This window comes from Sinosporangium siamense, from assembly GCF_016863435.1.
GTDB lineage: Bacteria > Actinomycetota > Actinomycetes > Streptosporangiales > Streptosporangiaceae > Sinosporangium > Sinosporangium siamense.
The window spans coordinates 1-115,343 of record NZ_BOOW01000008.1 but is presented as its reverse complement, the minus strand read 5'-3'; the positions used below and the strand labels follow the sequence as shown (position 1 = coordinate 115,343).

Below are 115,343 nucleotides of genomic sequence, written 5' to 3'. Positions count from 1 at the left end.
CACCCGATTCAGGAGGACACACGCCATGACCGCCTTCCCCCTCACCCAGGTCGCCGCGGAGATGAACGCCGCCGCCGCCGCGCACGCCCCGGCCGACATGTTCCAGGTCGCCCGCGAACTTGACCAGATGGCCGAGGTCCCCGCCTACGTGGCCTTGTCGATCCGCACCTACACCGAGCGTCTGCGATCGGAATACCCGATCGACCCGGTGGTCGTGGACGCGATCTACCAGCTCTACCAGGCCCAAGCGCTGCTCACCTCCCTCGCCGAGGAGATCGGCCCGCTGTTCCGGAAGGTCCACGCCGACGACCTTCGCCGCGAGGAGGCGCCGCGCACGAACGAACCCCTGTGGAACGTCTGATCCGAAGAGGAGGCAATCCGGTGGGCACCACCACGACCCGTACCCCGCGCGCCGACTGGTCGCTGCGCCCCCGCGGCGCGGCCGGCGCCGCCGTACAGGGCGCGCTCGCCCTCGCGGCGCTTGCGACCGTCGGCGACGCCGTCAACCTTGAGACGATCTGGGGAGGAGCGTTCACCGTCGCCGGCGCGCTGGGCACGGTCGTGGTGAGTGCCCGCCAAGACCTCGCCCCCGCCGGGCTGCTGTACCGGCTGGGCTGCTGGATCGGCGCCGGAAGCTGGCTGACCTACGCCCTTGCCGCCACCCCGTGGAACCTGAACACCTTCGCCGCCCTCGGCATCGGGGCGCTGACCGCCGGGCTTCTCGCACCGCTCGCCCGTCCCCGCTCCCGCACCGAGACGGCGGGCGGCGGCACCGCGCTGGTGCTGCGGCAGGGCGGACGGATCGGCGCGGAATGGGAAGCTCGCATTCTGCGCGTGTGCCGTGTCCGCGTCGTGGTCACCCAGGTTCGCACCTGGCCGAACGGCACCGGCTACGACGTGCACGCCGACCTCCCCGGCGGTGGCGTCACCCGCGGCCAGGTGGCCGGTTACGCCGAAGGGCTCGCCACCGACGCGCGCCTGCCCGAGGGGTGCGGCGTGGAGGTCGCGGCCGGTGAGCACCGCGGCGCGGTCGTCCTGCGCGTCTCCACGGTCAACCGGCTTGCCCAGGTCGTCGACTACCCGCCCGACTACTCCCCGCAAAGTGTGCTGGAAGCGATCGAGTTCGGCGAACACGCCAACTCCGACCCGTGCGGCGCCGAGGTGCGAGAGGAGGCGACGTTGATCGCGGGCAAGCGGGGCTCGGGAAAGACCACCCTGCTACAGGCCGTGTCGATCGCGTTGGGGCGGTGCGCCGACAACATCGTGTGGCATCTCGACCTCAACGGCGGGGGGCTGACGCAACCCTGGATCGACGTGTGGTTGGACGGTAGGGTTGCCCGTTGCCCGATCGACTGGGCCGCCCCGAACCTGGTCGAGGGCAAGTTCATGCTTGAGGCCGCGATCTCCATCGCCAAGCACCGCAAAGCCAGCTACCGGCAGCTCAAACGCGCCCACAACACCAACCTGCTACCGGTCAGCGCCGATCTCCCGCAGATCACCATCGTGGTCGACGAGGGCGCGCAAGCGGTCAAAGACCGCGACCTGCAAGCCATGCTGAGCGAGTTGCAGAACATCGGCCGCAACGAAGCGGTCAACCTGATCCTGTCCGCGTTGCGGCCGACGTCCGACCTGGTACCGGTCAACATGCGCAAACAGGCCGGCGTGCGCATCCAGATGCACGGACCCGACAATGAAGAGCTTGGCCACATGTTCGGTTGGAAGGCCGGCGTGTCCATGGATCAGCTCGCCGGCAAGGGCACCGGCTTCATCAGTTTCGACGGGTCACCGCCGCGCCCGTTCCGAGGTTTTCAGGTGCTTCCCGCCCAGATTGAGCAAGCCGCCGTCTCCATCGCTGCGATGCGGCCCGACCTAGACGCGGCCTCTGCCGCTGCGGCCGGACCGCACTACGCGATGCGGTTGAACCGCATGCGTCAAGCCTTCACCAACCCCGACGCCGAACTCGACGAGTTGCCCGTGCCCGCCCCCGCGGTTGCTCCGCGCCGGTTGGCTGCGGTGCCCGACGGTGCCGGCAGTTGGCCCGACCCTCACGAGCTGATCCACCGGCACGCCGGATCGCTCGGTTGGCCCGATCCTCACCGAATCGAGCATGTTGCCCAGCAGCAGTCCGGCCCGACGCTGCACACCGTGCGACCGGCCGCGGGCATCCCCGCGGTCTCCGCCCGCCCGATCCCCGAAGTGCTGCTAAGAGCCCTCGCAGCGTTCGATACGGCAGGAACCGCCCGCCTGCACAGTGAGGAACTTGCCGCCGCCCTGTCCATCCTCGACGCCGAGGGCAAGCCCAACCCCACGGCGTTGGCCGACCTGCTTCGCCCCCTCGGCGTCACACCGTTGTCGAACCCGTTCCTGCGTGCCGGGGAACGCGGACGCGGTTACGCCCGTGACGACCTGTCGGCGGCTGCGGAGCGTGTTCAAAGCGGTGAGTTGGCGGTGCCCGAACAGGTCACCGCATGGCCCGCCGCATGAGGTGTGTGGGCCCCACGTGCGGCCCACACACCCACACACCCCCGCACGTGTGACCCACACACCCACCTCACCAGCGCAAACACCACGCCGTGTGGGGGTGTGCGGGGGGTATGACACCCCCCGTTCCGACGCCTCCGACCGCGTTGGCCCCCCTACCTGCCACCCCCCACGTGTGGCCCCCACACCCACCCGGACGCTCTCCGCGACGACTCCCACCCTCATTACTGAGCGTCATCGGATTCGCCTAGATCGCACGCCTGTCTTTCACCCCGCTACGCCGAAGGTTGTGGTTCGCCATGCCGAAAATCGCCCTTCTCGCCGCTCTCGCCACCGCTCTTGTCGCCACGTTCCACGGCGCGTTCCTGCTCTCGATGCTGGCTTTGCCCGTCCTGGCCGGCGCGCTGATCGGCTACCGGCGCCGCCTGATCCGGCGCCCCTACGCCAAGTGCCGCCCCTGCAAGGGCATCGGCTACCGGCGAAGCCTCCTGTTCGCCTCCTCGACCGGCTACTGCCCCGACTGCGACGGCACCGGGTTACGCCCCCGCGCCGGCGCCCGGTTGCTGAACGTCCGCTGACCGGCTCCACCCCGCACGTCTCCCCTACAGCCTGAAAGGAAGACCTGCCATGTCCGGCGAGACCACCATCACCATCATCGGCAACCTGACCGGCGATCCCGAACTGCGCTTCATCGCGAGCGGCACCGCCGTCGCCGGATTCACCATCGCCTCAAGCTCCCGCACCTACAACAAGCAGGTTGAGCAGTGGCAGGACGGCGAAGCCCTGTTCATGCGGTGCAGCGCATGGCGCGACCTGGCGGAGCACGTGTGCGAATCCCTCACCCGGGGCACCCGCGTCATCGCCACCGGACGGCTGCGCATGCGCACCTACGACACCAGCGACGGCGACCGGCGCACCGTCATCGAGATGACCGTCGACGAGATCGGCCCCTCCCTCCGCTTCGCCACCGCCAAACCCCAAAAGGCCGCCCGCACCGGCGGCAAGGGCCAAGCCAGTGGGCACGGCGACGCCTGGACCAACACGGAGAAGGCAACCGGCAACGCGCGCACCGGCCACGACGGCGGCGCCGGCGACCCGTGGAGCGACGACAAGCCGCCGTTCTAGCAAGCTCCCATGCGGCCTCGGCGGCACACCACCAAGCACACCGCCGAGGCCGCGCCCACTTCGTATCAGGAAGGAAGGCACTTACCAGCATGACACCTGCACGCGTCGCCGATCTACGGCCCGGCCACGCCGTTCGCATCGCCGGATTCGGCGCCATCCCCGTTGCCGGCACCCCCGCCCACGTCCCTCCGCCGCTCGTGGCGGTCCGCCTCGGATGGGACGGCCTATCCCTCGTGCTGCACCCCACTACCCCATTGGACGCCATCACCACCGCCCCCGCCGTCGCCTACCGCCCCATGACGTGCCGACTGTGTGCGGGCACCGGGCTGTGGCGCCCCGGAAGGAAGGCGTCCAATGGGTGAGGTCGCATCCCTGCCGCTCTTTGATGCCCATCCCGCGATGCCCACGCTCGACAGGCGTACGCCGAACGGGCTGCGCCTGCTTGACCTGTTCTGCTGCGCCGGCGGCGCCTCAATGGGCTACCACCTGGCCGGATTCGACGTGACCGGCGTCGACATCGCCCCCCAGCCCAACTACCCCTTCGACTTCTGCCAGGCCGACGCGATCGACTTCGTCCGCAAGCACGGACACAAGTTCGACGTCATCAATGCCTCCCCTCCCTGCCAGGCGTACACCATGGCCCAGCGAATCCGCGGCCGAATCCACCCCGATTTGATCGACCCACTCCGCCAGGTACTCCAGGCCACCGGCAAGCCGTATCTGATCGAAAACGTGATCGGCGCACCGCTTGAGCGTCCGGTCATCCTCTGCGGTGCCATGTTCGGGCTGCGCACCTACCGGCACCGCGGATTCGAGACCGGCGGCGGAGTCACCGTCCCTGCCCCGCCACACCCCGTCCACAGTGCCCCTACGGCCAAGATGGGCAGACCTGTACAGGATGGCGAGTTCATGCACGTCGTTGGCAACTTCTCCGGCGTCCCGCTGGCCCGCCGCATCATGGGAATGCCCTGGGCTACCCGCGACGAGCTGCGCGAAGCCATCCCACCCGCATACACCCACTACATCGGCCGCATCATCACCAGCGCCGTGCAAAGCGGCAAGGGGCACGCCGCATGACCGCGCGCATCCTGGTCACCGGCTCCCGGACGTGGACCGATGAGACCACTGTCCGCATGGCACTCTCCGAGGTCCGGCGCGACGGCGCCGCCACCCTGGTCAGCGGGGCATGCCCGCGTGGTGCCGACGCTATCGCCGAATCGGTCTGGCGAAGCTGGGGCGGCCCCGTGGAACGCCATCCGGCCGACTGGGACACCTACGGCAGGGCCGCCGGGATCAGGCGCAACGCCGCCATGGTGGCCATGGGCGCTGACCTGTGCCTGGCCTTCATCCACAACGACAGTCCTGGCGCCAGCCACACCGCACGCATCGCCGAGGCCGCGGGCATGCCCGTACGCCGATTCCGGCAGGCCGACCCGATCCAGCCCCCGTCAAGCACCGACCTCACCGACCACGCCCTTGCGTGCGCACGCCGCGGGTGGGCGGTCTTCCCCCTCACCCCGCACGGCAAGAAACCTCTGCGCGGCTTCACCGACTGGGAACGACACGCCACCTCCGATTCCGACCGCATCACCGCGTTCTGGCCGCGCGCCCCGTACAACATCGGCGTGGCGTGCGGCCCCTCCCGGCTCGTCGTGATCGACCTCGACATGCCCAAGCCCGGCGAGCAACCGCCCGCCGAAGCCATCGAGCACGGCGCCACCTGCGGTGAGGAGGTCTTCCGCCTTCTATGTGCCGACCGAGACCGGCCATACCCCGCCGACACCTTGACCGTACGGACCCGGCGCGGGGGGCTGCACCTGTACTTCACCGCACCGCACGACGTCGAGCTGCGCAACAGCGCGGGCAGGAACGGCGGCCTCGGCTGGCTCATCGACACCCGCGCGTCCGGCGGATACGTCGTCGGCCCCGGCAGCCACGTCCGCCAAAGCGACGGCACCGGCACATACGAGGTCGTCAACGACCTGCCACCCGCACCGCTCCCGGCATGGCTCACCGAGGCGCTCACCCCGGCACCGCCGCCCCCGATCGGTGCCGCCGATCTGCTTGCCGCCCTGCCCGAGCATCGGCTGAGCAGGTACGGCACCGCCGCTCTGCGCGCCGAGGCCGACCGCGTCGCCACCGCACGGCACGGCTCCCGGAACCAAACCCTGAACATCGCCGCGTTCAACCTCGGGCAACTCGTGAAACGCGGCGTGCTGCCCGCCGAGGTGGTCACCGCCGCGCTTCACGGCGCCGCCGAGGCCGCCAACGCCGATGGAGTCCCCAACTCCCCCCGCGAGATCGCAGCCGTCATCGCGAGCGGTCTCAAAGCAGGCATGAACGCCGCACCCCGCCGGCGTAAGAGCGCATGAGCACCCTGGGAGAACACGCCATGAACCACCGCACCGACGGCGCGGAGCTGCTTGACCGGCTGCGCGCCGCCCTGATCCGGTACGTGATCCTGCCGTCCGCCGAGGCCGCCGACGCGGTCACGCTGTGGATCGCAGCCACGCACGCCCAACCCGCGTGGGCGCACGCGCCGCGCCTGGTCATCCGAGGCCCGGAGAAAAGGTGCGGCAAGTCCCGGCTGCTGGACGTCGTGGAGGCGACGTGCCATGAGCCGTTCATCACCGTCAACTCAAGCTCGGCGGCGGTCTACCGATCCATCACCGAGGACCCGCCCACGATGCTTGTGGACGAGGCCGACACCATATTCGGCCCCAAGGCCGACGGCAACGAGGACCTTCGCGGCCTCCTCAACGCCGGACACCAGCGCAACCGGCCCGCCAAGAGGTACGACGCCGCGACCAACCGCGTGGAGAGCATCCCCACGTTCGCCATGGCCGCGCTGGCGGGCATCGGCCAGATGCCCGACACCATCGAAGACCGGGCGGTGGTCGTGCGCATGCGGCGCCGCGCTCCCGGTGAGACCGTCGCCCCCTACCGGCACCGCCGCGACCGTACAGGACTCCAAGCCCTGGCCCATCACGTCTCGGCGTGGCTGCGCGCCGACCTGGCAGAGTTGGAGCAGGCAGAGCCGCCCATGCCTGTGGAAGACCGCGCCGCCGACACCTGGGAACCGCTCGTCATCGTCGCCGACCACGCCGGCGGAGACTGGCCGGACCGAAGCCGCACCGCCGCCCTGACCCTCACCGCCGAGGCCGACGACAACGACCAATCCTCAGTGCGTGTGCGCCTGCTCACCGCATGCCGCGCCGCATTCACCGACGACACCGCCCTGCCGACCGCCGTGCTACTCGAACGGCTCAAGGCCGACCCGGAAGGCGAATGGGCGGAACACGGACCCGCCGGCCTCACCGCAATGCGCCTCGGCGCACTGCTACGCGAATACGACATCCGATCAGGCAATATCCGCTTCCCCGGGGGACAGGCCAAGGGCTACCTGCGGGCCGATTTCGCCGACGCATGGGCGCGCTACTGCCCATCCGATCCCGTTCCCGAGGGGGATGTGCTCCCGTTCGGGAGGGGTAGCCGTCCCAGCCGTCCCAGCATCATCAGTGCAGGTCAGGGCGGGACGGCTCCGATTCCTGGGACGGCTTGAGCCGTCCCGCCCGAACGTCGTGGGACGGCTTAGGCCGTCCCACAGAAAAAGCCGTCCCGGGGTTGACCTGGGGAAATGAGCCTGGGACGGCTGGGACGGCTACCCCCTCTAAAAGTCGACCGATGTAGACACGTCGAGGTCGAATTCAAGCCCTCATTCCGATCACGATGCCGAAAGGCTGGGTTGCCATGGCCAAGACCATGCTGTCCGTCGCCGAGGTGTTAGACGAGCTGGACGTGCCTAAGTCCACGTTCTACAGGTGGCTCAACACGGGGCGTGGACCTAAGCGCATCAAGCTCCCCAACGGCAAGGTACGTATCCGGCGGCGCGATCTCGACACATGGCTCGCCACCTTCGAGACCACCGCAGCGTAAGGAACCGTCGATGCTGACTCATGACGTTGTGGTCTGGAGTATCCGGAACCGCAAGGGCCGCGCCAAGCCATACCAGTTGCGTTGGAAGGTCGGGGCAGAGCCTAAGTCCAAGTCCTTCCTGACAAAGGCTCTCGCCGACGGCTTTCGCGCCGACCTGCTTAAAGCTGCAAAGTCCGGCGAACTCTTCGACGCGGGAAGCGGGTTGCCCACTTCCATGCTGGCGGCAAAAGCCGAGAAACCGCCCATGACCTGGTACGACTTCACCGTCGCATATACGGCGATGCGTTGGCCCAATGCCGCCGCGAAAACCCGCGAGGGCATCGTGGACAGTTTGGCGGTTGCCACATTCGCCATGCTCGACGGAGAGTCGATCACTCTGCCCCGCCGGGAGGTCCGCGCCGCCATGCAATGGGCGTTGATTCCCCGCGAGAATGATGAAGCAGTACCCGCCAAGCTGGCGATGACCATACGGATTCTCCAACGGTCAACGCTTCCGCTCGCCGATATGGCTGATCCGATCGTTGCGCGCCGTGTAAGTGATGCACTCAGCCTCACCCTAGATCTACGGCCCGCCGCCGCCGACACAAGTGCACGCCGGCGCCGAGGGCTGAACACCGCTCTGGAGTACGGCGTGGACCTCGGCGAACTCGATGAGAACCCGCTCAAGCGAATCAAGCGAAAGAAGGTCGCCAGAGATGACGTCGTAGATCGACGCGCCGTCGTCAATCCCGAACAAGCTCGGGAGCTGATCGCTGCCGTGTCCTATGTCGGAAGCTGGCACCGTGCCCGAGGTCGCCGTTTGGTGGCGTTCTTCGCCACGCTGTACTTTGCGGGCGTTCGACCCGCCGAAGCTGTGGGGCTACGGCGGGATGATTGTGATCTACCCGATGAGGGGTGGGGACTGCTCACTCTGGCCAAGACCCGCCCCAGCAGCGGTAAGCAGTGGACGGATACGGGTACGGTCCACGATCTCCGCGGCTTGAAGCAGCGCGACACGAGCGCCGTCCGAGAGGTCCCCGTGCCGCCCGAACTGGTAACCATCCTTCGCCATCACTTGGAAGAGTTTGGCACCGCCCCCGATGGGCGCCTGTTCCGCAACGAGCGCGGAGGGGTGCTTGGTGCCTCTACATATGCCCGAGCCTGGAAGGAAGCCCGCCGCTTCGCCTTCACGCCGCAACAGGTGGCGTCGCCGCTGGCTAGACGTCCCTACGACCTTCGGCACGCCGCTTTGTCCGTCTGGCTCAACGCCGGGGTAGATGCCACCGAGGTAGCTGCCCGCGCAGGTAATAGCGTAGAAGTGCTCCTCAAGCGTTACGTCAAGTGCCTCGACGGTCGGCAAGATCAGAATAACCGCCGGATAGAGACCATGCTTGCGCGCTAGAGGGTTGGTCCACAACCAGCAAGCGTTAGCGCTACGGGACTAGAGACCCGCCCGCTCTAACACCATTCACACTGGTCAGCGGCTAGATCCACGGCATCACACAATGTTTGACCTGGTCGCCGCCTAGGGGTAACCCGGGGCAGTCCGCTCAGCTCTGCTCGGAGTGTGCACGATCGGATCGCCGACTGAGTGCGGCTTTCTGGACTGCGCGGCTGACACATGTCGGCCCCCGCAACTGTGCGGGGGCCGACCGTACTGCGGTGCTACGGACTCACAACGACGGGCCATCTCTCACGGTCATAGGGCAGTAACCATCCCGCGATCTCGCCGCCAAGGCTGCGTACGTCGGTTTCTGAGGTATCTGCTCTCAGTGGGAAGATGTAGACCTGATCCCAGATCCTCACCTTCTCCAGCGTGTGCAAGTACTCGCTGACATGGTTGGCCAAGCCCCTGAGATCACCAGGTCGGCAGACCGAGCCGACGTAGCAGATATTGCCGTGTTGATCTGCTACAGCGTAAACCGCACAGGACACCTCCGGCATGAACTCCGGCTGCGGGGGCACCGGCTCGGGCATCTTCCCCAGCAGGTGCCGACCGCAGAGTTCCGCCAGAGCGAGGTAAGTCCCCCGCTTCATCCGGACTCCTCCTCCAGGACAGCCTCAGCAGAAGTCGCATCCCCGTCCGTATCCGTCGTATCCGTCCGAGGGATCGCCCCGGCATCCATGGCCGCTTCCCACCAGCCTTCGGCCTTGTCTGCCATGTTGCGCAGGGTGTCACGCAGGAGGCGGGCATCTGCACGCCCTTCCCTCTCGACCAGAGGGATCCCGTCCTCTTCGATTGTCTCCAGGTACCGCATGTCGTCAGATATGTCGCGGAGCTTGGCCTTGATGGTCCGGATGGCGAACTTGTACTGCCGACGGGCTTCATCGCCAGGCGGCACCGGCTGCTGCGGAGCCCCGTTTTTCGGTGCGAGCTTGGTACGAAGCAATTTGTTGTCGATCAGCACATCGCCGCCGCCAACCATGGGGCGCGGTTGTCCCTGCGCATCTACCTGACGCGGCCGGAGCCCGTTGCGGTCGTCCTCCAGTGCCTGGCGCAGGTGCATCAGCCCAGTGTCAGTTTCCAGGAGGGCACCGATTACTTCATGCGCAGGACGACGGTCATTTTCCTCGCCTCTGTCGTGCCGAGGATTGCGGATCATCCCATACTTGGCGAGCACATAAGCCGCACGTACGACTAGTTCTGTGCCGCTAGGCCCGCCGGTCTCCCCCTCTACCAGCTCCTGGGTGGCCGCTTTGAACATCTCTTCAGGAGATCGATTGCTGGGGGCCCAGTTCCGGGTACTCAAGTCTGGAGGCAATGCCTCCTTGAGCGTCTTGCGGAAGTCTCCCAGCTTGGTCTCCGGTACAGCGCCGTTGAGTTCTCTGCTAATCAGCTCGATGGCCAGCGGAAGCTTGGCGTTGCTAGTGACGCGGCGCCGCCGTGATCCTTCCTCCTCCGTCAACACGAGCGCGATGGGCTCGCGGACGGCATTGCGCGTTTTCGGCTCGTTGGTAGTGAAGAGGTTGATAATGCGGGCGGCACGGTCATCACTGTGAGCATTGATCTTTCGTGCTGCTGCCTGCGAGCGAGTCAGCCGACCACTCAGCCAGTCCAACTCCTGGTCTGTTGGGATAACCCCTGCGGAACGAGCGGCGATGAGGCACTCTTCGGCAAGCGAGGTGTGCTTAGATTCGTCACTCCACTTGGCCTTCGGGTTAAGGTGATCCTGCGCGACGCGGGCCTTGATCGCCTGTGCAAGGTCCACTGTGCCGAGGGTGTCGGGCACAACGCCGATGATCAGCTCGAATTCGGTAACCGCGCACCGTACGGCGGCTTCTTCGCTTGGCAGAATCTCATCGGCTGCCTTTTGGGTATACCCATTGATTTGCGCGATGTGGCTCTGCATGGGGCTCGCCCCGCGCGGAAGGCCGAACAGAATAGCTTCGGCGTCTACCCCCAGGTAGTACAGTCCGTGACTAATCCGGGTCGATCCTTCGCGCACAAAGATATGGGTGGTCGGGGAGACGTCCGGATCTTCATAGTAGACGGTTGTCGCTACTCCAATGGGGGGATCCATGATCCCCTGCTTCTCGATACTGGGACGCGGAGTGGTCCGCTCGCGGGTCGTCTCGATCGCCCATTCGAGCTGTTCCAGCAGAGCCGTACGGCTCACAGCCTGGATGCCCATCTCCCCGACGCCGATCTCGGTCGCTCTCAACAATGCGGCAGGCGGACCGTTAACTTCAGCCAGGGCGAACTGCACCCGATCGGCGTTGCGGGGGTTACTGGGATCGGGTGCGAGGCGGGCTGTGTATGCCGGCCCGATCACCGACTTCAGGTAGGCGCCAGGGATGCGACGGATTTGCGGGTTGTCCAATTGGGCCAATATCGCAGCCGGATCAGTCCAGATGTACGCGATTGCCCCGGCAGCACGGTCGCTAAGACCATGCTTCTTGAGCCCTGCCCGGAGCTCCTTGTGCGCTGAGGGATCAGGCAGGTCGCGGATCGGGCGAATGGGCTTGGTCAGCTCTGCTTGCCCAGAGGTGAAAATCTGATGGGCGGTGGTAGTCGATGCCACGGGCTGCCTCCTGTTGGGCTCCCTGTACCGCGAGAGGCCCTCTCCCGCGGCCAACATCACGCGGGAGCCGGAGACGCCGAACCAGCCCTCGCTTCCCTGCTTTGCGGATCTGGCCCGCATTACTGGGAGCGCCGGGAACACGATCTACACCCCGTCAGCGTGGTCTCAGTGCTCTAGCACCATCCGGACCGTGCCGTCACTCCCACCGAGGTCGGCGCCTCAAGAGAGCGTGCGGGGTGACGCGTGTCCCCACGTCACAAAGCAAAGAGTACCTCTAGAGACGGTCAACACAAAGCCAATTGCCGTGCGCGTCGGCTACGTCCCAATTGCCTGGTTGGCCATCCGGAGCAGGACGACTACCAGATGGAAGCTGTTTCCCTGTGAGACTGGTCCACGACTGGTCCACAACCAGCGAGCGTCAACGAGAACGGGCGGGACTCCGTGAGACTGGAGACCCGCCCGTTCATATGCTGTTTGCCCTGATCAGCGGCGCTAAGTCGCTGGTCGGGATCTGGTGCCCCCTGCAAGATTCGAACTTGCGCTCCCGGCTCCGGAGGCCGGTGCTCTATCCCCTGAGCTAAGGGGGCTGCAACGAGACAAGGCTACCAGTACTTCGGGGGCGGTCGTGACCTCGTTGGCGGTCTTGATCCATCGTGGGAAAACCGCGCGTGGTGGGGGTTGGAGGGGTTAACCTCACGGCCGTGACTGAGGTTCTGGGGAAAGTGCTCGTGGTCGACGACGACGAGGTGATCAGGCAGCTCATCGCGGTCAATCTGACGCTTGAGGGCTTCCAGGTGGAGACGGCCACCGATGGGCAGGACTGTCTGGATCGGGTGCTCGATGTCATGCCCGACGTGGTGACGTTGGACGTGATGATGCCCCGGCTTGACGGCTGGGTGACGGCGTCGCGGTTGCGCACGGATGAGGACACCAAGCACATCAGAGTCGTGCTGATCACGGCACGGGCACAGGGGGACGATCGGCGGCGGGGGCTCGGCATCGGGGTTGACGCATATCTTACGAAGCCGTTTGATCCGGCCGAGTTGATCCAGGTGGTGCGGGATCTGGCCGTCTCCGAGCGGAGCAACTAGGCGGATTGGTCTGCTTTGTTGGGGCGGAAATGGCACTGACGCACGGTGGCGTGGAGATCGTAGCGTCATGAAGCGTGATCCCCATGCCCACCTTGACGGCGTTTGTCCTTACTTCGCTGGTAGTTGTGGCCATACCTGGCCCTAACCACCTCTATATCGTTACTCGGGGGGTGACCCAGGGGCGGACGGCGGGGATCGTGTCGGCGATGGGGATCGCGATCGGGACCGTCGTCCACATCGCGGCAGCCGCTGCCGGGGTGTCATATGTGATCGCGCAGTCGGCCACCCTGTTCGCGGTGTTGAAGTGGGCGGGGGTGGCATACCTCGCCTATCTGGGGGTCCGCACGCTCCTGGCGGGCGATCAGCCTCATGAGCAGGCTGTGGTGGTTCAGCCATTGTGGCGGGTCTTCGCGGAGGGGCTGCTGGTCAATGTGTTGAATCCCAAGACCGTGCTGTTCTTTCTGGCGTTCCTCCCGCAGTTCGTGGTTCCGGCGGTTGGGCCGGTGGCAGGGCAGGTTGTGGTGTTCGGGCTGTTGCTGATGCTGGTGGGGATGGCGACGGATGTGGTTTACGCCGTGGCCGCTGGGGCGTTGAGCGGGTGGCTGCGGCGCTGGGCGCGGGGGCTGCGGTGGTTCAGCGGGGCGGTGTACCTCGGGCTTGGAGTGGTGATGGCGTTCACGGGGCGGCGACCGGTCTGAGGGATGACGTGGCGGAAGCCAGGTCGCCGAACAGGTGGGCCAGGGCACGGGGGTCGTTAAGTGCGGCCAAGTGCCCGGTGCGGGGTAGGAGAAGAAGACGACCGTGGCGGCAGGCGGTCAGGAAGCGTCGTTCATCGGCGCGGAACGGGTCACGTGATCCGTTGACCAGCCAGACCGGCCCAGGGTAGGAGGCGACCGCCCTGAGCGGGTCGGAAGCGGCGACTGCCGCCACGGTTTCCGCCATCACCTCACAGGCAAGGCCCCCTTCCACCATGGCCTCCCCGGCTTCACCGGGGAGGACACGCCTCAACGCATATGCACTGAGGGAGTTCGCCGTCTCGGGGTGGTGCCGGGCGGCCCTGCCGAGGAAATCGTAAATCTTGAGCCCTATCCCGTACGGCACAGCCGTGCAGCCCATCGCGACCACGCCGGCCACCTGCTCCGGGTGACGCTGAGCGGCGGCGAGTGCGACGTAGCCGCCGAGAGACAGGCCGGCGACAAGAGCACGCCCGCCCAGGTGGTCGATGGCGGCGGCGACGGCGTCGGTGGCGGCCCGCATGGTGAACGGCTCGCCGCGGCGTGTGCCGTGTCCGGGGAGGTCGGGGGCTGCTGTGGGGTGGTCTGTGAGGTGTGCCCGGGTGGGGTGCCACATGGTGTGGCTGACCCGGATGCCGTGAATGAGAACGATGGGTAGTGCCATGGAAACCCTCCTCTTACGCAAGGGCCTTCAGCAAAACACAACGCACCGTTGCGTTGCAATATAGTGGGGACATGGCTGGTGCACGCAGGCAGCAGGAGATCTTCGCGGCGACCTTGGCGATGGTCGCGGAGCGCGGATACGACGGCCTGACCGTCGAAGGGGTGGCCGAGCGGTCGGGGGTCAACAAGACGACCATTTATCGATGGTGGCCGTCCAAGGCCGCGCTTCTCGGCGACGCTTTGGTGGGTGCCGAATCGCTGGAGTTCGCGATTCCCGACACGGGTTCCCTGCGCGGGGATCTGGAGGCGCTGGTGTTGGGGGTGAGCGAGCTTCTCACGGTTTCCCCTGCCGCTGATGTGGCGGTTGCCGCGCTGGGGGCGGCCGTCGGAAGTCCTGAACTGGCCGCGGGCACGCAACGGTTCTTCGCGGACCGCCTCGCCAGAGAGGCGGTCGTCTTCGAACGTGCCCTCATCCGCGGGGAGCTGGCCGACGGGGTCGACCCCATGGCCGTTGTGGATCTGCTGGCGGGGGCCGTGTGGATGCGGGTGGTCTTTCGCGGGCTGCCGTTGGAGGCGGATTTCGCCGCCGAGGTGGTGGGCACGGTGCTCGGGGGAATCGGCAGCCGGTGAAATCGGGGCGGCCGCCCGCCGGGCGACCCAGTCGAGGCCGGCGCGGGCTGCCACACGAATCGCGTCGCGGATCAGACGTTCGGCGTCCTCGGCCGTGAGGGCGAATCTCTCGCCGGTCCAGACGACGAGTTCAGGCCCCGAGGGCGGGTGTTTGGCGCATAGACGGGTGAGCAGTTCCCGATACGAACCGGACTCCTCACGTGCCGAATGGGCCAGGAGGCGGGTCACCTCGGCGCGTGCGTGCCGCGTTTCCTCCCTCGCCAGAAAGCGTTCCTCGGGGCCTTGATGAAGGGGTTCGGAGTACGGCTCCCAATTCTCCGTGAACGCGGCGATGTTGGCCCCGTAGAACTTGGCATTGAGCGTCCGGAGCCGGTCGAGGGCACCGCGCAGGAGGTGGCGGGCGGCCGGTCTGTCCAGACCGTGCCGGTCGAGGAGGTCGCCAGGCAGGTCGTAGGGGTCGCCGGCGCCGTGGCGGAGGCGGGCGACGGCGTTGAGGAGGAGGTCGAGAACGGCCGGGTCGGCGCGGAGAGGGGCCGCCCAGGCGTTCTTTTTGAGGTCGCGGTCGGGTTTGAGATAAGCGCCGCGGCGGGTGACCTGGTCGCGGCGGACGCAGGCTTCGAGATGGCGCAGAAGATAGTGGACGAGCTGGGCGCGGGCGGCCCGCACACCGGGAATCTCATCGCGCTTCGGGCCGCTGCGGAGTTGCCCGGCGCCGTGGACGGCCAGGTCTCCGTGGAGGCCGGTGAGCCATTCGGCGGCGACGCGCAACTCTCGTATCTCCTCGCCGCCCCTGGTGCGGCGCGGCACCCCGCTCAACGTCTCACACACGCGGGTATAGCCGTCGAACAAAATGTCGTGCACGTTTTCCTCGCAGTCGTCGCACCACCGTGAGCCGTCGACATCGCGGCATATACCGCCGCCGTGGCGGGCACGGCGCAGGCGCCTGCCCGCAAGGTCGCGGAGAGTGGGGGCGACCACCGTGAAATAGGTCTGAAAGTCAAATGCGGCATCGGCCACATCGCCGAGCTTCACCATCGAGGCCACTCCAAGGGCATGACAGAAGCACGCACCGATTAAGTGCGGGCTCAAGTGCATCGGCCTCGTCGTCGAGGCCCTCAATGGGAGCGCATTCAGGCGCTCAAGCTCGCGGGCAACAGCCGTTGAACGGAATTAGATTGGCATCCGCCGTCAGCGGCCGTCAACCGGACCGTGAAAAATCCTGTCCAGAGATCGCAGGAGCGATTGGTGGCGTCGCACCAGATCGTCGTCTTCCGGGCGCGGGCCGCCGAGTTCCTTTATGGCGTCGATCAGCACGTCACGCACGTTGGGCTGATGCCGGGGGCCACGTGCTCCGCGGCTCCGCCGGTCGAGCGCGTGGCCTTGAAGTGACCCGTTCGCCAGCGTCGCGAGCTCCTTCAAGGCCGGGCATTCAATACGTTTCTCCTCCCATCTCCGCCACGTGAACAGGCCGGGGCGTAGCGATTCCACCGCGAGATACGCCGCTGGAACCGGAAGCTCCCCACAAACCTTGGCAATAAGCGATAAACGCCTCCTTGCCCCCTTATCGTGATTTTCACTCCAATCACGGACATCGACCCATGCGGCGAACAGATATCGCTCCAAGATCTGCAAGTCCGGCAGAACCGCACGCAAGGCGTCGGAACCTCGGTCCACGAGCCGCTGCGCCGTACGGAGATCCAGGCGGCGCACCGCACCCGCGGCGAGCTGAGCGAGCATGTGGTCCAGGCCGAGGCGCGCGAGCACGGGTTTGCCGCTGCGCAGCTCGATCCGGTCGGGGCCGGCGCGGCCCAGTTCGGTCAGCCACAGTGGGCAGGCCGCCTGGAGCGACCACTCGACACCGGCCGCCACCATGCCGTAGTTCGTCATGGGCGGTCCTGGATTCAGGACCAGCACCACCTCGTCGACGTCGCGCAGACTGCCAGAACCCCCGCGGCCGGTCGGGGCGGCCTCGGCGGCAAGCGCGTTCACCACGACATCGCGAACTTCGTGGAGATCGCCCCTGACGTCGTCGACGACCCTGATGTCGGCCTCCCACCGCTGGGCGGCGCGGGCGAGACGGTGAGCCCGCAAGGTGGCCTCCGGGCTCGCGAGCAGCCTCAGCCGGACCTCGCCCCGCCGCAGGAGGCCCTTTTGGCGGAGCCTTGATTCCGTGAGGACGGTGTGAATGGCCCGCAGGTCGTCGCCGTCGCGGGCGGGATCTCCGATGCCGACGGCGAGCAGGGCGAGAATGTCGCCGCTGCCCAGCACGGGCCAGCTCACCCTGCCGGTGCGCTGAATGAGTTTGACGCCTTGGTCGTCTTTGCTTTCCCACCGGTCGGCGGCGGCTGTGAGTGTCGGGGAAAGGTGGCCCGGGGCGAGCGGAGCGGGCCACAGATGGGCCTGATGAGTGGCGGCCCGGCCATAGAGGTCGGTGAGTTCCGCATCCTTGATCATTGCGGCGCAGTCGCTGGTGATATCGCCTCTGAGATCGCGCATGGCCATACGCAGCAGGCCGGTGAGATCGCCTTTGCCGCCGGCACGGCTGCGCAGGTCGGAGACGAGCCGTGTGACCACCGCCTTGGTATTGGGGGAAAGCTCCTCTCGCGCGCTGAGTTTGTCGAGGGTGTCGGCATACCACGCGCGAAGGGTTCCGTAATCGGCGGCTTCCCCCCGTCCAAGCCGTTCGAACAGGGCGGCTTGCAGAGTGGCCGTGCGGTCTCGGAACTTCCCTAAGTTTCCCTTCGTCACGCCGTATCGCTCGCGCCATTCGGCCGCCGCCTCGGCACCGGCGAGCGCCGTGGCCTTGGTGGTCAATCCCGCTTGGCGTTCGGCGAGGAGCCGCCAGAGACCTCGGTTCTCCTCGTCGAGCTCGCCGAGCGCGTCCCAGAACCTGTGGCGCACCAGCCACGCGTCCAAGTGCGCCGTCTTGTCACGCGGTCTCTGCAGCGAGTACGGCTCACGCGGACGGTCGATGTGCAGAACACGCACGGGAAGACGGGCCCCAAGAACGGCACACACGGCACCGGTGCTGAGGGAAAGGGCACCCGACCCCGTCGTGACGAGAACCTCCCCGGGATCGTGAGTTTCGATCCAGACCGCCAAGGCGTCGGCGGTGGAGCGCATGCCGGGTTCGCCGATCTCCACGACGTGCACCGCCGCCGGAGGAAATCGCGATCCGCACAACCCGCTTTCCGAGGTGAGCCGCCGGCGCATGCGAGCGGCGTGAACGGCGAGTGTGGAACCGGCGGCGAGCGGGGTGGTGGTGCCAAGGAAAACGACACCGGAGAGGGGAATGCCGGCCTCCGCCAGCCCTTCGAAGACTTTACGGAGCGGACGCCGGGTTTTGCCCTCGGCTCCGGGGAGGCCCTCGTAATCGGGTGTGATCCCGCTGAGAGTGGCCGCCCCCGGAACCCCCAGGTCGCCTCCGCCGATCGCGTGCACAAGGACGGCGCCTTCGCTCGCACTCAAGCACTTACCTCCAGCCAGACCGCGGCCACATGCGGAATGAGGCTAACTCACACCGCCGGCCCGCCCGGGGAGACGACGAACGCCGCGGCACAATGGTCCTGTCTTCACCGCGGCCGGTGGGAGGGCCGGCCTGATTTACCACCACCGCCGTCAGACGATCGACGCGTGTTCCCCCACTGTCCGTTTCCGCCCTTGGCCGGATAGGCGGTCAGCGGGTCCTTGGCGTCCGCCGCAGGAAGCGCACGCCCTCGCCCCGGCGCGACTCTCCCCTTTTCCAGCCTCTCGTTCTCGCTGAACCATTCGAAGTTTCTGCCCCTCGGGTCCGGCGGCGCGACGGTCACGGCAGGGCTCAGCCGTACATCGCGGGTGCGCGGATAGTGAACGGGCAGATCGGGATTGCCGCGGGCGACGGCGAGCAGGGCGTCGCGCACCTTCACCAGAGCGGGAATGCCGTCGACCCGCCGGTTGAAGACGGCCAGGGCGCCGGCCGCCACCGCCGCACAATCCTCGTCGGGAAGAACGCCGGAAAGAGCGCTGTAAAAGGCGGCGTACTGCCGTCCCGAATGGAGTCGCGTGGCCGCGTGGTCGATGCTCAGCCGCACACTCCCGAATCCGAGTGGCCGGCCGAGCCCCAGGCGATGGAAATGCCCCTCCGGCAGGCTGAGCAGCCAGACGAGCGCCCCGAGTTCGTGGTCGTCGAGGTCGCGCACGTCGACGGTGAACGAGAACTCGGTGCCGGGGTTCACCCAGCCGCCGATCGAACGGTTTTGATTGTCGCGCTGGTCGGCCGCGGTGGTGAAGTAGCGCCGGCCGCCGCCGACGATCCGGGGGTTGTTCTCCTCCCCCTCGGGCACGGCCCGGGAGCGCACATATTCGCGATAACGCCCACCGGCCATGAGCTGCGCGGGATCGCCCTGCGAGGGGATGCGCCAATGGTCGACTGGGTCCAGTCCTGCGTGGTGCCAATAGGCCTTACGCCCGCGCAGTCCGCGCCCCGCTCGATAAAGGGCTTCCTTTCCCGTGCCGTCCGGAACCGGCCGCTCGGGCCGCTCGGCGCTTTCCGAAACGTAGAAACGCCCCTGCTGAGGTTTCGGCTGCCCGAGAATGGCGAGCGCCAGCCCGTCCCCGTCGAAACGGTGTACGGCATGAGCCGCGTCGGTGACGCATCTCACGGGACCGACGCTCAGGCGTCCGCGGTAGCCGGAGGGCCGCCTGCCGGAGGCATGAGGGGCGACCCAGCCGAAGACCCGGTCGGCCGGGGAGAGTCTGTCGTAGCTCGGGGCGGGGGCGAGGGTGTCGCCCAGCAGCGAGGCGGGGGTGACGTCGTAGAGGTCACGCGGGACGAGCACCGGGTAGAGGCGCACGACCTCGTCGCGGTCGTTCAGTGACGCGAAGCAGAGTGTGCCGCCCGTGAGTCTCATGCGGTCCTGGTCGTGCAGGTGGGGGCTCCACGCGAGCCGGCCAGGCCCGTCGCCGATGCGTTCACCCGGGCCCGCGGGAAGTCCGTCGGCGCCTTTCCTGTTGAGGAGTTCGTCGTCGGTGTGCGCGTCCCGGTAGTTGCGGATGAGCAGATCCCATTCCGCTTCGAGCGTCTCCCACGGCTTGGCCGTGCGGAGTTCGGGGGGCGGCGAGCCGGGCCTGGCGTAGAACAGGCGCTCGGTGGTCTTCCCTTCGATCGTGGGACCGGTGACGCACATGGCGCCGCTCACGATCAGTTCGCCGTGCTCTTTGACGAACCTCTCCGTCGAGTCCTTGGGGAGGATGCCGATGACCCGCGCCGTTCTGATCTCCTTGCCGTACCGCCGGGAGACCTTCTCCCTGATCCGGGCCTGCACCCGATCCCTGTGCGCCGGTGTCCACCCCCATTCCTCGGCGGAGATGTCGCGTCCGGTCTTCTTGTCGTACATCTTCACGCCGGCCACCTCGAATTTGAGGATCTTCTTGGTGGACGTCACCATGACCGGGACCAGTCTCAACGCGAAGTCCGCCGAGCGCCGGAAACCGAAGGGCTCGTCGTGCGGTTCGAAGACGCCGAACCTTGAGTTGGTGACGGCTTCGTAGGCGGCCCGCAACATGCCTTTGACCGAGGTGGCCGGCAGATGCGGTTTTCCGTCGCGCAGCCGCACCGGATAGACGAAGTGCCCGTCCTCGCAGCGGCTCGGCGGGGCGGCACGTGCGGTGTCGACGAGAAGCAGCGGCGTTTCGACGGTGAGCGTGACGCCGATGGTGCCGGTCCAGCAGTCCGGGCGCAGGCGGTCGCGCGAGGGCGGCGGGCCGTCGGCGAGATCCGGGGGAAGGGTGCCCGGGCGCCGGGGGAAGGCGGGGATGAAGGTGTAGGGGTTCAGGAACTCGTGCATCATGCGGCTCCGTTCGCGCGGTGGGGGGCGAATCCGACGAGGCGTTCCTCGGCGACGTAGGCACTTCCGTGTTCGGGATCCACGACGACGTATTCCTTGGCTCGCAACTCGACACGATCGCCTTTGGCGGCGTGTGCCATGGGCAGGGCCGGATCGGCGGTGCGATTGGAGCGCAGGGACGCCCATCCGGCGGTGTGAACGCCGACCGAGCCCCAGATCAGATAAGTGCCGTCGATAGTCTGGACGGCCTCGAGGGCGGGAAGAGGCCGGTCGAAGATCGGGGTCGGGGCCCGCTCTTCCTCGGTGAGCAGCACGGCCGACCCCGATTCGACCCATCGCACCTCCCGATCGGGTGTGAAGAAGCGAGCCTCATAAACCGGGGTGAGGTCCACGGGGCCTATGGGAGTGACGCATTCACCGTTCCGCACGGTCGCCACGTGATAGGCCGACGGCGCGGTGAGCAGGGCGCAGGCGCCGTCCGGCACTTCCGACTCGACGAGCTGCGGCAGGCTCACGCCACGCGCGGCGAGGCTGTAAAGGACGGTCATTCAGATCTCCCGCGCCAGGTATTCGGACCAGGCGTGTTGCAGGCCGGTGAGTTCGGGCGCGGCGAACACCCGGGTGAGAGAAGCCGGCTCTTTCCAGTCGCCGCCGCTCAAGGTGATGTCCGCGACGGCGATGTCGCCGAAGCCGCGGTTGGTGCCACCGCCGAGGGGGATACGACCGGCGGCGAGGTCGCGCAACGTGAGCAGCAACAGGGCCAGGCCGATATCGCGTTGGCCGCCGAGTCTTGTGAGGTCGACACTGAGCCGGATGGGTTCCCACCCGACCGCGTGGGGTTCGAGCACGCTGTACAGCCGCCCGTCGGCGGAACCGCCGGTCCACCGGTCGAGAGCCACGTGATCGGCCTTGGCCATGCCGAGGTCCTCCAATCGATCGCGGACATCGTCGGGCAGGCCGGCCGGGCGTTCTCCTTGAGGCTGAAGGTTTTGCACGTCGTCGACCGCCGCCCACAACTCGTTTGGAACGGTGACCAGAGCCGTGCACTCCTCGGCCAGCAGTGCTCCGATGCGGGACGCGGGCTGATCGTCACCCTGATCTCCTGCCGCGCCGAACAGCGCGCGGACGGCGGGCAACTGGTCGAGTTGGGCCCTGAACGCCGCACTGTGGGCGGCGGGCGTGCCCGCGGACGGGGTGGGTGCGTCGGCGCCACGTGCGGTGCGTTCGATGAATTCGGCGTGCGAACGCAGTGTGCCTTTGATGGAGCTGCCGGGCAGCACCAGGGTGAGGTGGTGCTGGTCGACCCGGGTGGTGAGGGGAAGCGCGTCGACGGTGAGCCCGGTCCGGCCCGACCGCACCATCACGGGGGCCGACGGATGCCATTCGATGCGCACGTCCAGGATTTCCCGCCTATGCGGGAACGGGTTTCCTCCGGCCGCTCGCCGCCTTTCCCTGCGGCGGCCGGGATCTCCGCGCAGAACCGCGAGCAGCCCTTCGGGCGAGTCGAATCTCTCGACCAGCAGTTCGAAGGGGTCGTCGAGCAGACGCACCGAGCCGAAGCCTTTGCTTGTGGCCGCTCCCAGGCGGATGTCCCCGGCGCTCAACGCGTCGAGGAGCGCCGTCATGCGCAGCTCGTCGGTCTTTTCGTCGCGGTCGGATTCGATGTCGATTTCCAGCCGTACATAGTGGCCGGCGGGGACGACGGCTCTGCCGTACAGGAATTCCTGGGCGGCCACGCCGGTGACGCGGTCGATGCCGACGGAGGGGCGGAACTCCAGCATGCCGGGCGGCAGCGGGCTCTCAGGCATGCCTCGGGCATCGAGTCGCGGTTCGAGGGTGATGAGGGCGTCGGCGACGATGACGCGGCTGGCGTGGTCTCGCTCGGTCTCCGGAACGCCGTATTCCGATTTCCGTTCGGGTGGTGAGGAGCCCCAGAGGTCGTCCTGCTCGGGGGTGTCCTTGGTGCCGCGCGACCAGGAGCGCAGGGCCCCGGCCAGGCTGGTCCCCGGGACGTGGAGGCGGCCGAGGCCGTCGAGGGCGATGGGAAGCGACGTGGCGGGACCGCCGCCGAGCCCGCCGACGTGCAACGGCGACTCGGTGCGCAACCAGCCGCGGGCGCGCACCCTGGTGGTGAGCGGGCGGCCTACGCGTTTGGTCATCCTGCGTTCCTTTCGTCCGCGTGGGCGGCGGCGACGGCACGCGTGTGTGCGGTCAGGCAGGTGTCGACCAGGACACGCACCGCTTCAGCGCGTAGTTCGGTGCGGAGTGCCTCAATGCCGTCACCGGTGACGACGAGTTCCCTTTCCGGCAGGGCGAGCAGTTCCCAGACGCGGTGGGGGCCGAGGAGGAGGTTGCGGAGTGAGGTGACCGCGTTCTTCGGCCAGTCGGGGCGTCCTGCCTTGGGACGGGTGAGCCAGGTGAGGAAGCTTTCGGCCCGTCCCGGGGTGAGATCTCGGGTGATCTCACTCAATGTGTTGAGCTGTGAGGAACCCACCGCGGGAGGAATGACGTCCTGACGTCGCCGGGGATCGCCGGCGATGCTCTCGCAGGCGCGGTGGATCTCGGTGCGCCAGGCGGCCCGCTCGAACACGCGCGCGTCCGTGTGCCCCTCCTCGTCCGGGGTGATGAGAGCAGGGGTGTGCTTTTCGATGGGTTTCCGGGTGGCGCGGGCAGATGAGGTGGTGATGGGGTTGAGCAGGAGGGGATGGTCGAACTCCACCTGTCCGAACCCCTCTGCCCTGCGGTCACCCACTCCGGCCTTGCGCACCTCGGCCAGGGCCGCGGGGGTGAGGGTGCCCTTGGTCACACGGAAGGTGAGGCAGCTTCCGGCGGCCATGCCGTACAAGGTGGGACGGGGGAGGTTCCATCCGCGGTGCCAGCTTTCCGTGCGGTTGCCACCAAGGGCGCTGATGTCGGGGGTCAGCCGGAGGTTGTGGCTCGCGCCCGCTTTGATTAGGGCTGTGTGCAGTGCGCGGGCCACGTCGGCGGGGGCGGTGCTGGGGCGCAGCCGTTCGTCGCGGATGAGCAGGTCGGACAGGAGCCACACGCGTAACACCCCATCGCCGGCCGGGCCGATAGGGGTGGATGCGCCGGAGACAGGGCGAACCTCCACGTCGATCTGGCCGTAATCGTCTTTGGACGACCTGCCGACCCGCCATCGGCCGGCCAGCTTCCTCTCCCACCCCGCCGCCAGCCTGCCGGCGCGCAGTCGCACCTCGGTACGGAGCACCGTGCCGGCGTCGAGCGCCCGGTAGATGTAGACACCGCCGACATCTCGGGTTGGCCGCTGTACGTCGTCTCTCACGGTGTTGTGCATGCGCAGGGTGGTGGTGCCGGGGATGACAATGTCCGGCCCGCCGTCTGGGCAGATGAACCCTTCGCGGCAGGGTTTGGTGTTATGGGGCTTTTCCGGCTGCACCATGGTGTTCTGGACTGCCCGGTGTTTGTCGTCCTTGTCGTGGCTGAACACCCTCGGCACGGGAAGCGTGCGTTTGCCGGTCGTGGACTCCGGAGTAGCCGATGTCACCACGAGCCCACCCGAACGCACCAGTGCGTGCGCCGCCCCACCGAGCCGCCTGGCCACTTCCGGCATCAGACACCAACCCGGGATATGGTTCGCACCCTCCACCACGTTGCCCCGCACGGTCGCGGCGGTCATGACCGGTTGCCGCACGGTCAGCACGAGTTCGACGCATTCCCACCCCGTGCTCACCCCGTCGAGGACCGGCACGTGGTGTGGCGCCACGGGGTACGGCGAAGCCGACGGTGGGCCGGGCACCTCGCCGATCACCGGCAAAGTGTATTCGGGGCCGAGCCCTTCCCCTGCCAGGGTCATGCTGCATCGGCCCGCGCCTCGGCGGCGTTTGCCACCGATGCGCTCCACGAGTTGTGCACCTGCTCCCAGCAGGGCATACGCGACCTGCCTGCGCTCGGCGTCAAGTGCGCCGAAACCCTCAACGCGCCCCGACCCACACAATGTCACTCCGGCTCGGGCCATCTCCTCGAAGCGCAGCATGTCGGGCTTCGCCGTACCTGTATCGGGGTCGAGGGCGACACCTGGTTTGCGGAAACTGGTGGCCCATGCCACCTGCGGGGTGCGGCTCAGGAGATCGGGGAGTCTGCCGGGAAGGCGTAGCGGACCGTCGAGCGCGAGGGCCGCCGGGCGGAGCGCCCGTCCGTCCACGGACTTGTATTGATCGCCGAACAGGTAGGTGACCCAGTCGTGCCAGACGCCGACGGGGCCGCTGTCGAGGGCATGGGCGGCGAGCTCACACGAATCCCGCCATATGCCGACCAGGGTCTTGGCGGGCACGATGGGGGCGGTCTGGGTGCCGGAGCCGTTCGCCGTGTCACGTTGGACAAGCCTGTCGACGTAACCGTGAATGCCCGTTCCCGTGCCGATGCGCCAGTCATTGATCATCAGCAGCGAGATCGCGAAGGTTCCCGGCTCGTTCATGGTGGGATCGTTCACTGTGCTCCTTCGCCTTCGGGGAGGAACGGCAATGCCGTCATCGCGTCGAGCAATGCCGTCACCGTCACCGAGGAGGCGCCGAGTTGCGGCAGCCTTTCCCGGCCACCCGCCAAGGTGTTGAGCGCCGCCGTGCGTTTCGCATCGCGTTCATAGCGGCGCCGCATGAGGGCGAGCCTGGCGTTCGCCACGTCGTTTCCCAGGCAGATTCCCTCGCGCAGATCGTGGACGGCGGTGCGCGGCAAAAGCAGCTCCCCCGATCTCTCACTTCGCTCGACCAATGCCTTGACCTGCTCCACCAGATCACTGAAACGCCGGCCTGAGGCCCAGTCGCCGTTCGCATGCCGGCCCACGGCATAGGGCGACACCGAGCGCACGGCCCCCGTCGACGCCCTGATGCGCTGAAGGTCGGGCGCCGAACTCTCATAGAGCACCGAGAACGCCAGCGCGGACCCGTGCCGCTTCACGCTCTTGGCCTCGTGCCGGGCGAGTTCCTCGGCCAGGTCGTAGGCGAAGTGGAAAGGGTAGTTGCGTTTCACGACGGCCACCCCGGCGCCGGCGCTGAGGAAAGTGCGGCCAAGCCTTTGGAGCACGTCGGCGATGACAGGGTCCTCGGCGGTCGCCTCTTCGAACTTTTCCAGGTAGGCGCGGGTGAAGGGAAGCACGACCCGGCCCTCGCACACTGCCGTCATATCGTCTCCGCCGAGCACGAGCGGCAGCACATGGGGGTCGTCGGGGCAGAGCCCCAGCCTCTCGACGACGCACCTGTGCGCCGCCTGAAAAGCGCGCTGGGCGCAGCCTTTCAGCGCCTCGGAGAATCTCCTCCGCCGCGCGGCGAGTTCTCCGTCGGAAAGGCGGGGAACCGGCGCCGGATGACAGCCGGCCTCTTCGCCCAGTGTTCTGACGACCTCACCGATCGCGTTTCCGTCGGCATGCACCACGCCGACCCAGTCGGCTTCCAGCCCGAGCCGCTCCACCAGTTTCCTCATCGCGGCCGGTCCTGTCCCGGCCTCCTTGGCCAATCGGGCGAGCGCCCCCGAATAGGCGTCGAGTTTCGCCTTGCTCACCGCCGACCTCGGCCGCAGTCTCTCCTCGCCTTCCCTGACCAAGGTGGCCGCCGGCAGACCGCTGGACGCGCAGTCCTCGACCAGCGGCAGCCGAAGGAACCGCGACTGCGGCCCCGGCAGTTCCGCGCGTAATGCCGCAAGCCTGGCATTGGCACCGGCCAGCCCTGTGGCGAGTTCGCCCTCCGGGCACTCGTGCACCACACCGGCGACGTCCAGCCCCGGCGCGCGGCGCAGCGCCCACGTGGTCAGCTCCGTCACGAACCTCCTGGCCTCCGCCCGGTAGGCGTGCCCCACCAGGACGGTGACACCGCCCGCCGCGTTGACCAAAAGTTCGCAGGGGGCCTCCGGCAGTCTCCAGTCCGGCCGGAAACCTTCAAACGCCCGATGCAGCGCCTCGAAGGCCCACTTGTCGTTCACCTCGGTGATCAGGTGGGACGCGCCGACGATCTCCTGACGTTTGCCCGATGAGAATATGTAGCGCTGATTGCCTGCCGTGCTCACCACTACGACGTACACACGACTCTCCTGTTCGATACCTCGTTCACACTGTTCATTGGGCGGGTTCAGCCGGGCTCGGTCTCATACGGCGCCGCCACCACCCGCACCACGTGCCCGAGCAGCCAGCCCAGCGCAAATGCCACGCTGGCCGGAGCCGCCACGAACAACCTCGGAGTGAGCTCCGCATACCGCGGCCGCGCCGCCGACCACGCCCGCCAGGCCGAATACACGTGCCGGACGACGAGTTCGAAATCCGCCGCGCTTTCCGGCAGATTGGACTGCCGCCCGTCCACGACCAGCGCCGCCCGGCAACGCTGCCAGTCGCCCGAGCTGTCCCCACAGCCACGGCTCGCGGCGCGCAACGCCTGCCCCACCATCACCGGGTTGTCCGACAGGTGCACGACGATCGCGACCGCCCGTCCGTCCGGGGCGGCCTCGAATTCGGCCGGGTCCTCGACCACCGTGGCCAATGCCGCCGCGCGTTCCGCCTCCGCCTTGCTCAACGGCTCTTTGAGACGGCCGCTGACGCGGATGGCGGGAAAGAAATCCTCGTGAAGCCGTTCGGACCGTTGCGGCAGCACCGGATCGGCGGCCCGCGCCGCCTCGGGGCCGGCTCCGACGCCGCGCAATTCCCGCCGCACGTCGAACTTGAACATCGCGCCGAGGTCGAAGGCGTCGGACAGTTTCGCGTTGATGTAGAGCGACACGGGGGTCGCCGGATCGGCCTCGGACAACTCCGCCAATCGCGCGGACACGAGTTCATGGGTGAACAGCAGCAACCCTCTGCGATCGGTAAGCGGCGACCGCTCGGGTTGTACCGCGAAGCACGAGTCGTGCTCTCGCCGCGCGTGGTCGACGGCCGCGCGTGTCCATTGCGTGCTCCACGGGCGCATCCCATCCGAGGTGGGAAGCGTCACCACGATCCCCACACCTTTGGTGCGCTGCTGCCAGAGATTGACGGTGGCGAACATCGATGCGGCGATCACACACAACCCGGTGAGCAGCAGCCGGTCCTCCCCCAGCCATCCCTTGATCACATCCGGCACCGTGCCCGCCGCGATCGCGGCCGCCACTCCCGCGAACGCGACCACGAACCACCCTTCTCCCCAATTCCCCATGCGCGATGCCCGTCTCATGTGCCGCCTCTCTCCTGGCCGACCCGCCGATTACTACAGATGGACAACTGCTCGGCCGACCGGCTGACCGGCGCAAATACCTGTTGTCCATCTGTGGTGGGTGAGAGCGGATACGTCGGAGGAGAACGATGCGGCTCAGGATCGACCTTGCAACGGCTGCGACCGAACTACCGTGGGCGCAGGTTCTGGCCCCCGGCCGATCACTTATGTACGACCTGCTGGCACGCAACGCCCCCGATATCGGCAGGCGTTTCCACGGCGAGGGCGCGGGCCCCTACGGAATGGTCCCGCTCGGCCACGGTGCCCCGGTGTTTCGCAAAGCCCAGCGGCGGCGAGGCGCCTACGCCGTGGGCGGCCGCGGCACGGTCGAGCTGGGCAGCCCGCTTTTCGAGGTCGTGGCGGTGCTGGCCCACGGCGTCAAACAGCGGGAACTCATCGACTGGGGCGGAGCCGCCTTCCGCGTTCTGAACACGCACATCGTGGAGCCGCCCTCCTTCGCGTCGGGCAGGGGGCGTTTCCGCACGGCCACCCCCGTGGTGATGAAAGGCACCGGCCTCACCGAGGAGGGCGTACGGACCACCCGCCAGGCGTGGCTGATGCCGGCCGACCGCGAGTTCCCGGTCTTCCTCCAGCGCAATCTGCGGCGCAAGGCGGAAACGCTGGGCCTCGACCCGGAGGTGTCGCTCACCGCCATTTCCTGGATCGGCTCGCGGCGCACGTTCGTCGTCGGCGGACGCGGATCGAAACCGGGGGCTCCCATCGAAATCGCCCTCACCGGCCCCCCGGAAACCCTTCAGGCCATCTGGAGCTGGGGCCTCGGCCAGGCGAACTCGGCCGGCTTCGGCTGGGTCACCACTTGAACGAACAGTGTCCGAAGCTCCGCGTGGAGTGGACCGACCAGGCGCCTCCCGCGACGCCGAAAGGGTGTGTCGTCACCCCTCCCCATGACGGCTGTCTTGCCAAGACCGGTCGATAGACGCGAAGGGGACCCCCGGCACCACCGGGGGCCCGCGCGTCATCCCAGGGCGACCGGGATGCGCTCCAGCACCGGGTACGGCACGAGCCCGTAAGCGTAGAAGTCCACCGCGTCGGCCCCGGCGGCCCGCAGGGCGCGGACCTTGGCGCCGAGGCGCTCGGCGGTGTCGTTGTCCGGCAGGCCGGGCCGCAGCACGACCCGGACCTCACGCTCGTTGCCCACGGACCTCAGGTAGGCCCCGACGTCGTCGCCGATCCGGGCGGGGTCGCGAGCGTAGGCGAGCACGGCGAACGACGGCACGATGTCGCCGAGCGCCACGAGGTCGACGCCGAGCTGCCAGGAGTCGTGGGCGGCGAGGCCGGGCGAGGGGAGGCCGTCGGAGTAGCCCTTGCAGGCGCCGGTGGCGTCCATGTAGACAAGTTTGGAGCCCTCGGCGGCCACGGCGGCCGAGACGTCGGCCACGAGCGAGGTGACGGTCTCGGAGCGGGCCCGGGCGTAGGCGACGACGTCGGGCCCGGCGTAGGCGGTCAGGGCGGCCCGGGTGACCTCGCCCTGGGAGGGGCGGTCGCCGTCGAGCACGGCTCCGACGATGCGCACACACTCCTCGCGGGCGACCTCGGCGTTGACCCCGAGGTCGGTGGCGCGGCGCATGCAGAAGTCGCAGAAGCACAGCCCCAGCAGGAACGAGTCCATGGGCCCAAGCCCGACGAAGCACCGCTCGTGGTGGTAGCCATGCCCGAACGTGCCGAAGTGCAGTGCCTCGGCCACGACGCTGTCCACGCCCTGGCGGGCCACGGCCCTGGCCAAGGCGACGGCGTAAAGCCGTACATCGGGGTGGGCGGGGCAGAGGTCGCCGGGTGAGCCGCGGTCGCCGAAGCAGTTGCGCACAGTGACGTCGGGGTGGGCGAGGCCGATGGTGGAGTTGTGGAGGAAGACCGTCCACCCGTGGAGCTTCATGCCGCGCTCGGCGGTGGCGCGGCGCAGCGCGGTGATCGGCTCGTCGGCGACGCCGGGCTGCACGGGGGGCGTGAGGCGGAGGTCCTCGAACAGGTCGGCGGGAGGTTCGAAGTGCACGCCGTCGACTCGGCGGGTGACGCGGGTCAGTCCGTGCGGGGTGACGTCGCGGGCACGGTGGTATGCGGCGGCCACGGTCACGGATTGGACGTCATAACCGGACAGCCGGTCGAGCACCTTGTCCAGTCCCTCGCCGCGCACATCTTCGACGAAGACGTATACCGAACTGTCCACAGCCGTCGCCCTTCACCTTCGGGAGCGTCAGGGGCTCCCATTGCGGACTTCCCGGGCCCACCGGCCCCGGATCATCGTCTCATCGGACCGTGGAGGCCACGAAGTCGATCTCAACCAACATGTTCAGCGGCTCCGGCCCCGCGCACCGGACGGGGGACCGGAACGGGGATCGAAGTCCCTCGCGCCTCGTGCGGCACAGGCGTCTCTCCCTCAACCACCCGTTCAAGGACATCAAGACCTTATCGGAACCGACACGGACTGCGCGTTCGTTGACGGGGCAACGGAGAATGGGAGGCGGACCATCCGCCTGACGAAAGGCACGAGGCCATGTCGCCGCTCGGAAAATACTACGTGGGCGCGGGGATCGCCTCCGTGGTGTTCATGCTGCTCCCCATCCCCTGGCTGGTCACCTGGCTGCTTATCCTCGGCGTGCTCGGCGCACCCGCGGTCGCCTACTTCATGCTCGACGAGTCGCAGCGGCAGCGGTTGCGCCGGATCCGCCGGAGAGGGATCGGCCGCTAGAGGCGTCACGACCGATGCCGGGCGGAGGGCCGCCCGGCACTCGTTCGTGAATGGCTCGCGCCGGGCCGTCAGGCCGCCTGCGCGGTGGCGATCTGCTCCTGCACGCGCTGGGTGACCTTGCGCTCCATGACGAACGACAGCAGCGGCACCGTGCCGGCGAGGAGCACCCCGAGGGTGTAGGGCCAGGTCCAGCGGGCCTTGAGGCCGAGGTTGAGGGCCGCGACGAGGTAGACCACGTAGAGGAATCCGTGGATCGGGGAGATGATCGTGCCCGGCTCGGGGGTGTCGAAGCCATACTTGAGCACCATGCCGCCGACGAGCAGCAGCAGCATGACACCGACGATATATGCGAGCACCCGGAAGGGCTTGAGGGCGGATTCCACGGTCATGCACCTGTCATCTGAGTGTCGTTGCGGGACATATCACGATATGGGGGCAGCAGCTTGGTCAAGCGGCACACCACCGCCCTCGCCCGGCCCCGGCGAGCCGTCTTTCGCGGCCCGATCAGAGCGTATGGCGTCGCGCACGAAGTGGAACCACATGAACAGGGCGAAAAGCCCGAAAATCCACCACTGGGCGGCATATGCGAGGTTACGCCACGTCAGCACCGCTTCAGTCTGCGGCGGCGACGCCTTGACCGGCGTGAGCGCCGCGGCGGACTCCGTCGACACGACGAACCCGTCCCGAAGCCTGGCCCCCTGCCACAAGTTGATCAACTCGGGCGTCGAGACCGTCATGACCTGACCGGCGCTCAGCGCCTCCCCGCGCCGCTGCACACTGCTGACCGGCTGCGAGGGCTGGAGCCGCCCGGTGACCGTGACCTTCCCCTGGGGTACGGCAGGGGCCGGCGAGGCCGTGTCCTTCACCCAGCCGCGCACCACCGGGATCGCGGTGCCGTCGGGAAGCGTGAGCGGCGCCAGCACCCAGGCGCCCTTGCCCTGGGACACCGCGCCTCCGGGTGCCGCGACATCGGGCTCCCGGTTGACGACCAGCAACTGCCGCGCGGCGTCGAAGGTGCCCTCGGCCGTCACGAGCCGGCCCACCACCTCGGCCTGGATCTGCGCGCCCTGGCGGGTCAGATCCGCCACCGCGACGGGCTGCGGGTCACCTGTGGCCAGAGGACGGCTCGACTCCTCGAACACGCCGAGCTGCCACCTGCCGAGCAGCCACGTGGCGACCAACGCGACCACCAGCAGGACGTGAAGCCCTGCCAGGCGGGGAGAGAGCAGCGTGCGCAGCATTCCACCACGCTATCCGCACATGCCGCCGGTCCCGTCCACACCCCTGCCGGAACCGTCCCCGCCTCTTGCTCGTGTTCTTCGCGGGAATAGGGATTAACGGACCAAGAGGTAGACCGCAAGGGCGAGGATGACCACGCCGAGGACGACCCCGACGATGGGAAGGGTGTAGGACTTCTTCTGCGGCGCGGCTTCCTGCTCGTCGCGCTGGGCGAACGCACGGAATGCCTGGGTGTTGCCCGCTGGATCGATCTGCTGTTCAGACATGTGATGACTGTAGCCAAGAGGGGTGACGGTCTGGCACAGATTTAGGGGACTTTAGGCCTGATCTGCGGCACTCAGTATCAATCACGGTGATTCGACGTGGTCCTGCGGGATTCGAGACTGAGCGGAATCCCGGGGCCGAACCTCCTTCAGGCCCGGAATCCCCGCTACCGGGAAACCCTTAACCTTGGAATCCCCACCCCCGAGAGGAGGCGTCATGGCAGCTCGCGCGTCAAGCCCGGCGATCACGATCATCGGCTCGGGGTTCTCCGGGCTGGGCATGGCGATCAAACTCAAGGAAGCCGGCTTTCACGACTTCGTCATCTTGGAGAAGGCCGCCGAGGTCGGCGGCACCTGGAGGGACAACACCTATCCGGGATGCGCCTGCGACGTGCCGTCCCCGCTTTACTCGTTCTCCTTCGACCTCAATCCCCACTGGTCCCGCATGTTCTCCCCGCAAGAGGAGATCTGGGACTACCTCCGCACCTGTGTGAAGAAACACGACCTGATCCCCCACCTGCGGTTCAACACCGAGGTCACCGGCCTCCAATACGACGACGCCGGCCACACCTGGCAGGTGATCCTGGCCTCCGGCGAAACGATCACGTCGAAGGCGGTGATCAGCGGGGCCGGGGCACTGCACGTGCCGAAGATCCCCAAAATCCCGGGAAGGGCACGTTTCCAGGGCGCCGCCTTCCACTCGGCCCGCTGGGATCACTCGGTCGACCTGGCGGGACGCCGTGTGGCGGTGATCGGCACCGGGGCCTCCGCCGTACAGTTCGTGCCGCGCGTCGCCCGGCGGGCCGCGTCGCTCACGGTGTTTCAGCGCACTCCCCCATGGATCATCCCCAAGCCCGACAGGTTGCTCCCCGAGCGGCTTTCGTGGTTGTCCGCCTCGCCGCGGGCGCTCCGCCACGCGGCCTATTGGGTGATGGAGGGCAGGGGGCTGGGCTTCACGGTGCATCCCCGCTTGATGCGCAGGCTCACCGACATGGCGGGCAACCATCTTGAGCGCCAGGTCGCCGATCCGGCACTGCGCGCCAAGCTCACCCCGGACTACACGATCGGCTGCAAACGCGTGCTGATCGCCGACGACTACTATCCCGCGCTCCAGCGCGACAACGTCGAGCTGGTCACCGACGACGTCACCGAGATCGGCGAGCGCGGGGTGGTCGACGCGACCGCGCGTGAGCACGAGGTCGACGCGATCGTGTACGCCACGGGCTTCCATGTGACCGGGGGCCTCGCGGTGCCCAGGGTCGTCGGCCGCGGCGGCACCCGCATCCAGGACGCCTGGAAGGGCGGCCCGGAAGCCTATCTGGGCGTGACCACCGCGGGATTCCCCAACCTGTTCATCCTCCTCGGGCCCAACACCGGGCTCGGCCACAACTCGGTGGTCTTCATGATCGAGGCGCAGGTGGCCTACATCATGAGCTGCCTGCGCCTGCTGGCGGCCACCAAGGCCAAGGCGCTGGCCGTGCGGCCCGAGGCGCAGCGCGCCTACAACACGTGGTTGCAGCGGCGGCTGCGCCGGCGGGTGTGGAGCGAGGGCGGCTGCACAAGCTGGTATGTCGACGGCGAGGGAGTGAACCGCGCCTTGTGGCCGGGTTTCTCCTTCGAATACTGGGTGCGCACGCGCAAGGTGAAACCTTCGGCCTACGAGCTCATTTACTGATCACCACCAGGGCCGAGCCGCCCCCGCGGCGGGTGGGCTCGGCGACCGCCTGGACCTTGCCCCCGCCGAGGAACTCCAGGGCGGTGGCCGCCCCGATCTCGGGGGTGAGGGTGAAGGTGTGGCCCTTGGCGGTGAGCTCGGCGCCGTAGCGGTCGATGAAGCCCTGCTCGGCCTGGGTGGCCGGGGTGTTGCGCTGGCTGGCCCGAGGCGCGGCCAGGGCCTCGGGCAGGGCCATGCCGAAGTCGAGGCGGTTGACGAGGATCTGCAGCACGGTCGTGATGATCGTCGCGCCTCCGGGCGATCCGACCGCGAGCAGGGGTTTGCCGTCCTTGAGCACGATCGTGGGGGACATCGATGAACGAGGGCGTTTGCCGGGACCGGGCAGGTTGGGATCGCCGGGGGCGGGACCGAAGGTGAAGTCGGTCAGCTCGTTGTTGAGCAGGAAACCGCGGCCGGGCACCACGATGGCGTTGCCGCCGGTCGACTCGATGGTGTTGGTGTAGGCGACCACGTTGCCGTGCCGGTCGGCCACCACGAGGTGGGTGGTCTCCGGGCCCTCGGGCGCCTCACTCGTCCCCTTGCCTGCCGGAGGCCCTGTGGGGCAGGGGGTGTAGGACCCGTCGGGTGAGCCGGGGGCCGCCGGGTGGGGCATGGCGCGGTCGCCGATCAGGCAGGCACGCTCCTTGGCGAAACCGTCCGACAGCAGCTCGGCGAGGGGCACCTCGACCGACGCCGGATCGCCGATGTAGCGGTTGCGGTCGGCGAAGGCCAGGCGTGAGGCCTCAAGGTATTGGTGGAGGCCGACGCTCGGAAGCACCTGCAGGATGTTGAGTGCCTCGCCGACCGTGGAGCCGCCGGAGGAGGGCGGCGCCATGCCGTAGACGTCGAGCCCCTGGTAAGACGTCTTGACGGCGGGCCGCCTCAAGGCGCGGTAGGAGGACAGGTCGGAGAGCTCCATGAGCCCCGGGCGCACCACGCGAGTGGAGCCGGGCACGACCGGGGGGCTCTTCACCGTGCGCACGATCTCGCTGCCGAGGCTCCCGCCGTACAACCAGCTTGGGCCGCGTCTCGCGAGCTCGCGGTAGGTCCGGGCGAGGTCGGGGTTGCGGAAGGTCGAGCCGACGGGCGGCGGCGCGCCGCCGGGGAGGTAGAGGGCGGCGGTCGAGGAGATGTCCTTGAAGCGGGCGGCGTTGGCGGAGGTCTGGGCGTGGAAGGTGGTGTCGACGGTGAACCCCTCGTCCGCGAGCCGCGCGGCGGGCTCCAATGCCCGGCGCAGGCTGATCGTGCCGTGCCTGCGCAACGCGAGATCCCATTGCGCCACGCTGCCCGGCACTCCCGCCGACAGGCCGCTGGTGACGGCCTCGTTGAACGGTATGCCTTCGAGGGAGGAGGCGGTCATGGCGCGCGGCGCGGTCTCGCGGCCGTCGATCGTGAACACCTTGCGGCGCTTGGCGTCGTAGTAGACGAGGAAGCCGCCGCCCGCGAGACCAGCGGAATAGGGCTCGGTGACGCCCAGGGCAGCGGCGGCGGCGACCGCGGCGTCGACGGCGTTGCCGCCCTCGCGCAGCACGGAGAGGGCGACCTTGCTGGCGTCGAGGTCGACGGTGGAGACGGCTCCGCCGTGTCCGGTCGCGACGGGGACCTTCACAGGGGGAGCGGGATCACGCGAGTGGGCTGGCGGGGCGAGCAGGGAGAGGGCGAGCAGGGCGGTCGAGGCGGACGCGGCGAGAACGCGGATGCTCATCTCGGTCCTCTCACTCGGCGGCATCAAGATTGTCGATCAACTAGACCAGGATGACCGATGGAGTGAGATTTTTTCACGTGACTTTGCAAGATCATGCGCCTGGGGCGACCCGCCGGCAGATTGGAGCGGCGGTTCCCCGGGCCCGCCTCGCTGAAACCGCCCGTCGTCGGTTACGCTCCGCAGTCGTATGCTTACGTGACGCTGTGCGGATGTCCGGGGGAGGACAGATGACGTGGTGGCACACGCCCTCGGAGGCGACCGCGACCCGGGCACGGCCCACCGTGCCCGCGGGTCCTGGTGGGCACATGGGCGCGGCCGCACCCGCCGGCGTGCCCGGCATGACCGACATGGCAGGTGCGAGCGGAATGGCGGCGGTGCTGGGCATGACCGGTTCGGCGGAGGCCGCCACCGGCCACAAGCCCCACGGCGGGCTCGGGGCGGCAGGCGTGCCCCCGCCGCGCGAGAGCGAGCTGCTCTGGGCCGCCCAGGCGGGAGACGCGCGGGCCGCGCATCTCCTCGGCCGGGGTTACGCCCAGCGGGGCGACCGCGCCGCCGCGCGCCACTGGTGGGAGCGGGCCGCCGCGGCGGGCAGCGTCGACAGCGCCTTCAACCTCGGGGTCTGGCACGAAAAGCACGGCAGCCTCGGTGAGGCCCTGAGTTGGTATGAAGTGGCGGCCGGCACCGGCGACGCCGAGGCGGCGGTCAACCTCGCGACCCTGATGATGGAGCAGCGCGGCGACGTGGCGTGCGCACGCAAGTGGTTCGAGACGGCGGCCCGCGCGGGCAACCTGGTCGCGGCCCGCAAACTCGCCCTGCTGTGTGAGGACGCCGGCGACATCCAGGGCTCACGCGACTGGCACCGGGTCGCGGCGGTCGACGGCGACCTGGCCTCCGCGCACGACCTCGGCTTCCTCGCCTATGCCGCGGGCAACGAGGAGGAGACGGCCCACTGGTGGGAGCTCGCCGCGCGCGGCGGCCACGCCGACGCGGCTTATCACCTCGGCCTGCTCCTGTCCGCCAGCCGCGACCCCGAGGGCGCCGAGGCGTTCTACCGGCTCTCCGCCAAAAGCGAGCATCCCGGCGCCGCCTCCCAGCTCGGCGGCATCGCACTGTCGCGCCGCGATTTGCGTACGGCACGGGCCTGGTTCGAGCGGGCCGCGGACGCCGGGCGGGTCGAGGATCAGCGCATGGCGGGGTTCGTGTGCGTCGAGCTGAGCGACTCGGCGGCGGCGAGCCACTGGTTCGGGCGTGCCGCCGCGAGCGGCGACCCGGAGTCGGCGTTCAACTTCGGCCTGCTTCTGATCGCCGATCGGGGCGACCTGCAGGGGGGTCAGCACTGGTTCCGCCAGGCGGCACAGGCCGGCCACCAGCGGGCCGCGATGGAGCTCATCGCCCTGTTGTCCATGACCGGCCAGGCGCACGAGTGCGAGGATTGGCCGGCGCTGCGGTCCCAGCCGCCCGCCTGGGACCGCATGGCCGAGCCGGAGCTCGTGGCCCGTGCGGAGCTCGCGTCGGCCGCCACAGGGCGCCGTGGGGGCGTGACGCTCAAGGTGGGCGAGCTGACCGAGGTGCTCGGCACGTGGGATCTCGTGACGCGGCCGCTGCACGACCACGCGGAGGTCTCGGCCTGGCTGACCGAGCGCAGCGGGCTGCACGCGAGCGCCGTCGAGCACCTCTGCTCGGTGCGGGCGACGCTGCTGCGGCCGGGCACGGCCCCCTGGCCCACCCCAACCGAGATCGACCAGGTGCTCACGACGGCGCGCGAGTTGCGCCACCGCCTCGGGGTGCACTGACGGCGGCGCTCCTGCGGGCCGACGTCGCCCTTGAGCCTCTGCCGTCATGCGGGAGGCCGCGGGACGGTGCCGAGGCCCGGTTGTCAGGCGGGAGGCCGCTGTCCGGCGCCGGGACGGCTCGCGATGTCAGGCGGGAGGCCGCAGTCCGGCGCCGAGGCGGCCCGGATGTCAGGCGGGAGACCTGTGCGCCAAAGCGGGGAGGCCCGGCACCTCAAGAGGAGAAGAGGTGCCGGGCCAACCCCTTGTGAGGGGCCGCGGGGGCAGGACCCGCGGCCCCTGGTCGGGACGCCTACGGTCTGCGGCGGGTTGTCGGCGGGATTGCGCATCGGCCGAATGGACCGTGCCAATTTTCCCCCACCGGCGTGCGACACCCGCCTGCAACCCTGTCCAGGCCGGTGCGGGAATGTGCGCGAGCCACGCGGCGGCCTGGACTGGAGGCGGTGTGGAAACGCTCCCACGGGGTGTGCGGGCGGGTCTCCGGGGATCGATCAGGTGGGCTGTGCCGTACGCGATGCAATTGTGGACCTGGCCGGCGACGAGGGTGTGCCCGGGGTCGCCGGGGCCGCGGCTCAGGCGGCCAAGACGTCCGCGACCTGCACATAAGGCAGGTCGTGTGCCACCGCGACCGGAGCGTTGGTGAGCTGCCCGGCATGGGTGTTAAGCCCGGGCACGAGCGAGGCGTCGACGCGTAGCGCCTCCCGCCAGCCGAGCCCGGCGAGCTTGACCGCATAGGGCAGCGTGGCATTCGTGAGCGCATATGTCGAGGTGTTAGCGACAGATCCCGGCATGTTGGCAACACAGTAGAAGACCGATTCGTGCACCTTGTAGGTCGGGTCGGCGTGTGTGGTGGGCCGGGAGTCCTCGAAGCATCCGCCCTGGTCAATGGCGATGTCGACGAGCACGGAACCCGGCTTCATGCGGGACACGAGCTCGTTGGACACCAGCGTCGGGGCCTTGGCCCCGGGGATGAGCACGGCGCCGATGACGAGGTCGGCGGCGAGCACCTCCTCCTCGATCACGTAGGCGGTCGAGACGCGGGTCTTCAGCCTGCCCTGGTAGACGGCGTCGATGAAACGCAGCCGGTCGATGTTGACGTCGAGGATCGTGACGTCGGCGCCCATGCCGACGGCGATCTGCGCGGCGTTGAGGCCGGACACGCCGCCGCCGATGACGACGACCTTCGCCGGGGGCACACCGGGCACGCCGCCGGGCAGCACGCCGCGGCCGCCGTTGAAGCGCATGAGGTTGTAGGCGCCGACCTGCGGGGCGAGGCGGCCCGCGACCTCAGACATCGGGGCCAGCAGCGGCAGGGAGCCGCCGACCTGCACCGTCTCGTAGGCGATGGAGGTGACCTTGCGCTCCAGCAGGGCGTCGGTGCAAGGGCGGGAGGCGGCGAGGTGCAGGTAGGTGAACAGCACCTGGCCCTCGCGCATGCGGTGGTATTCCTCGGCGATCGGCTCCTTGACCTTAAGGATCATGTCCGACTCGCCCCACACGGCGTCGGCCGAGTCGAGGATCTTGGCTCCGGCGGCCAGGTATTCCTCATCGGTCAGGTGTGAGCCGAGGCCGGCGCCACGCTGGATATAGACCTCGTGGCCGCCGCGAATCAGTTCGTGCACGCCTGCGGGGGTTGCCGCGACACGGTATTCGTGATTCTTGACCTCGGCGGGGACACCGATCTTCATAGCGCTCTTTCCTTTCGGGGGCGTTACAGAGCTCAGGCATGCCGTAGGTCAGGGCGTGACACAGCCGCGGCTCAAGAGGTACGGCCCGGCCCCGCCATGGGGCCGGGACGTGGGGGGTGTCTGTCGGCGCCGCTCAGCCCTTAGAGGAGTTTCCAGGCGTCGGTGAGCACCGAGCGGAGGATCGACTCGATCTCGTCGAACTCCTTCGGGCCACACGTGAGCGGTGGGGCGAGCTGGATGACCGGGTCTCCGCGGTCGTCGGCGCGGCAGTAGAGGCCTGCCTCGAAGAGCGCCTGGGAGAGGAACCCGCGGAGGACGCGCTCGGACTCGTCCGCGCTGAAGGTCTCCTTGGTGTCCTTGTCCTTGACGAGCTCGATGCCGTAGAAGTAGCCGGCGCCGCGCACGTCGCCGACGATCGGCAGGTCGCGCAGCCGGTCGAGGGTGGCGCGGAAGACCGGCTCGTTCCTGGTGACGTGGCCGAGGATGTCCTCGCGCTCGAAGATGTCGAGGTTGGCGAGGGCGACCGCCGAGGAGACGGGGTGGCCGCCGAAGGTGTAGCCGTGGGCGAACATCTCGGTGCCGTTCTTGAACGGCTCGAACAGCCGCTCATGCGCGATCATCGCCCCGATCGGGGAATATCCGCTGGTCATGCCCTTGGCGCAGGTGATCATGTCCGGCACGTAGTCGAACTTCTGCCCGCCGAACATCGTGCCGAGGCGACCGAAGGCGCAGATGACCTCGTCGGAGACGAGCAGCACGTCGTATTCATCACAGATCTCGCGCAGCCGCTGGAAATATCCGGCGGGGGGCGGGAAGCAGCCACCGGCGTTCTGCACCGGCTCGACGAAGACGGCGGCGACAGTGTCGGGCCCCTCCATCTCGATCGCGCGGGCGACCCGGTCGGCGGCCCAGCGACCGTATTGCTCCTCCGTCATGCCGGGAACGCCGGTGATCTCGTCGGCGCGGTAGTAGTTGGTGTTGGGCACACGCACCGACCCCGGCACCAGCGGCTCGAACGCCTGCTTGAAGGCGGGGATGCCGGTGATGGAGAGCGCTCCCTGCGGGGTGCCGTGATAAGCGATCTGCCGGCTGATGACCTTGTGCTTGAGCGGCTTGCCGACCGCCTTGTAGTACTGCTTGGCGAGCTTCCAGGCGGTCTCCACGGCCTCACCGCCGCCGGTGGTGAAGAACACGCGGTTCAGCTCGCCCGGCGCGAGGCCGGCCAGGCGCGAGGCGAGCTCGGCGGCCTTGGGGTGCGCGTAGGACCAGAGCGGGAAGAAGGCCAGCTCCTGTGCCTGCTTGGCGGCGACCTCGGCCAGCTCGCTGCGGCCGTGCCCGAGTTGCACCACGAAGAGGCCGGCCAGCCCGTCCAAGTAGCGCTTGCCGTGGATGTCCCACACATATGCACCTTCGCCGCGGACGATCGTCGGCACCTCACGGCCCGCGTGCGCGCCGTGGCGGGTGAAGTGCAGCCAGAGATTGTCCTGAGCGGCCCGGAGAACCTCGGCCACATCGGTGTTATCGAGGTACGTCATCGCTATCGTCCCTTGCTGATCTGAGCTCTCCACAGTTTGCACCCGCTATCGAGAATTTGACAAGTGAAAGCGTGGTAGCAGACTGCAAGAAGTTCGGAATCCGCAAAATCACCATGTAAGAACGACGAAATCCGCGAGGGCCCTTCCGGTGCGGCCTGTAACGCCACCGGCGCGGTCGGTAACGGCACGTCAAGCGCAGGTTCCGCCGTACGGAACCTGGAGCCCTCGCCGGGGGCGGTCGGCTGCGCCCCTCCGCGGCTGTGCTCCAATGGAGAGTGACTTTGCGAACGTTGAGATCCGGGGGAATGTAGTGACGCCTGACCAGATCGAGGGCGCCGTAGCCGCGGCCATGCCCCAGGCGGTCGAGGACCTCAAACGGCTCGTCGCCATCCCCTCCGTGGCCTTCCCCGGCCACCCGGAAGAGCCCGTCTACGCCGCCGCCACAGCCACCGAGGAACTCCTCCGCAGCACCGGACTGCACCACGTCCAGCAGGTCGCCGTCGAGGGCAGCTTCCCCGCCGTCTACGGCGAGGCGGCCGGCCCGCCCGGCGCACCCACAGTGCTGCTCTACGCGCACTACGACGTGCAGCCCGCCGGCGACCCCACCCTGTGGCGCACCCCGCCGTTCCAGCCCACCCTCATCGACGGGCACCTGTACGGCAGAGGCGCGGCTGACGATAAATCCGGCATCATCTCCCACGTCCTGGCGCTGCGCAGCTTCCGCGGGCAGTTCCCCGTCGGCATCAAGGTGCTGATCGAAGGCCAGGAGGAATACGCGGGCCACCGCCTGGAGGACTTCGTCGTCCAGCACCCCGACCTCGTGCGGGCCGACGCCATCGTCGTCGCCGACACCGGCAACCCCCGCGTCGGCGACCCCTCGGTCACCACCTCGCTGCGCGGCATGGCCGCCTTCACCGTCGAGGTGCGCACTCTGCAGGAGTCCCTCCACAGCGGCTCCTTCGGCGGCGCCGCCCCCGACGCGCTCGCGGCCCTGATCCGCATGCTGGCGGCCCTCCACGACGACAACGGCGACTGCCGCGTGCCCGGCCTGCCCCGTGGCCGGTTCCTCGGGTCCGGCCCCAGCGAGGATGAGTTCCGTAAGACCGCGGGAGTGCTCGACGGCGTCTCCCTCGTCGGCTCCGGCTCGGTCGCCGACCGCCTCTGGTCGAGCTACGCCATCACCGTGACCGGCCTCGACGTGCCGAGCGTCGGCGGCGCCATCAACGCCGTGCAGCCGGTCGCCCGCGCCCGCGTCACCGTCCGCGTGCCTCCCGCAGGCGACCCCAAGACGACGCTCGACGCGGTCGCCTCCTTCCTGCACCAGGTCGCCCCCTGGGGCGTGCGCGTCTCCATCGACGACGTAAGCCTGGGCACGGGCTTCCTCGCCGACTCCGGCGGCCGGGCCCGCGCGGCCCTCAACCGCGCTCTTGAGCGCGCCTTCGGCCGCGCGCCCCGCGACATCGGCGCGGGCGGGTCCATCCCGCTGGTGGCCACGCTGGTGAAGCTGTTCCCGGCGGCGGAGATCTTGCTCTTCGGAGCCGAGGACGACGACGCGGCGATCCACGCGCCCAACGAGCGGCTCAACATCGAGGAGCTGAGGCGTACGGCTACCGCCGAGGCGATCTTCCTCCAGGAGCTCGGCGCGGAGGTCTGAGCGGAACTCCTCGGTCCGGCCTTCCTTGTTGCCCGGCTGCCGTGCGGCGGCCGGGCAACCGTTTTTCTCCCAGGGTCACCTGCGGCTCAGCCATGGGTCTGATAAATACCCCAGATGGGGATGAATTCCAGGGGCTCCGGGCGCTAGAGGGAGACTTCCTGTGAGTTGCTCCGGCCGTCCCCCGGACGGCCGGACTTCGGTTTTCCCTTCTTCGTCCACGCCATGGATGTTCGGGTGCGGCTCCCTGCATCGGAATGGCCGGCTTTGCCGTACGCGCCATGGGGACTTGAAGCCGGTCGATGCAGGGCGATCAGACCAGGTAGGTGGGACACCCCAGACGATTTCCCAGCCGGGCGAGTCCCTTTGTGAAGGCCGCACGTGTGTTGCCGGCGAAGCCGATGAACATGCGGTTGGCGAGTGGCACACCCCAGCGTGCCCACTGCGCCACGTTGAAGACGCGGTGGACGAGAAGCGCGCCTTTCAGGTGGGGTTCGACGCTCCATTCACCTCGATACCACCAGCCGCCCTGGAAGGAAATGGTGTGACCCGCCACCTCCACCTCGGAGGTGTGACCGGGGGCGTCCTCAACGGTGAAGCGGCCGGAGCGGTCGCCGTCGGGCAGGAGTTCGTCGGCCAAGGCCTTCCACAGCTCCGCGACCGGCACCTCGACGACTCCGAAGACTTCGACGAGTAGTTTCTTCTTCGTCACGGCGCCACCCTGGTGTTTTGAAAGGAGGCGAAACGCCGGCCTTCGGAGGTGTGGACGGCGGTGAAGGACACGATTGAATCGCGAAGCGGGCCCCCGGCCAGGGCACTGCCGCCGCCGGAGATCACCAGAACAGCGCCGTCGGCCAGTGGCTTGATCTGGGAGGCAGCGCCATTCGTCGTGGCCAGGGTGGAGCCTTTGAGCGGGCCCGCGAAGAGCCAACGGTGTGAGGACTCGATGGCCTCTCGCCCGTGGCTGTGTGCACCGTTGAACGCGATGTAATCGGCGTCCTCGGTGAAGTTCGCGGCGTAGGCTGCGGCGTCGCCCGCGTTCCACGCCTCGGCGAGGCGGGTGAGCAGGGCGGTGATTTCCGTGTTCACGGACACGGCGCAACTCCTTGTGGTCGTGGCGCCTATCCTGGGTGTGCGACTTCCAGGCAGGGCAGGCGCCTTGTTCGGATGTCCGGCTGTCAGGGTGTTGGCGCACCCTGGCAGCCGCCTTTTCATGACTTGTCGAGCACCTGAGCCAGCAGGTCTCGATTGACGGTGCCCGACCAGGCCAGCTCGCCCGACTCCAGACGGGCGACGACCCGCCTGACCCAGGCGAGCTCGGTGTCGCTCAACGTGCGTTCGTAGTCGAGCTCGATCGTCAGCACGTCGGGCAGTCCTGCGTCCTTCAGCGACTTCAGGTGACCGTCCATCGCGGCCAGGTTCTCCTCGATCGCCGCCGCCCTGGCGCGCAGGGCTTGCAGCGCGTCGGGAACAGGGAGGACTCCGATGAGTGAGACGGCGGCGGTGAAGGTGCGACGCTCGGACCCCGGGTTCGCGAGGAGCTCCCGGAGTCTGTCCGCCAGCTCACGCTGCCCCTGGTCGGTGATCGCATAGGTCGTGCGTTCCGGCCGGCGCCCTTCCCTGCTGGTCTCCACGGGCACGATCAGTTTCTCGGCCGCAAGCCTTTCGACCGCGTGGTAGAGGCTTCTGGGCAGCCCCGTCACATAGTCCTTGTGGGTGTCGACGATGAAGCGGTGCAACTCGTAGGGGTGGCCAGGACGCACCGAAAGCATGGCCAGCACGGTCAAGCCGACCAGATCGGAACGTCGCGCCATGATTCCTCCTATTGCAGTTTGCACTATAGCAGGCTTTATAGTGCAAACTGCAATAGGACTTCACGCTTGTGCTCGGCTGACGTCCGGCCCGATTTCAATCACCGGTGCCGGCCGTCACCTCGCGCGACGCACTCGTGCTTGTGCTTGTGCTCGGGTGGAAGATCCCCTTCAGCGCCGACCAGGATTCCACCTTGCAGTAGACCGGCACCTCGTCCAAAGGCACGTCACGTGTCACCACCGTGCCGCCTGCCATTCGTGCGCCGTTCCACACGTCGACCCACTGCTCCTCGGGCAGATAAGTGCGCCACACGGTCGCGCCGGGCTCGGTCACGGGATGCACCAGCAGGGCGTCGCCGAGCATGTATTGCAGGGGCCACTCCCACACCCGGGCGTCGTCCGCGTAGTCGAAGAACAACCCTCGCATGAGCGGCGGGCCCGCCTTGGCCTGCGCGGAGAGGTATGGCACAAGCCGGTCGCGGAGCTTGGCAAAGGACCGGAAGACGGGGATCACGCGATCGTCGTCACGGCGTTCGCCGATATTCCACGGGGTGCGGTCCACGAGGGGTTTGCGGTAATGGTTGAACTCCGAGTGATATTGCATGATCGGGGAGAAGCAGGCCATCGCCGCGGCCCGGAGATAGAGCTCGGCCGTGGGAATCTCACCCGAGAATCCGCCGAGGTCCCACCCCCAATAGAGCATGCCGCACGCCGAGGCCGTGATGCCGGCGGTGACGGAATGCCGGAACGCCGCCCACGTGGAGTTCTCATCGCCCGCCCACACACAACCGTGGGCCTGCATGCCGGTGAAACCGGCGCGGGAGAAGGTGACCGGGGCCTTGCCGCACTCGCGCAGCAGGTCGCCGTAAGCCTTCGCGTAATGCACCGGGTAGAGGTTGTTGGACTCCGCGCCCTGTGTGCCGTCGAAATAGCGCAGGTCGTGACCCCACGCGTGTTCGCCGCCGTCGGTCTTGAAACCGTCGACGCCGACCTCCTCCACCAGGTATCGCCGTTTGTCCAGCCACCATTTCCTGGCCTCGGGATTGGTGAGGTCGGGCATCAACGCCAGCGGGAACCACCAGCCGCGATTGCGATAAGGCCGTCCGTCCGCCTCACGAACGCCGAAACCACGGGCGACCATGACGTCGGCGTCGGCTCTGGCCTGCCCGGTGGGATGGGGACGCATTTTCTGCAAAGGGATCTGCCACAGCAGCACCTTCACATCACGCCGATGCAACTCATCGACCATGCCCTTGGGATCGGGCCAGGCCACGCCGAAAGTGAAATCGGCCAGGACGTGTGGCTCCCCACCGGGGTGCACCGCATAGTCCGCGTCCCGGAAAGCGGTGAAGGTGGCCTCATCCGACCACGCCTCGATGACCACGACCCCGACGGGCACATCCTCGTCGCGGTGGCGGTCCATCTGCGCCATCACCAGTTCTTGCGTATTCCACTCGTTGCCGCTCGCCCACAACCGGAACACCCAGTCGGGAAGCGATTCGGGCCGGCCCACCTCGTCGAGGAACGCGTCGAGCACGACTCCCGGCCCACCGTCGTAGACGGCCAGAACCAGCGGCTCCTCCCCTGCCTCAGCCTCGACCACGAGCCGGTCCGCGACCGAAGCGCCGACGTCGAACCAGGTGCGGCGCGACGTCCGCACGTGAAACCCCCACCCGTCGCCCCCCATCACCATGGCGAACGGCATCGGCATATAGGTGCGTCCCGTGCTCCCCTGGTCCTTGTATTGCTCGAAAACAACCGCGTCCAACGCGTGCCCACGCTGATCGACACGGTCGAACCGCTCCCCGAACCCCACCACGTGCTCGCCCTCCCCCAACGCGAGCGCGAACCTCACCCGGTGAGCCCCCTGCGGGGACACAAACCACTCGGCACTGCCCGGCACCACCCGATCCGTCCCCGCCACCTCCAGGATGCCGCCCTCACCTCGCCACTCCCCCGCATACACCTCAAACCACCGCGTCGTACGGCGAGAGCCATCTTCACCCGTCCCCGTGAACCGGTAGCGGTGCCGCACCCCGGCCTTGAGCGGCGGCGAGGTGACCCGCCAGGCGTGCCCGCCCCGCCCTGCGGCTTTGGACTGCGCGGCGGCCAGATGTCCACCGGCGGTGGTGTCGTCGCCATCCGAAAGCGGATCTTCTTCGGAGGTCCCGTTGGATGTGCCCGCCCCAGGAGCCCCGACGTCTTCGAGGACTTCCGACCTCGCGATCCCCGTGTCCGCATCGCCTGTGCGACGCGGCTCGGCCACGGCCCGACGGAGAGGGAGATGCCTGCTCGACGTGCCGTCGTCCCACTCGGCGACCACAGCGGACACCTTGGCGGAGGCAAGCACCCTCAACTCGACCGCATGACCGGCTTCTGGGATGACAGGCACCCGCTGGTCTGGTGTGTCCAGGTATGCATGGCCCGAGCCGTAGGGGCGGTGGCGGATCACAATGACTCCTCAGAACTCGATCAGCAGACTTCGGGGACCCCCGACCACAACAAAGGCCGTTCCGCCCCGCCGGAACTCCCGCCTCACGGCATCGACCCCGCACGGGCGAGCTCGTCGACCAGGATCAAATGCATTCCGTGCGACCACAGCAGGGGCTGGGCCACCTCGCCCCAGCGGTCCACCCACTCGGCTCGGCGGTCCGGGGCGAGGAGGGGGTCGCCGACCTGCTCGGGGAGCTCGCCCGCCGGGTTGGCCGTGGACACGATCCAGTCGAGCTGCGCGTTGGCTTCCGCCGTACGGCCGGCGCGGGCGTAGACCCAGCCGAGGAAGCCGGCCAGCACCGGCCAGCGGCCGCCGCCGTAGAAGGTGTCCGCCCGGTATCGGTGCACGCCTCGGTCACGGACCAGATCGCGCTCGACGGCGGCCAGGGTGCTCCTCCCGACCGGCCCGCGAGGGTCGGCCAGGCCGAAGGGGGCCAGGCAGGCCAGCAGGGAGGCGTCGACCGTCTCCGCCCCCAGCCATTTGGCCAGGCCGCCGTCCCGGGTGTGGCCGCGGGTGGCGACCAGGGCGGCGATGGCGTCTCGAGTTGTGCGTGCGACGGCCTCCTCGGCTTCGCTCAGGATGCCGAGGTTCAGGGCGGCGTCCAGCCCGCCCCGGATGGAGCCCAGAGTGGAGACGTGGATGTGGTCTGGGGATTCCTCCCACCAGTCGTAACACGGCGTGTCATGAAATCTCGCCAGATAGCGGACAGTCAGTGACACGACATCGGCATACCGTCCGGCATCTCCCTTGTGACGGGTGAGATGCTCCGCGAGCGCCCACAACCAGGTGCCGTAACCGTCGAGCTGGAAATTCCACCAGTCCGACCCCTGCTCGTCCGCACCGGTGAGGGTATAGCGGGTCGGCAGGAACTCCTCCCTGGCGGGAGTCGTCTCCCTGCCGACGAGATTCACGATCTTGTCCGCCCGAGCACGGAGCACTCCCGCGCACCAGTCGTGAAATCGACCCGCGCCGTCCACGTCGCCGCCCCTGGACGCCCCATCGGCGATGAAGGCCCCATCACGAAACCACGAGTAGCCGTAGACGGGATAAGTCGGGCACGCGGGATAGGCACCACTGGGGTGCTGATGAGCTGCGATCAGCTCAAGGCTTCGGGACACTGTCGAGAGGGACATCGGACTGTCAGGCTCCTGATCGGACGGTTGGAACGGCGAAGCCCTCGAAGAGTCAACCGAGAGCTCCCCTGAGGCGGACAAAACGAAGAGAACAGCTGAGACCGAGCCCCTCCACCGTGATGTACGGCGCGAGCCCGACTAGGCGTGCCCCCATGCTTGACGTGGCACCCCGCGAGATGCCGCCATCACGTGATTGACGTGGGATTTTTGTCGGAACGCGGACCACACGTGATTGACGCAGCGTCGTGTAGGAACACGGAGCACACATGACTGACGTGGTACCCCTGCGGGGACGCGGACATCACGTGATTGACGTGGCATTTCTGTCGGAACGCGGACCACACGTGATCGACATGGGATTTCTGTCGGAACGCGGACCACACATGACTGACGTGGTACCCCTGCGGGGACGCGGACCACACGTGATCGACATGGGATTTCTGTCGGAACGCGGACCACACATGACTGACGCGGCTTCCTGCAGGAACACGGGCCACACATGATTGACGTGGTGCCCCTGCGGGGACTCGGACCACACGTGATTGACGTGGCCCCCCGCAGGAACGCTGACGTCACATGAATGACGCAGCGCCCCCGAAGGAAGGCCGGCAGGACCGGGCCCCGGCGTGTGCGAGCTACTTGATTAACGCGGTGACCTCCTTAGCCGCCTCTCGCAGGGCGTCTTCGACTTTGCTCTTGCCGGAGACCGCGCGTTCCAGGGCCTTGGTGACGATGTCCTGCATCTCCTGCTGCCTCGCGATCACGGGGGTGGGGGTCGCGGTGTCGACGGCCTGGAGGATGGCCTTGCGGTTGGCAGGCGGTGTCTGTTCGAAGTAGCCCGCGTATGCCTTGGGGTCGGCGAGAGGCGGCAGCTCCCATGAGGTGGCGACGCGGGTCTGGGCGGTGACCTCGGAGGAGGTCAGGAAGCGCAGCCACTTGTAGGCCGCGGCGGAGTTCTTGGTGGTGGCCGAGACTGCCACCGCGTTCTGGAACACCGCGCTCGCCTTGGTCGAGGCCGGTTCGACCACGACATCCCAGTCGAACGGCACATCCTTCAGCCCGGCGAACTGCCAGATGCCGTTGTGCCACATGGCGAGCTTGCCCTTTTTGAAGAGGTTGGTGTCGAAGTCCGGCGTGCCGCCGATGTCGGCCACCGTGGGCATCACCGTGCCGGGCTTGGCCAGCAGGAACTTCGCGGCGGCCACGCCTTCGGGCCTGTCGAAGGTGGCCTGTTTGCCGTCGCCGCTGAAGAAGCTGCCGCCTGCCTGGGCGAGGGTCTTGTAGAACTCGAAGAACTGCACCGGCTGGAAGTCGCCGTAGACGCCCTCGGCGGTGAGCTTCCTGGCGGCTGCGAGCTCGTCGTCCCAGGTCCAGTCGGCGGTGGGATAGTCGACGCCGGCCTTGTCGAACAGGTCCTTGTTGTAGAAGAGCACCACCGCGGAGTAGGAGGCGGGCAGGGCGAACTGCTTGCCGTCCCGCTTGAATGCCTCCACGGACTTGGCCGCATAGGCGGAAAGGTCGTCCTTGGCGGTCTCCGCGCTCATGTCCATCAGGGCGCCGGAGGTCGCGTAGGACACGAAGTTCTCGTAGTTGAGCTCGAAGGTGTCCGGGGCGGCGCCGCCGGCGACGGCGGTCTGGAGTTTCGTGAAGTAATCGGCGTAGGGGGCGGTCTCCACCCTGACCGTGATGGTGGGATTGGCCGTCTCGAACGCCTTCACTATCTTGTCGAGGTCGGTCACGTGGTCGGGGGCGGCGGAGAACGTGAAGTATTTGACCGTGGTTTTTCCAGCGGCCGACGACTCCTGGGTTGCCGAGCCCTTGGCACATCCGGTCGCGACCAAGGCGACCAGCGCGAAGGCCGCCATGGCCTTCCTACCTCGGGACATAAGGCCCTCCTGATGGAACATGTGGAACAGGGAGTTGGCGGTCATTTCAGACCGGTCCGGGCAACACTGGCGATGACATGCCTCTGCGCGAGCACATAGACAACGAGGATCGGAAGCACACTCACCACCGATCCGGCCATGACCACATCCCACTCGGTGGTGAACTGCCCATGCAGGTTGGCCAGGCCGAGGGGAAGCGTCATGAACTCGGGGGACCGCAGGATGACCAGCGGCCAGAGGAAGGCGTTCCAGCTCGCCATGAACGCGAAGATCGCGAACGTGGCCAGTGCGGGACGCATAAGAGGAAGAACCACAAAGGCGAAGATCTTGATGTGGCCGGCCCCGTCCATGACCGCGGCCTCGTCCAGCTCCCGAGGAACCTGGCGGGCGGCCTGCCGGAGGAAGAAGACCCCGAAGGCGGACGCGATCGTCGGGGCGATCAAACCGGCGTAGGTGTCGACCAGGTCGAACGTCTTCATCTCAATGAACAGCGGCACCACGAGCACCTGCATCGGGATCATGAGGGTCGCGAGGTAGACGACGAACACCGCGTCCCGCCCCTGAAAACGCAGCCGGGCGAACGCGTAAGCCGCCATCGCGCTCGTGACCACCTGAAGAGCGGTGGAGACGACGGCCACCATCACGCTGTTGATCAGGATGCGCCAGAAGGGCATCGTGTCGAGCAGGCGCCCATATGCCGCGAGAGACGGATCGAGCGGCCAGGACACCACTCCGCCCTCCGTGGTCGAGGCCAGAAACGTCCAGATGAACGGACCCAGCATCACCAGGCCCACGACGGTGAGCCCCGCGTAGATCAGCCGGTTAGTCATAACTCACCCACCGCCGCTGCAACCGGACCTGCACGACGGTCACGATCAGCACGACGAGGAACAACACCCACGAGAGCGCGGAGGCGTCGCCGACCCTGCCATATCTGAACGTGAGATCGTAAACGCGCTCCACCACCACCTCCGAGGCACCCGCCGGGCCGCCGCCGGTCATCACATAGACCTGGTCGAAGACCTGAAAACCGTTGATGAGAGAGATCACGACGACGAAGAAGGTCGAGGGTGTCAGCAAGGGGAACGTGATGTCCCTGAACCGCCGCCATGCTCCCGCGCCGTCGACCCGCGCCGCCTCAAGCACATCGCGCGGCACCGCCTGCAGGCCCGCCAGCAGGATGACCATGACGAACCCGAGGTCCTTCCAGGCCGAGGCCAGGATGACCGACGGCAGCGCCCACTCCTCGGAGGTCCACCACCCCGGCCCCTCGATCCCCATCAGGGCGAGCAGGCGGTTGACGATGCCCTCACTGGGGTTGAGCAGCCACTTCCACATGAGTGCGACCACCACCCAACTGGTGATGACCGGCAGGAAGTAGACCGACCTGAACAGGTCCCTCCCTCGCGTCACCCGGTTGAGCGCCACCGCGAGACCGAGCCCCCCGATGTAGACCAGCGGGAGGTATCCGGCGATGTAGAGCACCGTGTTAAGCAGGGCCCGCCAGGCGTCGCCGTCACTGAGCAGCGCCGCGTAGTTCGCGAGGCCCACCCACCGCATCGTGCCGATGAGGTTCCACTCGTGAAGGCTCACCCATAGCGACCCCACCATCGGAACCAGGGTGAACAACACCAGCGGAACCGCACTGGGGGCGAGAAAGAACAACACCACCCCCGCATGCCGCCACCCACCTCGACGCGGCCGGTTCCAACGCGGCCCGCCCTGGCCCGGTCCGGCCGGCTGCGGCTTGAGTTGATGTGCTCCTCTTTGGGACGACTCCCCTTGAGGCGATCCGCCCTGTTGCATCGGCTTGTGCCTTGGCTCGTGACGCGGCGCAGCTTGTCTCAGCTCGTGATGCGGCTCGGTTTGTTTCGGCCCGTGATACGGCTCGGTTTGTCTCAGCTCGGCCTGCGGTGGCTGGGTTTGTCGCGTTCCAAACCGCCGCTCGCCCTTCATCGCGCACCTTCAACCGCTCGCGCCAAGGCGAGACCACCTCGGTCACAAATATCCGCGGCAACACCGATCCCCCGCCGCCGCCCCCGCTCACCACGCCATGACCACACACGCCCCGCGGCACCCACCTCAAGCAGGTCACACCATGTCAGCTCCGACCTCACCCAGCGCACAATCCTGTCCGGTCGAGGCGATGCAAGACCCCCACAAACACCAGGCCAACCCCCAACCAACCCATCCCGAGAAGAACCGTCCGCCGACCTGCCGAAGGCCACACCCGTCCGCACCACGCCGCTCACCACAAGCCCCCATCCAAGTGCGCGAGCACGAGGTCGCCCGAGGTGCCGGCGCCGACGGCGGCTACCCCAAGGAGCCCCCTCCACCGCCCCTCCGAACACCACACCCATCCGGCCCGCACCGCTCACCGCCAGCCCCCATCCACACCCGCGAACACGAGGCCACCCGAGGTCCCGGTCCAGATGGCCAACACCAGACCGACCCGAAACCAACTCACCCTCCCCATAGCCCTCCACCGCCCCACCGAACACCACACCCATCCGGCCCGCACCGCTCACCGCCAGCCCCCATCCACACCCGCGAACACGAGGCCACCCGAGGTCCCGGTCCAGATGGCCAACACCAGACCGACCCGAAACCAACTCATCCTCCCCATAGCCCTCCACCGCCCCACCGAACACCACGCCCGTCCGCACCGCGCCGCTCACTGTGTGCTCCCCTCCAGGCGCGCGAGGACGAGGTTGCCCTGGGTGCCGGTGCCGGTGGCCACGTCGAAAGGGGTGCCGAGGACGAGGGCCGCCGCGCCCTGGGCCCAGCGGGAGTCGTCCCATGGGTCGACCTCGACCGGAATCCTGCGGTGGGGGCGGAACAGGTGGGCGGCGAAACCCTCTTCGAAGCCCGGGCGCCAAAGGTGCCACTGGGCGGTGCCCTCGCCGAGGACGAGGATCGCCGCCGGGTCGAGGATGTTGACCAGCCCGGCGACGGCACGGCCGAGGACGACTCCGGCCTCGGCGAAGACCGTGGCGGCGGTGGGGTCGGCCGCCATCTCGGCGATGGAGGCGTGGAGGCTGCGCTCCACGAGGCTGGGGCCGCCGATGACGGCTTCCAGGCAGCCGACGTTGCCGCAGGCGCAGCGAGGGCCGGTCGCTACGGGCAGGTGGCCGAACTCGCCGGCGCTCCCGGAGGCCCCTCGCAGCAGGCTGCCGTCGACGACGATCGCGAGGCCGATGCCGCGGCCGATGGTGACCACGAGGAAGTCACGATGGTCGCGGCCTCTGCCGTAGAGCCTTTCGGCGATCGCGATCGTGTTGACGTCGTTGTCGACCAGCACGGGCAGGTCGAGCCGGGCGCGGAGGCGCGCCCCCACGGCCAGGGCCGACCAGCCGAGCGTGGGCGCCTCGACGACTCCGCTGTCGGGGCTGTCGACCACGCCGGGGACGCCGACGCCGACGCCGAGCAGGCGGGCGCCGCGCCCGATGAGCGGCTCGACCAGTGTGGCGACCCGCTCCAGGCAGTCGGGGGCGGAGGCGTCGAGCTCGGTCTCCCGCCGGTCGAGCAGCTCGCCGTCCAGGCGCACGTCGACGGCGACCGCGTGATCGGCCGCGATCTTGACCCCGACCGCGCGCCCCGCCGAGCCGACCAGACCGAGAAGCTGCGCCGGCCTGCCGCCCCGGGACGGCATGTGCTCAAGCTCCTCCACCATGCCCTGCGCGATCAGCCGGCGTGTCACCTGGGTCACGGTGGCCGGGGACAGGTCGAGACGCCTGGCCAGCTCACTGCGGCTCAGCGGCCCCGCCTGCCCGAGCGCGGCAAGGATCGCCGTGCGGGACAGGTCACGGCCCGGTGGCGCGGCACGCTCGGCCATGGGGAAGGCTCACTTTCTTCGGCACTAAATTAACTTGGTGAAGAAAGTAGGCCACGCGTCTTCTCCCGTCAAGCCCTTCGCGAACCAGCCGCGTGCGACCATGCGTGTATGGGCGGAGATCCGATAGTTGAGGCGGTGAGGCGTTTGATCAACCGGTGCGACCCTGAAGGGTTACTGGAGAGCGGCGCGCCCGACGACGAATACGACCCCGAGGTGGGCGAACTGGCCGCCCTGGTCCACGGCGACACCACGATCACCACGTCCGCGGTCGCCGCGGTCTTCGACAACTGGTTCGGCGACTCCCTGTGGACGGCACAACGCCCGGGCGAGGTCGCCAAAGTCGCCGCCGATCTGGAAAAAATGCGCCGCTCAATCGCGGGTACGGCAGAGCCATAACCAGCATCACCCGCACCAGCCGGCCGCCGTCATCACCCGGGGCACTCCCCCGGCAAGCACTTGCCCACCCGCGGTCACAAGACGGCAGGGCCACCCCCGCCGTCAGGCGCACTCCCTGCGGCATGCGGACCGTCGCCCCCGCACTGCGGCGGGGAAGCGGCAGCCTCCGGCTGAACGAAGCTCGACGTCGCCGGGTCACGTCCAGCGGAGTGGTGCATCGAGCAGCCTCCGCGTGATCCTGTTTCTGCAGATTAAGCGGTAAGTGTCTGCGGAAGTGGATGCTGCCCCGTCGCCGACCGCCGACCCCGCAGTGCGGTGAGGAAGCGGCAGACACTGGCTGAACGAAGCTCGACGTCACCGGCGTCCACCCCGCAGTGCGGTGAGGAAGCGGCAGACACTGGCTGAACGAAGGTGGATGTCGTCGGCCTCTCCCTGGCCATAGGCCCTCTCAGGACAGAGTCGGCGCTCGTTCGCCACAGCGCCGCCCTTGTCTCTCCGTCCACACTCTCAACACACACGGGACGCCGTGGGCACCCCCACCGTCAGGTGGCGTCGGTTTCTCTGCGCTCCCGTGGCAAATAGACCGTGCGCCCGTTCTCGCGGGCTCGCAAGGCGGCGGGGATGCGACAGGCGGCATGGAGCGGCAACCTCTCGGCCGCTTCACTCCAGGGGAAGAAGCCCACGTCGTCCAGTTCCTCGACCTGGATCCGGATCTCCTCCTTGTCCATGATCACGCCCCCGTCGAAGAGGAAATTGACCATGGCTCGCGGCCGGTCGTGCACAGGCGGTGCCCAGTCCACCACGAGAAGCCCGCCTACGCGCACCTTCAGCCCGAGTTCCTCCTCGATCTCCCGCGTCGCCGCCTCGTCCGGGTCCTCGTCGGCCTCGACGACACCTCCGGGGATGGACCAGTCCGGGCGATAGTTGGGCTTGACCAGCAGCACCTTGTCGTTGACGTCGGTGAACAGCATCCCGGCCGACGCGAAGAAGGTCGGCAGGCTCGCGTACCACTCCGAAGGGTCGAGGAAGGTCTCTCTCACCCCCTCGACGCTACATGCAGCGCTCCCATTCACCTCTGAACCTCCCTGACCGGCGTAACCTCGGCGCGGCGGAAGGATCCGGTGGAAGAGTGCGGCCGGAGAAGGAGCCAGTCGTGCTGCCACGTCGCCGTGAGCGTCGGTGCGGTTCCCTTTGAACGAGGGTGGATTATCTCCACGCACGACCAGGTCTTATCCGCACGCTCTGGTCTCTAGGTGGCAGGCGGGTGAGCACGGGGGTCAGATCAGGCTGCCGCTGTCCATCCAGTCATACAGGTCAGGTCAGGCCGTTACCGACCTTCCGATCACGGAGCGCAGATCAGGTTGTCGTGGTCCGTCCAATCGTGCCCCTCACCCGGGGCGACGCGAGAACGCCGCCGACCTGAACACCCCGTCTACGGTTCCGCGTGCCGTGCCCTCAATGCAGGTCGGGTCAGGTGTCAAAGACATTCCAGTCACGGAGGGCAGATCAGGTTGTCGCGGCCCCAGTTACGCGGGTCAGATCAGGCTGCGGCGGTCCGTCCGGTCATGCAGGTCATATCAGGCTGCCGCGCCCCTCCACTCATGCAGCTCAGATCAGGCTGTCGCGATCTTTCCAGTACGGCAGGCGCAGGTGGCGTCTGAGGAGTTTGCCGCTGGGGTCGCGTGGCATGGTTTCGATGAAGTCGAAGGACTTCGGCCATTTCATGTGGGCCAGGCGCCCTTCCAGCGAGCCGAGAAGTTCGGCGGCGAGTTCCGGACCTGGGACAACCCCCTCGGCGGGCTGTACGACCGCCTTGATCTGCTCGCCCCACTCGTCGTCCGGTATACCGAAGACGGCGACATCGGCGACCTTGGGATGCGGCATGAGCTCGTTCTCGATCTCGGCCGGATAGATGTTGACCCCGCCCGAGATGATCATGTCGGCCTTACGGTCGCAGAGGTAGAGAAACCCCTCCCTGTCGAGATATCCGACGTCGCCGACGGTGAAATAGTCATCCAACCGAGCGGCCAGTGTCTTTTCAGGATCGCCCTTGTATTCGAAGTCGTAGCCGCTCGTCCGCATATAGATCGTGCCCGGGGTGCCCGGCGGCACAGGCTGAAGATCGTCGTCCACGATGAGGAGTTTGCTCATCGCCCACGGCCGGCCGACGGTGCCGGGATGTTCGCGCCAGTCCGCCGGGGTGGCGAGGGTGCCGCCACCCTCGGTGGCGGCGTAGTACTCGTAGACGTGGTCGCCCAGCCACTCAAGCATGGCCCGCTTCACCGGCACCGGGCAGGGTGCGGCGGCGTGGACGACCCAGGTGAGGGAGGACAGGTCGTAAGCCGCCCGCACATGTGGGGGCAGGGCCAGCAGGTGTTTGAAGTGGGTGGGGACCATATGGGTGTTGGTCACTCGGTGGCGTTCGCACAGGCGCAGGGCCTGTTCGGGGTCCCACTTGCCCATGATGACCACCGTGTGGCCCATGTGCAGGGCGGCGCCGGCGAACAGGGTCACGGCGGCGTGGTACATGGGTGAGGTGACCAGGTGCACCTGAGGTGGTCCGGGTGGGATGCCCATCATCGCCGCCAGGCCGGTGCTGAGTTCGGCCAGGTCGTCTGGGTCGAGGGGACTGAGCGGGCGGATCACCCCCTTCGGGCGCCCGGTCGTGCCCGAGGTGTAGTGCATGACGGCTCCTGCCGTACGGCGGAGCGGGGTTGTGCTCGGGCGGCCGTCGGTGAGGGTGGAGGCGGGGCGGAGTCCCTCGACAGTGCCGAACGCGAAGCAGCGGCCGGGCTCGATGCCGGACTCGGCGATCGCGCGCAGTCCTTCCTCAGCGAAGTTCTCGTGGACGAAGAACACGCGGGCGGAGCTGTCGGCGATGATGTGGCCGATTTCGCTGCCGGTGAGATGCCAGTTGATCGGGGTGTAGCGCAGGCCGGATTGGAGGGCGGCGAGGTAGAGGACGAGGCCGTCGATCCCGTTGGGCACGAGGCCGCAGACGACCTCGCCCTCGACGAGCCCCAGGTCGCGCAGGCCGTGCACCAGCCGATTGGCCGCGGCGAGCAGGTCGCCTGCGCGGTGGTGGACGCCGTCGGGGTCGATGACGGCGATCCACTCGGGGTCGGCCTGTGCCAGTCTCCAGAAGCCGAGCGTGCCCATGCTGCTCCGTCCATGCCTGAGATGTCCGTGCGTGGGAGGTTCGCGGTTAAGCGGTTCGCGCTTGAGAGGTGCATGCCTGACGAGTCTGCGGCCAACACGTCCGCGCCCGACAAGTGCGCCTAACACGTCCGTGCCTGACAAGTCCGTGTTTGAGGAACACCCATGCCCGAGATATCCGCCCTTGCGAAGTCTCAGGCCTGGGAAAGAACTGGAACCCGTCGCAGACTAGCCTGCCCGGCCCGCCAGGCCAAGCAAGCGCTTGCGAACCGTCACGCCTCAGGAAGCGCCGGTGCGCCGGCTCCCTAACCCGTTGACCTCGGAGTGGGCGACGGGCCGCTGCCGCTCGGCCTCCCACGGCTGTTCGCCGTCGGCCTCCCGGACGAGGAAATGAGGGCGGCGTTTGGACTCGTAATAGACCCGGCCGAGATACTCCCCGATGATGCCAAGCATGATCATCTGCATGCCGCCAAGCCCCACGATCGCCGTCAGCAGAGTGGTGTATCCCGGCGAGTCCACCCCGTTGACGATCGCGTCGCCGATGGCCCAGAACATGTAGAGCGCGGCGATGCCGGTGAAGAACAACCCGATGTAAATGGCGAGCCGCAACGGCTTGTTGTTGAACGACATGATGCCGTCGAGCCCGTAGTCGAACCTCTTGCGGAGGTTCCACTTGCTCGCGCCGGACGTGCGCACGACGTTTTCATAGTCGATCACGACCTGGTCGAACCCGATCCAGGTGAACAGGCCGCGGGAGAACCTGCTGTATTCCTCAAGCGACAGCAGCGCGTCCAGCGCGGTGCGCCCGATCAGCCGGAACTCGCTCGCCCCGTTGAGCAGCCGCACATCGAGCAGGCGGTTGACGAGTTTGTAGTAGACCCGGGCGGCGAGTGTGTAGAGCCTGCCCTCCCCGGTGCGGGTGCGCCGCGCCACGACCTGGTCGCAGCCGGCGCGGAAGTGCTTGAGCATGGTGTGGATGAGCGCCGGCGGGTGTTGCAGGTCGGCGTCCATGATGACGACCGCGTCGCCGGCGGCGCTTTTGAGCCCGGCCAGGATCGCGGCCTCCTGCCCGAAGTTGCGGCTTAAGGAGAGGAAACGCACCCTGCGGTCGGCGCCGGCGAGCCCGCGCAGGATCTCGCGTGTGCCGTCCGAACTGCCGTCGTCGACGAAAACGATCTCGTAGTCGACGTCGGCGAGCGCCAGCTCCTTGGTGACCTCCCGATGAAAGCCCGGAAGGGTCTCCCGCTCGTTGTAGCAGGGGACCACAAGGGAGAGACGAAGTCGTCGATCCTCCATAGATGACCGAGAATATCCACGGCGTCCGATTCTCCGCCACCCATCGGCCGTCCCCTCAGCGTTTTCTAGCGCGTCCATATACTTCGGGCGGCACCTGCCGTCCGGCGCGGGCCGGCGGGCCGGTTAAGGCGACCCTCCGATATGTATCGTTCCAGAGCCCGGCGGGCGCGGCCCCCTCGGCGCACCGGCGAAGCCCCCCGGAATACAACGCGTTCCACCACCGCGCCACCCTGCGGGTTACCGGCAAGTAACCGGCATCCCCAAACAGCAACCTAGAACAAGTTCCATCGAATATGGAATGCCGGGGGCCCCAATATGCACAATGACCGCCTGAGGATTCCAGCGGTCATTGTCCACGGCTTACCCATAACGGTCACCGCACGGGCCGCGCCACCACGATCAACACGCCGGCCACGACGAAGACGAACCCGCCCACCAGCAGGGAGATCGGCAGGATGTCCTTCAGCAGCCCGATCTGCGACTTGGCGTTCTCGGCGTTGGCCACCAGCTCGGCCACCGTGTCCTCGGTCATGATCGCCCTGGCCACGAACGCCTCGGACCGCTGCACCCCGTCCTTGGTCTTCAGCACCTCGTTGCGCTGCAGCTCCTGCTTGACCGGGGAGCCCGAGGCGGGCTCGATCCACAGTGTCGTCGTGCCGCTGTAGACGCGGTCCACCTGCACGTCGTCGTCCTGCTTGAGCCCCGCCACCGACGCGGGCACGCTCAGCGTGTCGACGACGGTCTCTGGGACACGCTGCTCGAACTTGTAGGCCGGCACACCGCGGACCGTGTCCTCACCCACGAACACCGCGTCGAAGGTCTTGCGCGTGGAGGAGTTGAAATATTTATACGTCTTCTTCTCCGTGCCGAAGGGGAACAGGTAGACCTGCCCCTGCATCTGCACCGACTGCCGGTCGACGTTGGCGTTGCAGCAGTTGACGGCCTCACCTGTGTATTTGTCGAAGGCGCTGCGCCGCTGGGCAAGGTTGATCTGCGGCCGGCTGTTGGTGATGTCGTTCACCGCGGTGAACTCGTCCCACACGACGGTGTCCCCCGAGGCCCCCGCCACATCACCCCTGGTGGTGACGGTGATGTCGAGGTCGGCGGTGAGCACCTTGAGATCCTGGACCGAGAAGTAGCGTGCGCCCTTGGCCTCGAACTTGAGCACCCCGTAGCGATCGGCGGGAGCCGAGATGAGCGCGCCCGCGACGTAGAAACGGAGGAGCGGTGCGAGAGTGATGAGGAAGGCTCCGAAAGCGATGAGTACGACTCCGGTGGTGCGCCGCATCAGTAATCCTCCGGGTTCCGGCCGATCGACACTGGAACATTGTCGTAAGCGGGTGCCGCGACAGTGAGCGCTCTGGCAGCGAGTGTCGTTTGCCCGCGTATCGTAATCCGCCGCGTGCCGTACGTCATCGCGCCGCAGCCAAATTGATAGAAACGAGTTCTAGGTAGCGTATACGGCGATCAGCAGTAAGATCACCAGCAGGCCGACGAAGATCTGCATAGGGCGGTCGCGCAGCGCGAGTTCTTCCGGCTCCTCGGCCTCCCCGCGTTCCACGAGAAGATTGTGCCGAAGCACGATCAACACCAAAGGCACAATGCTCACGCCGTACCAGAACGGTCCACCCTCCGGATGCACCTGGAGCGCCCAGAGGCAATAGGTCACGATCATCGCCCCCGAGCACATGGCCCGCACATGCCCGAGGTACGCCAAAGGATACGCAGCCAATGTCTCCCTCGTGCCGCACACCCCCTGATCACGCAGCTCGGACTCGCGTTTGCCCGCCACCAATTGCAACGCGCCCAGCGAGATCACGACCAGGAACCAGCTCGACGCCACGACGTCGATCGCGACGGCTCCGGCGAAGGCTCTGATCACATGGCACCCCGCCACCGCGACGAGGTCCACGACGACCTGGTGTTTCAACCACACCGTGTAGGCCAGCGTGAGGGCGAGGTAGGCGGCGACGACCGCGGGCAGCCGCCACGCTCCGGTGAGGGCCGCCACGGCAGGGGCCGCGACGATGAGGACGACCGCGAGCGTCCGGGCCACCCCCACCGGCACCGCGCCCGAGGCCAGAGGGCGGTGCCTCTTGCGGGGATGGCGGCGGTCGCGTTCGAGGTCGGCCGCGTCGTTGAGGAGATAGGTTCCCGAGGCCGCCAGGCAGAACGCGGCGAAGGCGATCGCGGCGTGGGTCAAGCTCCTCGTGCTCAGCAGGGTGCCGGAGGCCAGCGGGGCGGCGAAGACGAGGGTGTTCTTCAACCATTGCCGGGGGCGGCACGCGATGAGAAGCGCCAGGGTGCGGCTGCGTCGCGCGGTGCGGGAGGATCGCTCCGCCGTCTTCATCAGCACGGCCGGATTGGACGGCCCCGAAAGCAGACACTCATCACACGGTCCGACATGTTTCCCTCCAGTCGGCAACCTCGGACATGCTAGTAGCAACCTCTACCAGCTCCACCAGCACCGCCACACAGATCGAAACAGGTTATAGATCCGCTTAACGGACAGACAACTGGGCAGTAACATCCGTTGGCATGGGTGACATGCCGGTGCCTTTCCGTGCCGATCTCGCTCGGTCGATACGACTGTTCCGCGCCTTCCGCACCGAACAGGGCGACCAGGACGGCTACTACTCGGTGCTGGCCGCCGACACCACCGCGCAGCTCACCCGCTACACCCCCCTGCTCGGCCGCACCGTCGTGGACGTGGGCGGAGGCCCCGGCTACTTCACCCGCGCCTTCGCCCGCGAGGGCGCCCGCTGTGTCCGCCTCGACGCCGACGCGGGCGAACTCACCGGCCGGCAGCCCCCCGAGCCAGGCAGCGCACCGCCCCTCGGACAAGGCAGCGCTCCGACCCTCGGACTAGACGGCGCACCGCCCCTCGGACAAGGCAGTGCCCCGACTCTCGGACGAGACAGCGCACCGCCCCCCGAACCCGGCGGTGTGCTGGGCAGCGCCCTGAACCTGCCCCTCCGCGACGAGTCGGTGGACATCTGCTTCTCCTCCAACGTGCTAGAGCACGTGCGCGACCCATGGCGCATGGCCCGCGAGATGGTGCGCGTCACCAAGGCCGGCGGTGTGGTCTACCTCGCCTTCACCAACTGGCTCTCCCCCTGGGGCGGCCACGAGACCTCACCCTGGCACTATCTGGGCGGCGAACGCGCCGCCCGCCGCTATGAGCGCAAAACCGGCCGGCCCCCCAAGAACAGGTACGGCACAAGCCTCTACCCGGTGTCGGTCTCCGCGGCCCTGCGCTGGGCCGAGCACGAACCGCGCGTCACGGTGCTCGACGCCGTCCCGCGCTACCTGCCGGCCTGGACCAGGCCGGTGTTGCGCCTGCCGGGCGTGCGAGAGGTCGTCACCTGGAATCTGCTGCTCGTCCTGCGCCGGTGTTAACACCACCGCCGAGTATCGAAGCCGACCATCCAGTCCCCGCCACCACGGCCGTAAAGGCCGACCGGCCAGGCTCAAGCACCCATCCCGATCATCCGGCTATGGTGCCTGTCGTGACCCGTGCCGAGTCCCCTCCCTCCCCCGCCTTCACCTCCTCCCGCGAAGGCCCCCGCTCCCGCCTGATCCTCGGCGCGATCACTCTCCTGGCCGCCGTCCTCTACTTCGTCGCGGGCCTGCTGCCTCTCCTCGGCTTCCGCAGCGGCACCTACGACCTCGTCATCTTCGACCAGGCCGTCCGCTCCTACTCCCGCTTCGAACTGCCCGTCTCCATCGCCAAGGGCGTGCACAACGACTTCGGCTGGAGCTTCGCCGTACTCGGCGACCACTGGTCCCCCGTGCTCATGCTGCTGGCCCCGTTCTACTGGGTGCACGACGGGCCGGAGACGCTGATCGTCCTGCAGGCGGTCCTGCTGGCCGCCGCCGTCCCGGTGGTATGGACGTTCACCCGCAGGCGCCTCGGCGTGACCGCCGCCCATCTGGTGGCCGCCGCCTACGCGCTCGCCTGGCCGGTCGCCGAGGCCGTGGTGTTCGACTTCCACGAGGTGGCGTTCGCGCCGCTGCTGACGGCCCTGATGATCGAGCGCCATGACGCCGGCCGCACCCGCCAGGCGGTCCTGGCGGGCGCGGCGCTGCTCTGCGTCAAGGAGGACATGGGGCTGCTCATCGCGGGTTACGGCCTGTTCCTGCTGGCCAGGCGCCAATGGCCGGCGGGGGCGGCGCTGCTGGCGGGCGGGGTCGGGGCGGTGCTGGTGGCGACGCGGGTGCTCATCCCCGCCTTCGGCGGCCGGGCCGACTACTACTGGGCATACGGCGCACTCGGCACCGATCTCCCGTCCGCGGCGCTGGGCGCACTGAGCGACCCTCTGGGCGCGGTGGCACTTCTCGGCACACCGCCGGAGAAGCTGACCACGATGCTCATGCTCGGCGTGATGGTGCTGTTCCTGTGCCTGTTGTCGCCGTTGACCCTGATCGTGCTCCCCCTGCTGGCGGCGCGCATGCTGGCGAGTTCCTTCCCCAACTGGTGGGGCACCGAATATCACTACAACGCCTTCCTGGCCGTCGTGCTCTTCCTCGCCGCCGTGGACGGCATCGCGAGGTTCCGCCTCACCCGTTTCGACCTGCCCGTGGCGCTCGCGGGGGTCGCCGTCGTGCTTGTGCCCTTCTTCGCCTACGGCTCAATGTCCCTGCCGAGCCCGCGCGCGGCGACGGCGGCGCGGGCCGTGGCGGCGGTGCCGGACGGCGTGCTGGTCGAGGCGGCGAACTACGTGGGCCCCGCGCTGACCTCCCGCACGCGGGTGCTGCTGTGGGACCGCACACCGAGGTGGGCGCCGTGGGTGGTGGCCGAGACCGGGCGCAGGACCTTCCCCTTCACCGACCTTGCGGAGCAGGTGGCCAGGGTGGAGTTGCTCAAACGCAGCGGCTACCGCGTCGTGTTCGACGACGACGGCTATGTCGTCCTTCACCGCCAAGGGACGTGAGGCATGGACGCGCGGGATGACCTTCCTCCGCTGCGTGGGCATCAAAACCCGCTGGACGGCATAAGGGCACTCGCGGCCTTCGGGGTGCTCGTGCTGCATGTGGCGGGGGCGACGGGCGCGGCCTACCAGGATTCGCTCTTCTCCTGGCTGCTGTCGCGCGGCGACGCCGGAGTGGCGGTGTTCTTCACGCTCTCGGGCCTGCTGCTCTACCGCCCGTGGGCGGTGGCCCTGGTGTACGGCGGGCCCGCGCCGGCGACGCGCGACTACCTGTGGCGCCGTGCGCTCAGGGTGCTTCCCGCCTACTGGGTGGCGATCGTGGTGGGTCTGCTGCTCTTCAGCCCGGAGCATGTGCGTTCGGTGGGCACCTGGGTGCAATGGCTGCTGCTGGTGCAGATCTACAACCCCGACCCGTGGTGGACCGGCACCGGCCCCGAGGGGCTCTACCAGATGTGGACGCTTCCGGTGGAGGCGGCGTTCTACCTCGCCCTGCCGTTGATCGCCCTCGTGGTGGCCGCCGTCGCCGCCAGGGGCGACGACCCCGCACGGCGGGCCGGACGGGCCTTATGGACCCTCACTGCGTTGTTCGCAATATCCCTGGTGTTCGTCTTCTTCACCTTCTACCCGGAATGGCGGCCAGATTTCGGGCTCTATCTCCCCCGCTATCTGATCTGGTTCGCCCCGGGCATGATGCTGGCCGTGCTCGTGGCCTGGGCCAACGCCGAGACCGGGGTGTACACGCCGATCAGGCGGCTCTGCCGTACGGTGGCCTCGTCGGCGGGCCTCTGCTGGGCGGTGGCGGCGATCGCCTATCTCGTGGCCTCGACGGAGCTGACCGGCTCGCGCTCGGTGGGGTTCGACGCGTTCTGGCCGGCGATGTTCCGCACCGTGCTCTACACGGTGATCGCGCTCTTCGTGGTCGCGCCTTTCGCGCTCGGTCCGGGTGGTGAGCAGGGGCCGCTCGGCAGGGTCGTGGGCGGGCCCGTGATGCGCTTTCTGGGCCGGATCTCCTACGGCGTCTTCCTCTGGCACACCATCGTGATCGCTCTGGCCTCCCGCTGGCTGGACGTTCCCCGGCCGGGCGGCGGCTTCTGGCCGGCGCTCGTGGTCGTGACGGCACTGTCAGTCGCGGTGGCCACCGCCTGCTACTACGGGATCGAGCGGCCTGCGCGCCGGCTCGGGCGGCGGCGCCGGGCGGTCGCGGACCGGGAACCTCAAGCCGGCGGCGACGGCGATGAGGGCCACGACGGCGGGCAGCGCGAGGAGGGTGGGCACGAGGTCGGCGACGATCTCACCGGAGCCGCCCCGCAACAGGGCGAAGGCGAACACGCCGACGCCGGCGAGCAGGAGAGCCCCGGGCGCGAAGGGCAGCAGACGGCGCACTGAGCGAGGTGCCCGCGGCACCGCGGCAATCAGGGCCGGGGCGAGCAGCGCTCCGGCGGCACCCGCCGTCCAGAAGCCCGCGGCGCACGCGACGGCGAGCACGACGGCCCGGCGGGGCGTGCCGCGCGCCGCGCTCTCGGCGGTCGCGCCGCGCCGCCCCAGCAGCGGCAGCAGGGCGAAGAACACGACCGGCACGAACGCGGCGGCACCCGCGACGATCACGACCTTGAAGCGGGTGGACGGCGTATAGGTGAGGGTGACGGTCCCCGACGTGCCCGCGGGCACCGCCCACGCCTGCCGCCAGCCGTCCAGCCGCAGCGGGGTGAGGGTCCGGCCGTCGATCGTGGCCTCCCAGCCCGCATTGAAGTTCTCGTCGACGCTCAGATAGGACGCCTGCGGGGCGTTGACGGCGACGCTCCGCTCCGAGGTGCCGAAGAACGTGACGTCGGCGCGGCCCTCCACCGGCCTGGCGGCGGTCGCCGTGCCGCCCACCAGTGCGGAGTCCACCCGGAAGGGGTCGAGCGGCGCGACATGCAGCCGGTTGGCGCCCTGGGTGATCTCCGCCTTGTCGCACGAGGTGTAACGCAGCGGCCTGCCGTACAGCACGTCGCCGAAAGTGCCGGTCGCCTCGGTGGTGACGGACGCGCCGTTGACGGTGAAAGTCGGCCCGAGGCCGCATTTGAGGTGGAACGGCGTCGCCGCCACCTGCGGGAGCGGTTTCACCCCCGGCACGGTCAGCTCGGTGATCTGCACCGGCGTCTCGAACGGAGTGAACCTGATCGTCAGCCGGTCGGTGCGCATCGACTTGAACCGCACCGTGCCGTCCTCGCCGACCACCCCGCCCCGCACCTGCCCGTCGCGCCCGGTGACGAACACCGACGCCGCGCTCGACGCGCTCGGCGGGCGCTCCACGGTGAACCGGTCGACCTTCCTGGCCTTCTTCCACCGCACCGACAACACCGGCTGGGCGTCTCCCTCGGCACTGATCCACGTCGTCGTCCCATCGCCGTCGAAGGCCGACCGCGGCCCGCCGACGGGCTCGGCCGACGCCGATCCGCTCCCCGACACCTGCGGATACTCGGCCACCTCCGTATAGCGCGCGATGAACGCGGGATCGCGGAGTACGGCGAAGCCCGACAGCTCGCCTTTACCGGCGGTAGCCGAGGTGAACGTGCGGTCGAACGTGAAGCCCTCCTCGCCGGGTGTGGCGAACGAAGGGTGGCACAACCAGCGCACCGGCCCGAGCACACATCCCCGCTGGTCGCCGGAGGCACGGGTGAGCAGGTGGGCCCTCTCGCCCCGGGCCGGCACCTCGGGAGAGGTGTAGGTGCGCACCGCGGGGACACCGGCGATGGAGATCTCCGACACCGCCACTCCGGTGCCGAAGGTGACGACCGGGTCGTAGGCGACCTTGACCACCCGCAGCCGCAGCCAGTTGGTGCGGCCCGGCGCGGTGCGCAGCGTCTGCGGATCGGTGGTGATCTTCACGTCCTGCTCGATGGCGGCCCGCTCGGTCTCCACCGCGACGCGTATGGGAGCCGGCCCGAGCGCCTTGTCCGGCACGAACACCGCCGTGATGTCCCCCGGGTCAACCGGCCGGCCGAAGTCGATCTCGATCCACTGGCCGACGGCGCCCTCCCACCCGCCGGTGCGCCACGCGGTGCGCAGGTCGCCGTCGAACGCGGCATATGGCAGGTAGCCCATGCCGTGCAGGCCGGGGATCGCGTCGGGGTCGGCCGCCGACGAGGACGCCGTGACACTGGCGACACCCCGGTATTCCGCCACCGTGCGGTAGGGCAGCCACGAATCCTCCATGAAGTCGTCCACGGCGCCGAGCGGCGGAGGGCGCTCGGCCGCCGCGAGCGTCGGCGACATGGAGCGCCGCAGCTCCCCGAACTGGCGCTGCCGCTTGCGCAGCGAGTCGGTGACGACATGCCGGTTCTCCGCCGCCCCGGCCGAGGAGTCGCCGTTGAGTACGACGGGCCGCCCGGCGAGCAGGTTGTGGTCGGCGAGGTCGAGCAGCGCCTCGGGCCCGCCGTATACGCGCAGCAGGTCGCTCTGGGCGGTGAGCCGCACCGGCTCGGCGGCGCCTTCGACCTCGAAGACCTCCAGGGCCGGATAGGGCGGGTCGAGCCCGGCTGCCGCGTCGTCCACGGCCCAGCTGCCCCCGACGCCCGGCCCGAACTCCGCCACCTTGCGCACACCGGGCGTCTCGCTCAGCGCGTGGTGGATCCGGGCGGGCCAGGCTCCGGCCAGCTCGCCCCGGTCCAGGTCGTTGCGGACGAGCAGGTAGCGCACACCCATCCGGGCGAATACGGCGGACAGGCCGGGAGAGCCGCGCCCCTCGGTGAGGCGGGTGTCGATCGCGTCGAGCAGCCGCACCAGGCCGACCGACCCGGCCGCGGCGACCTGGCGCTGCGCCCAGCGCACGGTGGAGAGTTGCTGCATGGGTTCGTCCATCGGACGTCCCCACGTGTATTCCCCGAAGCGCGACCCGGGCACCGACATCACCACGTGGTGGTCGGTGCGCTCGTTGAGCCAGCGGGTCGCCTCCTTCCAATACGGCGGCACCTCGCGGAAGACCCCGGTGCCGGCGAGGCCGAGCGCGGCGGCGGGCAGCGCGGTGACGCCGAGGGAGCCGAGCGCGACCCCGGTGGCGATCGCCTGGGCGCGCGGCAGCCGCAGGCCGGAAAGCAGGTGGGCCAGGCCGAGCACGAGGGGCAGCCGGATCGCGGGGTCGAACTTCCGCAGGTTGCGCAGCGGCGCGAGCGCCCCGTCGAGCAGGTCGCGCACGGCTCCGGCGAACGGCGGTTCGAGCACGCTGATGTGTCCCGCCGACATGACGATCACGCCGAGAAGCGCGGTGAGGGCGAGGAAGCGGCGCTCGGGCAGGCCGCGCAGGAGCAGCCCGGTGAGGCCGAGCGCGGCGACCAGCCCGGTGACCACCACAAGGGCGGGGGTCGTGGCCAGGGCGTGGCCCACCGGCTGGGCGGGCCCGGTGGCGCCGCTCAGCCAGGAGACCCAGTCGGCGCTGCCGCGCAGGACGTTGGTGAGCGAGGTCGTGGGGGTGATGGCCGCCGCGCTCTCGGTGTATTCCAGGAAGGAGAATCCGTAGCGGGCGAACATCACGAGCGGCACGGTCCACCACAGGGTGGCCAGTCCCACAAAAAACGCCCACCACGCCATCAGGCGGAATCTCGGCACGGTCCGGGCGCGGGTCAGCAGGTAGATCGCGGGCGGCAGCAGCACCGCCACCGTCGCCGCGCCGTTCACCCCGCCGCACAGGGCGACCGCGAACGCCGAACGCGCCGCACAGATGACCCGGTTGCCCCCGCTCGCGGCGAGGACCAGCGGCAACACGATCCACGGCAGCATGGCCGCCGGGGCGAACTCCGACGAGAGCACCCCCACCAGCGACAGGGCGCGCGGCGCGAGCGCGTAGGCGAGCCCCGCGACGACACGGGTGGCCGGGGTGCCGACACCGAGGGCGGAGGCGAGCCGCTCGGCGCCGAGGAAGGCGGCCACGAGCAGCAGCGCCATCCACAGCCGCTGCACGACCCAGCCGTCGAGCCCGGCGAGGTCGCCGAGGTAGAAGAACGGTCCCATTGGGAACAGGTAGCCGGACGCCTGGTTCTGCAACTGCCCGAACTGGTTGACGTCCCACAGGTCGAGCGCCCGGCCGAGGAACCCGGCCGGGGTGGTCGCGAGGTCCAGTTTGGTGTCGTTGAGGAGATGCCCGGGGTGGGTGAGCAGCGCCAGCGCCGACAGCCCCGCCGAGCAGAGCACGAGCCACAACACACGGCGCACGCGGTCGTCGGGCTTCGGGATCACAACTCCTCCCAGGGAGAGGTGTCGCGCCCGCCCGCGAGCAGCACGGCCATGCGCGCCGCGCTGGCGTCCCAGTCGAAGCGGGCCGCCCAGCGCCCGCAGTCGGCGCTCACCTCGGCGCGGCGCTCCGGGTCCGACAACTCCTTCAGCGCCGCCTCGACGACGTCCTCCAGCGTGTCACCGGGTCTGACCAGCCATCCCGTGCGGCTGTCGCGCACGGCGTCGCGTAACCCGTCGACGTCGTAGGCGACGGTCGGCACACCGAGCGCGGCCGCCTCAAGCACGCTCAGCCCCCAGCCCTCACCTTGGGAGGCCGACAGGTGCAGCCGGGCGCCGGCCACGAGCCGCGCCTTGTCCTCCTCGGGCAGGAAGCCGTGGAGCCGCACGACACCGGCGAGGCTCCGCCGTTCGATCAGGGCGCGGACGCGGTCCTCCTCGGGACCTTTGCCGATGATGTGCACCTGAAGCCCGGGATGCCTGCCGCGCAACGCGCCCGCCAGCTCGACGATCCGCTCCACCCGCTTGTGCGCGACCAGCCGGCCGACACACACGAGCGAGGGCGCCCCGGAATCGGCACCGTACGGCGAAGCCGGAGAACCGCTCCCGGACGGCTGGACGAGCCCCTCAGACGCCGTGAGAGGGTGCGAGGCGGTGCCGGCGGGCGCGGAGGTCGCAGGCTCGGGCGCGGGACCGGAGGACGCGGAGACCACGGGTTCCGGCGCGGCGGCGGACGGAACCGCGGGAGCGCTCTGCCGTGGGGCGAGGCGGACAGGCGGCGGCGTGCATCCGTTGGGGATGACCACGATCGGCCCGAGCCAGCCCAGCCGCCGGCGCATCGCGACCTCGGTGGAAGGGGAGACCGCCGCGGAGGTGTGCCGCCGGTAGACGCGCCGGGCCACCGGCCCCTCCAGGGTGCGCCCCACGGCGGCAAGCCACCGGGGAAAGTGCACCCCGAACTGGGCGTCGTGCACATGGTGCACGACGCCGACCACGACCGTGCGGCGAGGCGTGACGAGCGGGGTGAAGAAGGGGATGCCGTTCTGGCAGTCGATCACCGCGTCGAAGCGCCGCCGCCGGCCCGCCAGCCAGAGCAGGACCCGCGGATAGACGCCGAACGTGCCGCCCATGCGCACGACGGTGACTCCGTCGCGCCGCTCGCCCGCGCTCTGCCCAGGGGCGCGGGCGGTCACGAACGTGACGCGGGATCCTGCGGCGGCGAGCCGGGTGGCGATCTCCCAGGCGTAGACCTCGGCGCCGCCCGCGGCCGGGTGCCAGGGATCCCGCCAGTTGACCACTGCCACCCGGCGGGGCTGGGGATCGCTCACCATCTGGCCAACAGTAGAAGCTCAGGCCGCCGACGAGGAAACCGAGGGGCCGGAGTCCTGGGGGGTGGGCCGGGCCTGCCGCAGACGCGGCGAACCGCCCCGCCCGGCGAGGCCCACCCGGGTGAAAATCTTGAACAGCTGCCCGAAGATCCCCAGGCTGTGACGTGTCACCGAGAAGGTCGACCCGGCCACATCCCGCCAGCGCACCGGGATCTCCAGGACCCGCAGGGACTTCGCCCGCATTCTGGCGAGGAGTTCGACGTCGAAGGCGAACCCGGTCTCGCGCAGCTCCCCGGCGGCCTCGCGGGCCTGATCGCCGGCGAAGAACTTAAACCCGCACTGGGTGTCGCCGATCCGCCCGACGAGGACTCGGGCCATGGCGCGGAAGACCCAGGCCCCCATCCTGCGGACGGGGTTGTGGCGCACCTCGACGACCGACCACGGGTGGGCCCGGGAGCCGATCACCGCGGGGCGGCCGGCGCGCAACTCGGCCAGGACGGTGTCGAGCGCGTCGAGGTCGGTGGCCATGTCGGCGTCGCAGTACCCCACGTAGGGTGCGGTCGTGGCGAGCAGACCGGCGCGTACGGCGGCGCCTTTGCCGCGCACGCCGCAGGAGACGAGCCTGACCTCGACCGGTCCCCGCGGCCATGCGCGGACGATGTCGGCGGTGCGGTCCGTGCTGGCGTTGTCGACGACGATCACGGATGCGGGGATCCGCATCTCGGCGAGTTTGGCGCACAGCAGGCGCAGGCCCGAGGGCAGCCGTCCCTCTTCGTTGCAGGCGGGGACGACGACGTCGAGCAGGGCAGCGGTGTGTGCGCCTCTGTCGGGGCGGCGGAGCACGAGGCGCTCGGGGTCAGCGGGTGCCGTAGTTGAACAGGGGCTTGTCGACCGGCGAGGGTGACGGAGCGGCGAGCGTCACGACGCTCACACTCGCTCCGACGGCAAGCACCACTCCGGCCACAATCGCTATGAGCAGTCGCATCCCTCGGCTCCTCGCATCGGCCCGCGTTCGACCCATCGACAGTAGAACGTGATTCCATAATTTAGAAGCAGATATACGTTAATGCAATAAATCATCCCACCCGCCCCGAGATCGGCTATGGCGCTCTGCTGACCTGGGCATCCTTCCAGCTCAGCGCATAGAGCGCCGCGTGCGGCCCGGAATACACCTTTGCGGCCCCGGCCAGCCGAGACTGAAACCGGTTCCATTCCCGGGGGTCCCCGTCGAGCACCACGAACCTGAATCCCGCGGCCCGCAACGGCCCCGCCAGCGGCGCCGCGGAGCGGATGAGCGAGTCGAGCGCCCTGGCCCGCGGGTCCTCGGTGCCGATCACCAGGTCCCCCGCCTGACTCGCCACGCGCACGGCATCGTTCCACACCACGTGGCGGGTCAGGTAGCGCGGGAGCGGATCGAGCGAGGAACGCCCGCCGTTCCAGGCGTAGGCGCGATATGACTCCCACGGCAGCAGCAATACATCGCCCTGCTCCCGATCGGCGGCGACGATCTCACGCACCCGCTCGAAGTCCCGCGGATAGTCCACCGCCGCCAGCCGCCCCCATGCCCCCCACACCAGACCCGGCAGCAGGAGCAGCGGAGCGGCCACCCCCAGCACGCCGGCGGGCACCCGGGCCCGCCGTGAGGACCCCGCGAGCAGCCCGGCGAGCCCGCCCACACCAAGCGCCGTCAGGAGGGCCAGGGGCGCGACATATTGCTGGGCGTCCCGCACGACCGCGAACCCCGGCCACAAGTCGATCAACCACACGAGTACGGCACGGCCGGGCCCGGTCAGGCCCGCGGAGGCGATGACGAGGCCCGCAGCCGAGGCGACCGCGAGGCCGGCGCGGGCCGGAAGGTGCATGCCGCCGGGCCGCGCCACCGCGAAGGCGGCCACCGCCGCCACCGCGACCAGCAACCGCAGCACCGAGGGCAGCACCGGGTCCAGCCCCGGCGGCACGACCTCGGCGTTCCACACGCCCGACAGGGTGAACAGGCTGCCGAGGCCGCCGAGCGGAGTGTCGGCCCGCGCCGCGAAGGCCGCGACGCCCGCCGCGTCCGAGGGCACCTGGGCCTGCCGTACCAGACTGGGGACCAGCCACGGGAGGGCGAACACCACGCAGGCGAGCGAGACTCGCGCGAGGGCGCGGCGGCCCCCGGGCCCGAGGGCCGCGACGGGCAGGACCGTGAGCGCTGTGATGATCATGGCCATGAACCCGCCCGCGGCGGCGGGGACGAACGCCCACACCCACCTCAGGCCGCGCGGATCCAGCGCGGCGCGCACCGCCCACGGGAGCCCCGCGTAGCCCAGCAGCAGCGCCCACTGCCCGAGCAGCAGCCGCTCGGCCACGAACGGGTTCCAGGCGTAGAAGACCGCCGCAGCAAGCCGCACGACCGCGGGACGTCCGTCGAGCAGCGCCGCCGCTCCCCCGCAGGCGATCAAGAACAGAGAGAGCAGAATCAGCTTTTGCACGAGGGCGCCGGGAAGCACGGTGCCGAGCAGGGCCACGGCGGCGTCGCTCGGCACCGCCCGCGGAAGTGTGCCGGTCAGGCCGAAGGTTGACGGTAAAAATACCGGCTCGGGAACGAAGACCATGTCGTAGGCGAGGGTGAACCCGGGTGCGAGCGCCGGCCCCAATGCGAGAACGCCGAGCAACCCTCCCACGGCGTACGGCCATACCACATGCCAGACCCGGTTTCTCACCGCCCCTCCTCCGGGAAAAGCTGGATCTTTCCCTTCGATACGTTGTGGAATATCATGCCGCGTTGTCCAAGCAAGAGGGCGGTGTGGGGTGACACTCCGAGCTTCGACCGGCCAAGGGGAGCGCCCGGAGGGGGAAATGACATTTCCCGACGGACCCGAGGGCGACCGGCGGCGCGGTGGTCAGACGACCGGCAACACGAGACGTCCGCAATGGGCGGCAAGAGCGGCGGCCAATCCCGTTTTGACCGCCGCTGTTTTGCTGATCCTCGTGGCGGTCCTTTGGAAATGGGTGATCCTCTCGGACGCCTATTTCAGGGAGGACGACTTCGAATACATCATCCGCGGCCTGGAAAACCCGCTGGACCTCGACTATCTCACCAGGATTCACTGGGGTCACCTCATGCCGGGGGGCTTCGCCATGGCGTGGGCGCTGGCGCGGGTCGCGCCCTACCAATGGGAGCTCACGTCCGCGATCACCTTGGCCGGGCACGCACTCGGGGCCTTCGCCGCGTTCCGCATGTTGCGGGTGCTGTTCGGCACACGGCCCGCCGTTCTCGTCCCGTTCGCGGTCTACCTTTTCACCCCGCTCACGCTACCCGCGCTGAGCTGGTGGGCCGCCGCCCTGAACCTCGTCCCCCTCCAGATCGCCGCCCCCATGGCGATCACCGCCCATGTGCACTATTTGCGCACCGGGCGGCGCCACCACCTCTACGCGGCGACCGGCTGGATCGCGTTCGGACTGCTCTGCTTCCTCAAGGCGGGCGCGATTCCCCTCCTGCTGTTCGGGCTGACCGTGGGGTGGTTCGCCAAAGGCAGGGGGCAGGCCGCGCTCAAGGACGCGGCGTGGCGCCACCGCGCGGCCTGGGCGCTTTACAGCGTGCCTCTTGCGCTGTATGCGATCCTCTACCTTTCCCGGCTTGAGGGATCGGCCAGCAGGGTGGCGGTCACCGCGCTCGGCGACGTGGCGGAGTTCGCCCGGCGGCTCATCACCGAGACGTTCCCGACCGCCGTGACCGGGATGACCTGGAGCTGGACTCCGGTCGGCACCGGGAGCTACGCCATCGCCACGCCGGGCTTCTTGCAGATCGCGCTCTCCCTCGGCCTGCTCGCCGCGGTCGTCGGCGGCAGCCTGCTGCGCGGAATGAGCGGCTGGCAGGCGTGGGCGCTGCTCACGGTCTATCTGATCTGCGCCGACGTGATGCCGATCGCCCTCGGGCGGCTCAATCCCGACTACGTGGGGCTGGCCGGGGCCGAGACACGCTATCTGGCCGACGCCGCGTTCGTGTTCATGCTCTGCCTGGCGCTGGCATATCTGCCGACGTCGGACGAGCAAGATACTCAGGCCGCCGAGGCCGGCTCCCTCCCCACCGATCCGCTCCCCGCGGTCGGCATCGGCATCGCCGACACCTCGCCCGGCCCCGTCCCGGCCACCCAGGTGTCCGCCGCCGCGCCCAATACGCCGAGGGCGCTCAGATCTCTCCGGCCGGCCCTCAGGCTGAGGGAGCTCGGGCCACGTGTGCGGCGCCGTGCCGTACCGATCGTCGCCGCCGGGCTCGCGGTGTTCGGGGTGTCGTCGTTATGGTCGGGCGTGCGGCTCATGGACGAGGTGGACGGCGGCAAGGCGCGGCGCTATCTGGACACGGTCCGGGCCGAACTCGCCGACGCCTCGCATGACATCGACATCTTCGACCGGCTTGTGCCCTCCGAGCTGGCGACGCCGCTGTTCGGGATCTACGCCCACACCTCGCGTGTGCTGGCCCCGCTCGCCAAGCCCATTCACCGCCGCACCATGCGCTCCCAGCCGCCGTCCGACCAGCCGTACGTCATAGACGACGAAGGCAAACTCACCCCGATGGGCATCTGGGGCACGGTCCGCAAACCGCCGTCGGGCTCCTGCTGGCCGCAGGTGGGCGACACCGCGCGCATCCCCATCGGAGGCATGTCGGCCTCGGGTGAGACCACCTACATCGTCAAGCTTGAGGTGGTCGCCAACCGGGAGGTGCTCCTCCAGGTGCGGCTCGGCCAGGGCAGCACCATCAGCACGGTCATGCCCAAAGACCGCAACACCACGACGTTCGGCATCACCGGCGGCGGGGGCGAGTTGCGCGTGACGAGCGACACGGTCGGCGCGCGGTTCTGCGTGACGGCGGCCACCGTGGGCTTCGCCGTACCCGGACGCTGAGTCCGGGCACGGCTGAGCAGGGGTGGGCAGGCAAGGCCAGGCACGTATAGGCACGGCTCCGGTCAGGCGTCGCGGGGCAGCCCCAGCATGCGCTCGGCGATGATGTTGAGCTGCACCTCGGTGGTGCCGCCGTAGATGGTCATGGCGCGGGTGGCGAGGGCCGCGCGGTTCCAGTAGCCCGCGTCGCCGAGCCGCGGGTCGGCGGCCAGCGCGACGTTAGGCCCGAGCAGGTCGACGGCGCACTCGGCGATGTGCTGGGCGTGTGAGGTGGACAGCAGTTTGCCCACGGAGGCGTCCCCGCCGGGTTCGGTGCCCGCCAGTTGCCGCAACGTGGCGCGCAGCGAGAGCGTGTTGATGGAGTGTGCCTCGGCGGCCACCGCCGCGAAGGCCGCCCGCTCCGCCGGGGTCAGGTCGCGGCCGAGCCGTTCCACGAGGCGCAGCAGGTCGGTAAGGGCCGCGCCCGAGGCCCCCGCGCTGCCCGACATCGACACGCGCTCGTTCGACAGAGTGTTGCGCGCGACGCGCCAGCCGTCGTCGACCTCGCCCACGACCATGTCGTCCGGGACGAAGACGTCGTCGAAGAAGACCTCGTTGAACATCTCCTCCCCGGTCATCTCCACCAGGGGCCGGACGCTCAGGCCGGGGGCCTTCATGTCGACGAGGAAGTAGGTGATGCCCTTGTGTTTGGGTTTGTCGGGGTTGGTGCGTGCGATGCAGATGCCCCATTCGGCGACCTGGGCGAGGGACGTCCAGATCTTCTGCCCGTTGAGCCGCCAGCCGCCCTCGACCCGCTCGGCCCGCATTTGCACGCCGGCCAGGTCGGAACCCGCGCCGGGCTCGGAGAACAGCTGGCACCACACGACCTCGCCGCTCAGCGTCTTGAGCAGGAAACGCTCCTGCTGCTCGGCTGTGCCGTACACCGCGACCGACGGCACGACCCACGCACCGATGATCAACTCGGGCGGCTTGACCCCGGCGGCCCGGAGTTCCCGGTGGATGAGCACCTGCTCCAGGGGTGAGGCGCCCCTGCCCCAAGGGGCCTGAAGGTGCGGCATCGACAGTCCTGCGGCTGCGAGGGCACGGCCGCGCTCGGCCTCCGGCAGGGCGGCGATCTCCGCGATCTCGGCGCGGACCCGCTCGCGGATCGGCTCGGCCTCCGGCGGCAGGTCGAGCCGGAGTTCGCGCCGCACACCCGACAGCATGAGGCCGGCGATCTTGTCGCTCCACTCGGCCGAGACGCCGAGCAGGCCGCGCAGGGTCAGCGCCCGGCGGTAGTAGAGGTGCACGTCGTGCTCGAACGTGTAGCCGATGCCGCCGAAGGTCTGGATCGCGTCCTTCGCGCACGCCACCGCCGCGTCGGGGGCCACCACGGCGGCGACCGCCGCGGCGAGCTCCCATTCGGGGCCCGTGGCCCGCGTCGCGTCCCAGACGGTGGCCCGCGCCTGCTCCAACTGCACAAGCATGCGGGCGACCTTGTGCTTGATCGCCTGGAACTGCCCGATCGGTCTGCCGAACTGCTCACGCACCTTGGCATATTCCGCCGCCGCGCGCACACACCAGCCCGCCAGGCCCGCCGCCTCGGCACCCAGCAGCACCGCGGCGAGACCGCGCGCCCGGGTGCCGTCGATCACGTGCTCGGCGGGTACGGCGAGAGCCTCGGCGGTCACACGGGCCACGCCGCGTGTGAGGTCCAGGGAGGGCAGGGGGGTGATGTTCAGCGACTGGGCCTGGACTGCGACCCACCGTTCGCCCTCGCCGGTCGCCATGGGGAGGATGAGGACGTCCGCGAGTGCTCCGCCGAGGACCGGCTCTACGGTGCCGCCGACGATCAGGCCGCCGTCGGCGGCGGTCTCGCCGGTGAGGCCGGCCGCCAGCGCGACGGCGCCCGTCCTGGTGCCGTCGGCCAGGCCCGGCACGAGTTCGGCGGCGGCTTTGCCGCCTTGCGAGGCCAGGAGCACCGCGCTCGCCAGCACGGTGGGCACATATGGTCCGGGCGCCATCCGCTCGGCCAGCGCCTCGATCACGACGGCGGTCTCCAGGAGGCCGTAGCCGGCTCCGCCGTACTCCTCGGGCACGTGCAGGCCGAGAAGGCCTTGGTCGGCGAGACCCGTCCAGAAGGCCGGCCTTGTGGTGATGGCGGCGGTTTTGACGGTCTCGCGCATGGTTTCGGATGGAATGTTGCGATCTGCCCAGCCTGTAACGGATTCGCGGAGCGCCACGTGCTCTTCGTTCAATCCGATCGCCATCTCACCCTCCGGGTGTCTCCGACGTTTTACGACCTATGGCACAACCGAACCGTATTCTAGAACGACTGTCCAGCCCTTGCCCGGACCGGGCTCGCGTGCCGCAGCGGCTAGGAGACAAAGCCGGAAATAGTGGCCCATGGCGGCCGAAGTCCGCCGCTAAAGACTTAAAACGATCGAGCGTTCCAGACGACCGTGTTGAGATCCCGCCAGAGTTCCTTACGACTGTCCGGAATGGTGACCATCAGCATCCCCGGTCGCGCCCGCCCGGCGTCCACGACGGCCACCGCCGCCTCGGAGGTGTGCCGGACGCCGTCGGCAAGGCGATAGGTGACGCGGAAGCCCAGCACCCATCCCCGGCCGGTTCCCAGTCGCTCCGAGGCGGTCCACGCGAGGGTGCTGCCGGGCGGATGATGGTTGCGCACCACCCAGCGGGCCAGTGAGGCGGCCGCCTTGCGCAGGTCGGCGTCGGTCGCGAGGGACTTCGGGGCCGCTCCGGGGAAAAGACGCGAGGCGATCAAGGTGGGCGGGTCGTCGGCGGCGTCGACCCGCTGCACGGCGGTGAAGGGGGGTACGGCGGAAGCCGTCGCCCAGGGCTCGCCGAGCCGGGGATAGGCGACGCGGGCCTTGGTGTCGCTGACGACGCCGGTGATCTCGGTGCCCTTGCCCGGCAGGGTGATCAGGAGCCTGCCCGCGGGGACCGGGGGCAGGCTGACGACGGCGGTGGGGGTCGGCGTGGGAAGCGGCGAGGCCGGCGCCTGGGAGCGCGGAGCGAGGCCGACCGGCTGCTGGGGCTCGTCACCGGAGAACACCGCGAAGATCAAGATGACGGCGATCACGGTCAGGATGGCCGCGCCTACGCCGTACACCACATTGACCGGCAAGTCGCCGAGGTTCAGCAGGATCGCCTTGATCCGGTTCCGCGGCGGAGGGGGCACACGCCAGGCGGTCTGGGCGGCGGAGCCGGGAAACGAACCGCCCGGCGGCACGTTGGCGACCTCGTCGGCGGGCCAGTAGGCCGGCTCGCGAGGGCTGTCGTCGATCTCCGCCCGTGGATGGAAACCGGGGTAGACACCGGCCGCGGGAGGGCGGAATCCGGCCAGGGTGATCTCGTCGGCCGGATCGGAGGGACCGGGTCCGGGTGGCCGGTCCGTTTCGGCTGGTAAGTCGGGGGTGGATTCGGGCTCGGAGACGGGGAACCTGGTGGTAACGATGACCTCGGCAGGGGATTCGGGGATGTCGGGGGTTCCGGACGGACCTGAACCGGGTTCGGGCGGGGGCATGTCGTCACGGATTACGGGTATTGGGGAAGTGGGCGCGTCATAGGACGGGGTGTAGTCCTTTTCAGGGGATGCGCTGCGGTCTTCCGCCATGGCCGCAGATTACGTCACCTTACGACCGTCATGCACCGAAAGCCGGTCCGGATTTCTGTCGACAACCTCAGAAATGATCACTCAGCGCACGCCTTCGGCTACGCCCTGTATCAAACTTGTCATTCAGGGAAGGTACCGCGCATGGGGATGACACCTATCGGCCTGCGCGTCCTTCTCCCCATGGGCGCGTCCGCCATCGCGCTCATGCTCTCCGGTGGCTGCGGCACAAGCGCGCCGCCGGTCGCCACGCTGCCCGCGCGGGCAACCACACCGCACGCCGGCGCCGCCACGACGCCCTCACCCACGGCTCCGACGGATTCGGCCTTCGCCCTCCAGGCCGCCTACGAGAGCGTCATCCACCGTGTTCTGCCCTCCATCGTGCAGATCACCACCTCGAACGGCCTCGGCTCCGGCATCGTCTACGACACCGCCGGGCACGTCATCACCAACGCCCACGTGCTCGGAGAGTCGCGCACTTTCCAGGTCACCTTGCCCAGCGGTGGAAAATCCCGCCAGGCGAAACTCGTGGCCGCCCACCCCCTTGGGGACCTCGCGGTGATCAAGGTGGACAATCCCGCCGGGTTGTCCCCCGGCAAGTTCGGCGACTCCAGCAAGGCGAAGGTCGGCCAAATCGTGCTGGCGATGGGCAATCCCCTCGGCCTCTCCGGCAGCGTGACCAACGGCATCATCTCCGCATTGGACCGCACGGTGACCGAACCCCCCGGCCGCGGCTCCGCGGGAGCCACGATCCCGAACGCCATCCAGACCTCGGCCGACATCAACCCCGGCAACAGCGGGGGCGCCCTCGTCACCCTGAACGGCGAGGTCATCGGCATCCCGACCCTGGCCGCCGCCGATCCGCAACTCGGCCGGGGCACCGCGCCCGGCATCGGCTTCGCGATCCCCAGCAACACCGCCACCGACATCGCCAACCAGATCATCAAGGAGGGCAAGGTCACCAACACCCGCCGGGCCGCCCTCGGCATCACCGGGCAGACCATCGTCGGCACGGACGGCACCCCCGCCGGGGTCGGCGTCGCCAAGGTGAACCCGGGCAGCGGTGCAGAGAAGGCGGGCATCCACCCGGGCGACGTCATCGTCGGGGTCAACGGCGCGAAGATCACGTCCTTGACGGACCTCTCGGAGAAGCTCGCGGCCTACAAGATCGGCGACCAGGCGAAGATCACAGTCCTGCGCCCCGACGGGAAGAAGACCACGGTCGACGTCACCCTCAGCGAACTGCCCAGCGACTAGCCCGCGGCGCCGTCCGCCCAGGTCAGAGGCCTCCGCTCAGGTGGATCAAGCGCGGCCGTGCCATAAGACCGATAGCAGTGCTATATCAGAAAGTTCGTTCCATTGACCTCACCCCCCGGTCATCGAGGATTATGCGTGACGTGACCACCGCACGCCTGTTCGCCATCGGCCTCTTACTCAGCACCGCAGGGATCCCCCTGGGCATTGAAAAAGGCGATGGATTCGACCACCTCCGACTGGCCGCGTTAATGGGCTTGCTCATCGGCCATTTCATCGCGCTCCCCCTGGTGCTGCTGCTCGGCATCGGGATCGGATCGTTCCAAAGCCGTCCGGGCCCCCAGCCCTTCGGCTACATCCTCGGCGGAATCTCCCTCGTCTTCGGCCTCGTCGTCATCTCCCAGTCGTGGGCCACCTCAAGCTGGCTGGAAACCGAGCCCGAAGGGGTCGGCGACACCTCCGGCGAATTCGCCATCACCATGCTCACCGGCCTCTCCGGCTGGATCGCCCTTCTGCTCGGCGCCGGGATGGTGGCGCACCAGATGATCCTCGACCGCTACATCAAACTGATGAGCGTGCCCGTGCCCGACCGGTTCGGCGGGGAGACCCCTCTAGCGGCCATCCTGCTCACCGATGAAGGGGCTTGGCGCTCCCACGTGCGAAACATATAGCTGATCGCGTGCCCGGGTGCACGCGACGAACAGCAGGTTGCGCTCACGCTGCAGGTCAAGGGCGCGGGAGACGGGATCCTCCCCCTCCGGCGTCAGAACCCCGGGGTTGGGGATCAACTCCGCCGACGCCCCGATCACGGCGACACAGCGGAACTCCAGCCCCTTGGCCTTGTGCATCGTGCCCACCTGCACCGCGTCGCGTTCGTCGCTGCCCCCCATGAACGTCGCCGGGATGCCCGCCGCGCCCAGCGCCTCGTGGGCGCGCCTGGCGAGCCGGAAGAACCTCGCCGTCACGGCGATGGACACCGGGTCCACCCCGGCATTCATCCAGGCCCCCACCTGCGCCACCAACTCACTCAGCTCGGCCTCGTCATCCGCCGCCGCGTGCACCCTCGGCTTGTCGCCGTGCACCGGCGACGCATATCCCGCCAGGTCGTCGGCCGTTCCGTCCAGCCCCTGGACCGCCGCCCCGCCGAGCAGAGGTACGGCCCAGGCCAGGATCTCCTGCGTCGTCCGATAGTTGACCTTCACCCGCACCCCGCGCCCCCGCACGTTGATGCCGAGGGCCGACAGCGAGACCCGGTGGTTGTGGATGCGCTGATGCGGATCGCCGACCAGGAAAAGATCGTCGGGCCCCTCGCCCACCGCCGCCCGCAGCAGCCGCCACTGGGCCGGATGCAGATCCTGCGCCTCGTCCACCACGATGTGGTGATAGGGCCGCTCGCCCCGGCCGGCCAGGATCCGCGCCGCCTCGTCGGCCAGTTGCAGATAGGTCCGGCGCCCCGCCGCCTCAAGCTCACCCGTCAGCCGGTGCACGAGCCGCCAGACGGCGGTCCTCCTCGACCTCGGCAGGCCGCTCCCCCGCCCCGGCCGCGCACAGGACAGATACTCCTCCTCCGTCGTGATGCGCTGGGCCAGCATCACCTGCTCCCATTCGCGCACCAGGAAGGCTCCGCCGTACGGCAGGCCCGCCTCCCTGGCCGCCGGCCCCCATTCGCGCTCCAGCTCGTGCCCGGCCACCATCTGCGGGTGGCGGCCCATCTCCCCGCGCACCACGCGGGCGGCGAGCCGGTCGACGCTCGACACCTCGACCCGCTCGTAGATGTCGGCGTCGTCGATCAAGTGGGCGAGCCGGCGGTCGAGCGCGTCGGCGAGGTTGCGGGCGAAGGTGGTCAGCAGGACGGTTCCCCCGTCGCGGGCCGCGCGGTGCGCCAGATAGGACGCGCGGTGCAGCGCGATCATCGTCTTGCCGGTGCCGGCGCCGCCGGAGACCTGCACCGGGCCGGTGTAGGACTCGCGATAAGCGATCTTGCGCTGGTCTGGGTGGAGGAACGTCCTCCAGACGACGAAGGGGTGCGCGAGCGCGCCCCGCAGCTCTTCCGGACCGTCCACGATGACGGCCGGGGGTTCCAGCCGGTCGGGCCGCTCCGGCTGCCCATCCAGCTCCTTCGCCGGATCCGCAGGCATCTCGCCGGGAAACTCGCGGAGCCTCACCAGCTCCGCCGTCTCCCCAGGCGGCGACACCGTCACCAGGGTGTGCACGTCACCCGATTTCAGCACCACGACCGACCACTGCGGAGCCGACGCCCCCGTCATGCCCACCGGCAGCAGCCGCACCCGCGGGTCGCGCGCCTCACGCGGGCACTCCAGGCGCTCCAGCCAGCGGTCCACGTCCTTCTGGAAGGCGGTGACCGCGGTGTCCACCCGGCGCCGCAGCCGGGGCGCCAGGCGCGCGTAGGCGGCCAGGAACTCGCCGCTCACCGCCAGCCTGGCCGCCGACCCCGCCGCCACCCGGCGCACGCCGGGCGCGGCGTGCACCCGCTCCCGCAACTCGCCGAGGGCACGCTTCTCAAGCTGGCGCACGCGTTCCCGGCTTATGCCGTACGACTGTCCGATGTCCTCAAGTGTCTGCGGCACCCCGTCCACGATGCCCACGCGCCGCCGCACCACGTCGGCGTCCCTCGCCGGCAGGGGCGCGAGCAGACACTCCACCCACTCCCTGCCGAACCGCCCGTCGAGCACCTCTTCCGGGCCGGGTACGGCACCGCGCGGCCAGACCTCGTGTTCCACCTCGTCCGGGTTCAGCGCGTCGAGCGACTCGACCGGGAGGGCGACCCGCAACGCCAGCGTGGCGGTGTCGACCGGCACACCAGCCTCGGCGGCCACCTGCGGGGGCTCAGCCGTACCGGCCCGCTCCAGGAGCCTCGACAAGGCGCTCTGCACCTTGCGGAGCACCTCGTGCAGGTGCACCGGCACCCTGATCAACGTGCCCTCGTCGGCGACGGCGCGGCTCATGCGCCGGCGGACCCACCAGGTCGCGTAAGTGGAGAACTCGGTTCCCGCAGCGGGATCGAACTTCTCAACCGCCCGCATCAGCCCCAGCGCCCCGTGGTGCACCAGGTCGTCGAACTCCAGCCCACGTCCCAGGTGGGAGCGGGCGAGGCCGCGCACGAGCCGCAGGTTGTGGATCACGAGCGCGTCGAAGGCCGCCCGCCGCTCGTCGCCGGACGGCAACGCCGCGGCGAACCCCTCGGCGGGCTCGCCGCCGCCGTCCCGCATGAGCAGGGCCAGGCCCACCTCCTCATCGGCGGTGAGCAGGCGGGACGAAGGATCGGCCCGGTGGCGATCGGCGGCGAGCAACCTCCGGGCGGCGGCCACCTGATCGCTTGGCGGACGCTCCCGGTCGCTCTGGGGGTCGGTGAGGTCTCCGGTGAGCGTCATGCGCTAATCGTGGCGCATGACGCTCAAGGATTTGCCCTATTTGAAGGGGCTCATATGACTTCGCAATTTGTGCCGTTCAGTGTGAAGGCAGTGGGTTTGCTCCGGTCCCCGGTGTGGGACGCCACTAGCCCGAGGCGGATCGAATCCCCGTCCTCTATCACGGCGTTGTAGCCCGCGGGGCGCGCCGTGACCGGCCCGCTCGCGCCGGAATAGACAGCATTCCATCCCGACGTGATGCGCTGCCCGGTCGGCAGCGTGAAGGAGAGCCGCCAGTCCTTCACCGGGAAAGCACCCCTATTGGCGACCGTGATGTAAGCGGTGAGCCCGTGCTCCCAGGCGTCGGTGCGATAGGAGACCCGGCAGGGAACACTGAGCCCGAAGAACTCCATGGCATATTGCGCCATGCCCGGCAGCGGAAGCCAGTGTCCTATTCCCTGCAGGCTGACGGACTCGACCTTCGCCGCCGTCCCGGCGCCGCCATAACGACTTCTGGTCCACGCGGGCTGGGGATTGTCGGTCGCCGCCGGCACCTGGCCCACGCGGTGCACGTCGGTCCACTGCTTCACCTGCTCGCCGAGGTTGACGTAGGAAACCGCGTTGTCGTCGGCGCCGTGCCAGAGTTGCATGCGCGGCCGCTTGCCCCGATAACCGGGATAGGCGGCCCTGACGAGGTCACCCCATTCTTGCGGGGTTTTGACGGTCCGCCCGCCCGAGCAGTCGGAGTTCCAGCCCCACGGACTGGCGAAACAGGTGTACGGCACCCCCATGAAGGCCGATCCCGCAGCGAAGACATCGGGATAATGCGCCAGGAGCACATTGGCGAGCATCGCGCCCGAGGAGACGCCGACCACGAAGACCCGCTTCGGATCCACGTCATATTCCTCGATCGCATGGCGCACCATCGACCGCACGCCCACCGGATCGCTTCCGCCGTTCCGGCTCAGTGCCTCGGGCGAGGAGGAGTCGAAGCAGTGCCCCGGGCGGGTGGCTGAGGGATAGACCACGACGAATCCATAGCGGTCGGCCATGGTGCCGAACTCCGAGCCCTGGTGGAGCACCGGGCCCGAGCCGGTGCAATAGTGCGCGGCCACGACCAGCGCGGGCTTGTCCGCGACGTTGTCCGGCACGTAGACGTGCATGCCGAGGCCGCTGGGATTGTCGCCGAACTCCGTGACCTCCACCAACGCGGCGGCCGAAGCCGAGCCTGTTCCGGTGAAGACCAGTGAGGTGAAGAGAAGAACCGTCCCCAATAACGCGTGGAGCATCGCTCTCAGCACAGGTTTTTCCTTGATCTTGAAGGTGTCAGGTAAAGATCAGAGGATGAGGTCCATGCGAAAACCCCGTCAGCCCGCTGAGGAAAGCCGACGGAGCCGGGTGGGAGGGCACCCAACACAGGCCGAGTGTTGACGAGGCCCGGCATCGAGCCCCATCCCTCACCCACGGTTAAAACACACACGATGCGCTAAAACCCATCCGATTTCGCTCGTGTGCGAGCATCACCTTAAGGACGCAGCCCCGCCCACGCAAGAGTCAGGCGACGAACCGGGAAAACCGGCTGTGCGAACGTCAGCCCTCGCGCGCGAAACTCCGCCGTTTCCGCCACAGGATCCCCGCCGCGTTCAACGCGACCCCCCAGAGGAGAAACACAACAATCCACTGCGCCCACATGATCGCGCTCATTTGCCCCGAGAGCGGATTGCGCACCGCGGAGTACGGCGTGAGCCACCCTTGAGCGGGCGCGAGCGCCTCGACGGTGCCCAGGACAACCCAGAGGCCCATCGGCAGCACGACGGTGGCCGTGAAGGCCACGAGCGCCGATCCGATGAGCAACCCCAGCCCGGCGCCGAGCAGGCAGGCGACCACCTGCACCAGCACACCGCTCACCACGACGGGCCGGCCTGGCTCCACACAGCGGCGGCCTCAGGCAGCGCGACCGCGACGGCCGGCGTCCCGAAGGCACCGAGGGCCGCGGCCCAGAGGGACGCCGACAGGATGCCGGACACCAGTTGCGCCGGCGAGGCCTGTCTCTGGCCATGCATCCGCAGAATGCCGAGATGCGGCACCAGGACCGACATCACGCGCTGCACGGCGGAGGAAATCGCGGCGAACGCCGATTCGGCGGGCGGCACCCATAACGTCATGACCACGGCGGCTAAAATCCCTGCCCCCGCGGTTATCCCACCGTCCATCGCCGAGATCGTGTCCTCCCGGAGGGCCGGAGTGTTTGTGCGGACTTCGGCTCCGGGGCCGGGCGGAACACCTCATCGCTTCTCTACGCCCCCGAGAAAATCCCCTTCCGCCTCTCATTTTGACCATCCCCCGCCCGATTAAGGGAAGTCAATAACGGGTGATAGATAAATCAGCACCGGAAACGGCACGAGGAATGCAGCGATGAAGGGGTGGCCATCTCCTTTCGCCTCCCCGCGGCGGCGACGCATCCATATGGCCTGCCGCATCCGCGTGGAAACGGTCTGCCGCATCCGCCGGGGAATGGCTTGGCCGTAACCGCCGGGGAACGGGGGGCGAACGCAAAAACGTCGGTGTCTTCACAAGACACCGCCGTCATTGACATCCGCGCTGTTCACCGCCGCCCGGACGGGCGGTGGCGGAGCAGCGGCACAAGAGTGAAGGTGGCGGGAATTGACCCCGCGTCCTTCAATTACAGGTCAGGGCTTCTCCGGGCGCAGCCTGCTGTGCTTGTGCTTTCAGAGGATGGAGAAGGCGAAATCGTCGGGGCCGAACTCGACTCGGGTAAGCGATGAGCTCAGGACATCGGTTTCTGGGGCCTGGGATCATTTGTCGGCCGGGTATGTGCGATAACCGTCACGGGAAGGGCCATGCCAGTCCAAGCACAGGATGCCGGCGTCGTCCGCAAGATGGCCTTGGCAAGCGTCGGTCACCGCGCCGGTCAGCGTTCGTACGACTTCGCGGGGATGCTGGGCGTTGGTGTCGCGGATGAGGGCGATCAGGTCGACCTTTTCCGCCTGGCGCTCCCGCATGCCGTCGGTGTAAAGCACCAGGCGGTCGCCGGGACGCAGGTCGAGGTTCTGCACGCGATGGTCGACCGTGAAGGGAAAGCCGAAGGGCGGGTCGATGTCCAGGGGCACTTCCTCCACCTCGCCGTCACGCAGACGCAGCGGCCAGGGGTGGCCGGCGTTGACGAGTTGCATCTTGCTGCCGTCCAAGGCGATGCGGAGCAGCTGGCCGGTGGCCAGGCCACCCTGGCCGTGATCCAAGAGGGCCCGGTGCGTGCGGCGTGCCTGTTCGGCCAGGTCGCAGCCAGCGCGGCGGGCACCGCGGGAGGCATTGACCAGCAGGGTGGCCAGCAGGGCGGAGCCGACGTCATGGCCCATGGCGTCGGTGATGGACAGGTGCAGGGTTCCGTAGTCGAGGGTGTAGTCGTAGGTGTCGCCGCCGATAGTGTCAGCGGAGACCATGCCTGCGGCCAACACGAACTGGGCGGCTTCGCAGCATGTGGCCGACGGCAGGAGCTGATGCTGGATCTCAGCGGCCAGGCTGACCCGTGTGGTGCGCTGACTCCACAGGTAGAGATCGGTGAAGCGGCGGTCGGTGACGATGATGTAGGCGAGCGCGTGTGCGGCCTGGCCTATCTGCTCCAGCACGTCCTCGGTGATCCTGGGCAAGGTCAGCTCCAGCAGCCCGATGGTGTCGCCCCGGTTGGTGACGGGTGCGATCACTCGTTGTCCGTATTCCTCGTCGGGCACGTGGGTCGGTTGCTGGGTGCGCAATACCTGCTCGTAGACGCTTCCGATCAGGGAGATCTGTTCGGCGCCGCGGTCTTGCTGCGATGCGGTCTCTTCGTTTATCCGCACCACTAGCCGACCGACCATGTCGACGAACAGGAAGGACACGGCCACCGCGCCGAACCGCTCCTGCAGGTTGGCGGCGACCACGTCGATGGACTCCACTGGCGCGGCGCGCTCCGCCGCCGCGAGAACATCATCGAGCTTGAGTCGGTCATGCGTCATGGCGGCCTCCTTGTGCACTTCCTTCCCAATAACACCCCAGGTATCACGAAATGCGGAGCGCACGCATCCAGTCCATAACAGGTGACCACCACCCTGCCGCGGCGAGGGTGGCGAGTCGTTCTCGCTGCCCCGCAGGAGTTTGTAGCGGGCAAACGGTGAACCGGGTCAATGGAGTGAATTACGTGCCCGGGAACTACGGTGAACGCAAAAACGGCGGTGTCTTGTAAAGACACCGCCGTCATTGACATCCGCGCTGCTCGCCGCCGCCCGGACGGGCGGTGGTGAACAGCGGCACAAGGGTGGAGGTGGCGGGAATTGAACCCGCGTCCTTCAACTCCAAGTCAGGGCTTCTCCGGGCGCAGCCTGTTGTGCTTTTCTCAGCCCCGGCGATCACACAGGCGAGTCGCCGACGGGCTCAGCCACTGTAAGGTGTCCCTTCCGACCCCGTGGCCGGGTCGGTCGGTTTAGCCTCCTAGCGATGCCAGATCCGGGCCGGAGGCGCTCCCGGGCTGACAAGGTGCTACCTCGCTGCTTAGGCGGCGAGGGCCAGGTTGCCCTGGCTGACCTCAGTGCGCTTAGAGTTGGCACTTGTTGTTTGCGGTCACAGGATTAACGAGGTTATGTCCGCAGTCCTCGGCCCGCTTCTCCTGGCTTGCAAAGCCGAAGTCGAAACCGGTCACCCCCTGTGCAGTTTTCAATGTGGTGCGCCCTTCGCAGGACGCATCACCAAGATACCGTTTGCAACGCCCTAGCCGTCAACTTCATTCCTGAGCGTCGCTGTGAGGCGGATGTGTCCGGTGTGGCCGGTGACACGATCGCGGGCGCTCCACGACGACGACACGCACCTGTGCTGAGCACGCGCCGGAGGGCGAGAGGGGGCCGGAAGCCGTATGCCGGAGGATGTGAACGTCGGCTGTACCAGGGGGCGTGAGCGGTGCCCGGAGGGCGTGAGTGTGGGCTGGAAGGGCGTTGGCGGCGCCTGGAGAGGGCTATGAAGCCCCACCGCATGCCGAAACCCCCGGAGACGCGGCACTGAGGCGCGCGTCCCCGGGGGCCGACCGGCAGGGTCGAGCCGGTCCGGACGGCAGGGCTTCCCCCGAGATGAAGCCCTGTCTCATCACGGCGACTGAGACCGCAACCCCCCAAGCGGTGCTCAGTCATCTAGGAAGACGCAGCACAAGTCCACCACGGTTGCTTAGGGTGATGAATCTTTCCCATAGCGTGACCTTTTTTGGTGTCCCAAACACCTGGGTCCCGGGCTCGGGGCAGAGGATCTCCACGGGCCAGGCGCCTTCGCCGCCTGTGCTCACGAAGACGCCCATACCACCTGCTCTCAGGAAGAGCAGTTGCCTCAGGAAGGCGCCCTTCGCCACCTCGCCCCTAGAAAAGGCGCTTGTCACCTGTCCTCAGGAAGGCGCCTTCGCCGTCTGAAGGAAACGGCCGGCGATGGTGGCCGCGGCGGTGGTGTCGCCGCCCTCGACCAGCACCGAGACCGCCACGTCGCCACGCCAGCCGACAAACCAGCTGAACCGCTTACGGCCCTGCGCGTCGCCACCGGCCGGGGCGGCTATGCCGTACACACGCGGGCCGCTCCCCGCGTCTGCGGGTTTGGCGGTGCCGCTGGTGACACCGGCCCTCATGAGGGATTTGATGGTGCTGAGCGACTTGGGATCGAGCGGGACCGCCGTGGGCGGCGGCGTGACGGGGCTGCCCGCGGTCTGCTCAATGGACGGGGGCCTGGTCACGAGGACCGGCGGGCGCCAGGTGCCCGAGGCGGCGGCTCCGGCGGCGAGTGCCATGGACAGGGGGCTGACCTGGACGTTCTGCCCGGTGATGACCTTGGCCTTGTCGGCGTCGCTCCTGATGACGGGCACGGAGCCGGCGAAGGACTTCAGGGGGAGCTTCCACTTGGCCCCGATGCCGAAGGCGGCGGTGCTCGCGGCGAGTTCCTTGGCGTCGACACGCCTGGCCAGGGAGGCCAGGGCGGTGGTGCAGGCGCCGGCGAAGTTGGCCTGAAGGGTGGGCGCGGCACCGCCGGCCGCGCCGGGCTGTTGGAACTGCGCCCCGCCCACGCTGCGGACCGGGGGGCAGGCGAGACGCTGCTTGGTGCTCACGTCGCTCTTGGCCAGCGCGTCGGCGGCCACCATGGAGAACGCGGTGCCCGCGGGGAACTTGCCGGCCAGCGCGTCCTTCTCCTGATGCATGTCCTTGGTGCCGACGGCCAGCACCTGGCCTGTGGATGCCTGGACGGCGACCAGAGCGGTGGGGTTGACGCCGCCGGCGACCGCCGAGTCGGCGGCCCCCTGGACGGCGCTGTCGATCGTGGTGGAGACCGAGGAGTTGCTGCGGCCCGGCCACTTGCCCAGCTCGGCGACCGGCTGCTGCGTCTTGAGATCGACGGTGATCACGCGCGTGCTGGTGGAGCCGGTGAGCATGTCCTGATAGTGCTTCTGCAAGCCGTTGAGGCCGACCGAGTCGCCGGCGCGCTGCGGCCCGCCGAGCTGCTGCACGTTCTCGGCGGTGACGGCGCTGACCCGGCCGACGATCTGGGCGGGTGAGTCGGGGCCGACGGGCTGCGTCTCGTCTTTCATCTCAAGGCCGCGGATGTCGAGCTTGGACGCGAGCTGGGCGTATTTGTCGCGGCCGAAGGTCACCAGCGGCACCTGGCTGTTGGGAGGGGCTGACAACACCTGCCGCAGGAGGCGGTCCTGCGGGAAGCCGGTGACGGCGGCGAGCTCCTGCACGAGGCGCTGGGGGTTGTCGAGCTTGGCGGGCGTCACGGTGGCCACCCGCAGCGGCTCGTCGGTCTGCAGAGGCTTGTCCTCGCGGTCGACGATGGGCTTGCGGCCCTCGGAGACGGTCTCGACGGCGAACCGCTGCCCCTCCTGGAGCTTCGGGTGCAGCACGCTGGGCGACCAGCGCACCTTCCAGTGGCGCTCCACCAGGTGCAGCGGCAACTTCCCGTTGTAGGTGAACAGCGGGTTGTTCTCCCCGAGGTCGACCTCGGCGGTGAAGTCGGCCTGCGCGTTGCCGCCGCTGCGGGTGATGCCGAGCAGCTTGAAGCGGAACGAGGCCGCGTCGAGGTGCACCCCGGCGTCCTCGATCGCCTTGGCGACCTTGGCCGGGTCGCCGTCGGTGCGGGCCGCCGCCGCGGCGTAGTCACCCGACTGCCAGCCGACGAGGAACGTCTGCACGGCCTCGTGGGGCGAGGGCTCCTCGAAGCAGGCGGTGAGGGTGGCACCGCACGCCACCATGGCGAGCGACGAGGCGAGGGCCCTGCGCGTGGCTCTGCGCACGTGTCTCACCGGTGCTTGTGACGCGTGGCCCGCGCCATCTCTCGTTTGGCCTGCTTCTCGGCAAGGGCGTGACGCTTGTCCCAGTCCTTCTTGCCACGGCCGAGCCCGATCTCGATCTTGGCCTTGCCGTCCTTGAAGTAGAGCGCCAAGGGGATGATCGTCAGCCCGCTCTCCTTGGTCTTGGCCAGGAGCTTGTCGATCTCCTTGCGGTGCAACAGGAGCTTGCGGGTGCGCCTGGCGGCGTGGTTGGTCCAGGTTCCCAGCGTGTATTCAGGGATGTGGACGTTGATCAGCCACGCCTCGCCGTCCTTGATCGTGGCGTAGCCGTCGGTGAGGGAGGCCCGACCGGCACGGAGGGACTTGACCTCCGTGCCCTGCAGCACGATGCCTGCCTCAAAGGTGTCCTCGATGTGGAAGTCGTGGCGGGCACGCTTGTTCTGGGCGATGACCTTGCGCCCGGTCTCACGTGGCATGCCGTTGAGCCTACCGGGGCTCGTCACACCTTCAGGTATCGCCGAAGCGTGAAGAACGAGGCGATAACACAGATCACCACACCGATGATCATAGTAAGGGTGATCACACCTGCCACGTCGTTCCATTCGAGCTGGCTGTTGGCGGCGAGATAGGCCGCCATGCTCTCGAACAGGAAGACCTTGGAAATGATCAGCAGAACGGCGGCGACGACACCGCCGAGCAGGCCCGCGATCACGCCTTCCATGACGAAGGGCAGCTGGATGTAGAGGTTGGAGGCGCCGACCAGGCGCATGATGCCGGTCTCACGCCGCCGGTTGTACGCCGAGAGGCGGACCGTGTTGCCGATCAGGAGGAAGGCCGAGACGACCAGGATGCCCGCCACCACGAGCGCGGCCCATCGCAATCGTTCGAGCAGGCCGAAGAACCTGTCCAGGATGGCCTGGTGGTTGACCACATTGCTGACACCCTTGATCGCCTTGAGCTGGTCGATCACCGCGACGTATTCGTCAGGGTTTTTCAGCTTCACCTGGTAGGACTCGGGCATGTCCTCCGCCTGCACCGCCGCCACGAAGACGGGGTTGTCGGCGTAGGCCGTGCGGAAGTTCTCATAGGCGGTCGCGGAGTTCTCGAACGTGACGTTCTCCACCTGGGGGAGAGCACGGATCGCAGCCTCGATCTCCTGCTTTTGCGTCTCGTCGACACCGGTGCTGCCCTTGCAGGCGGCGAAGGGGTCGTCCTTCTTGCAGAGGAACGTGGAGATCTCGACCCTGCCGGACCAGAAATCCTTCATCCGGCTGACCTGGGCGTTGATCATCAGACCGACACCGAGGAGCGCCATGGCAATGGCAACGGTCACGATGACCGCGATGGTCATCGTGAGGTTACGGCGGAGGCCGATCCAGACCTCGGAGAAGATGAAGTTTGCCCGCATGCTCTTGGGTGTCCCCTGTTGCTCTCGCTAGACGGTCAGTACGCCTGGCCGTAGACGCCACGCGACTGGTCACGAACGATCTTGCCGTCCTCGAGCTCCACGACGCGCTTGCGCATGGAGTCGACGATGGCGGCATCGTGCGTGGCCATCACAACCGTCGTTCCGGTCCGATTGATGCGGTCAAGCACCTTCATGATGCCGATGCTCGTCGCGGGGTCGATGTTTCCGGTCGGCTCGTCGGCCAGCAGGATCATCGGTCGGTTGACGAACGCGCGCGCCATGGCGACCCGCTGCTGCTCACCACCGGAGAGCTCGTCGGGCATGCGGTGTGCCTTGCCCTCAAGCCCCACCAGCTCGATGACCTCGGGCACCACCTTGCGGATGAACCGCCTCGGCTTACCGATCACTTCCAGGGCGAACGCGACGTTCTCGTAGACGTTCTTGTTGGGCAGCAGCCTGAAGTCCTGGAACACGCAACCAATGCGTCGGCGCAGGTGCGGCACCTTGAAGTTGGAGAGCCGCGCCAAATCCTTGCCCGCTACGTGGATGGCACCGGAGTTGGGCCGCTCTTCCTTAAGGACCAGTCGGAGGAAGGTCGACTTGCCGGACCCCGAGGGGCCGACGAGGAACACGAACTCGCCCTTGTCAACGTCGACGCTGACATGGTCCAGAGCGGGTCGATTCTGGTTCGCGTAGACCTTGGTGACATTATCGAAATGGATCACGGGCGCATCACGGCATGCCAGTCTAGGGGGTCGGACAGTCGCAGGGGTGGTCGAGAGCCACTTCCCGCCGGTCGGCGGCCATCCGACGTCGGTCCTTTACCGTGGATCGACACTCCGGTTGGCCAGAGCACAGTCTAGGGGGAACACTGGCATGGAACGTCCATAACGGAAACAAAACGATTCCAGCATGGTCACCTAGTGGACAAAACCGACTACCGTGGAGAGCGGAGCACATCATGAGCTGTGAACATCTCATCTGCGCCCAGTGCGCTCACCCGGTCATCGAGGGACGCTGCGCGGTCTGCCGAGCCTCACGCGAGCGGCTGCGCCGCGAGGGATTCCACGGCATTTCGCCTGCCCTCGTCGTTATCGCCCTCGCCGTGCTGCTCTTCGTCGCCCTCGCCCTGCGGCACATGGCGGGCTATTGATCGCCCCCCGGAAAGAACCACAGGTGAGGCCGTTTTCGTGCGGACCTCCCCGCAAACCCGGCCGGACGCCCCGGCCCGCCCCCCGAGGCACGCCGGAGCCGGCTGCCGCGGGGGACCCGATCAGTCGTCGGCCAGACCCTGCTCACGGCGGCGGGCCCAGCGGATCTCCGCCTCGATGAACTCGTCGAGGTCGCCGTCGAGCACCGCGGTCGGGTTGCCGGCCTCCACGGTCGTGCGGAGATCCTTGACGATTTGATAGGGATGCAGGACGTAGTTGCGGATCTGGGTGCCCCACGACGTCGTGCTCTCACCGCGGAGCTCCGACATCTTGTCGGCCTCCTCCTGCCGCTTGCGCTCAAGCAGCTTGGCCTGGAGCACGGCCATGGCGGTCGCCTTGTTCTGAAGCTGCGACCGCTCGTTCTGGCAGGAGACCACGATGCCGGTCGGCATGTGGGTGATGCGCACCGCCGAGTCGGTCGTGTTGACGCCCTGGCCGCCGGGACCCGACGAACGGTAGACGTCGACGCGCAGCTCGTCCTCGTTGATGTCGATGTGATCGGTCTGCTCGACGACCGGCACCACGTCGACGCCCGCGAAAGACGTCTGGCGGCGCCCCTGGTTGTCGAAGGGGCTGATGCGGACCAGCCGGTGTGTGCCGTGCTCGCCGCGCAGCGTGCCGTAGGCGTAGGGCGCCTTCACCGTGAAGGTCGCGGACTTGATGCCCGCCTCCTCGGCGTAGGAGGTCTCGTAGACCTCCGTCGTGTGGCCCTTGCGCTCGGCCCAGCGGAGATACATCCGCAGGAGCATCTGCGCCCAGTCGGCCGCGTCGACCCCGCCCGCTTGGGAGTTGATGGTGATGAGGGCCTCGCGCGAGTCGTATTCGCCCGACAGGAGCGTGCGCACCTCCAGGGCCCCGATGTCGCGCCGGAGCGCGGAGAGCTCCCGCAGGGCCTCCTCGCGGGTCTCCTCGTCGTCCTCGGCCTGCGCCAGCTCGTAGAGCACGCCGAGGTCGTCGAGCCGCCTGATCAGCCCCTCGACCCGGTTGAGCTCACCTTGAAGGTGAGACAACTTGCTGGTGACCTTTTGCGCCTGCTCAGGGTCGTTCCACAGGTCGGGTGCGGCGGCCTGCTCCCCAAGCTCATCAAGCTGCCTGCGCATAGAGTCGAGATCGAGCACATCCTGAATGCCCTTCAGGGTGCCCGCGAGCTCGTTGATCTCTTCGAACGGATCGATGCCTGCCACGTCTGTAAAGGGTACGCGACCGCCGACCCCTGTCTGGCATGCGACAGCGACTAGCATGGGCGCGCGGGCGGGGTCTGGGGAGGCAATCGGTGCGATCATACGGGCGGCCAGGGGTCATCGTGGCCGGCCTCTGGCTGGTGTTCGGCCTCACCGCCTGCACCGGATCCGGCCGTGCCCCCGTCGCCTCCTCTGGGGCCTCCCCCGTCGCCGCGACCATCTCCCCCACCTCCGCCAAGCCGGACAGGCCCGAGCCCAAGGTCACCTTCGAGGAGGCAGAAAGCGCCCTCGACGCCTATCTCGCCCTCGACACCGTCTTCCGGGCGAGCGGCGACCAGCGCCTCGCCACCGAGATCACCCGCGACGGCCAGCGCCAGCTGACCGCCGCCGCCTACCTGTCCAACGATCTGGCTCCCCCCCGTTACTCCTGGGGTGACCCGACCCTCTTCGTGCCGCGCGTGGAGCAGTTCCCCGCGTGGTTCACCGCCGTGGTCGGGCGCCACGAGCAGGGCCGCGAAGAGGCCGAGACCTCGATCATGACTTTCGTGCGTCACAGCGAGGACGCCAGGTGGCAGCTCAGCTTCGCCAGCCTCCTCTATCCCGGCACGGCCCTGCCCGAGGTCGCGGTCGACGAGGAGGGATATGCCACGCCGCTCGGGGCCGAGGACGACTCGGTGCTGATCCGCCCCCGCCTCATGGCCCCGTTGCACGCCACCGCCGCCGAGGAGGGCCCCGGGGGCTTCTCCCGCGGGCACATCGCGGCGGGCCCCCACACGACCGAATACTTCGCCGCGATCGTCAAGGAGCGCGCGAAGGCCAAGGACAACGGGCTGAGCTACGACTCCATCTTCAGCGCCACCGAGCACCCCGTCTACGCCCTGCGCACCGAGGACGGCGGCGCGCTCGTGCAATATGCCCTCACCCGCACGAGCACCTGGGACGCGCAGACGCTGGCCGGGGAGGTCGTGCCGAAGCCCATCCCGAACCCCATGTTGTGGGCGACCGAGCCGGCCGACGACATCGACAACCCGTCCGAGCGCGACGAGCCCACCTACCGCGACACGCTGCGCGCGGTGGAGACCCACCAATACGTCAGCACCGTCCCGGCCAAGGACGCCAAGGCCCTGGCCACCGTCGTCGGCTTCGACGGCAGCCTGGTGCGCGCCACGAAGAACTGACACACGAAGCCGGGCACCACAGGTCCGGTTCAGCACATATCCGTTTCGGCACCACCGGCATCACATATCCGGCCGGGCGCCGCCGACATCACATACCATGCGCCACCGGCACCATGAAGCCGATCCGGCGCCGCAGGAACCACCAAGCCGCTGCAGGAACCACCAAGCCGCTCCGGCGCCACCGGCGCCGCAAAACCGAAAAACCAGCGCCGCAAAACCGGCGCACCGGCCCGGGGCTTCGAGCCCGGTGTCGCCGAAACGGCGCAGGGGACTCGTCAGACGAGTTTGAGAGGAGGCGGCTGTGCGAATGCCCCGAGACGCCGCGGAGGCGGTCACGCTGCAACACAGGCTCCGCCACCGGGTGGTGAGCGACGCCCCGCTGCCGGCGCCACCACGTCTGGTCGCCGGTTTGGACGTCTCCTACGAGTCCTCCTCGGCCGGCGGTCGCATCGCGGGGGCGGTGGTCGTCCTGCACCTGCCCGACCTTTCGATCGCCGAGAGCGTCACCTCGATCGGCACCTGTGATTTTCCGTACGTCCCCGGGCTCCTGGCCTTCCGGGAGGTGCCGATCCTCCTGTCCGCCCTGGAGAAACTGACCGTCACCCCGGATGTGCTGGTCTGCGATGGATACGGCATCGCCCATCCGCGCCGGTTCGGGCTCGCATGCTTTCTCGGGGTCACCACGGGCCTGCCGGCCTTCGGAGTGGCCAAGACGCCGTTCGTCGGCACGTTCGACGAGGTGCCGGACGAGCGAGGGGCGTTCACCCCGTTGGTCCACGAGGGTGAGACCGTGGGCCGGGCACTCCGCACCCAGCGGGGCGTCAAACCGGTCTTCGTCTCCCCCGGCCACTTGATCGACATGGACGACTCCACCGGCCTCGCCCTGCGGCTCGCGCTGAGATATCGCCTCCCCGAGACGACCCGCCGCGCCGACCGCCTGTCGCGCGACGCCCTCCGCGAGGCCCTGTCGTCGGCCTGAGGGCAGGGGGCGACACGCGCGGGTGACACGCCGGGGCGACACACGCGGATGACTGGCGCCGACCACACGCGCTGATGACACGCGCCGATAAAGCAACAGAAGCGACACATGGAACCGCCCGGCGGGATCGCTCCCGCCGGGCGGCGTCCGGCTGTGCGGTCAGACCATGTGATCAGCTCACGTGGCCGGCCCCGTGATCAGTCCTGTGATCAGTCCGCGGCCCCGGGAAGGCTGCTGGTGGCGACCAGTGTGCGGATGGACCGGAGGGCGACCGAGAGGGTGGCGATGTCGAAGTGGTCGGTCTCCCAGATCTCCGACAGCATCTGCCGGCACCGCGACACGGCGGCCGAGTTGGCCTCCGTCCAGTGGGCGAGGCGCTCCTCGGGCGACTGGCCCGGCGTGGTGCGGGACAGAATGTCGAGCGTGATCTGGGCGTGAGCGGCATACAGGTCGTCGCGCAGTGCGGCGCGGGCCATCGAGTTCCACCGGCTGTCGCGGGGCAGGGAGATGACCCGCTCGCGGAGCCGGGCGAACTGCAGCCGGTCGGCGAGGTCGAAGTAGACCTCGGCGACCTCGTGCAGGGGCCGCTCGGTCTGCATGGCGACCTCGACCAGGTCGAAGGTGGAGAAGGCGGGCACCATCGCGGCCACGCGCACGGCCAGCGCCGCCGGCACCCCCCGGGTGATGTAACTGTCCCGGCGCTCTTCGAAGGCGATCTGGTCGCGCCCGGTGAGCAGGTGGGGCAGGTGCGGGATCAGGCCGTTCATGCGCTTGGCGAAGAAGGCGACCGAGGAGGCGAGGTCGAGCGGGGAGCGGCGGTTGGCCAGGAGCCACCGTGTGCCGCGCTCGATTAGCTTGCGGCCTTCGAGAAGCATCGCGAGCTGTGTCGAGGTGTCGACCTTGTTGTCCAGGGCCTCGATCTCCCGCCAGTAGGACGGGAAGTCGAACACCTCGCGGGTGGCGAGGTAGGCGCGGGCGATGTCGGGCACCGAGGCCCCGGTCTCCTCGCCGAGCCGGAACATGAACGTGGTGCCGCTGGCGTTGATCAGGTCGTTCACGATGCCGGTCGTGATGATCTCCCGGCGCAGCGGGTGCCCGTCCATGCGGTCGCGGAACTGCTCGCGCAGGGCGGTCGGGAAGTAGGACACGAGCCAGGGCGCGAGGTAGGGGTCGTCGGCGAGGTCGGAGGTGAGGAGGGCGGACTCGACCGAGAGCTTGGTGTAGGCCAGCAGCACCGAGAACTCCGGCGCGGACAAGCCCAGCCCCGCCCCCCGGCGTTCGGCGAGGACCTTGTCCGAGGGCAGGAACTCGAGTTCCCGGTTGAGCAGCCCGTCGCGTTCGAGCCTGCGCAGGTAGCGCGAGTGGATGTGCAGCATCTCCGGCGACTGGGCGCGGGCCGCGGCCAGCACGACGTTCTGCGCGTAGTTGTCGCGCAGCACCAGCTCGGCGACCTCCTCGGTCATGTCGAGCAGGCGCTCGTCGCGCTGCTCGTCGCCGAGCTCCAGGTCCCGCACGGCCCCGTCGAGGAGGATCTTGATGTTGACCTCGTGGTCACTGGTGTCGACACCGGCGGAGTTGTCGATGAAGTCGGTGTTGACCAGACCGCCGCCCAGCGCGAACTCGATGCGCGCGAGCTGGGTGACGCCCAGGTTGCCGCCCTCGCCGATGACCTTGCACCGCAGGTCTCCGGCGTTGACCCGCAGGCCGTCGTTGGCCTTGTCGCCCACGTCGCCGTGGGACTCGGTCGTGGCCTTGACGTAGGTGCCGATGCCGCCGTTCCACAGCAGGTCCACTGGGGCGCGCAGGATGGCGCTGATGAGGTCGCTCGGGGCGAGCGCGGTGACGCCCTCGCCGATGCCGAGCGTCTCCTTCATCTGCGGGGTGACCTGGATGGACTTGGCGGCGCGCGGCCAGATGCCGCCGCCCCTGGAGATGAGCTTGGTGTCGTAGTCGGCCCACGAGCTGCGGGGCAGCTCGAACAGGCGCAGCCGCTCGCTGAAGGAGCGCTCGGCGTCGGGGTCGGGGTCGATGAAGATGTGCCGGTGGTCGAAGGCGGCGACGAGGCGGATGTGCCGCGACAGCAGCATGCCGTTGCCGAAGACGTCGCCGGACATGTCGCCGATGCCGGCGACGGTGAAGTCCATCGTCTGGACGTCGTGTCCCATCGTCCGGAAGTGGTACTTGACCGACTCCCACGCACCGCGGGCGGTGATGCCCATGGCCTTGTGGTCGTAGCCGACCGAGCCGCCGGAGGCGAAGGCGTCGCCCAGCCAGAAGCCGTATTCCTTGGACACGCCGTTGGCGATGTCGGAGAACGTGGCGGTGCCCTTGTCGGCGGCGACGACGAGGTAGGTGTCGTCCTCGTCGTGCCTGACGACGTCGGCGGGCGGCACGACCTTGCCGTCGATCAGGTTGTCGGTGACGTCGAGCAGGCCGGAGATGAAGGTGCGGTAGCACTCGACACCCTCGGCGAGGAACTCGTCCCGCCCGCCGCCGACCGGCGGCCTCTTCACGACAAATCCACCCTTGGAGCCCGTCGGCACGATGACAGTGTTTTTCACCATCTGTGCCTTGACCAGGCCGAGGATCTCGGTGCGGAAGTCCTCCATCCGGTCCGACCACCGCAGACCCCCGCGGGCGACCTTGCCGAACCGCAGGTGCACTCCCTCGATGCGCGGGGAGTAGACGAAGATCTCGAACTTCGGCCGCGGCAGCGGCAGCACGCTGATCGCCTGCGGGTCGAACTTCAGGGAGATGTACGGCTTGCGCACGCCGTCCACGGTCTGGAAGTAGTTCGTGCGCAACGTGGCCTGGATCATCTCCAGGTAAGCGCGCAGAATGCGGTCCTCGTCCAGCGAGGCGACCTCGTCGAGGGCGCCGAGGATCTCCTCGACCAGCGCCTCGCACAACTCGCCGCGGACCTCGTCGGGCCTGCGGGGGTCGTGGGACGCCTCGAAGAGCCGGACAAGGAGCCGCGCCAGCCGTACATTGCCGCGCAGCACGTGCTCCATGTAGCGCTGGCTGAACGTGGTGCCCGCCTGGCGGAGATATTTGGCGTAGGCCCGCAGGATCTCGGTCTGCTCCCAGGTGAGCCCGGCCGCGAGCACGAGCGCGTTGAACCCGTCGCTCTCCACCCGGCCCGCCCACAACGCGTGCATGGCGTTCTGGAAGAGCTCCTTGAAGTCGCCCCGGTCGACGGTGGTGGACGGCGAGTAGCGCAGGCCGAAGTCGTAGATCCAGGCGTTCTTGGTCGTGGGGTCGTTGTCGCGGTCGATCTCGTAGGGCCGCTCGTCCACCACCTCGACGCCGAGGCGCTGCACCAGCGGAAGCATGTGGGACAGCGAGATCGGCTCGCCCAGCCGGTAGATCTTGAGGCGGCGCTCGCCGTCGACGGCGTCGGCCGGCTCGTAGAGGTTGATGCCGATCTCGTCGCGACCGGCGTCGACCAGTTGTTCGAGGCGGTGCAGATCGGTGACGGCGACGCGGGGCGGGAAGTCCGCCTTGTAGCCCTCGGGGAAGGCCGACTGGTAACGCTTGATCAGCGGCCCCGCCGACGCCTCAGGTCTCAGCTGCGCGATCGCGACCGTCAGGTCGTCCTCCCAGGAGCGCGCCGCGGCCGACAGCCGGTGCTCCAGGTCCTCAAGGTCGAGCTCGCGGGGCGGCAGGGGCTTGCGCCGCTCGCCGCGCACCACGACGTGCAGACGGGCCAGCGCGGACTCGCCGACCATGGCGCTGTAGTCGAGGGAGGTGCCGCCGAGCTCCTTGAGCAGGATGTCCTGCATCTTGAGCCGGATCTCGGTGGTGTAGCGGTCGCGTGGGAGATAGATCAGGCAGGAGATGTAGCGGCCGAAGTCATCGCGGCGCACGAACAGCTTGACCTGCTTGCGCTCGCGCAGCCGCAGCACGCCGAGGGAGATCGGCAGCAGCTCCTCGACGGAGATCTGGAAGAGCTCCGAGCGCGGGTAGGTCTCCAGGATCTCGATCAGATCCTTGCCGTCGTGGGAGTCGGCGGCCAGACCGGCGCGCTCCAGCACGTCGGCGAGCTTGCGCTTGAGCACCGGGATGCGGGAGATCGACTCGTTGTAGGCCACGTGGGTGAACAACCCGAGGAAGCGGCGCTCACCGATGACCTCCCCCTCGGGGGAGTAGAGCTTGACCCCGATGTAGTCGAGATAGGCCGGGCGGTGCACCGTCGCACGCGTGTTGGCCTTGGTGACGATCAGCGGCTGCCGCCGCTCGCGCGCCTTGGCCCGCAGCTCGGCGGGCATCGAGGCGAAGCTGTCCGACCCGGACTTGTCCGGGCGCAGGATGCCAAGGCCCGTGCCGGGAACGGCACGCAGCGTGTCGTCCTCCTCCAGGCGATATTCACGGAAGCCGAGGAAGGTGAAATGCCCGTCCTCCAGCCACTTGAGGAGGCCCACGGTGTCGTCCACCACGCCCGAGTCCAGCGACAGGTCCCCGTCCCGCAGCTCGTCGGCGGTCTGTACGGCGAGAGCCCGCATCTTGGCGAAGTCCTCAACCGCGTAGCGCACGTCTTCGAGCACACGCTGCAGATCGGCCTCGATCTGCTTGAGGACCGTCGTGTCCTTCTGCCGGTCGATCTCGAGGTACATCCACGACTCGACGAGCAGCTGGCCGGTGATGTCGGCCTGCTCGCGGCCGAGCATGCGGCCGGTCATATCGCGGCGCACCCGCATCTGGGGGTGGATGATGCGGTGCACGCCGATCTCATGCCGGTCGATCTCCATCGTGACCGAGTCGACGAGGAAGGGCATGTCGTCGGTCGCGACCTCGATGATCGTGCGGCCGGAGTCCCACCCGTCTTCGGCGACGGTCGGGTTGTAAGCCCGCACGAGCGCCCGGCCCTGTGGCCGGTCGACGGCGTGGACCCGCTGGGCGAGGGCCGGACCGTAGATCTCGGACGGCTGACGGTCCAGGAGGTCTTCTGGCGCTATGTGCCGATAGTAGACACGCAGGAACGCCAGAGCCTCCTCCGGACTCATCTGTTCACCGCCCGCCGCGCGCGCGCACGCCTCGGCGGCGCGCTGCAGCAGATCGTCCTTTGCCTCTTCGAGCGGCATGTCGCTCTCACTCCTTTGTGAGGGGTATTGCCTAAATTCGCGTGGATTCACCGTTAGACCCGATCAGAGAGCGCTTTCACCCGGCGTGATGAGACGGGGACCGAGATCGGCCTGTGGCGGGCCCACGACAGGCGAACCCGCCGGGAACCGGCCACTCGGGGCCGCGGCCCCGAGCCCCGGGCTGGGAATGGCGATGCGGGCTGCGTCGCGCCGGATTTGTCGCGGGCCACCCAGGAAGGGGAATCGGGTCTGCAGCGAGCTGCTCATGATCTCGTGGTGCGAGACGACGAGAAGTCGCTGGGAGAGGGCGGTGGGACAAGGATCCCACAGGGCGGCACCGGAGACACGGCGGCGCACCAGCACCGCTCGCATGCACACCAGGTACCCCCTATCCACTCAGTCGCCATTGACTGAGCGCAAATGCCTTCGTACCTGATATCACCCGAAAAGCTGACAAACGTCAACGTGGGGAGGCGCTGAGCGTTCATCACAGTCCCCTCCCATGCGGAGCCAAGTAGACAATGCACCCGCTCGCTGCGCAGCGACAGCACATCGCCCAGACCCGGCAGGATCCGATAAATCCCCGCCGTCCCCACCAATCGTAAGCTCCTCCGCCCCCGTCGCGCTGGCGGTATCGAGATATCGGAGTTGCCAATCGGTAACCCGAATGTGACCTCACCCAAGGCCACCAAACGATGACAGTGAGCCAAAAACACACCTAAAGCGACAGATGTGATTGCTGAGCCGCGAGTTCAGGTCTGACCGCGCGGCCCCATCACGACCATCGCCTGTGCCGTCGTTTACGCATTTAAGAGAAGTGGCGAAGCACCTCCGGGTTGGCCATGGCGTCGAGGTTGGCGGCCCGCTCGGGCGGGATGCCGAGAAGGATCTTGCGCACCGGCACCTCCAGCTTCTTACCCGACAACGTGCGCGGGATGCCGGGCACCTCGCGAATCTGGTCGGGCACATGGCGCGGCGACAGTTCGGTGCGGAGCGTCCGGCGCAGCCTCATCACAAGCTCGTCGGTCAGCGAGTGCCCCTCGGCCGTCACCACGTAGAGCAGGAGACGCCCCTCCTGGCCCAGCTGCCCGGTGTCGATCACCAGGCTGTCGGCGATCTCCGGAAGCTGCTCCACCACCCGGTAGAACTCGCTGGTGCCCATGCGCACCCCACCCCGGTTGAGGGTCGAGTCCGAGCGGCCGTAGATCACGCACCCGCCGTCGGGCAGGATCTTGATCCAGTCGCCGTGCCGCCACACCCCGGGGTAGTCGGCGAAGTAGCTCTCCCGGTAACGCTCACCGCCGGGGTCGTTCCAGAACATCACCGGCATGGACGGCATGGGGACGGTGATCACAAGCTCGCCGACCTCGTCGGTGACGGGCTCGCCGGCTGCGCCGTACGACTCGACCGCCGCGCCCAGGCAGCGGCAGGGGATCACGCCGGCGCGGACCGGCAGGAGTGGCACGCCGCCCACGAAGCCGGTGCACACGTCGGTGCCGCCGGAGAAGGACCCGAGGTGCACGTCCGGCGCGATCTCGTAGACCCACGCGAAGCCCTCGGGGGGCAGTGGCGACCCGGTCGAGCCGATGCCGCGCAACGCGGACAGGCCCGTGGGTCGCAGCCCCTTCTTCATCGAGCTGGTCAGATAGGGGGCTCCCGTGCCGAAGTAGGTCACCCCCTCCTCGGCCACGACCCGCCAGAGCGCGCTCATGTCGGGGTGCGCGGCGCTGCCGTCGTAGAGCACCACGGCCGAGCCCACGAGGAGGCCACCGACGAGGTAGTTCCACATCATCCAGCCGGTGGTGGAATACCAGAAGAAGACGTCGTCCTCTCCGAGGTCCTGGTGGAACGACAGCGCCTTGAGATGTTCGAGCACGATGCCGCCGTGGCCGTGCACGATGGGCTTGGGCAGCCCGGTGGTGCCCGACGAGTAGAGCACCCAGAGCGGATGGCCGAACGGCACGGCCTCGTGCACGAGCGGCGCGGAGACCGACCGCAGCTCCTCCCAGCCGGGCGACCCGACGATCACCGTGGCCGCGAGCGAGGGCAGTGCCCCGGCGATGTCGGCCACGACCGAGGAACGGTCGAACCACCGGCCGCCGTAGGAGTAGCCCTGAACAGCGAATAGGACCTTGGGCTCGATCTGGGTGAATCGGTCGATCACGCTGGAGGCGCCGAAGTCCGGCGAGCAGGACGACCAGACGGCCCCGAGACTCGCGGTCGCGAGAAAGGCGATCAGCGCCTCCGGCACGTTGGGGAGGTAGCCCGCCACGCGGTCGCCCACCCCGACCCCCAGCCGCACCAGCCCGGCGCGCACCCGCGCGACCTCGCCGGCCAGCTCGCCCAGCGACACCGTGCGCCGGGCGCCGGTCTCGTCGCGGAACACCACAGCCACCCGGTCCGGCTCGGTCTCCGCCCTGCGCAGCGCGTTGGCCGCGTAGTTGAGCGTGGACCCCGCGAACCACTGGACGCCCGGCATGACGCCGGTGACGACCGGGCCGTCGGCGCGGTCGCCGATCACCTCGAAGTAGTCCCAGATCGAGGTCCAGAACTCGGCTGGGTTGTCCACCGACCACTGCCAAAGATCCTGATATGTCACACTCGGCCGCCCCAGCCATTCGGCGTACCGAGTGACCTTGGCGTTCTTCACGGCTTCCGGGGTCGGATCCCAGAGCAGCGCACCTTCCTCCACCATGGCCACCATCCTCACCGCCGACCTGCGGATTGTCATCCCCGCCGCCCACACATCCGGGCGGCCCCATGTGTGGGTCGCCCACGGGGCAGCCGCCCAGCATGCAAAAGTAGGTATTCCTCATAACCGCGCTGAGTCCAGATATATGAGGTGTCTACCCTTTAAGGACGGACTCGGAGGTCACATGTACAAGGGTGTGTTGATCGACTGGGGTGGCGTCCTCACCACCAGCATGTACGACTCGATCATGGCGTGGGTGACGGCCGACCGCATCGACCCCTCCCACTACCGCGAGGTCATGCGTGAAATGATCGCCTCCGCCTATACGACGGCCCATGGTGACGGCAGCGCGAACGGCGGCTCGACGGGGCCCATTCCGGCGGACGGCAGCTCGAAGGACGCCGCCGTGATCGGCGTGGCCGCCATGGAGGCCGCCGTACTCGCCGGAATGGCGGCCGGAGCGACCGGCGACGGCAACCCGATCCACGCTCTGGAGCGGGGCGAGATCGACCCCCGGGAGTTCGAACGCGACCTGGCCGCCCGGCTGATCACCGTCGACGGCGGCATCCCGGAGGCCGAGGGCATGCTCAACCGCATGTTCGCGGCTTTTGAGCCTGTCGAGTCGATGTACACGATGCTCCGTACGGCTCGCGCCGCCGGGTTGAAGACCTGCCTGCTCTCCAACTCCTGGGGCAACGACTACCCGCGTGAGCACTGGACCGGGGCCTTCGACGAGGTGATCATCTCCGGCGAGGTCGGCATGCGTAAGCCAGAACCCCGGATCTTTCATCACTCGCTCGACGCGATCGGGCTGACGGCCCGCCAGTGCGTGTTCGTCGACGACCTGGCCCCCAACGTCGCCGCCGCCCAGGCCCTCGGCATCACCGGGGTGCACCACACCGACGCCACGACCACCATCGGTGAACTGGAGACGCTGCTCGGGATGCCGCTGAGATCGGCCGCGCACTGATCCCTCGCGCGCTTCCCCCGGGGTCGGGGAAGCGCGCATTGTGTGACCAATGTGACGTGAGCGACCCGTGTTGGCCGCCAGACGGCACCGATGACTGGCACACTCGGAAATCAACCACGCCCACAACAGCACGCAGCACAGAACGAGGAACGCCATGCGCGTCTATCTGCCATGCACTCTGCCCGCGCTGGCCCGCATGGCCGCCGCCGGAGAGCTCGGTCCCGCGCCCCTGACCGGATATGCGGTCACCCCCGCGCTGGTCGAGTGGTACGTCTCCGGAGACACCGAAGAGCTGGAATACGTGGCCTTGACCGAGGCGGCCCGCTCCTCGCTGCGCATGCTCGCCGCCGACCGGGCCGACGGCCTTGAGGTGGTGCCGCGCCGCGTCGTCGTCGCCGCCGAGGTCGACGACGCGGTCGTCAGCGCCGGGGTCGGGCTGGAGGAGCGGGCCAGGGTGCGGCTCAACGCCCCGGTGCCGATGTCGGTGGTGGCGTCGGTGCACGTCGACGATCTCGTCGCCGTCGCCGATGTGGACGCCGCCGTGGACGCCCTTCCCGCCGCCGATCGGGGGGACGACGACGCCAAGTTCACCGTGGACGGCGCCGAGGCGCACGAGCTGATGTGGTATGCGACACAGGAGATCCCCGACCTGCTGCCCTAACCAATTGACGTTTATCCTGGTCTCCATGTCGAGTGAGCAACCATGACGCACATTGTCTGGGATTGGAATGGAACGCTCTTTCACGATGTGGACGCCGTGGTCGGGGCGACAAACGCGGCTTTTGTCCCATATGGCACCTCCAACGTCACCGTGGAGAGTTTCCGGGAGATCTACACCCGTCCCATCTGGCTGATCTACGAACGCATGCTCGGCCGCGCGCTCCACGACGGCGAATGGGAACGCCTCGACACCGACTTCCATGACCACTATCACCGGCTCATGCTGGAATGCGGCCTGGCCGACGGTGCGGAGGACGGCCTTCGCACATGGGCCGAATCCGGCGGAACCCAATCCCTGCTGTCGATGTGGAGCCATGACCAATTGCTCCCCAAAGTGCGGGCCATGGCGCTCGAATCCCACTTCAGCAGGGTCGACGGCCTCATCGGCGCACCCGGCGGCCACAAGGCCGAACACATGGCCGTCCACATCGCCGCACTCGGCGTGGAGGCGCGGGACGTGCTCGTGATCGGGGACAGCGTGGACGACGCCCAGGCCGCGCAGCACGTCGGCGCCCGCGCCGTGCTCTACACAGGCGGCATGACCCACCGGTCGGTGCTCGAAGCCCAGGGCGTGCCGGTGGTCGACACGCTCGCCGACGCTCTCAGGCACGCCTGACCCGCACCCTTGACGTGACGGCCGGGGCGGACGCACGAAGGTGTGCAGGCCCCTGGGCACGCCCGGCCCGCACGACTCGATGCGGCGGTCCGCCGCCCCGAGCCAGGGCCTTACGCTGGGCTGGTTGAGATCACCCCATCGGAGGCCCGCGATTAACCGGCTCGTGCTCTGGAACGTCGACCTGACCCTGGTCGACACCGCCATCGTCACCCGTGACGCCTACGCCGAGGCCTTCCGGCAGGTCACTGGAAGGCCACTGGTCAAACTCGCCCCAGCCAACGGCCGCCCCGACTCCGAGATCGTCTTCGAGACCCTGGCCGTGAACGGCGTGGTCGCCGAGGACGACCACCTGCCCCGCTTCCTCGACGCCCTGACCACCGCCTTCGCCACCCGCAAGGGCCGCCTCACCGCCGAGGGCCGCATGATGCCCGGAGCCAAGGACGCCCTCAAGGCGGTGGCCAAACTCGACGGCATCGTTCAGTCCGTGCTCTCGGGCACTATCAAGGGCAACGCTGTGCATAAGCTGACCGCCTTCGGCCTGCACAAATACGTAGATTTCGGGATCGGCGGCTATGGGGAGGAGGTCTACCCCAAGGCCACCCTCCTCCAAGTGGCCCAAGGCCGCGCCAAGGACAAATACGGCACGCCGTTCACCTCGGCCAACACCGTGTTCGTCGGCGACTCCACCCGCGACGTGCAAGCCGCCCGCATCGGCGGCGCCGCCATGCTGGCCATCGCCTCCGGCCGCTCCACCACCGCCGAGCTCCACGAGGCCGGCGCCGACCTCGTCCTCCCCGACCTGACCAATCCCTCCGAGGTCGTCTCCGCCATCGCCCGGCTCACCACACCCACTCCGCGCTGATTTCGACCTACATCCACGACTCGCCGGCGAAGCCCCGAGGTCACCGAGTCCACCAGGAACGACATGTCGCCTGTGACGACCTCGACCACGGCCCCTCCCCCAGGCACGACCGCGAGCGCATGACCGTGAGCACATGACCGCGAGCGCATGACCGTGAGCACATGACCGCGAGCGCATGACCGTGAGCCGACCGCTTCCCGCGACCGGCCCACAGGTGGATTACGGTGGTGCACGGAGTGCCCGAGGTCAGCCGTGTTTCCTACACACGGCCACCAGGGCACTGGTCAGGCCCACTGTGAGTAACAGCAGGGCCAGCTGGAGGGTCCGGGACCAGCTTCCAAGGGCGACGTCCCGGGCCACTTCCAGATCTTCCTTCCGCCACACAGGCTTCACCTCCTTCCCCTCCCGCGAGCGGCGCAGTGCCTTGTCGCCCCAAGGGTAAAGAAAGCCGGCAGGAAACCGCGGAGACGCCGTCGTTCAATCCCGCCGGCCGCACGCGGAGCCGAAGGCGTCGTTCGGGGACCGTTTGGAAGCCCCGTGACGCCGCAACGCCTCGCCAACGGTGCTTCGCCGTACGGCACAGCCGTTGCCCGTGACCTAGGGGGCGACGATGCGCCTGGCCAGAGCGCGGTGGGCGGCTGAGTTGAGCACCTTGCGAGCCTTGGCCACGTCGGCGCGGGGAGCCTTGGCGAGCAGGCCGCGGTTGGCCTTGAGCCTGAGCAGGCGGGTGACCGACTGGTCGAGACGGGCCTTCGAGATGCGACCCGACTTCACAGCGGTGAGCACACCCTTGTAGGCCTTCTCCATGTTCGGCGGCATCAGGAGGAGATCGGCGCCCGCGAGGATGGCCCGCACGGCCACCTCGCCGTCGTTGTACTTCTTCCGCACGCCCGCCATGTCCAGCGCGTCGGTGGACACCACGCCGTCGAACCCGAGCCGCTCACGCAGCAGCCCCGTCAGGATCGGCTTGGACAACGTCGCCGGATCCCCCGAGGGGTCGAGCTTGGGCATGACCACGTGGGCGCTCATGACGGCGTCGACGTCGGCGCGGATGGCGGCCTTGAAGGGGGGCGCGTCGAGGCGGTCCCACTGGGAGCGGGAGTGGTTGATCACAGGGAGGCCGGTGTGACTGTCGACGCTGGTGTCGCCGTGCCCGGGAAAGTGCTTGGCGGTGCTCGCGATCCCCGCGTCGTGGAAGCCCTTGACCGCCGCGCCGACCATCGTGGCGACCCGCCGGGGGTTGGAGCCGTAGGCGCGGTCGCCGATGACGGGGTTCTTCGGATTGATGTTGACGTCGGCGACGGGGGCGAAGTCGAGGTTGACGCCGAGTGCCCGCATCTCGGTCCCTGTGGCCTTGGCCGCGGCGCGGGCCAGGGACGTGTCCCCGGTGTCGCCGATGCGCTTGGCGGAGGGCAGGTCGGTCACCAGAGGCGCCAGGCGCGATACGCGCCCGTTCTCCTGATCGGCGGCGATGAGCAGTGGAATCTTCGGCGAGGCGTCCTGCAACCCGTTGGTCAGGCCCACGACCTGAGCGACGCTCTTCACGTTCCCCGACCAAGGGAAGATGATCACCCCGCCCGGGCGATATTTCGCCACCACCTTCGCCGGGGTGGCGGCGCCGAACCTGGCCTGGTTCTCGGCCGACACGGTGTCGGCCGACGGGCCGTATAAGACGGGCATGAAAAGTTGCCCGACCTTCTCCTGCACGGTGAGCCGCGCGAGAGCCGCCTCCACGGGCGTACGAGCGGGGGTCGAGGCGGACGGCGTGGGAGCCGCCGACGGCGCGGCGGCACGGGTGGAGACCACCTCTGTGGGCACCGGCGTGCCAGACCCCCCACACCCGGTGGCCACCGCCATCACGACCACGAGCCCCGACGCACGCATGATCCCAGACATGCGGACCACCGTATCCGGCCCAAGCCCACAAATGCTCACAAACCACAACGCCCCAGCTCACCCCACCCCCCACACCCCGTTCGGCCGCGCCGCGCTCGGCGCCGGGGTGACACCGCGGCCCAGATCGCTCGATCTGGGCGAGTTCGCGGATTGGCCCGGCCTCGAGCGGATCGTCCTCAATCTGCACCGGTGGATCGCGGACGCGCAGGGCGGCCAGGTTGACTATGGTCAGGCGTTCGACGATGTGATCGCCTGCAACCACGGCCCGATGCACACGTCGGTCTAGCGGCGGCGGAGGCACGAACCAGCCGCCACAATTCCCTACAACCCAAGGTCCGCCAGATCCGGCAAGTGCCGCCGAGCCGCGGTCTGGGCCTCCGACGGGGTGGTGGCCGCGCGGGCGGCAGCGGCGGCGGCGCGGCACTGCCGTACGGTGTGGCCCGCCAAGGCGGCGCGGACGGCGGGGAGGGCGGGGGCGGTCATGGACAGGGATGTGATCCCGAGGCCCACCAGGACACAGGCGAGGGCGGGGTCGGCGGCGGCCTCGCCGCACACGCCGGTGGGGCGGCCGGTGCCCGCGGCGGAGGCGACGAGGTCGAGGAGGGCCGGCTGCCAGGGGGAAAGGAGGCCGGCGAGGGCCCCGACCTGGCGGTCGGCGGCGAAGAGATATTGCGCCAGGTCGTTGGTCCCGATCGACAGGAACCCGGCGTGGGCGGCGATCTCGCGGGCGCGCAGGGCGGCGGCGGGGATCTCGATCATCGCGCCGGCGTCGGGCAGCCCGGCGGCGGAGCACATGCCGGCGAACCAGGCGGCCTCGGCCCCGGTGGCGATCATGGGTGCCATGACCTTGAGCCGCCCCTCCGTTCCCTGCCGTGCGCGGGCGAGGGCGGTGAGCTGGTCGGTGAGGACCTCGGGGGCGTCGTGGAAGACCCGCAGGCCGCGCACCCCGAGGGCGGGGTTGGGCTGCTCGGCGTGCGGCAGGAAGGCGAGGGGCTTGTCGGCCCCGGCGTCGAGCGTGCGGACGACGACCTGCCCGCCGGGGAACGCGCCGAGGATCTCGCGGTAGGCCCGTTCCTGTTCGTCCACGGACGGCGCGGACCGCCGGTCGAGGAACAGGAACTCGGTGCGTAGCAGCCCGACCCCCTCGGCCCCGTAGGCCATGGCCGCCTGAAGGTCGGCAGGACCGCCCACATTCGCCAGTAGAGGCACTTTGTGCCCGTCCTTGGTCATACCAGGACCCCTGGCACGTCTCAGCGCGGCAGCGCGCTCCAGAGAGCGTTTCCCGGCTTCGGCGACCACGTCGGCGGGTGGCGCCAGCCGTACGATCCCGGAGGCTCCGTCGACCAGCAGGGGCGTGCCGTCGGGCACCTCGGTGGCGCCGAGGCAGGCGACCACGGCCGGCACGCCGAGGGCGCGGGCGAGGATGGCGGTGTGGCTGGTCGGCCCGCCCTCCTCGGTGACGAAGGCGGCGACCACGTCGGGGGTGAGCACGGCGGTGTCGGCGGGGGCGAGGTCGCGGGCGATCAGCACGTAGGGCTCGACCGCCCGCAGCGGCACCCCCGGCTGGGGCAGGCCCATGAGCAGCGCGACGGCGCGGTCGCGGATGTCGTCGAGGTCGGCGACCCGCGCCCCGAGGTAGCCGCCCGCCGCCGCGAGCATGTCGCGATAGGCGCCGAAAGCGCGGTGTACGGCGAGAGCCGGGGCCAGGCCCTCGTCGATCAGATCTGTGACCTTGTCGGCCAGCGCGGGGTCGCGGGCCATCAGGGCCTCGGCGTTGAGCACCGCACTGATCTCGCCGCCCGCGATCGCCCCGCGCGCCGCGAGGTCGGCCGCCACGTGTTCGAGCGCGGCGAGGGCCACGTGCCTTGCCGCTACGGCGTCGCCGTCGTGGCGCGCGTCGGGAGGAGGCGGCGGAACACTGCCGAGCAGCCGGCGGGCAGGCCCGAACCCGACCCCCGGACTCACTCCGGCTCCGATCAGCGCCTCCATCTCCCGCCGCCTCAGGGTGCCGCGGCTATCGCTGCGAGGTCGTCGAGGAGCTGATCGGAGCCTTCGCCTTCGGCGCGGATCACGATGACCTCCCCTTGGCGTACATCCAGCGCGAGCACCGAGAGGATGCTCTTGGCGTTGACCGGTTCGCCGTCGGCCTTGGCCAGGGTGACCTCGATCGGGGCTTTGGCCGCGGTCTGGACGAACGTCGCGGCGGGGCGGGCGTGCAGCCCCACCTCAGACTTGACGATGACCTTGCGCTCGGGCACGGTTTCTCCTCGCCTTCCTTGTCCGGATGATGTCCGGTTCGGGCCGCGTCTCATCCCCATCGGAAGAGCTCGTCTCCGGGTTGCACCGGCCCCTGGACCAGTTCGGTCACCGACGCGGCGATCGCGTCCAGCGCCACGACCAGGCACACCGGTGAGCGGCCGGTGGCCTCGATCACGCCTGGATCCCAGGCGACCACCGGTTGCCCGGCGGTGACCCGGTCGCCTTCGGCTACGAGCAACTCAAAGCCCTGCCCTCTGAGCTGCACGGTGTTGATACCTAAATGGACGAGAACGCCCCTCCCGTCATCGCCCACCACTACGTAGGCGTGCGGGTGAAGCTTCACGATCTTTCCGTCAATGGGGGAAACCGCGGAGCCGGGGGACCGGGCCGGGTCGATGGCGGCTCCCGGGCCCACCATCCCCTCGGCGAACACCGGATCGGGCACGGCTGCGAGACGCACCGCCGCACCCGCCACGGGGGCGAGGACCGTCGTCATGATCGCGGTTCCCTTGCCATGACACCCTTTCGGTGCACACCGCCCCGCCCGGCATCGCCGGGCGAGGGTCAGCCGATGAGATCCTCAATGTCACTGGCGATCGTGTCCGCCTCGGGGCCGACGACGACCTGGACGACGTTGCCCGCGGCCATGATCCCGTGAGCTCCCGCCGCCTTGAGGGCCGCTTGGTCGACCTTGGAGGCGTCGTGCACCTCCGTGCGCAGCCGGGTAATGCATGGCTCAATCTCGATGATGTTGTCGGCACCACCTAGTCCGGCGATGAGCGCCTGGGCATCTGCGGCCATGTCGTCCTCCCTGTCGAGACATTGCTGCGCATTATGGTCGCGCCGACCCCCTGTCCACGACCAGGGTGGAAAAGCTGCACGTTATCGCCGCGATCCCCGCGCCATCCGCGCCGTCCGCGCCTCCCTGCATCCTGCGGCCCCGCCGGTGTCCTCGACCTGACGGGTCCCGGTCTCGGCAGCCGGCGGTCTCCGCAGGATGGAAGACGTTCGTTCAGTCGGTCTGGGTGACCTTGTTGAGGCCGCGGGGCGCGTCCGGGTCGATGCCGAGGCGGCGGGCCAGGGCCTCGGTGAGCAGCTGGCCGGGCACGATCAGCCCCAGCGGCGCGACCCACTCGGGCAGGTCCGGGCCGTTGAGCGCGGCGGTCGAGACCGCGGCGAGCCCGTCGCCGCCGCCCACGCCGTAGGCCGCCGCACCCGCTCCGGTGACCCGCTCGGCGAGCGAGATCGTGCCGGGCAGGGTCGGCCCGTCGCCGGCCGCCACCAGGATCGCCGGGGTGTCCTCGTCGACCACGGCGATCGGGCCGTGGAGCAGGTCGGCGTAGGACAGGCCCATGGCGTGCAGGTAGCACGCCTCCTTGAGCTTCAGCGCCAGCTCCAGCGCCGTGGAGAAGGCCATGCCGCGCCCGGAGACCACCACGCCCGGCTTGTCGGCGAGTCCCTCCACGATGTCGTCGAGGGCACCCGGCTCGGCGATCAGCTTCTCCACCGCGTCCGGCACCCGGGAGAGGTCCGCGGCGTCGACGTCGGCCCCCAGGCCAAGCCCGAGTACGGCAAGAGCCGCGAGCTGCGTCGTGTATGTCTTAGTGGCGGGAACCGCCTTCTCTTCCCCCGCAAGCGTGCACAACGCCAAATCCGCAGCCTCGGCCAGCGGGCTGGCCGGTCCGCCGTTGGTGATGGCGACCGTCTTGGCTCCGCAGTCCTTGGCCCACGAGAGGGTTTCCACGATCTCCTCGGTGCGCCCGGACTGGGACAGGGCCACCGCGAGCACACCGTTCAGATCAAGCCTGCGCCGGTAGGTAGTGGCGATCGACGGAGCCGCCAGGGTCGCCAGTCGGCCCGCGTGTGCCTCTACTAGATAACGGCCGTAGACTGCGGCATTGTCGGATGTGCCGCGTGCGATGAACAAGAGTTGCCTGGTCTGTTCGCCGAGGGCCTTGACCTCGTCGATTCTCGGAAGCAGAGCGTCCAGTGTGGCTCTAAGAGCGGCCGGTTGCTCGGCGATCTCGCTGCGCATCTTGGTCGTCATCTCGCGCCCATCCCTCAGTGCCCGGCGACGATATCTGGCCGTTACTGATCCGTCGCCGGTACGTACATTGACACTCATTTCCGGCCTGTGGTCTAGTCCGGACTAGACCAGTACGAACCATAACCCATCGTGCTGTGCATATCGAGAGGAGGTTCCCGTGCCTGAAATCGACCCGGACAGTCCAGTGCCGAAATACTTCCAGCTCCGGGAGATCTTGCTCGATCTCATCGAGTGCGATGAGCTGCCCATCGGCGCGGCGATCCCCTCCGAGCGAGAGCTCTGCCAGCGCTACGGGCTGTCACGCATGACGGTACGACAGGCCGTCGACCACCTGGTCTCCGAAGGCCGGCTGCAGCGGGTGCCGGGCAAAGGCACCTTCGTGGCCCGTCCCAAGATCGAGCTGGCGCTCCAGCTCACCTCCACCAGCGACGACATGCGCGCCCGCGGCATGGAGCCCGGCGCCCGCGACCTGGACCGCCGCATCGTGCGGGCCAGCGCGCACCTCGCCCGGGAACTCGGCATCCAACCCGGTGACGAGGTCCACTTCATCGAGCGGCTGCGCACCGCGGACGGCGAGCCGCTGTGCATCGAGCGGGCCCACATCCCGGTGTCCCTCGCGCCCGATCTTTCCGACCAGGACCTCACCAACCGGTCCCTCTACGCCCTGCTGGAGACCAGGTACGGCCTGGTGCTTGACGGCGGGGAGCTGACCATCGACGGCGGCATCGCCGATCCCAGCGACGCCGACCTGCTCAAGCTGCCTCGGGGCGGTGCCGTGCTGCTGCTGCAGCGCCGGTCCTTCGCCGGAGGCGTGTGCGCCGAGCTCGGGGTCTCCACCTACCGCGCCGACCGCTACCAGCTCCGCACGGTGCTGGAGAGGCCTGTACGGCGTAGCTAAATCCTCCCATCCCCCCCACTCAGGAGGAAACGCCCGATGAGTTCCACTTCCTCCGCGGGCGCGGACCTGCCCACCACCAAGTCCTCCTTCTCGGCCGCTCTCTCTGTGTTTTCGCGCATCGGTGGCTCCCTCATGCTCCCGATCGCGGCACTCCCGGCGGCGGCCCTGCTCAAGCGCCTCGGCGAGGACGACCTGCTGGGACGGTGGGAGATCCCCTGGCTCGACCAGGTCGCCGCCATCATCGGCGGCGCCGGCGACGCGCTGTTCGACGCGCTGCCGCTGCTCTTCGCCGTCGGCGTGGCGATCGGCTTCGCCCGCAAGTCCGACGGCACCACGGCGCTCGCGGCGGTCGTCGGCTATCTCGTGTGGGACCGCGTCACCCACCTCATGTTCTTCAACTCCTCCATCCAGTCGCAGGTCGCCCACACCGTCGTCAAAGACGGCCGGCCGACGTTGATGATCGACCTCGCCACGGAGAACCCCACCCGTGTGCTCGGCGGCATCCTGATCGGCCTGGTCACCGCCCTGCTCTGGCAGCGCTACCACCGGATCAAACTGCCCGTCTGGCTGGCCTTCTTCGGCGGGCGGCGCTTCGTGCCCATGCTCACCGCCCTCGCGGCGCTCATCCTCGGCGTGGTGTTCGGCCTGATATGGCCGGTGCTCGGCACGTGGGTCAGGGAGTTCGGCGTGTGGCTCGCCACCCACTCCACCGTGGGCGCCGGGATCTACGGAGTGCTCAACCGGCTGCTCATCCCCTTCGGCCTGCACCACTTCGTGAACTCCATCGTGTGGTTCACCGTCCCCGGCTGCACCGCGGGGGTCAACGGCGCCACCGAGAACGCCGCGGGCGACATGAAGTGCTACTTCGCCGGGCAGATCGGCTCCGGCGAGTTCATGGCCGGCTTCTTCCCCGTCATGATGTTCGGCCTGCCCGCCGCCGCCGTCGCCATCTGGCGCTGCGCGCCGAAACACCGCCGCGCCGCGGTCGGCGGCATCATGTTCTCCGGTGCGCTCGTGTCCTTCGTCACCGGCATCACCGAGCCGATCGAGTTCACCTTCATCTTCGTGGCGCCGATCCTGTTCATCGTGCACGCGCTCCTCACCGGCGCCGCCCACGCCATCACCGCGGCCCTGGACGGCTGGCTCGGCTTCGGCTTCTCGGCCGGCCTCATCGACGCGGTGATAAACGCCAGCAAGAGCAACACCAACAACTTCGGGCTGATCATGGGGCTCGGCGTGGTGTACGCGGTGATCTACTACACGGTGTTCACGTTCTTGATCAAGCGTCTGAACATCATGACCCCCGGCCGGGAACCGGACCCCGACACCGACCCTGGCGATTCACCCACCACACCCCCATCCAGCACCGAGCAACCTCCACCGGGCCCAGGGGAACCATCCCCACAAACGGCCTCCGGGACTTGACGGCCTTGGCTTGTACGGCACAGCCGTATTGCCGG

Annotated in this window: 91 protein-coding genes, 1 tRNA gene, 1 other RNA gene and 2 pseudogenes (1 of these 95 running past the window's edge); 36 read left to right on the top strand and 59 right to left on the bottom strand. The window is 68.6% G+C overall.

Going from position 1 to position 115,343, the window contains the following annotated elements:
• The 10 genes from Ssi02_RS06800 to Ssi02_RS06755 all read left to right on the top strand — a co-directional run.
• Positions 1 to 361, top strand: the end of a protein-coding gene (locus tag Ssi02_RS06800; protein WP_204022256.1) for a hypothetical protein. It extends 1,229 nt beyond the left edge of the window; 361 of the gene's 1,590 nt are visible here — the last part of the coding sequence; its start codon lies beyond the left edge, outside the window; the stop codon is at positions 359 to 361.
• Positions 362 to 381: 20 nt separating this feature from the next.
• Entirely contained in the window at positions 382 to 2,484 is a 2,103-nt protein-coding gene (locus Ssi02_RS06795; RefSeq protein ID WP_204022253.1) for an FtsK/SpoIIIE domain-containing protein, read from the top strand.
• Between the two features lie 296 nt (positions 2,485 to 2,780).
• Positions 2,781 to 3,059, top strand: a complete 279-nt coding sequence (locus tag Ssi02_RS06790) for a hypothetical protein (RefSeq protein ID WP_204022250.1) — start codon at positions 2,781 to 2,783, stop codon at positions 3,057 to 3,059.
• Positions 3,060 to 3,108: 49 nt separating this feature from the next.
• The gene (locus tag Ssi02_RS06785) at positions 3,109 to 3,606 is read left to right on the top strand and encodes a single-stranded DNA-binding protein (RefSeq protein ID WP_204022248.1); all 498 of its coding nucleotides are present in this window, start codon (positions 3,109 to 3,111) and stop codon (positions 3,604 to 3,606) included.
• An 89-nt stretch (positions 3,607 to 3,695) separates the two neighbouring features.
• Positions 3,696 to 3,968 carry a hypothetical protein gene (locus Ssi02_RS06780; protein ID WP_204022245.1) on the top strand — a complete coding sequence of 91 codons (273 nt, stop codon included), beginning with the start codon at positions 3,696 to 3,698 and terminating at the stop codon, positions 3,966 to 3,968.
• Positions 3,961 to 4,683, top strand: a complete 723-nt coding sequence (locus Ssi02_RS06775; protein ID WP_204022242.1) for a DNA cytosine methyltransferase — start codon at positions 3,961 to 3,963, stop codon at positions 4,681 to 4,683. Before Ssi02_RS06780 ends, Ssi02_RS06775 begins: the two co-directional genes overlap by 8 nt.
• Positions 4,680 to 5,978 carry a bifunctional DNA primase/polymerase gene (locus Ssi02_RS06770; protein WP_204022239.1) on the top strand — a complete coding sequence of 433 codons (1,299 nt, stop codon included), beginning with the start codon at positions 4,680 to 4,682 and terminating at the stop codon, positions 5,976 to 5,978. The genes Ssi02_RS06775 and Ssi02_RS06770 overlap by 4 nt, the downstream gene beginning before the upstream one ends.
• Positions 5,975 to 7,168 carry a DUF3631 domain-containing protein gene (locus tag Ssi02_RS06765; protein WP_239128656.1) on the top strand — a complete coding sequence of 398 codons (1,194 nt, stop codon included), beginning with the start codon at positions 5,975 to 5,977 and terminating at the stop codon, positions 7,166 to 7,168. Before Ssi02_RS06770 ends, Ssi02_RS06765 begins: the two co-directional genes overlap by 4 nt.
• 188 nt (positions 7,169 to 7,356) lie before the next feature.
• On the top strand, positions 7,357 to 7,542 hold the full coding sequence (locus Ssi02_RS06760) for a helix-turn-helix transcriptional regulator (protein ID WP_204022236.1): 186 nt from the start codon (positions 7,357 to 7,359) through the stop codon (positions 7,540 to 7,542).
• A 10-nt stretch (positions 7,543 to 7,552) separates the two neighbouring features.
• Positions 7,553 to 8,923, top strand: a complete 1,371-nt coding sequence (locus Ssi02_RS06755) for a tyrosine-type recombinase/integrase (protein WP_204022233.1) — start codon at positions 7,553 to 7,555, stop codon at positions 8,921 to 8,923.
• A 263-nt stretch (positions 8,924 to 9,186) separates the two neighbouring features.
• On the opposite strand, the gene Ssi02_RS06750 is transcribed toward Ssi02_RS06755, so the two are convergent.
• From Ssi02_RS06750 to Ssi02_RS06740, 3 genes are all read right to left on the bottom strand, one after another.
• On the bottom strand, positions 9,187 to 9,558 hold the full coding sequence (locus tag Ssi02_RS06750) for a hypothetical protein (protein ID WP_204022230.1): 372 nt from the start codon (positions 9,556 to 9,558) through the stop codon (positions 9,187 to 9,189).
• Positions 9,555 to 11,543: a hypothetical protein gene (locus tag Ssi02_RS06745; protein WP_204022227.1), complete on the bottom strand. Its 1,989-nt coding sequence runs from the start codon at positions 11,541 to 11,543 to the stop codon at positions 9,555 to 9,557. Before Ssi02_RS06745 ends, Ssi02_RS06750 begins: the two co-directional genes overlap by 4 nt.
• A 512-nt stretch (positions 11,544 to 12,055) precedes the next feature.
• Positions 12,056 to 12,130, bottom strand: a tRNA-Arg gene (locus tag Ssi02_RS06740).
• A gap of 135 nt (positions 12,131 to 12,265) precedes the next feature.
• Here Ssi02_RS06740 and Ssi02_RS06735 point away from each other — a divergent pair.
• Positions 12,266 to 12,634: a response regulator transcription factor gene (locus Ssi02_RS06735; RefSeq protein WP_204022517.1), complete on the top strand. Its 369-nt coding sequence runs from the start codon at positions 12,266 to 12,268 to the stop codon at positions 12,632 to 12,634.
• 83 nt (positions 12,635 to 12,717) lie between these two features.
• Complete coding sequence (locus tag Ssi02_RS06730) at positions 12,718 to 13,332, top strand: LysE family translocator (RefSeq protein ID WP_204022224.1); 615 nt, start codon at positions 12,718 to 12,720, stop codon at positions 13,330 to 13,332.
• Here the strand turns inward: Ssi02_RS06730 and Ssi02_RS06725 are convergent.
• The gene (locus Ssi02_RS06725; RefSeq protein WP_204022221.1) at positions 13,310 to 14,032 is read right to left on the bottom strand and encodes an alpha/beta fold hydrolase; all 723 of its coding nucleotides are present in this window, start codon (positions 14,030 to 14,032) and stop codon (positions 13,310 to 13,312) included. The two genes, Ssi02_RS06730 and Ssi02_RS06725, sit on opposite strands and share 23 nt — an antisense overlap.
• A 71-nt stretch (positions 14,033 to 14,103) precedes the next feature.
• Between Ssi02_RS06725 and Ssi02_RS06720 the strand changes: the two genes are divergently transcribed.
• Both Ssi02_RS06720 and Ssi02_RS06715 read left to right on the top strand, forming a co-directional pair.
• On the top strand, positions 14,104 to 14,661 hold the full coding sequence (locus tag Ssi02_RS06720) for a TetR/AcrR family transcriptional regulator (RefSeq protein ID WP_204022218.1): 558 nt from the start codon (positions 14,104 to 14,106) through the stop codon (positions 14,659 to 14,661).
• Between the two features lie 285 nt (positions 14,662 to 14,946).
• The gene (locus Ssi02_RS06715) at positions 14,947 to 15,552 is read left to right on the top strand and encodes a hypothetical protein (RefSeq protein WP_204022215.1); all 606 of its coding nucleotides are present in this window, start codon (positions 14,947 to 14,949) and stop codon (positions 15,550 to 15,552) included.
• 297 nt (positions 15,553 to 15,849) lie between these two features.
• On the opposite strand, the gene Ssi02_RS06710 is transcribed toward Ssi02_RS06715, so the two are convergent.
• The 7 genes from Ssi02_RS06710 to Ssi02_RS06680 form a co-directional block, all read right to left on the bottom strand.
• Positions 15,850 to 18,129, bottom strand: a complete 2,280-nt coding sequence (locus Ssi02_RS06710) for a hypothetical protein (protein WP_204022212.1) — start codon at positions 18,127 to 18,129, stop codon at positions 15,850 to 15,852.
• A 104-nt stretch (positions 18,130 to 18,233) separates the two neighbouring features.
• On the bottom strand, positions 18,234 to 20,486 hold the full coding sequence (locus tag Ssi02_RS06705) for a TIGR03986 family type III CRISPR-associated RAMP protein (protein WP_204022208.1): 2,253 nt from the start codon (positions 20,484 to 20,486) through the stop codon (positions 18,234 to 18,236).
• Positions 20,486 to 21,034 (bottom strand): type III-D CRISPR-associated protein Csx19, encoded by a 549-nt coding sequence (gene csx19 / locus Ssi02_RS06700; RefSeq protein ID WP_204022205.1) that lies wholly within the window; start codon positions 21,032 to 21,034, stop codon positions 20,486 to 20,488. Before csx19 ends, Ssi02_RS06705 begins: the two co-directional genes overlap by 1 nt.
• On the bottom strand, positions 21,035 to 22,645 hold the full coding sequence (locus Ssi02_RS06695) for an RAMP superfamily CRISPR-associated protein (RefSeq protein WP_204022203.1): 1,611 nt from the start codon (positions 22,643 to 22,645) through the stop codon (positions 21,035 to 21,037).
• Positions 22,642 to 24,942 carry an RAMP superfamily CRISPR-associated protein gene (locus Ssi02_RS06690; RefSeq protein ID WP_204022201.1) on the bottom strand — a complete coding sequence of 767 codons (2,301 nt, stop codon included), beginning with the start codon at positions 24,940 to 24,942 and terminating at the stop codon, positions 22,642 to 22,644. Before Ssi02_RS06690 ends, Ssi02_RS06695 begins: the two co-directional genes overlap by 4 nt.
• An 11-nt stretch (positions 24,943 to 24,953) precedes the next feature.
• A complete protein-coding gene (locus tag Ssi02_RS06685; protein WP_204022199.1) occupies positions 24,954 to 26,537 on the bottom strand; it encodes a Cas10/Cmr2 second palm domain-containing protein in 1,584 nt (527 codons plus the stop codon).
• A 47-nt stretch (positions 26,538 to 26,584) separates the two neighbouring features.
• Positions 26,585 to 27,655, bottom strand: coding sequence for a hypothetical protein (locus Ssi02_RS06680; RefSeq protein WP_204022197.1), 1,071 nt, complete (start codon positions 27,653 to 27,655; stop codon positions 26,585 to 26,587).
• A 128-nt stretch (positions 27,656 to 27,783) separates the two neighbouring features.
• Between Ssi02_RS06680 and Ssi02_RS06675 the strand changes: the two genes are divergently transcribed.
• A complete protein-coding gene (locus tag Ssi02_RS06675; protein ID WP_204022195.1) occupies positions 27,784 to 28,515 on the top strand; it encodes a CRISPR-associated endoribonuclease Cas6 in 732 nt (243 codons plus the stop codon).
• A gap of 155 nt (positions 28,516 to 28,670) precedes the next feature.
• Here the strand turns inward: Ssi02_RS06675 and Ssi02_RS06670 are convergent, their stop codons facing one another.
• A complete protein-coding gene (locus tag Ssi02_RS06670) occupies positions 28,671 to 29,879 on the bottom strand; it encodes a hypothetical protein (RefSeq protein WP_204022192.1) in 1,209 nt (402 codons plus the stop codon).
• Between the two features lie 327 nt (positions 29,880 to 30,206).
• Here Ssi02_RS06670 and Ssi02_RS06665 point away from each other — a divergent pair, with 327 nt between their 5' ends.
• Entirely contained in the window at positions 30,207 to 30,401 is a 195-nt protein-coding gene (locus Ssi02_RS06665; protein WP_204022188.1) for a tail-anchor membrane protein, read from the top strand.
• A 68-nt stretch (positions 30,402 to 30,469) separates the two neighbouring features.
• Here Ssi02_RS06665 and Ssi02_RS06660 read toward each other — a convergent pair whose 3' ends face one another.
• From Ssi02_RS06660 to Ssi02_RS06650, 3 genes are all read right to left on the bottom strand, one after another.
• Complete coding sequence (locus Ssi02_RS06660) at positions 30,470 to 30,790, bottom strand: DUF3817 domain-containing protein (protein ID WP_239128654.1); 321 nt, start codon at positions 30,788 to 30,790, stop codon at positions 30,470 to 30,472.
• Positions 30,791 to 30,823: 33 nt separating this feature from the next.
• Positions 30,824 to 31,642 (bottom strand): SURF1 family protein, encoded by an 819-nt coding sequence (locus Ssi02_RS06655; protein WP_204022186.1) that lies wholly within the window; start codon positions 31,640 to 31,642, stop codon positions 30,824 to 30,826.
• A 93-nt stretch (positions 31,643 to 31,735) separates the two neighbouring features.
• Positions 31,736 to 31,906: a hypothetical protein gene (locus Ssi02_RS06650; protein WP_204022183.1), complete on the bottom strand. Its 171-nt coding sequence runs from the start codon at positions 31,904 to 31,906 to the stop codon at positions 31,736 to 31,738.
• A 214-nt stretch (positions 31,907 to 32,120) separates the two neighbouring features.
• Here Ssi02_RS06650 and Ssi02_RS06645 point away from each other — a divergent pair, with 214 nt between their 5' ends.
• Positions 32,121 to 33,578 carry a flavin-containing monooxygenase gene (locus Ssi02_RS06645; RefSeq protein WP_204022181.1) on the top strand — a complete coding sequence of 486 codons (1,458 nt, stop codon included), beginning with the start codon at positions 32,121 to 32,123 and terminating at the stop codon, positions 33,576 to 33,578.
• On the opposite strand, the gene ggt is transcribed toward Ssi02_RS06645, so the two are convergent.
• Positions 33,568 to 35,322 carry a gamma-glutamyltransferase gene (ggt, locus tag Ssi02_RS06640; protein WP_204022179.1) on the bottom strand — a complete coding sequence of 585 codons (1,755 nt, stop codon included), beginning with the start codon at positions 35,320 to 35,322 and terminating at the stop codon, positions 33,568 to 33,570. The two genes, Ssi02_RS06645 and ggt, sit on opposite strands and share 11 nt — an antisense overlap.
• Before the next feature lie 227 nt (positions 35,323 to 35,549).
• On the opposite strand from ggt, the gene Ssi02_RS06635 reads away from it, so the two are divergent.
• Positions 35,550 to 37,115: an SEL1-like repeat protein gene (locus Ssi02_RS06635; RefSeq protein ID WP_204022175.1), complete on the top strand. Its 1,566-nt coding sequence runs from the start codon at positions 35,550 to 35,552 to the stop codon at positions 37,113 to 37,115.
• A 569-nt stretch (positions 37,116 to 37,684) separates the two neighbouring features.
• Here Ssi02_RS06635 and ald read toward each other — a convergent pair.
• Together ald and Ssi02_RS06625 are read right to left on the bottom strand one after the other, a co-directional pair.
• Positions 37,685 to 38,800: an alanine dehydrogenase gene (gene ald / locus Ssi02_RS06630; protein WP_204022172.1), complete on the bottom strand. Its 1,116-nt coding sequence runs from the start codon at positions 38,798 to 38,800 to the stop codon at positions 37,685 to 37,687.
• 140 nt (positions 38,801 to 38,940) lie between these two features.
• Positions 38,941 to 40,335, bottom strand: coding sequence for an aspartate aminotransferase family protein (locus Ssi02_RS06625; RefSeq protein WP_204022170.1), 1,395 nt, complete (start codon positions 40,333 to 40,335; stop codon positions 38,941 to 38,943).
• Positions 40,336 to 40,645: 310 nt separating this feature from the next.
• Between Ssi02_RS06625 and Ssi02_RS06620 the strand changes: the two genes are divergently transcribed.
• The gene (locus Ssi02_RS06620) at positions 40,646 to 41,989 is read left to right on the top strand and encodes a dipeptidase (RefSeq protein ID WP_204022168.1); all 1,344 of its coding nucleotides are present in this window, start codon (positions 40,646 to 40,648) and stop codon (positions 41,987 to 41,989) included.
• 310 nt (positions 41,990 to 42,299) lie between these two features.
• Here the strand turns inward: Ssi02_RS06620 and Ssi02_RS06615 are convergent, their stop codons facing one another.
• The 9 genes from Ssi02_RS06615 to Ssi02_RS06575 form a co-directional block, all read right to left on the bottom strand.
• Complete coding sequence (locus Ssi02_RS06615) at positions 42,300 to 42,698, bottom strand: hypothetical protein (RefSeq protein ID WP_204022165.1); 399 nt, start codon at positions 42,696 to 42,698, stop codon at positions 42,300 to 42,302.
• Positions 42,695 to 43,081 (bottom strand): SgcJ/EcaC family oxidoreductase, encoded by a 387-nt coding sequence (locus Ssi02_RS06610; protein WP_239128653.1) that lies wholly within the window; start codon positions 43,079 to 43,081, stop codon positions 42,695 to 42,697. Before Ssi02_RS06610 ends, Ssi02_RS06615 begins: the two co-directional genes overlap by 4 nt.
• 116 nt (positions 43,082 to 43,197) lie before the next feature.
• On the bottom strand, positions 43,198 to 43,800 hold the full coding sequence (locus Ssi02_RS06605; RefSeq protein ID WP_204022157.1) for a PadR family transcriptional regulator: 603 nt from the start codon (positions 43,798 to 43,800) through the stop codon (positions 43,198 to 43,200).
• 94 nt (positions 43,801 to 43,894) lie between these two features.
• Positions 43,895 to 46,249 (bottom strand): glycoside hydrolase family 31 protein, encoded by a 2,355-nt coding sequence (locus Ssi02_RS06600; protein ID WP_204022155.1) that lies wholly within the window; start codon positions 46,247 to 46,249, stop codon positions 43,895 to 43,897.
• 83 nt (positions 46,250 to 46,332) lie between these two features.
• Positions 46,333 to 47,424, bottom strand: coding sequence for a glycoside hydrolase family 15 protein (locus tag Ssi02_RS06595; protein WP_204022153.1), 1,092 nt, complete (start codon positions 47,422 to 47,424; stop codon positions 46,333 to 46,335).
• Positions 47,425 to 48,059: 635 nt separating this feature from the next.
• Positions 48,060 to 49,310, bottom strand: coding sequence for an ABC transporter substrate-binding protein (locus Ssi02_RS06590; protein ID WP_204022149.1), 1,251 nt, complete (start codon positions 49,308 to 49,310; stop codon positions 48,060 to 48,062).
• Positions 49,311 to 49,351: 41 nt separating this feature from the next.
• Positions 49,352 to 50,140: a carbohydrate ABC transporter permease gene (locus Ssi02_RS06585; protein WP_204022146.1), complete on the bottom strand. Its 789-nt coding sequence runs from the start codon at positions 50,138 to 50,140 to the stop codon at positions 49,352 to 49,354.
• A complete protein-coding gene (locus Ssi02_RS06580) occupies positions 50,133 to 50,981 on the bottom strand; it encodes a carbohydrate ABC transporter permease (RefSeq protein ID WP_239128652.1) in 849 nt (282 codons plus the stop codon). The genes Ssi02_RS06585 and Ssi02_RS06580 overlap by 8 nt, the downstream gene beginning before the upstream one ends.
• A 1,003-nt stretch (positions 50,982 to 51,984) precedes the next feature.
• Entirely contained in the window at positions 51,985 to 53,145 is a 1,161-nt protein-coding gene (locus tag Ssi02_RS06575) for an ROK family transcriptional regulator (RefSeq protein ID WP_204022140.1), read from the bottom strand.
• A 135-nt stretch (positions 53,146 to 53,280) separates the two neighbouring features.
• On the opposite strand from Ssi02_RS06575, the gene Ssi02_RS06570 reads away from it, so the two are divergent.
• Positions 53,281 to 53,541 carry a hypothetical protein gene (locus tag Ssi02_RS06570; RefSeq protein WP_204022137.1) on the top strand — a complete coding sequence of 87 codons (261 nt, stop codon included), beginning with the start codon at positions 53,281 to 53,283 and terminating at the stop codon, positions 53,539 to 53,541.
• Between the two features lie 542 nt (positions 53,542 to 54,083).
• Here Ssi02_RS06570 and Ssi02_RS06565 read toward each other — a convergent pair.
• From Ssi02_RS06565 to Ssi02_RS06545, 5 genes are all read right to left on the bottom strand, one after another.
• Positions 54,084 to 54,581 carry an NUDIX domain-containing protein gene (locus Ssi02_RS06565; protein ID WP_204022135.1) on the bottom strand — a complete coding sequence of 166 codons (498 nt, stop codon included), beginning with the start codon at positions 54,579 to 54,581 and terminating at the stop codon, positions 54,084 to 54,086.
• Between the two features lie 568 nt (positions 54,582 to 55,149).
• The gene (locus Ssi02_RS06560; protein ID WP_204022132.1) at positions 55,150 to 56,700 is read right to left on the bottom strand and encodes an acyl-CoA synthetase; all 1,551 of its coding nucleotides are present in this window, start codon (positions 56,698 to 56,700) and stop codon (positions 55,150 to 55,152) included.
• Positions 56,701 to 56,976: 276 nt separating this feature from the next.
• Complete coding sequence (locus tag Ssi02_RS06555) at positions 56,977 to 57,993, bottom strand: glycosyltransferase family 2 protein (protein WP_204022128.1); 1,017 nt, start codon at positions 57,991 to 57,993, stop codon at positions 56,977 to 56,979.
• A gap of 373 nt (positions 57,994 to 58,366) precedes the next feature.
• Positions 58,367 to 59,281 carry a cell envelope lipid trafficking protein PgfA gene (gene pgfA, locus Ssi02_RS06550; protein WP_204022125.1) on the bottom strand — a complete coding sequence of 305 codons (915 nt, stop codon included), beginning with the start codon at positions 59,279 to 59,281 and terminating at the stop codon, positions 58,367 to 58,369.
• A 159-nt stretch (positions 59,282 to 59,440) separates the two neighbouring features.
• Complete coding sequence (locus Ssi02_RS06545) at positions 59,441 to 60,343, bottom strand: decaprenyl-phosphate phosphoribosyltransferase (RefSeq protein WP_204022514.1); 903 nt, start codon at positions 60,341 to 60,343, stop codon at positions 59,441 to 59,443.
• 188 nt (positions 60,344 to 60,531) lie between these two features.
• On the opposite strand from Ssi02_RS06545, the gene Ssi02_RS06540 reads away from it, so the two are divergent.
• The 3 genes from Ssi02_RS06540 (at position 60,532) to Ssi02_RS06530 (ending at position 64,310) form a co-directional block, all read left to right on the top strand.
• A complete protein-coding gene (locus Ssi02_RS06540; protein WP_239128651.1) occupies positions 60,532 to 61,392 on the top strand; it encodes a class I SAM-dependent methyltransferase in 861 nt (286 codons plus the stop codon).
• A 110-nt stretch (positions 61,393 to 61,502) separates the two neighbouring features.
• Positions 61,503 to 62,927, top strand: a complete 1,425-nt coding sequence (locus Ssi02_RS06535) for a DUF2079 domain-containing protein (protein WP_239128650.1) — start codon at positions 61,503 to 61,505, stop codon at positions 62,925 to 62,927.
• Between the two features lie 3 nt (positions 62,928 to 62,930).
• Entirely contained in the window at positions 62,931 to 64,310 is a 1,380-nt protein-coding gene (locus Ssi02_RS06530) for an acyltransferase family protein (RefSeq protein WP_204022116.1), read from the top strand.
• Between the two features lie 738 nt (positions 64,311 to 65,048).
• Here the strand turns inward: Ssi02_RS06530 and Ssi02_RS40090 are convergent.
• The 5 genes and pseudogenes from Ssi02_RS40090 to Ssi02_RS06515 all read right to left on the bottom strand — a co-directional run.
• Positions 65,049 to 68,093: pseudogene (locus Ssi02_RS40090) on the bottom strand (alpha-(1->3)-arabinofuranosyltransferase domain-containing protein); the annotation flags it as partial.
• A 41-nt stretch (positions 68,094 to 68,134) separates the two neighbouring features.
• The gene (locus Ssi02_RS06525; RefSeq protein ID WP_204022113.1) at positions 68,135 to 69,463 is read right to left on the bottom strand and encodes a glycosyltransferase family 4 protein; all 1,329 of its coding nucleotides are present in this window, start codon (positions 69,461 to 69,463) and stop codon (positions 68,135 to 68,137) included.
• A gap of 18 nt (positions 69,464 to 69,481) precedes the next feature.
• Positions 69,482 to 70,303 carry a glycosyltransferase gene (locus tag Ssi02_RS06520; RefSeq protein WP_204022110.1) on the bottom strand — a complete coding sequence of 274 codons (822 nt, stop codon included), beginning with the start codon at positions 70,301 to 70,303 and terminating at the stop codon, positions 69,482 to 69,484.
• Between the two features lie 13 nt (positions 70,304 to 70,316).
• A complete protein-coding gene (locus Ssi02_RS39225) occupies positions 70,317 to 70,445 on the bottom strand; it encodes a hypothetical protein (RefSeq protein ID WP_275410609.1) in 129 nt (42 codons plus the stop codon).
• 115 nt (positions 70,446 to 70,560) lie between these two features.
• Positions 70,561 to 72,162 carry an MmpA family trehalose lipid delivery protein gene (locus tag Ssi02_RS06515; RefSeq protein ID WP_204022108.1) on the bottom strand — a complete coding sequence of 534 codons (1,602 nt, stop codon included), beginning with the start codon at positions 72,160 to 72,162 and terminating at the stop codon, positions 70,561 to 70,563.
• Between the two features lie 136 nt (positions 72,163 to 72,298).
• Here Ssi02_RS06515 and Ssi02_RS06510 point away from each other — a divergent pair, with 136 nt between their 5' ends.
• A complete protein-coding gene (locus Ssi02_RS06510; RefSeq protein ID WP_204022106.1) occupies positions 72,299 to 74,344 on the top strand; it encodes a 2-oxoacid:acceptor oxidoreductase family protein in 2,046 nt (681 codons plus the stop codon).
• Between the two features lie 62 nt (positions 74,345 to 74,406).
• Here the strand turns inward: Ssi02_RS06510 and Ssi02_RS06505 are convergent, their stop codons facing one another.
• The gene (locus Ssi02_RS06505; protein ID WP_204022105.1) at positions 74,407 to 76,590 is read right to left on the bottom strand and encodes an acyl-CoA dehydrogenase family protein; all 2,184 of its coding nucleotides are present in this window, start codon (positions 76,588 to 76,590) and stop codon (positions 74,407 to 74,409) included.
• A gap of 164 nt (positions 76,591 to 76,754) precedes the next feature.
• Positions 76,755 to 77,870, bottom strand: a complete 1,116-nt coding sequence (locus tag Ssi02_RS06500) for a hypothetical protein (protein WP_204022104.1) — start codon at positions 77,868 to 77,870, stop codon at positions 76,755 to 76,757.
• Between the two features lie 231 nt (positions 77,871 to 78,101).
• On the opposite strand from Ssi02_RS06500, the gene Ssi02_RS06495 reads away from it, so the two are divergent.
• Both Ssi02_RS06495 and Ssi02_RS06490 read left to right on the top strand, forming a co-directional pair.
• Entirely contained in the window at positions 78,102 to 79,214 is a 1,113-nt protein-coding gene (locus Ssi02_RS06495; RefSeq protein ID WP_239128649.1) for a S1C family serine protease, read from the top strand.
• Between the two features lie 140 nt (positions 79,215 to 79,354).
• Positions 79,355 to 79,882 (top strand): hypothetical protein, encoded by a 528-nt coding sequence (locus Ssi02_RS06490; protein WP_204022103.1) that lies wholly within the window; start codon positions 79,355 to 79,357, stop codon positions 79,880 to 79,882.
• Here the strand turns inward: Ssi02_RS06490 and Ssi02_RS06485 are convergent.
• From Ssi02_RS06485 to ftsE, 10 genes are all read right to left on the bottom strand, one after another.
• The gene (locus Ssi02_RS06485) at positions 79,823 to 82,603 is read right to left on the bottom strand and encodes a sigma-70 family RNA polymerase sigma factor (RefSeq protein WP_204022102.1); all 2,781 of its coding nucleotides are present in this window, start codon (positions 82,601 to 82,603) and stop codon (positions 79,823 to 79,825) included. The genes Ssi02_RS06490 and Ssi02_RS06485 overlap by 60 nt on opposite strands.
• Positions 82,604 to 82,653: 50 nt before the next feature.
• Complete coding sequence (locus tag Ssi02_RS06480) at positions 82,654 to 83,880, bottom strand: extracellular catalytic domain type 1 short-chain-length polyhydroxyalkanoate depolymerase (protein WP_239128648.1); 1,227 nt, start codon at positions 83,878 to 83,880, stop codon at positions 82,654 to 82,656.
• Positions 83,881 to 84,169: 289 nt separating this feature from the next.
• Positions 84,170 to 84,478, bottom strand: a complete 309-nt coding sequence (locus tag Ssi02_RS06475) for a hypothetical protein (RefSeq protein WP_204022101.1) — start codon at positions 84,476 to 84,478, stop codon at positions 84,170 to 84,172.
• 5 nt (positions 84,479 to 84,483) lie between these two features.
• Positions 84,484 to 84,750: a hypothetical protein gene (locus Ssi02_RS06470; RefSeq protein ID WP_204022099.1), complete on the bottom strand. Its 267-nt coding sequence runs from the start codon at positions 84,748 to 84,750 to the stop codon at positions 84,484 to 84,486.
• Between the two features lie 645 nt (positions 84,751 to 85,395).
• A complete protein-coding gene (locus tag Ssi02_RS06465; protein WP_204022096.1) occupies positions 85,396 to 86,592 on the bottom strand; it encodes a PP2C family protein-serine/threonine phosphatase in 1,197 nt (398 codons plus the stop codon).
• A gap of 297 nt (positions 86,593 to 86,889) precedes the next feature.
• Positions 86,890 to 87,276: a transfer-messenger RNA gene (gene ssrA / locus Ssi02_RS06460) on the bottom strand.
• 722 nt (positions 87,277 to 87,998) lie between these two features.
• The gene (locus Ssi02_RS06455) at positions 87,999 to 89,888 is read right to left on the bottom strand and encodes a penicillin-binding transpeptidase domain-containing protein (protein ID WP_239128647.1); all 1,890 of its coding nucleotides are present in this window, start codon (positions 89,886 to 89,888) and stop codon (positions 87,999 to 88,001) included.
• Between the two features lie 5 nt (positions 89,889 to 89,893).
• Complete coding sequence (gene smpB / locus Ssi02_RS06450; protein ID WP_204022094.1) at positions 89,894 to 90,361, bottom strand: SsrA-binding protein SmpB; 468 nt, start codon at positions 90,359 to 90,361, stop codon at positions 89,894 to 89,896.
• 23 nt (positions 90,362 to 90,384) lie between these two features.
• On the bottom strand, positions 90,385 to 91,293 hold the full coding sequence (gene ftsX / locus Ssi02_RS06445; RefSeq protein ID WP_204022092.1) for a permease-like cell division protein FtsX: 909 nt from the start codon (positions 91,291 to 91,293) through the stop codon (positions 90,385 to 90,387).
• Positions 91,294 to 91,328: 35 nt separating this feature from the next.
• The gene (gene ftsE, locus Ssi02_RS06440) at positions 91,329 to 92,018 is read right to left on the bottom strand and encodes a cell division ATP-binding protein FtsE (protein WP_020541427.1); all 690 of its coding nucleotides are present in this window, start codon (positions 92,016 to 92,018) and stop codon (positions 91,329 to 91,331) included.
• 236 nt (positions 92,019 to 92,254) lie between these two features.
• On the opposite strand from ftsE, the gene Ssi02_RS06435 reads away from it, so the two are divergent.
• The gene (locus Ssi02_RS06435) at positions 92,255 to 92,446 is read left to right on the top strand and encodes a hypothetical protein (RefSeq protein WP_204022090.1); all 192 of its coding nucleotides are present in this window, start codon (positions 92,255 to 92,257) and stop codon (positions 92,444 to 92,446) included.
• A 120-nt stretch (positions 92,447 to 92,566) separates the two neighbouring features.
• Here the strand turns inward: Ssi02_RS06435 and prfB are convergent, their stop codons facing one another.
• Positions 92,567 to 93,688, bottom strand: coding sequence for a peptide chain release factor 2 (prfB, locus tag Ssi02_RS06430; RefSeq protein WP_204022087.1), 1,122 nt, complete (start codon positions 93,686 to 93,688; stop codon positions 92,567 to 92,569).
• 89 nt (positions 93,689 to 93,777) lie between these two features.
• Between prfB and Ssi02_RS06425 the strand changes: the two genes are divergently transcribed.
• The gene (locus tag Ssi02_RS06425; RefSeq protein ID WP_204022085.1) at positions 93,778 to 94,863 is read left to right on the top strand and encodes a DUF8094 domain-containing protein; all 1,086 of its coding nucleotides are present in this window, start codon (positions 93,778 to 93,780) and stop codon (positions 94,861 to 94,863) included.
• 307 nt (positions 94,864 to 95,170) lie between these two features.
• Positions 95,171 to 95,842, top strand: coding sequence for an endonuclease V (locus Ssi02_RS06420; protein ID WP_204022505.1), 672 nt, complete (start codon positions 95,171 to 95,173; stop codon positions 95,840 to 95,842).
• 209 nt (positions 95,843 to 96,051) lie between these two features.
• Here the strand turns inward: Ssi02_RS06420 and Ssi02_RS06415 are convergent, their stop codons facing one another.
• Complete coding sequence (locus Ssi02_RS06415; protein ID WP_204022082.1) at positions 96,052 to 100,923, bottom strand: NAD-glutamate dehydrogenase; 4,872 nt, start codon at positions 100,921 to 100,923, stop codon at positions 96,052 to 96,054.
• 808 nt (positions 100,924 to 101,731) lie between these two features.
• Complete coding sequence (locus Ssi02_RS06410; protein ID WP_204022080.1) at positions 101,732 to 103,618, bottom strand: acetoacetate--CoA ligase; 1,887 nt, start codon at positions 103,616 to 103,618, stop codon at positions 101,732 to 101,734.
• A 181-nt stretch (positions 103,619 to 103,799) separates the two neighbouring features.
• Here Ssi02_RS06410 and Ssi02_RS06405 point away from each other — a divergent pair, with 181 nt between their 5' ends.
• The 4 genes from Ssi02_RS06405 (at position 103,800) to Ssi02_RS06390 (ending at position 106,783) form a co-directional block, all read left to right on the top strand.
• Positions 103,800 to 104,585, top strand: a complete 786-nt coding sequence (locus Ssi02_RS06405) for an HAD family hydrolase (protein ID WP_239128646.1) — start codon at positions 103,800 to 103,802, stop codon at positions 104,583 to 104,585.
• Positions 104,586 to 104,739: 154 nt separating this feature from the next.
• Complete coding sequence (locus Ssi02_RS06400; protein ID WP_204022078.1) at positions 104,740 to 105,246, top strand: DUF6912 family protein; 507 nt, start codon at positions 104,740 to 104,742, stop codon at positions 105,244 to 105,246.
• A gap of 42 nt (positions 105,247 to 105,288) precedes the next feature.
• Entirely contained in the window at positions 105,289 to 105,921 is a 633-nt protein-coding gene (locus Ssi02_RS06395) for an HAD family hydrolase (protein ID WP_204022076.1), read from the top strand.
• A gap of 163 nt (positions 105,922 to 106,084) precedes the next feature.
• Positions 106,085 to 106,783, top strand: coding sequence for an HAD family hydrolase (locus tag Ssi02_RS06390; RefSeq protein ID WP_239128645.1), 699 nt, complete (start codon positions 106,085 to 106,087; stop codon positions 106,781 to 106,783).
• On the opposite strand, the pseudogene Ssi02_RS39740 reads toward Ssi02_RS06390, so the two are convergent.
• Positions 106,729 to 106,848, bottom strand: a pseudogene (locus Ssi02_RS39740) (hypothetical protein); the annotation flags it as partial. The gene Ssi02_RS06390 and the pseudogene Ssi02_RS39740 overlap by 55 nt on opposite strands.
• Before the next feature lie 532 nt (positions 106,849 to 107,380).
• Positions 107,381 to 108,679, bottom strand: coding sequence for a beta-N-acetylhexosaminidase (gene nagZ / locus Ssi02_RS06385; RefSeq protein WP_239128644.1), 1,299 nt, complete (start codon positions 108,677 to 108,679; stop codon positions 107,381 to 107,383).
• Between nagZ and Ssi02_RS06380 the strand changes: the two genes are divergently transcribed.
• The gene (locus tag Ssi02_RS06380) at positions 108,678 to 108,965 is read left to right on the top strand and encodes a hypothetical protein (RefSeq protein WP_204022074.1); all 288 of its coding nucleotides are present in this window, start codon (positions 108,678 to 108,680) and stop codon (positions 108,963 to 108,965) included. The genes nagZ and Ssi02_RS06380 overlap by 2 nt on opposite strands.
• Positions 108,966 to 109,000: 35 nt before the next feature.
• Here Ssi02_RS06380 and ptsP read toward each other — a convergent pair whose 3' ends face one another.
• The 5 genes from ptsP to Ssi02_RS06355 form a co-directional block, all read right to left on the bottom strand.
• Positions 109,001 to 110,668 (bottom strand): phosphoenolpyruvate--protein phosphotransferase, encoded by a 1,668-nt coding sequence (gene ptsP, locus Ssi02_RS06375; RefSeq protein ID WP_204022072.1) that lies wholly within the window; start codon positions 110,666 to 110,668, stop codon positions 109,001 to 109,003.
• Positions 110,669 to 110,679: 11 nt separating this feature from the next.
• Complete coding sequence (locus Ssi02_RS06370) at positions 110,680 to 110,937, bottom strand: HPr family phosphocarrier protein (protein WP_204022070.1); 258 nt, start codon at positions 110,935 to 110,937, stop codon at positions 110,680 to 110,682.
• 50 nt (positions 110,938 to 110,987) lie between these two features.
• Entirely contained in the window at positions 110,988 to 111,434 is a 447-nt protein-coding gene (locus Ssi02_RS06365; protein ID WP_204022068.1) for a PTS sugar transporter subunit IIA, read from the bottom strand.
• Positions 111,435 to 111,502: 68 nt separating this feature from the next.
• Positions 111,503 to 111,739: a PTS sugar transporter subunit IIB gene (locus tag Ssi02_RS06360; protein ID WP_204022066.1), complete on the bottom strand. Its 237-nt coding sequence runs from the start codon at positions 111,737 to 111,739 to the stop codon at positions 111,503 to 111,505.
• A gap of 211 nt (positions 111,740 to 111,950) precedes the next feature.
• Entirely contained in the window at positions 111,951 to 112,985 is a 1,035-nt protein-coding gene (locus Ssi02_RS06355; protein WP_204022064.1) for an SIS domain-containing protein, read from the bottom strand.
• Positions 112,986 to 113,142: 157 nt separating this feature from the next.
• Here Ssi02_RS06355 and Ssi02_RS06350 point away from each other — a divergent pair, with 157 nt between their 5' ends.
• Together Ssi02_RS06350 and Ssi02_RS06345 are read left to right on the top strand one after the other, a co-directional pair.
• A complete protein-coding gene (locus tag Ssi02_RS06350) occupies positions 113,143 to 113,883 on the top strand; it encodes a GntR family transcriptional regulator (protein WP_204022062.1) in 741 nt (246 codons plus the stop codon).
• 36 nt (positions 113,884 to 113,919) lie between these two features.
• Entirely contained in the window at positions 113,920 to 115,308 is a 1,389-nt protein-coding gene (locus Ssi02_RS06345; RefSeq protein WP_204022060.1) for a PTS transporter subunit EIIC, read from the top strand.
• Positions 115,309 to 115,343: the final 35 nt, after the last annotated feature.

Bases quoted from the DNA above. Each gene is read 5' to 3' on its own strand.
- Ssi02_RS06790 (WP_204022250.1), top strand. From the start codon at position 2,781: ATGCCGAAAATCGCCCTTCTCGCCGCTCTCGCCACCGCTCTTGTCGCC.
- Ssi02_RS06785 (WP_204022248.1), top strand. From the start codon at position 3,109: ATGTCCGGCGAGACCACCATCACCATCATCGGCAACCTGACCGGCGAT.
- Ssi02_RS06780 (WP_204022245.1), top strand. From the start codon at position 3,696: ATGACACCTGCACGCGTCGCCGATCTACGGCCCGGCCACGCCGTTCGC.
- Ssi02_RS06775 (WP_204022242.1), top strand. From the start codon at position 3,961: ATGGGTGAGGTCGCATCCCTGCCGCTCTTTGATGCCCATCCCGCGATG.
- Ssi02_RS06770 (WP_204022239.1), top strand. From the start codon at position 4,680: ATGACCGCGCGCATCCTGGTCACCGGCTCCCGGACGTGGACCGATGAG.
- Ssi02_RS06765 (WP_239128656.1), top strand. From the start codon at position 5,975: ATGAGCACCCTGGGAGAACACGCCATGAACCACCGCACCGACGGCGCG.
- Ssi02_RS06760 (WP_204022236.1), top strand. From the start codon at position 7,357: ATGGCCAAGACCATGCTGTCCGTCGCCGAGGTGTTAGACGAGCTGGAC.
- Ssi02_RS06755 (WP_204022233.1), top strand. From the start codon at position 7,553: ATGCTGACTCATGACGTTGTGGTCTGGAGTATCCGGAACCGCAAGGGC.
- Ssi02_RS06750 (WP_204022230.1), bottom strand. From the start codon at position 9,558: ATGAAGCGGGGGACTTACCTCGCTCTGGCGGAACTCTGCGGTCGGCAC.
- Ssi02_RS06730 (WP_204022224.1), top strand. From the start codon at position 12,718: ATGCCCACCTTGACGGCGTTTGTCCTTACTTCGCTGGTAGTTGTGGCC.
- Ssi02_RS06725 (WP_204022221.1), bottom strand. From the start codon at position 14,032: ATGGCACTACCCATCGTTCTCATTCACGGCATCCGGGTCAGCCACACC.
- Ssi02_RS06720 (WP_204022218.1), top strand. From the start codon at position 14,104: ATGGCTGGTGCACGCAGGCAGCAGGAGATCTTCGCGGCGACCTTGGCG.
- Ssi02_RS06715 (WP_204022215.1), top strand. From the start codon at position 14,947: ATGAAGGGGTTCGGAGTACGGCTCCCAATTCTCCGTGAACGCGGCGAT.
- Ssi02_RS06705 (WP_204022208.1), bottom strand. From the start codon at position 20,486: ATGCACGAGTTCCTGAACCCCTACACCTTCATCCCCGCCTTCCCCCGG.
- csx19 (WP_204022205.1), bottom strand. From the start codon at position 21,034: ATGACCGTCCTTTACAGCCTCGCCGCGCGTGGCGTGAGCCTGCCGCAG.
- Ssi02_RS06695 (WP_204022203.1), bottom strand. From the start codon at position 22,645: ATGACCAAACGCGTAGGCCGCCCGCTCACCACCAGGGTGCGCGCCCGC.
- Ssi02_RS06690 (WP_204022201.1), bottom strand. From the start codon at position 24,942: ATGAACGAGCCGGGAACCTTCGCGATCTCGCTGCTGATGATCAATGAC.
- Ssi02_RS06680 (WP_204022197.1), bottom strand. From the start codon at position 27,655: ATGAGACGGGCATCGCGCATGGGGAATTGGGGAGAAGGGTGGTTCGTG.
- Ssi02_RS06675 (WP_204022195.1), top strand. From the start codon at position 27,784: ATGCGGCTCAGGATCGACCTTGCAACGGCTGCGACCGAACTACCGTGG.
- Ssi02_RS06665 (WP_204022188.1), top strand. From the start codon at position 30,207: ATGTCGCCGCTCGGAAAATACTACGTGGGCGCGGGGATCGCCTCCGTG.
- Ssi02_RS06660 (WP_239128654.1), bottom strand. From the start codon at position 30,790: ATGACCGTGGAATCCGCCCTCAAGCCCTTCCGGGTGCTCGCATATATC.
- Ssi02_RS06655 (WP_204022186.1), bottom strand. From the start codon at position 31,642: ATGCTGCGCACGCTGCTCTCTCCCCGCCTGGCAGGGCTTCACGTCCTG.
- Ssi02_RS06650 (WP_204022183.1), bottom strand. From the start codon at position 31,906: ATGTCTGAACAGCAGATCGATCCAGCGGGCAACACCCAGGCATTCCGT.
- Ssi02_RS06645 (WP_204022181.1), top strand. From the start codon at position 32,121: ATGGCAGCTCGCGCGTCAAGCCCGGCGATCACGATCATCGGCTCGGGG.
- ggt (WP_204022179.1), bottom strand. From the start codon at position 35,322: ATGAGCATCCGCGTTCTCGCCGCGTCCGCCTCGACCGCCCTGCTCGCC.
- Ssi02_RS06635 (WP_204022175.1), top strand. From the start codon at position 35,550: ATGACGTGGTGGCACACGCCCTCGGAGGCGACCGCGACCCGGGCACGG.
- ald (WP_204022172.1), bottom strand. From the start codon at position 38,800: ATGAAGATCGGTGTCCCCGCCGAGGTCAAGAATCACGAATACCGTGTC.
- Ssi02_RS06625 (WP_204022170.1), bottom strand. From the start codon at position 40,335: ATGACGTACCTCGATAACACCGATGTGGCCGAGGTTCTCCGGGCCGCT.
- Ssi02_RS06605 (WP_204022157.1), bottom strand. From the start codon at position 43,800: ATGGCGCGACGTTCCGATCTGGTCGGCTTGACCGTGCTGGCCATGCTT.
- Ssi02_RS06595 (WP_204022153.1), bottom strand. From the start codon at position 47,424: ATGTCCCTCTCGACAGTGTCCCGAAGCCTTGAGCTGATCGCAGCTCAT.
- Ssi02_RS06590 (WP_204022149.1), bottom strand. From the start codon at position 49,310: ATGTCCCGAGGTAGGAAGGCCATGGCGGCCTTCGCGCTGGTCGCCTTG.
- Ssi02_RS06585 (WP_204022146.1), bottom strand. From the start codon at position 50,140: ATGACTAACCGGCTGATCTACGCGGGGCTCACCGTCGTGGGCCTGGTG.
- Ssi02_RS06575 (WP_204022140.1), bottom strand. From the start codon at position 53,145: ATGGCCGAGCGTGCCGCGCCACCGGGCCGTGACCTGTCCCGCACGGCG.
- Ssi02_RS06560 (WP_204022132.1), bottom strand. From the start codon at position 56,700: ATGGGCACGCTCGGCTTCTGGAGACTGGCACAGGCCGACCCCGAGTGG.
- Ssi02_RS06555 (WP_204022128.1), bottom strand. From the start codon at position 57,993: ATGGAGGATCGACGACTTCGTCTCTCCCTTGTGGTCCCCTGCTACAAC.
- pgfA (WP_204022125.1), bottom strand. From the start codon at position 59,281: ATGCGGCGCACCACCGGAGTCGTACTCATCGCTTTCGGAGCCTTCCTC.
- Ssi02_RS06545 (WP_204022514.1), bottom strand. From the start codon at position 60,343: ATGAAGACGGCGGAGCGATCCTCCCGCACCGCGCGACGCAGCCGCACC.
- Ssi02_RS06540 (WP_239128651.1), top strand. From the start codon at position 60,532: ATGGGTGACATGCCGGTGCCTTTCCGTGCCGATCTCGCTCGGTCGATA.
- Ssi02_RS06530 (WP_204022116.1), top strand. From the start codon at position 62,931: ATGGACGCGCGGGATGACCTTCCTCCGCTGCGTGGGCATCAAAACCCG.
- Ssi02_RS06525 (WP_204022113.1), bottom strand. From the start codon at position 69,463: ATGGTGAGCGATCCCCAGCCCCGCCGGGTGGCAGTGGTCAACTGGCGG.
- Ssi02_RS39225 (WP_275410609.1), bottom strand. From the start codon at position 70,445: ATGCGACTGCTCATAGCGATTGTGGCCGGAGTGGTGCTTGCCGTCGGA.
- Ssi02_RS06510 (WP_204022106.1), top strand. From the start codon at position 72,299: ATGACATTTCCCGACGGACCCGAGGGCGACCGGCGGCGCGGTGGTCAG.
- Ssi02_RS06505 (WP_204022105.1), bottom strand. From the start codon at position 76,590: ATGGCGATCGGATTGAACGAAGAGCACGTGGCGCTCCGCGAATCCGTT.
- Ssi02_RS06500 (WP_204022104.1), bottom strand. From the start codon at position 77,870: ATGCCCCCGCCCGAACCCGGTTCAGGTCCGTCCGGAACCCCCGACATC.
- Ssi02_RS06495 (WP_239128649.1), top strand. From the start codon at position 78,102: ATGGGGATGACACCTATCGGCCTGCGCGTCCTTCTCCCCATGGGCGCG.
- Ssi02_RS06485 (WP_204022102.1), bottom strand. From the start codon at position 82,603: ATGACGCTCACCGGAGACCTCACCGACCCCCAGAGCGACCGGGAGCGT.
- Ssi02_RS06465 (WP_204022096.1), bottom strand. From the start codon at position 86,592: ATGACGCATGACCGACTCAAGCTCGATGATGTTCTCGCGGCGGCGGAG.
- smpB (WP_204022094.1), bottom strand. From the start codon at position 90,361: ATGCCACGTGAGACCGGGCGCAAGGTCATCGCCCAGAACAAGCGTGCC.
- ftsX (WP_204022092.1), bottom strand. From the start codon at position 91,293: ATGCGGGCAAACTTCATCTTCTCCGAGGTCTGGATCGGCCTCCGCCGT.
- Ssi02_RS06435 (WP_204022090.1), top strand. From the start codon at position 92,255: ATGAGCTGTGAACATCTCATCTGCGCCCAGTGCGCTCACCCGGTCATC.
- Ssi02_RS06420 (WP_204022505.1), top strand. From the start codon at position 95,171: ATGCCCCGAGACGCCGCGGAGGCGGTCACGCTGCAACACAGGCTCCGC.
- Ssi02_RS06415 (WP_204022082.1), bottom strand. From the start codon at position 100,923: ATGCCGCTCGAAGAGGCAAAGGACGATCTGCTGCAGCGCGCCGCCGAG.
- Ssi02_RS06410 (WP_204022080.1), bottom strand. From the start codon at position 103,618: ATGGTGGAGGAAGGTGCGCTGCTCTGGGATCCGACCCCGGAAGCCGTG.
- Ssi02_RS06405 (WP_239128646.1), top strand. From the start codon at position 103,800: ATGTACAAGGGTGTGTTGATCGACTGGGGTGGCGTCCTCACCACCAGC.
- Ssi02_RS06400 (WP_204022078.1), top strand. From the start codon at position 104,740: ATGCGCGTCTATCTGCCATGCACTCTGCCCGCGCTGGCCCGCATGGCC.
- Ssi02_RS06395 (WP_204022076.1), top strand. From the start codon at position 105,289: ATGACGCACATTGTCTGGGATTGGAATGGAACGCTCTTTCACGATGTG.
- Ssi02_RS06380 (WP_204022074.1), top strand. From the start codon at position 108,678: ATGCGGACCACCGTATCCGGCCCAAGCCCACAAATGCTCACAAACCAC.
- nagZ (WP_239128644.1), bottom strand. From the start codon at position 108,679: ATGTCTGGGATCATGCGTGCGTCGGGGCTCGTGGTCGTGATGGCGGTG.
- ptsP (WP_204022072.1), bottom strand. From the start codon at position 110,668: ATGGAGGCGCTGATCGGAGCCGGAGTGAGTCCGGGGGTCGGGTTCGGG.
- Ssi02_RS06365 (WP_204022068.1), bottom strand. From the start codon at position 111,434: ATGACGACGGTCCTCGCCCCCGTGGCGGGTGCGGCGGTGCGTCTCGCA.
- Ssi02_RS06360 (WP_204022066.1), bottom strand. From the start codon at position 111,739: ATGGCCGCAGATGCCCAGGCGCTCATCGCCGGACTAGGTGGTGCCGAC.
- Ssi02_RS06355 (WP_204022064.1), bottom strand. From the start codon at position 112,985: ATGACGACCAAGATGCGCAGCGAGATCGCCGAGCAACCGGCCGCTCTT.
- Ssi02_RS06345 (WP_204022060.1), top strand. From the start codon at position 113,920: ATGAGTTCCACTTCCTCCGCGGGCGCGGACCTGCCCACCACCAAGTCC.